Raw genomic sequence first — 115343 nt, forward strand, 5'->3', positions numbered from 1 at the left:
ATGACGTCGATGAACTCGCCGGAGAGAAAATCGAAGATGGCCATGGGTCCGGGCCCTTTCTGAAACCGCCTGCGCGGCTTGTTGTAGTGCATCGCCGGGCGCCGGGCAAAACCCGGCGTGGCTAGCGGATCACCGCGCCGCTGGCGCGCGCGGCGTCGGTGGCGATCTGGCGCAGCATCGGCCGCGCCTCGTCGGCGCTCATGCCGACGCGCAGGCGCGGATCGTACAGCATCCGCAGCAGGATCTCGTCGTGCAGCGTCAGCAGCGCGAACTCCTCGTCGTCGTTGAAGATCGACGGGCGCACGCTCTTGCTGTCGTTGAGCAGCCCCAGGGCCTGGGTCATTTCCTCGTGGAAACACGAGGTGCGCATCAGCCCGCGATGCTCGGCCTTGACCAGCGCCACGGCGATGGCGATGCCGCCGGTGTCCTCGCCGGGCCCGAACAGCGACGCCGAGCACAGCAGGCTGGGTCGCGATTCCCACAGATCCTGCGCCAGCGCCGCCGGGAAATTGCCCTGGTCGATGATCGCGCTGGCCAGCGCGCGCTGCTCGGCGCGCTCCAGCACCAGCACGATGAAGTTGACGTCGCCCGAGGGCAGGTAGCGCATGTCGAGACCGGTCAGATCGCGATAGCGCGCCAGAAGCGCCTTGATCTCGGCAAGGTCCGCGTCGCGCTGCGCCGCCGGGACGCTGTCGCCGAAGATCACGCCGACGCGCACCGGCTGGGTCCAGCGGATCAGGCGGATCCTCCGGGTGCCGCGCAGCCGGCCGCTGCCCTTGCGGCTGAATTCGGTGAAGAAGGCGATCTCCTCGAAGTTCCGCGCCAGGGCGTCCACGCTCAGCGGGGCATCGGGCGGGGTCGTGTCGGTGCGCAGCCCGCCGTCCTTGCGAATCGCGTAGGCGGTCTGCGCATAAAGCAGTTCCAGCGCCGGGCCGCTGAGGTCGGGCTCACTGCGGGGCGACGGCGCGCATGCCGCCAGCCCCGACAGCGCGACGGCCGCGAGGGCGCGGCGCAGGGGGGGGAAACGCGACATTCAGGCGTCGGGCACGGTCTCGCCGACGGTGACGCCGGCCTTGTCCTTCCTGGCCTTGGCGGCGGCCAGGGTCTCTTTCAGTTCCTGCTCCATCTTGATCAGCTCCTTCTCGGCATCGGCGCGCGCGGCCTTGCCCGCATCGGCGATCGAGAGGCTTTCCTGGATCGTGGCGATCAGGTCGGCATTGGCCTGCTTGATCGCCTCGATGTCGAACACGCCGCGCTCCATCTCGCGGCGGATCTCGGCGTTGGCTTCCTTCAGGTTTGAAGCGTTCGACTTCAGCAACTCGTTGGTCAGGTCGGTCGCCTCCTTGACCGCGCCGGCGGCTTCGCGCGAGCGGTGGATGGTCACCGCCTGCGCCAGCTGCGTCTCCCACAGGGGCACGGTGTTCACCAGGGTCGAGTTGATCTTGGTGACCAGCGACTTGTCGTTCTCCTGCACCAGCCGGATCGAGGGCAGGGATTGCATCGTGACCTGGCGCGTCAGTTTCAGGTCGTGCACCCGGCGCTCGAGGTCGTCGCGGGCGGCGCGCAAATCGCGCAGCTCCTGCGCCTTGATCACCGCCTGGTCCTCGGGCGCGTCCTGCACCGCCTGGTCGAGGCGCGGAATGTCCTCGGTGTCCAGCTGCCGGATCCTGGCCTCGCCGGCGGCGATGTAGAGCGCCAGCTCGTCGTAGAAATCCAGTGTCTTCTCGTACAGCTTGTCCAGCGACTTGATGTCCTTGAGCAGGACATGTTCGTGGGTCAGCAGGTTCTCGGTGACCTTGTCGATCTGGTCCTGCACCTCCTCGTAGCGCGACAGGAACATCGACACCGGCTTGGCCCGGCCCAGCAGCTTTTCCCACCAGGACAGCTGCCGGTTCGGGTCCAGCTCGTCGACCGAGAAGCCGCGGATCGAGCTGACGATCTCGCGCAGGGCGGTGCCGGCGGGGCCGGTGTCCTTGTTCTTGACGCCGGACAGCATCTCCTGGCTGATCGTCTGCAGTTCGGACTGCGCGCGCGAGCCGAACCGGATGATCGACTGGCTGTTGCCCATGTCCAGTTCCTGCATGCGGCTCTGGATCTCGGCCTTCTGCGCCTCGTCGGCCTGCTCGACCACGATCAGCTCTCCCTTCGGTTCCGGCAGCGGGGTCTGCGCCACGTTCTCGACCTCGCTGGCCGCGCTTTCGGCCTTGGTGCGGACTTCGGTGGACATGTTCAACCTCTCAGTTGGGAAGTGCGGCGTTCAGACGCCCTCTCGGTGCAGACGTTCGCGCAGGACCTCGATCTCGACATCCAGCGCGACGCGGTCGTCCTTCAGCAGGTCCTGGCGGTGCTGACGGAAGCTGGTCTCGAGGTCGCCCAGCAGCGCCTCGTACTCGGCGCGGGCGTCCTCGTCGCGGCGGCGCGTGTAGAGGTCGGCGAACTTCCGGGTCGCGTCGCGTGCGCCGACGAGGTAGACGCCCAGGAACCGGCGCGCGCGCGTCAGGTCGCGCGGATCGGCCTCGACGGTGCGGAACACCTCGCGGACATGGGTCATCAGCATCTCGACCCGCGCCTCGAGCCGGCGGTCGCCGATCCGGCGCACGGCGTCCATGATTTCGGTGACGGTTTCTTCTGCGCGGTCGATGGCGCGGGCGACGCGCTCGGCCTCGAAATCGTCGCCGCCGGCGCCGCCCTTGGCCTTCATCGGATCGAAGCCGAAGGCCAGCAGCTGGGCGCACGCCGCAGCGGCGCCGAAGATGATGCCGGAGGCCAGGTTGAAGCCCGGTGCGATGCCGGCCGCAAGGAAAACGCCGATCCCGGTCATCACCGAGGCCAGCAGCTTGCGTGGCACCGCCGGCGGCTTGGCGATCGCGCGCGATGCATAGGCTGCGTCGGCCTTCAGCCCCTCGTTCAACGTCACCGCCGAACCGATCAGCACGCCGAAGGCAACGAGTTCCACGACCATGCCCAGCGCGTCGCCCGAGATGATCTCGCCGATGCCGGAGAACAGCAGCGGCAGCGGCACGAGAAACATCGCCCGCGCGGCGATGTTCACCCGCGAGGCCTGCCGGCCGCGGAAGCGCGCGCCGGGTGCGGCCGAATCGTCGGGGGCGGGATCCGGGCTGAAGCGCCCGCCGTAGCGCCGCGACATCAGAATGCTCCTGCAGCGCCCCAGGCGCGCAGTGCCGAGAACAGGACAACGGCCAGAAGCACGATCGCGGCGAAACCCCGCAAGGTGCGGTCCCTCATGCGAAATCCCCCTTGTTGCGGCGGACCGTAGCACGCCGCGCGAGGATCACATAGACCCTGAAAAGCCGTGCGTGCGGACCGCGAGCGATTGCCTATGCGCGCGCGCCGCGGCCCCTTTTCCGCCGGTGCCCTCACCGGATGACCGCGGGCCCCGAACGGCAGCGCGGTTCAGATGCCGAATGGCTACGTCGCCATCGGCCCGGCCGCGAAGCCGGGCTGCGGGCGATGCGCCGGGACGCCGGGATCACAGACGTGAAAAAGGTCGGACATGTGTTTGAAAAGCCGATCGGCCTTGGCGTCCAATTCCGGCCCGTGGCAGGTGTGTTCCGGCGTTTGCGGCGCCGTCGGGTGCGCGCCGTCACATGCTCCGATTGAGCGACTCGGTCTCTTCGGGTAAGGATTCCGGCACGGGATCGCCTTTGGGGGAAGGCGCGGAGCCCCGGTTCCGGTCGGTTCGACCCTCGATCAGCGGTACGATCGAAGAGACGACGCATGTCGCGTCGGGGAACTATGAATGGACTCCAGCATGGCTAAAGGCACCGTCAAGTGGTTCAACACCGAGAAGGGCTACGGTTTCATCCAGCCCGAGGGTGGCGGCAAGGACGTCTTCGTGCACATAACCGCCGTCCAGGCCGCCGGCTTGACGACTCTCAGCGAACAGCAGCCCATCGAGTACGAGCTGCAGCAGGGGCGGGACGGCCGGCAGATCGCCGGCGAGCTGAAGGTCTGAGCCCCGACCGACCCGCACGCCGCCCTAGAAATTGAGCCGGCGGTATTTCTCCGGGTCGAAGTCGCAGGCAAATCCGTCGCCGTCCGGGTCCAGGTTGTACCGGTCGGTGTTGGGGCCGCCGTTGGCCAGGAACTGGCGCTGCGCTTCCTCGTTCGACTCGAAGCGGCGGCAGACCGAAGCCGACTGCCTCCGGTCGCGGAACACCGGCCGGTTGTAGACCTTGGTGCCCAGCGGATGCGTCGTCTCGCGCGCGAAGGCGACGACGTTGGCGTTGACGTCCACCTGCGGCACCGGCTCCGGCTCGACGATGACAAGCTGGCTCTGCGCGGCCTGGCGGCGCCGCTCGGCGGCCTCGCGCTGGCGCTTCTGTTCTTCCTGCGTCGACAGCGACAGGTTGATGCTTTCGTCGTTCGGATTGATGCCGATGTCCTCGGTGCCGGGCATCGCCGCGGCGCTGCCCGGGGCGGCTTGCACGCCGGCCGCGGGACCGGGCAGCGGCGGCTGCGCCGTCGCCGCGCCGCTCGGCGCGGTCGCGCGCAGCGTGTCGGTGACGTCGCGTGCCAGCTGGCTGTTCGGGTCCGGATCGACCGCAACGCTGCTGCGCGGCGCCCCGGCGACTGCCGTCCCGGGCTGCGACTGCGGCGCGTTCGTGCCCGCCTGCGGTGCCGGATAGTCCGGGTAGGCCGGAAAACCGGGCAACGGTGCGGGCGGCGGCGGGTCGAAGTAACCCTGGCCCCCGGCGGGTACGGTCGAATTACAGGCCGACAGCACGGCCGCGCCGGCCACCAGCAGCATCAGATGTTTCATTGCTCGTCTCGCCTCGCTATGCGGCGTTCACCACCATTTTTCTGCATGGTGCGCGAAATCGGCGCGTTTTTCCAGTGCGTAGGCGGTATTCAGCAGATCCGCCTCTTCCCAGGGACGGCCGATCAGCTGCAGGCCCAGCGGCAGACCCTGCGACGACAGCCCCGTCGGCACCGCGATCCCGGGCAGGCCGGACAGGTTCACGGTGACGGTGAACACGTCGTTCAGATACATCCGGATCGGGTCCGCGTCCGCCATCTCGCCGATGCCGAAGGCGGCCGAGGGCGTCGCCGGGGTCAGGATCGCGTCCACCCCGTCGGCGTACACCTGCTCGAAATCGCGCTTGATCAGCGTTCGTACCTTCTGCGCCTTCTTGTAGTAGGCGTCGTAGTAGCCCGCCGACAGCACATAGGCGCCGATCATGATCCGGCGCTTCACCTCGTCGCCGAAGCCCTCGGCGCGGGTGCGTTCGTACATCTCGGTGATGCCTTCGCCCTGCCGGATCTTCGCGCGGTGCCCGTAACGCACGCCGTCATAGCGGGCCAGGTTCGACGACGCCTCGGCCGGCGCGATCACATAGTAGGCGGGCAGGGCATAGCGGGTGTGCGGCAGGCTGATGTCGACGATCTCGGCACCGGCGTCGGCCAGCATCGCGCGGCCCTCGGCCCAGAGCGTCTCGATCTCCGCGGGCATGCCCTCGACGCGGTATTCGCGCGGGATGCCGATCTTCCTGCCGCGGATGTCGCCGGTCAGCGCGGCCTCGAAATCCGGAACGGCCAGGTCGGCGGAGGTCGAATCCATCGGGTCGTGCCCGGCCATCGCGCCCAGCATGATCGCCGCGTCGCGCACGTCGCGGGTCATCGGCCCGGCCTGGTCCAGCGACGAGGCGAACGCCACGATCCCCCAGCGCGAGCAGCGCCCGTAGGTCGGCTTGACGCCGGTGATCCCGGTGAACGCGGCAGGCTGCCGGATCGAGCCGCCGGTGTCGGTCCCGGTCGCCGCAAGGCACAGATCGCCCGCCACCGCAGCCGCCGACCCGCCCGAGCTGCCGCCCGGCGTCAGGTTGGTGTCGGGCGCATCCTTGCGCCGCCAGGGGTTGATCGCCGGACCGTAGGCCGAGGTCTCGTTGCTCGAGCCCATGGCGAACTCGTCCATGTTCAGCTTGCCCAGCATGACGGCGCCGGCGTCCCACAGCTTGCGGGTCACGGTGCTTTCATAGGGCGGCCTGAACCCGGCAAGGATGTTCGACGCCGCCTGCGTCTGCACGCCCTCGGTCGCGAACAGGTCCTTGATGCCCAGCGGGATGCCGCACATGGCGGGGGCGTCGCCGGCCTTCAGCCGCGCATCGGCGGCGTCGGCCTGCTTCAGCGCCTGCTCGGAGGTATGGGCGATGAACGCGTTCAGCCTCGCGCCTTCTTCGGCAGCGGCGACATAGGTCTCGGCCAGCTCGCGGGCGGTGAACGCGCCCTTGCGCAGCGCGTCGCGGGCCTGGGCGATGGTCAGTCCTCTGGGGGCGGTCATCGACATTACTCCACGACCTTGGGGACGGCGAAAAAGCCTTCGCGCGCGTCCGGTGCGTTCTTCAGGATATCGTCCTGCCGGTTGCCGTCGGTGATCACGTCGTCGCGGCGCTTCAGCTCCATCGGCGTGACCGAGGTCATCGGCTCGACCCCGTCGGTGTCGACCTGCGACAGCTCGTCCATGAAGTCCAGGATGCGGCTGAGGTCCCTGGCCAGCGGCTCCAGCGCCTCTTCGGCAACCTCGATGCGCGCCAGGTGCGCGACACGTCGGGCGGTGTCCTTGTCGATCGACATCGGCTCTCCTCAGGGATGGATCGGGTGCGGTTTAGCGATGCGCCCGGGCGCGTGCAAGAGCGCCTTCAGCCCGCGCGCCGTTCCGCGGGCAGATGGGTGTGCAGCACCAGGATCATCCAGCCCAGCATCAGCGCGTTCAGGCTGTGCCACAGGAAATGCGTGCCGATCGGCAGGACGCCGCAGACCGCGGCATCGACGGTGCGGAAGAACAGCGACAGGATCAGGATGCCCGCGCCGATCGCCAGGCCGCGGGCGGTCAGCGGCGCGGCGCGCCAAACGACTGCGGCGTAGACCAGGATCAGGATCGGAACCGGCAGGTAGGACAGCGAGCCGTTCAGCGGCCCGGTGATGCTGCCGATGCCCTGGGTCACGGCCCAGGAAAAGGGAAAGAACAGCAGCACCGCGGCCCCCGACAGGATCACCCCCGCGCCGAGAAAGCGACGCGTGGCCAGGTAGACGTAGGCCAGGATGAACAGCAGGATCGGCAGCACGTCCGCCAATCCCGCCCAGCGGGTCGCGTAGGTGTGAAACAGGAACGAGCCGACGCCGATCGCGAACAGGATCGCCGCCAGCACCCGCGCCCCCGGATCGCGCTTGCCGCCCAGGATTGCCCAGACCACCAGCGCGGCGATGACGAAGGCGGCGTTGGTCGCCGCGTTCAGCGGTTCCGCCCAGAAGCCGGGACCCAGACGCTCGCAGTAATTGTCGACTTGCGTCCAGTCCATGCCCGCCCCTTTGATCCCGGCCGTCCGCGGCTAGGTTGTACTTCTCGAACATAGGGAGATTCTTATGAAAATCACGTGGCTTGGACATTCGGGATTCCGCATCGAGATGGCCGGGCAGGTGCTGCTGGTCGACCCCTGGCTGACCGGCAATCCGGCCTTCGAGGGGCAGGATCGCGCGACCGCCATTCGCGGCGCGACGCATGTGCTGCTGAGCCATGGGCACGGCGATCATGCCGGCGACGCCGAAAGCATCGCGGCGGAGCTGGGCATTCCCGTCGCCTGCATCCATGAGCTTGCCAGCTGGCTGGGTGAAAAGCAGGGGGTCGAGACCCTGGGTTTCGGCAAGGGCGGGACGATCGCGCTTGGCGAGGTGCAGGTGACGATGGTCAATGCCGTGCATTCCTCCAGCGTCGATTTCGCCGAAGGGCCCACCGGCTACGCTGGCGGCGAGGCCGGGTTCATCATCTCGGGCGAGGGGCGCACGATCTATTTCTCGGGGGATACTGACGTCACGATGGACATGCAGATCTGGCAGGACCTGCACCGGCCCGACATCGGCATCCTGTGCGTCGGCGGGCACTACACGATGGACCAGCGCCGCGCCGCCTACGCGGCCCGGAAGTTCTTCGACTTCAAGACGGTCATTCCCTGTCATTACAAGACCTTCCCGCTGCTTGCTCAGGATGTGGAAGAGCTGAAGGCGGGGCTGCCCGGGGTGCAGGTGGTCGAGGCCGACGTGATGCGGCCGTTCGAGATCTAGCGCCGGGCTTCAGCGTCTGGCGGCGAAGAACGCGCGCAGCAGCGCGGCGGCCTCGGCCTCGCGCAGGCCGGGGTACACCTCGGGCTTGTGGTGGGCCTGGCTGTGCGACAGCACGCGGGCGCCGTGCTCGACGCCGCCGGATTTCGGGTCCGCCGCGCCGTAGTAGAGCCGTCTGATGCGTGCCGCGGCGATCGCGGCGGCGCACATCGCGCACGGCTCCAGCGTCACATAGAGGTCGAGATCGGGCAGGCGTTCGGATCCGGCGGCGGCGCAGGCTGCGCGGATCGCCAGGATCTCGGCATGGGCGGTCGGATCGGACAGCTCTCGGGTGCGGTTGCCGGCGCTTGCGACGATCGTGCCGGTGCCGGGGGCCACGATCACCGCGCCCACCGGCGTCTCGCCGCGCGCGGCGGCGGCGCGGGCCTCCTCGAGGGCGGTGTCCATATGGCTGGGAAAGCGCATGCGCCGGTTTAATTCCATTGCCGCGATGCGGACAAGGGCGTAAGCGGCTGCCATGAGCGAAGGTGAGAGAATTGCAAAGCGGCTGGCGCGCGCCGGCGTCGCCTCGCGCCGCGAGGCCGAGCGGATGATCGAGGCCGGCCGCGTCAGCGTGAACGGCAAGCGGATCGACAGCCCGGCGCTGAACGTGACCGAACGCGATGCGATCTTGGTCGACGGCCGGCCGGTGGCGGCGCCGGAACCGGTGCGGATGTGGCGCTATCACAAGCCCGCCGGGCTGGTGACCACCACCGCCGACGAGAAAGGCCGGCGGACGATCTTCGACGCGCTGCCCGCAGAGCTTCCGCGGGTGATGAGCGTCGGCCGGCTGGACCTCAACTCCGAGGGGCTGCTGCTGCTGACCAACGACGGCGAGCTGAAGCGGCGGCTGGAGCTGCCCGCGACCGGCTGGATGCGCCGCTACCGCGTGCGCGTCAAGGGCGAGCCCGACGACGCGCTGCTGGAGCCGCTGCGCAAGGGCATCACCGTCGACGGCGAGCGGTTTCAGCCGATGCAGGTGTCGCTGGACAAGCAGCAGGGCGCGAACGCCTGGCTGACCATCGGCCTGCGCGAAGGGCGCAACCGCGAGATCCGGCGCGCGCTGAACGCGGTAGGGCTGGACGTGAACCGACTGATCCGCCTGTCGTACGGCCCGTTCCAGCTGGGCGACCTGTCGCGCGGCGCAGTCGAGGAGATCCGCCCGAAAGTGCTGCGCGATCAGCTGGGCGTGACGCGCGAGCCACAGGCCGCGACCAGGGCCGAGCCGGCGCGACGGGCACGCAGCCGGACCGTCCCGCAGAAGCGTTAAGGCCGGGTGGCAGCCGCCGTCTCGTCCGGGCGGATACAGGTCGCGGCGGGACGGTTCCCTACGACCCGGCCGCCCCTTTCACGGGTTCGGGTTCGTCGTCGCCGGCCAGGAAGTTGCCGAAGCTGCGCAGCCCCGGAACATAGGAACACAGCACGCGCAGCACGACCAGCATCGGCACCGCGACGATCATGCCCATGACCGACCACAGCCAGGCCCACAGCGCCACGGTCACGAACACCACCACCGTGTTCAGCCGCAGCCGGCGCGAGACGAAGTAGGGCGTGACGAACTGGCCTTCGGTCGAGGTCAGGACGAAATAGGTCAGGCCCACCAGAACCGGCTGGAACACCCCCGGCATCGTCACCAGCGCCACCACCGTCGACAGCGCCACCCCCGCCACGGCGCCGACGTAGGGCACGAAGTTCACCGCGAAGGCGAACACGCCGAACAGCAGCGGCGCGGGCATTCCCCACAGCCACATCGCAAGCCCGACGGCGACCCCGAGACAGGCGTTGATCAGCGTGATCGCGCCGAGATAGCTGCCCAGGCTCTCCTCGATCTCGTACATCGCCTCCAGCGCCTGGCGCTTGTCGGAAATGGCCGAGAAACTCTGCACGATGCGCTTGTAGAGCAGGTGTCCCGATGCGAGCATGAAGTAGAGCAGCACGAAGGTGAAGGCGAGCTGCGCGAACAGCTGCGGCGTGGTGCGCGCGAGGCTGTTCAGAAAGCTGTCCTCGCTTTGGGTCTCCGCCTTGATCGTGGTCTCGTCGTCGCTGCCGCCGTTCGAGAGCTCGTCGATCTTCTCGGCCGCTTCCTGGATCCCCTTCATCGAGCCCTGAAGCCGGTCGAGCTTGCTTTCCAGTTCGAACAGCAGCCGCGGCGCGTTTTCCATCACGTTGCTGACCGGAACCGTCAGCGACGCCGCCGCCGCGACCAGGCCGGCGAACAGCGCGGCGGTGATGAGCGCGGCCGCGATCGGGCGCGGCACGCCCATCCGCACCATCCCGCGGCAGATCGGGGAAAACACGAAGAACAGCAGGATGCCCAGCGACAGCGGCATCAGGAAGTCGCGCGCCATCGCGATCGCGCCGAACGCCAGAATCAGGAATATCCCGATCAACGCCCACCGCGGCGCTTCGGTCCACAGGCCGGGTTCGGGAGCCGGTTCCGAGTCTTTGATAGTCTGCACGGGGTTGCGGACCGACCGATCCTGCGGTGGCGGCATCGCAGTGCTCCCCCTTGCTGTGGCTGACCGTTTACCGGAGACGTGATGCGATCTAACTTTCGCCCGCCGGATTTTGTTCCCGCCCCGGACTGTCGGATTCCTCTCGCAGGCTTTACTAGCGCGTCAGCGGTGCCCGTCGTATCTGGTGGGCAGGAGAAGGGAGTACATGCGTCACGGCATCCGGTTTTTCACCAGCATCACCCTGGTCGTCATGGCCGCCATCGCGCCCGCGCGGGCGGACACGCCGGTGGTGGTCGAGCTGTTCACCTCGCAGGGCTGCTCCGCCTGTCCGCCCGCGGACCGGCTGCTGAGCGAACTGGCCGCGCGCGATGACGTGATCGCGCTGTCCTTCCATGTGGACTACTGGGACTACCTGGGATGGAAGGACACCCTCGCCACCCCGCAGAGCACCCAGCGACAGCGAACCTATGCCCCCCGCGTCAATCGCGAATTGATCGGGCGCAAGCTGCGCGGCAGTTTTACTCCGGAGATGGTGATCGAGGGAACCGACAGCCTCATTGGCTCGGATCGCGAGGACGTGCTGGCGCGGATCGCCGCCCACGCCAGGGTCGAGGATGTCGCCGAGGTCGACCTGCGCCGCGAGGGCGATGCGCTGGTGATCGAGCTTATGCCGGTCGGGAGCGGCGCCGCGATGGCGAACGTGCGCCTGGTGCAGTTCATCCCGCGTGCCGTGGTCGACATCCGCCGCGGCGAGAATGCCGGCCGCACGATCGTCTACACCAACGTGGTCACGAAGATCACCGACGTTGCCCGCTGGGACGGGCGCGCACCGCAGACGGTCCGGGTGCGCAATATCGACGAGCCGGTGGCGGTGCTGGTCCAGCGCGGCGAGGCCGGGTCCATTCTGGCCGCCGCCCAGATCGATTGATCGATCAGCGCCGGGCGGTCAACGGCTGTGGGTTCCCTTCGGCCGCGCCCATCGACGGTGCAGCCAGTACCATTCCGACGGATCCTGCCGGATCTGCTTCGACAGCAGATCGTTCAGCCTGCGGGTCATCCGCACGGGGTCGTCATGCGGCAGCGGCCCGACGATGTGCAGCCGGTAGCGGTCGTCGTCGATGCGGCGCGTGACGCCGGTCATCAGCAGCAGGTCGTGGCGCAGCGCCAGCTCCGCGGCGTCGGTCGAGGTCATCGCCGGCTGGCCGAGGAAATCCAGCGGCACGCCGGCCGCCTTCTGGTCGATCAGGATCACCATCGCCCCGCCCGAGCGCAGATGGCGGAGCAGGGTCCGCAGCCCGGCGCGGCCGCGCGGCACCATCGGCGTTCCGGCCCGCGCCAGGCGGTCGATCATGAAGCGGTCGAACCAGGGGTTGTTCTGGATCCGGTATAGCGCGCCGACCTCGACCCCGCGGCTGCGCAAGCCGATGCGGCCGGCGTCGAACGGACCGTAGTGGGCCGAGACGAACAGGATGCCGCGGCCCTGCGCGCGTGCCTGCAGGATCGCGTCCAGCGCCGGGCTGTCGGGCACCTCGATCCGCTCGGCGGCGGTCTCGATCAGGTCCGCATTGTCGAACAGGCCGATCATGTTGCGGGCGGTGTTGCCGGCGATGTCGCGCAGCAGCCGGTCGCGCTCGGCGCCCGGCATGTCGGGGTAGATCAGCGCGAGGTTGTCGGTGATCCGGCGACGCAGGGCCGGAACGTTCAGGATCACCCGCCGGCCCAGCCAGCGCTCGACTGCCGGGCGGCGGCGCCGGGGAACGAGGGACAGCGCGGCCAGCAGGCCGCGCAGAGCTGCATATTGAAGGAAATGTCCGAGGGATTTCAGGCGGGCCATGCGCGTCGATCGGGCCGCGAGGGCCCGCCCGGTATCCTCAGTGCTTGAGCGGATTGATGATCATCACCATCTGCCGCCCCTCCATCCTCGGCATCGCCTCGATCTTGCCCAGCTCCTGGGTGTCGTCGGCGACCCGCTCCAGCAGGCGCCGGCCCAGGTCCTGGTGCGCCATCTCGCGGCCGCGGAAGCGCAGCGTGACCTTGACCTTGTCGCCGTTGGTCAGGAACTTGGTGACGTTGCGCATCTTGACGTCGTAGTCGTGCGTGTCGGTGTTGGGCCGGAACTTGACTTCCTTGACCTCGATCACCTTCTGCTTCTTGCGCGCCTCGGATTCCTTTTTCTGCTGTTCGTACTTGAACTTGCCGAAATCCATGATCTTGCAGACGGGCGGCTTCGCATTGGGCGAGATCTCGACCAGGTCGAGGCCGGCTTCCTCGGCAAGTTCCAGGGCACGGGCGGGGCTGACCACCCCGATGTTTTCGCCTTCGGCGCCGATCAGGCGGATTTCCGGTGCGCGGATCCGACGGTTGACTCGGGGTCCGTCGTCACGGGTCGGCGGGGCGTGGTGCGGTCTACGGGCTATGGCCTGAGAATCCTTCGATTGTTCACGTACAAAAGACGATGGGCGCCCTCAGCGCCCGGCGGGGAATATAGGCGAATTTCCGGGCACGTGAAAGGGGTTTGCGAAAACCGATGGCGTCTAACCGGGTCCGGCGTGATACCCTCTGGTCCGGGGCCTTCCGTCCCGGGGCCACTGCGCCGCGGGCGTCGGTACCCGCAGACGGGGAAGACACAAGGGGGGAGTCATCACATGCGCACAGCAATCATCGTGGGTGCCGTCATCTTAGTCGTGCTGATCGTGTTAATGTTCGCCGGCGGAACCGACGAAGACAGCGTGGTCGAGGAAACCGGCGAAGCCATGGAGGAGACCGGCGAAGCCGCCGAAGAGGCGGGCGAGGCTGCCGAGGACGCCGTGACCGGCCAGTAGTTCGGGCCGGCGCGCGGCGCTGTCGACCCGGGCGGCGGTGCCGCCCGGCGGGTCTGCCTTGCCCGGTCAGTCGCGCAGATCCGGCGGCGTCGCCTCGTCCCGGAGTTGCGAGACCACCGCGTCGAGCGCCAGCACCTCCGAGCTTTTCGCGCCCAGGCGGCGCATCGAGACGGTGCGGTCCTCGACCTCCTTCATGCCGATCGCCAGGATCACCGGCACCTTGCCGACCGAGTGCTCGCGCACCTTGTAGTTGATCTTCTCGTTGCGCACGTCGGCCTCTGCGCGCAGGCCCGCCGCGCGCAGGGTCTTGACGACCTCGTGCACATAGGGGTCGGCGTCCGAGACGATCGAGGCCACCACGACCTGCCGCGGCGCCAGCCACAGCGGAAACTTGCCCGCGTAGTTCTCGATCAGGATGCCGATGAACCGCTCGAAACTGCCCAGGATCGCGCGGTGCAGCATGACGGGGCGGTGCTTGGCGCCGTCCTCGCCCACGTATTCCGCATCCAGCCGCTCGGGCAGGTTGAAGTCGGCCTGGAAGGTGCCGCACTGCCATTCGCGCCCGATCGCGTCGGTCAGCTTGAAGTCCAGTTTCGGTCCGTAGAACGCGCCCTCTCCGGGGTCGATATCGTAGTCGTTGCGCACGGCCAGGATCGCCTTTTCAAGCGCCGCCTCGGCCTTGTCCCAGACCTCGTCCGAGCCGACGCGCACTTCCGGCCGGGTCGAGAACTTGATGTCGAACCTGGTGAAGCCGAGATCGGCGTAGATGCCCGACAGCAGGTCGATGAAGCGGGCGCATTCGTCCTCGATCTGGTCCTCGGTGCAGAAGATGTGCGCGTCGTCCTGGGTGAAGCCGCGCACGCGCATCAGCCCGTGCATCGAACCGGAGGGCTCGTAGCGGTGGCAGGCGCCGAATTCGGCCATGCGCAGCGGCAGGTCGCGGTAGGACTTCAGGCCGTGGTTGTAGACCTGCACATGGCAGGGGCAGTTCATCGGCTTGAGCGCGTTGACCCGCTTTTCCTGCGCGTGCTCTTCCTCGACCTCGGCGATGAACATGTTCTCGCGGTACTTGTCCCAGTGGCCCGACGCCTCCCACAGCTTGCGGTCGACGACCTGCGGGGTCTTGATCTCCTTGTAGCCGGCAGCGGTCAGGCGGCGGCGCATGTAATCCTCGAGCACCCGGTAGACGGTCCAGCCGTTGGGGTGCCAGAACACCATGCCGGGGGCCTCTTCCTGCATGTGGAACAGCTGCATCTCGCGGCCCAGCTTGCGGTGGTCGCGCTTGGCGGCCTCCTCCAGCATGTGCAGGTAGGCCTTGAGGTCCTGCTTGTTGCGGAACGCGACGCCGTAGATGCGCTGCAGCATCTTGTTGCGGCTGTCGCCGCGCCAGTAGGCGCCGGCGACGCTCATCAGCTTGAAGGCGTCCGCCGGGACCTGGCCGGTGTGGGCAAGATGCGGGCCGCGGCACAGGTCCTGCCAGTCGCCGTGCCAGTACATGCGGATCGGCTGGCCTTCGGGAATCGCCTCGATCAGTTCGACCTTGAAGGGCTCGTTCTGCTCTTCGTAGTGCGCGATGGCGCGGGCGCGGTCCCAGACCTCGGTGCGGACCGGATCGCGCGCGGCGATGATCTCGCGCATCTTCGCCTCGATCCTTTCCAGGTCGTCCGAGGAGAAGGGCTCGTCACGGTCGAAGTCGTAGTACCAGCCGTTCTCGATCACCGGGCCGATGGTGACCTTCACGTCCGGCCACAGCTCCTGCACGGCGCGGGCCATGATGTGGGCGGCGTCGTGGCGGATCAGTTCCAGCGCGCCCTCGTCCCTGGCGGTGACGATGGCGACCTCGGCGTCGGCCTCGATCGGGCGCGACAGGTCTGTGAGCGTTCCGTCGATCTTCGCGGCAATGGCGGACTTGGCAAGCGACTTGGAGATGTCGGCGGCAATGTCGGCGGGGGTGGTTCCGGCAGGGAAGCTGCGGCTGGATCCGTCGGGAAGGGTAATGGAAATCTGAGCGCCGTCCATCGCGCTGTCCTCCATGGTTCGGCGCCTACGAAACGCCCGGTTACGGTTGCGTGTCGTGAGTGCGGCTTTCGGAGGGCGGTGTCAACCTGGCGGGCGGGGCATGTGCGGCCGCCCGCGCAGTCGGCGCTGCCCCGGCGGCGCCCGCCGGGGCAGGGGCTTACGGCAGCTTACGCGCCGCGAGCGTTTCGCGGTAGACCGCCAGCGTCTCGGCCTGCATCCGCGCGATCGAGAAGCGCTGCGCCACGAAGCTGCGCGCCGCCATCGACATCGCCGTGCGGATGATGTCGTCGCGCTCCAGCGCGCCCGAGACCGCGTAGACCAGCGAGCCGGGATCGCGTGCGCGCACCAGCCAGCCGGTCTTGCCGGGCTGGATCGTCTCGGCCCCCGCGCCGGCGTCCGAGGTGATCACCGGCCGGCCCATGGCCTGCGCGGCGAGCGCATGCTCGCAGATCAGCGGCGGATGTACCGGCAGCGACACCACCAGCGAGGCGAGCTTGCACGCCGCCGGCCAGTCGTCGGGCATCTCGGCCCAGGCCACGCGGCTTGCCGCGGGGCTGCCGGAGATCCGCGCCCGCGCGGCGGCGGCATCCTGCGCCGCGCCCAACAGCATCCACACCGCATCCGGCGCGTCCGGCGCCGCCGCGGCGGCCAGGACCGTCGCAAGCCAGGACGGATCGGCGCTGGCGACGGGCAACAGGATCAGCGGCCGCGGATCGTCGTGCAGCCCCCAGCTTTCCAGCAGGGCCAGCTTGCGGGCGGTGCCGACGCGGCTTTCGTCGAATGCCTCGAGGTCGATGCCCGGCGGGATCACCCGGATCGCCGCCTCGGGCACCGAGAAGTCGCGCCGCAGGCACTCGGCGGCATAGGCCGAGCGCACGATCACCGGCCGGCCGGAGATATGCTTGCGCGCCGCCCGCCGCCGCAGCAGGCCGGCTGCCTGCGGCAGGGTCTCGCAGGTCATCACCAGCGGCAGGTTCGCGGCCTCGGCGAATGCCTTCGCCGCAAGGCCGCCGGCGCTGCCGTGCACATGCACAAGCTGCAGGCGGCGCTGATCGACCGTGTCCAGCAGGGCCTGCGTGGCGCTGAGATGGAACAGCGACGCCCGGGTCGACGCATAGGGGCGATGATCGATGCCGGCGCGCCGGGTGTCGATCTCGAGCCGCGGCGGGCCCCCGGCGATCACCATTTCGCCACCGGCGCCCTTCAGGGCGCGGGCCACCGAAAGCGCGCGATTCGCCGCGGCGGCGTCGAGTTCTTCAGGCAGGAGTTGCAGGACACGCGCCGCTGCGCCATTTTCGGCAGCGACGGACGGTCCGCCATGATGACGGAGTAACATGCTCGATTACGACCTCTTTGATGCCTCTGACGGGCGTTCATTGGCTTACAGTACAGTAAATTCGCCAAAGAGCAGCAAAAAACTGCCGGGAATAGTGTTTCTCGGGGGCTTCCGGTCGGACATGACCGGGACCAAGGCCCTGTTCCTGGAAAACTGGGCGAAACGCGCCGGCCGCGCGTTCCTGCGCTTCGACTATAGCGGTCACGGCGCGAGTTCCGGCGCGTTCGAGGACGGCTGCATCGGCGACTGGATCCGCGATGCACGCGATATCATCGACGCGCTGACCGAAGGCCCGCAGATCCTGGTCGGCAGCTCGATGGGCGGGTGGATCGCGCTGGCGCTGTGCCGCGACTGGCCGGAGAAGGTCGCGGGGCTGGTGGGGATCGCCGCGGCGCCCGATTTCACCGAGGACAGCATGTGGGCGGGTTTCGACGACCGCCAGCGCGAGCAACTGATGCGCGGCGGCCGCGTCGAGATCCCCTCGGACTACGACGACGGCCCCTATGTCATCACCCGCAGGCTGATCGAGGACGGGCGCGCCCACCTGCTGCTGCGCGACCCGTTGCCGCTGCGCTGCCCGGTGCGGCTGCTGCACGGTACGGCGGACGCGGATGTCGAGATGTCGGTGCCGCTGCGCCTGCTGCAGCATGCCGACTGCGCCGACATGCAGCTGACGCTGGTGAAGAACGCCGATCACCGGTTTTCGGCGCCCGGACCGCTGGCCGAGATCCTGCGCGCGATCGGGGACATCGACGCCGCCGGCGAAAGCTGACCGGCGCAACCGGCGGGCGATCCGCCGCCTTGTGCGGGGTGGGGGGGCGGTCTAGGGTCCTGCGGTCATGAGATTTCTTCTTCTGCTTCTGTTGGTCCTCGCGCTGGTCGGCGCCGCCCTCTGGTTGCTGGGTCCGCGGGAACCGGCGGGCCGCGGTGCGGCGTTCGATCCCGAGGTCATCGGGCGCGATGTCGACAACTATCTGTACCGGACCGAGCGCGACGTGCCGGGCATCATCCGCGGGGCGCAGAAGCACGTGCTGTGGGCGGACCCGGCCAAGCGCGACCGCCGGCCGCTGGCGCTGGTCTATGTCCACGGCTTCTCGGCCACGCTGGAGGAATTGCGTCCGGTGCCCGACATCGTCGCGCGCGAGCTGGGCGCGAACATCTTCTATACGCGTCTCACCGGCCATGGCCGCGACGGCGCCGCGCTGGCCCAGGCCAGCGTTGCAGACTGGCGGCGCGATCTGGAGGAAGCGATCGCCATCGGCCGCGAGATCGGCGAGCGGGTGGTCCTGATCGGCACGTCCACCGGCGGCGCGCTGATCACCCTGGCGCTGGAGGATCCGGCGCTGCGCGAGGCGGTGGCCGGGGTGGTGATGATCTCGCCCAATTTCCGGCTCAAGGCCTCCGGCGCGTCGTTGCTGACCTGGCCGTTCGCGCGCCGCCTGGTGCCGATGGTCGTGGGCGCGGAACGGTTCTTCGCGCCCGAAAGCGCAGACCACGCGAAATGGTGGACCGAACGCTACCCGTCCACGGCGCTGCTGCCGATGGCGGCGGCGGTGAAGGCCGCGCGCGCGGTCGACGTCGGCGCGATCGAGGTGCCGGCGCTGTTCGTGTTCTCGGATCTGGACGAGGTGGTCGATCACCGCGAGACGCGCGCGATCGCCGACGCCTGGGGCGGCCCGGTGACTGTCTGGCCGGTCGAGCCGGGGCGCGGCGACGACCGCGCCGCCCACGTCATCGCCGGCGACATCCTGAGCCCCGGTCTGACCGGGCCCGTTGCCGAGCGGATCCTGGAGTGGACGCGGGAGCGGAACCTGCGCTGACGCGGCAGACCGTCGCGGCTAGAGCAGCAGCCCGACGATGACCAGCGCAAGGCCCATGCCGGCCACGCCGACCGACCCCATGTTGAGCGCCACCAGCCCCTGCAGCTGGCGCTTCACCTTGTCCTGATCCTTCTCGCGCCGCAGCGCGGCCGCACGCCGGATGCAGACGAACAGGCCGGCGAGGCCGATAAGGGTGGTGACGGTGCCGAGGATCACGAGCCAGGTCATGCGCGACCGGTTACGCCAGCCGCGCGCCCACGGCAAGGCCCCGTGCCGCCGGGCCTTGCGGCCCATGGGGGGCGGACATAGGGTGCGCGCCTGAATTTCCCGAAAACAGGTGAGAGACCGGAATGGACAATCTGGAAGCCCTGGAAGACGACGGCCCGCGCGACATCCACCGCGTCACCGCGGCCGAGCTGCGCCAGTTCATCGAGCGCTACGAACGGCTTGAGGCCGAGAAGAAGGACATCGCCGACCAGCAGAAGGAGGTGATGGCCGAGGCCAAGGGGCGCGGCTATGACCCCAAGATCATGCGCAAGCTGATCACGCTGCGGAAGAAGGACCCGCAGGAGATTTCCGAGGAAGAGGCGATCCTCGATCTCTACAAGGAGGCGCTGGGCATGTAAGCCCGCGCTGCCTTCCCGGGGGCGGTGGGCGCGCCGCTGCGGCGGTGCAGCAAAACAGGTGGCCTGCGCCAGTCGATTGCGCTACCTAGGGTGACGGCCCTGTCCTACCTGAACCTCCGGGGGACAACATGACGAAAGACGAGCTGAAGTCCGAGATCCTGCGCCACCTGGCGTTCTCGTTCGGCAAGGATGCGGCGCATGCTCAGACCCGCGACTGGCGCATGGCGCTGTCGCTGGCGATTCGCGACCGGGTCGTGACGCCCTGGTTCGAGTCGACCCGCAAGACCTATGAGGGCCGGCACAAGCGCGTCTACTACCTGTCGATGGAATTCCTGATCGGCCGCCTGCTGCAGGACGCGATCGTGAACCTGGGCCTTGACGACGCCGCCCGCGAAGCGTGCCTGGAGCTGGGCCTGTCCTACGACCAGGTTCTTGCCGACGAACCCGACGCCGCGCTGGGCAATGGCGGCCTGGGCCGGCTTGCGGCGTGCTTTCTGGACAGCCTGTCGACGCTGGGTATTCCGGCCTACGGCTACGGCATCCGCTACGAGCACGGCCTGTTCCGGCAGTCGTTCCACGAGGGCCGGCAGGTCGAGCAGGCCGAGGACTGGCTGAGCCAGCCGCACCCGTGGGAATTCGAGCGCCCCGAGGTCTGCTATGGCGTCGGCTTCTACGGCACCGTCCGCGAGGGCGAGGACGGCGCCCACTGGGACGCCGGCGACATGGTCGTGGCCAAGGCCTACGACACGCCGATCATCGGCTGGCAGGGGCGCTGGGCCAACACCCTGCGCCTGTGGAGCGCGCAGTCGCGGACGCAGTTCGACCTTGCGCGGTTCAACGAGGGGCAGTTCGCCGGCGCCGCCGAGCCGGAGGCGCTGGCGCGGACGATCAGCCGGGTGCTGTATCCGAACGATTCGACGCCGCAGGGCAAGGAACTGCGGCTGAAGCAGGAGTACTTCTTCACCGCCGCCTCGCTGGCCGACATCCTGCGCCGCTATCACAGCGAGTACACCGACATCCGCGCGCTGCCCAAGCATGTGGCGATCCAGCTGAACGACACCCACCCCGCCATCGCCGGGCCCGAGCTGGTGCGGATCCTGCACGACGAGCACTGGGTCGAGCTGGACGACGCGATCGAGATCGCCCGCGGCACGCTGAACTACACCAACCACACGCTGCTGCCCGAGGCGCTGGAAAGCTGGCACGAAGGGCTTATGCGGCATCTGCTGCCGCGCCACATGCGCCTGATCGAGCAGATCGACGACTGGCACGCCCGCACCTCGAAGGGGCGCAAGATGTCGACCATCGACCACGGACAGGTGAAGATGGGCGAGCTGTCGTTCGTGCTGGCGAACAAGGTCAACGGCGTCTCGGCCCTGCACACCGACCTGATGAAGAAGACGGTGTTCTCGGAGCTGCACACGCTGCACCCGGACCGGATCCTCAACCAGACCAACGGCATCACGCCGCGGCGCTGGCTGCGCACCTGCAATCCGACCCTGAGCGCCCTGATCACCGACACGATCGGCAGCGGCTGGGAGGACGATCTGGACCGGCTGGAGGACCTGGAGGCGCATGTCGGCGACGCCGGTTTCCGCGCGGCCTTCGCCGAGGCCAAGCACGCGAACAAGGCGCGGCTGGCGAACCGGATCCGGGCGATCCGCGGGGTGTCGATCGATCCGGACGCGATGTTCGACATCCAGGTCAAGCGGATCCATGAATACAAGCGCCAGTTGATGAACGTGCTCGAGGTCATCGCGCTGTGGGACGCGATCCGGCGGAACCCCGGCAAGGACTGGACGCCGCGGGTCAAGATCTTCGGCGGCAAGGCCGCGCCGGGTTATCATACCGCCAAGGAGATCGTTCACCTGATCAACGACGTCGCCCGGGTGGTGAACGCCGACGAGGATGTCGCCGGACGGCTGACCGTGGTGTTCCCGCCGAACTACAACGTCACCATGGCCGAGCGGCTGGTCCCGGCCGCCGACCTGAGCCAGCAGATCTCGACCGCCGGCAAGGAGGCGTCGGGCACCGGCAACATGAAGTTCGCGCTGAACGGGGCGCTGACCATCGGCACGCTGGACGGCGCCAACGTCGAGATCCGCGAGCGCGTCGGCGACGACAATTTCTTCCTGTTCGGGATGACCGCCGACGAGGTGGTCGAGCGGCGCGCGGTGCCGGACCACGCCGCCGAGGCCATCGCCGCGTCGCCCGAACTGGCCCGGGCGATCGAGCACATCGAGCGCGGGAGCTTCGGACCCGGAGAACCCGATCGGCATCGGCACCTGGCCAACCTTTTGAGACATCACGATTATTTTCTAGTATGCTCGGATTTCGCATCGTACTGGAAGGTCAGCCGCGAGGTCGACGAGGCCTATCGCGACCGCGATCGCTGGACGCGCATGGCGGCCCTGAATACGGCGCGGTCGGGATGGTTCTCTTCCGATCGGACGATTCGGGGCTATGCTGAGGAAATCTGGGGGGCGACGCCCGCGATCTGACGCCCCCTGCCGTACCGCCCGACGAAGACAGGTTGACCATCATGCGCAAGAGCACGGCCCCGAAGTCCCCTGTGATCGACGAGGCGGACGCCCGTTCTGTCGCCGACGGTCGCCATTCCGACCCGTTCGCAATCCTGGGCCCGCACCAGGTGGGCGATCGCCGCGTGCTTCGGGTGTTCGATCCCGGCGCCGAAGAAGTCGCCGCCGCGATGGAGGACGGAACGATCCGACCGCTGGACCCGGTCGACGGCGCCCGCGGCGTTTTCGTCGGCGAGATCGGCGCCGGAAACTATCGCCTGCGCTGCCGCGGCTACGGCGCCGAGTGGGAGATGGAGGACGCCTTCCGGTTCGGCCCCGTGATCGGCGAGATGGACGAATACCTGCTGGGCGAGGGCACCCATCGGCGGCTGTGGAACGCGCTCGGCGCCCATGTGCTGACGCACGAGGGCGTTCCGGGCACGAATTTCGCCGTCTGGGCGCCGAACGCCGAGCGGGTCTCGATCGTCGGCGATTTCAACGCCTGGAACGGTCGTCGCCACCCGATGCGGCGCCGCGGCCCGACCGGCGTGTGGGAGATCTTCATCCCCAACGTCGGCGAGGGCGCGATCTACAAGTACGAGATCGTCGCCAACGGCGGCCGGCTGCTGCCGCTGAAGGCCGATCCGGTCGGCTTCGGTGCGCAGCACGCGCCCGAGACCGGTTCGGTCGTGCGCGATCTGTCCGGCTATGGCTGGCGCGATGCAGACTGGATGCAGCGCCGCGAGACGGCGAACCGCGTCGACGCGCCGATCGCGGTCTACGAGGTGCACCTGGGCTCGTGGCGCCGGGTTCCGTCCGAGGGCAACCGTTCGCTGAGCTATCGCGAACTGGCCGAGGAGCTGGTGGACTATGCCGTCGGCATGGGCTTCACCCACATCGAGCTGATGCCGATCAGCGAGCATCCGTTCGACGGCTCGTGGGGCTACCAGCCGGTGGGGATGTACGCGCCGACGATCCGGTTCGGCCCGGCGCAGGAGTTCCGCGACCTGATCGACGCCGCCCACCAGAAGGGGCTGGGGGTGATCATCGACTGGGTGCCGGGGCATTTTCCCACCGACGCGCACGGTCTGGGCCGGTTCGACGGCACGCCGCTTTACGAACACGCCGATCCGAAAGAGGGGTTCCACCAGGACTGGAACACCCTGATCTACAACTTTGGTCGAACGGAAGTCGCGAACTATCTGATCTCGAACGCGCTTTACTGGCTGGAGGAATATCATATCGACGGTCTGCGGGTCGATGCCGTGGCCTCAATGCTGTACCGCGACTATTCCCGCAACGAGGGCGAATGGGTGCCCAACATCCACGGCGGACGCGAGAACCTGGAGGCGATCGCGCTGCTGCAGCGGATGAACATCGAGACCTATGGCGAGGTTCCCGGCATCCTGACCGCGGCCGAGGAAAGCACCGCCTTCCCGGCGGTGTCGCGGCCCGTCGACATGGGCGGGCTGGGGTTCGGCTACAAGTGGAACATGGGGTGGATGAACGACACCCTGTCCTACATCGAGAAGGATCCGGTGCACCGCAAGCATCACCATCACCAGATGACCTTCGGCATCCACTACGCCTATTCCGAGAACTTCATGCTGCCGATCAGCCATGACGAGGTGGTGCACGGCAAGGGCTCGATGCTGAGCAAGATGCCGGGCCACGACTGGGACCGGTTCGCCAACCTGCGCGCCTACTACGGCTACATGTGGGGGCATCCGGGCAAGAAGCTGCTGTTCATGGGCCAGGAGTTCGGGCAGTGGGCCGAATGGAACCACGCGGCGCAACTGGACTGGCACCTGCTGCAGAACGAAAGCCACGCCGGGATGCAGGCGCTGGTGCGGGATCTGAACCGGCTCTACCGCGAGACGCCGGCGCTTTACGCCCGCGATTGCGAGCCCGAGGGCTTCCAGTGGATCGAAGCCAACGCCGCCGAAGAATCGGTGTTCGCCTGGGCGCGCTTCGGCGGCCCGGACGATCCGCCTTGCGTCGTGATCTGCAACTTCACCCCCGTCGAGCGGCGCGACCGGCTGTGCGGCCTGCCGCGCGCCGGCCGCTGGGAGGAAGTGCTGAACACCGACGCCGGACCCTATGGCGGGGGAAACCGCGGCAACATGGGCGGCGTCGATGCCAAGCCGTCGCCGGCGCACGGCCAGCCGGCTTCGGCCGCGGTCACGCTGCCGCCGCTGTCGACCGTGATCCTGCGCCACGCGGGCGGCTGAACAACCGCCGATAGCAACACCAAGGGGAGGGGACCAACATGATCGATCCGAACATCGAGCCGGGCCACCGGCTGATGAGCAGGACCATGGCCTTCGTGCTGGCCGGCGGGCGCGGCTCGCGCCTGAAGGAACTGACCGACCGGCGCGCGAAACCGGCCGTCTACTTCGGCGGCAAGACGCGGATCATCGACTTCGCCCTGTCGAACGCGCTGAACTCCGGCATCCGCAAGATGGCGATCGCGACCCAGTACAAGGCGCACAGCCTGATCCGCCACATGCAGCGCGGCTGGAACTTCTTTCGCGCCGAGCGCAACGAATACCTGGACATTCTGCCCGCCAGCCAGCGTGTTGCGGAAAACCAGTGGTACCTTGGCACGGCTGACGCGGTGACGCAGAACATCGATATCGTCGACGACTACGACGTCGACTACGTGCTGATCCTGGCCGGCGACCACATCTACAAGATGGATTACGAGATCATGGTCCGGCAGCACGTCGAGACCGGCGCGGACGTGACCGTGGGCTGCCTGACCGTCCCGCGCGAGGAAGCCTCGGCCTTCGGGGTGATGGACATCGACGAGAACCTGCAGATCAAGAGCTTTCTGGAAAAGCCCGCCGACCCGCCGGGCATGCCGGGCGATCCGGACCGGACCCTCGCCTCGATGGGGATCTACGTCTTCAAGTGGAGCTTCCTGCGCGAGTTGCTGCTGTCGGACGCCGAGAACCCGGACAGCAAGCACGACTTCGGCGGCGACCTCATCCCCCATGTCGTGAAGAACGGCAAGGCGATGGCGCACAAGTTCGACGACAGCTGCGTACGCTCGAACGCGGAGGCGCCGGCGTACTGGCGCGACGTGGGCACGGTCGATGCCTTCCACCAGGCCAACATCGACCTGACCGACTTCACCCCGGAACTGGACCTGTGGGATCGCGACTGGCCGATCTGGACCTATTCCGAAAGCGTGCCGCCGGCGAAGTTCATCCATGACGAGGTGAACCGGCGCGGGCTGGCGCTGAGCTCGATGATCTCGGGCGGGTGCATCATCTCGGGCACCGAGGTGCGTGAATCGCTGCTGTTCACCGGCGTGCGCTCGAACAGCTATTCGGTGCTGGAGCGCGTGGTGGCCTTGCCCTACGTCACCATCCAGCGCCATTCGCGGCTGCGCAACGTGGTGATCGACCGCGGCGTCGAGATCCCGCGCGGGCTGGTCGTGGGCGAGGATCCGGTCGAGGACGCGAAGTGGTTCCGGGTGACCGAGAAGGGCGTCACCCTGATCACCGCCGAGATGATCGCCAAATACACGGCCGCGCATTGAGCCGGGCGGCGCTGTCGGTCGCCTCGGAATGCGTGCCGCTGGTCAAGACCGGCGGACTGGCCGATGTGGTCGGCGCCCTGCCGGCGGCGATGAAGGCGCAGGGCTGGGCGCTGCGCACGCTGCTGCCGGGGTATTCCACGGTAATGGCGGCGCTGGACCGGACCACCGAGGTCTGGCACGCGGCCGAGCTTTTCGGCGGTCCCGCGCGGCTGCTGGCGGCCCGCGCCGCGGGGCTGGACCTGCTGGTGCTGGACGCGCCGCATCTCTATGACCGGGATGGCACGATCTATCTGACGCCCACCGGCTTCGACTGGCCCGACAACCCCGAGCGGTTCGCGGCGCTGAGCATGGTCGCCGCCGAGATCGCCGGCGGCGCGCTGCCCGACTGGCGGCCCGAGGTGGTGCATGTTCACGACTGGCAGGCGGCGCTGACGCCGACCTACATGAAGGCGCGAAGCATCGACGTGCCGGTACTGCTGACGGTGCACAACATCGCCTTTCACGGCCTCGCCCCGTCGGGCCGGCTGGAGGCGCTGCACCTGCAGCGGATCCGCTTCAACTCCGAGGAGCTTGAGTTCTACAGCCAGATCAGCGCGCTGAAGGCGGGGCTGGTAGATGCCGATGCGGTCTCGACGGTCAGCCCGACCTACGCGCGCGAGCTGATGACGCCGCGCTTCGGCATGGGGCTGGAGGGGGTGATCGCCAGTCGCGCCGCCGATCTGCGCGGGATCCTGAACGGCATCGACACCGGCGTCTGGTCGCCCGAGACCGACGACGCCATCGCCCCCTATTCCGCCCCCAGCGGCAAGGCGCCGAACCGGGAAATGCTGCTTGCGGAGTTCGGTATCGAGCCGGGGCCGGGTCCGCTGTGCATCGTGGTCTCGCGGCTGACCGGGCAGAAAGGGCTGGACCTGCTGCTGGATGCGGCGCCGCGGCTGCTGGCGATGGGCGGCATGATCGCGCTGCTGGGCACCGGGGAAAAGGGGCTGGAGGGCGGCTGGCGCGACCTCGGCGAGCGCTCGCCGGCAGTGGGCGTGCACATCGGCTATGACGAGGGTATGAGCCACCGCATGTTCGCCGGGGCCGACGCGGTGCTGGTGCCCTCGCGTTTCGAGCCCTGCGGTCTGACGCAGATGTACGGGCTGCGCTACGGCACGGTGCCGCTGGTGGCGCGCACCGGCGGGCTGGCCGATACCGTCATCGACGCGAACGAGGCCGCGCTGCGCGCCGGTGTCGCCACCGGCGTGCTGGTCGAGCCCGACGACGCACAGGCGCTGGGCGCGGGCCTGGAGCGGCTGGTGGCGCTGTACGCGCAACCCAAGCTGTGGCAGCGGATGCAGCGCAACGGCATGGCGCACCCGGTGGGCTGGGAGATCGCCGCGGCGGAATACGCGGCGGTCTACGCCGGGTTGGCGAGCTAGGGCGGCGATGGCGGCAGCGTTCGAAATGGGGCCCGGCAGCCCGGCACCGATGGGGTCGACCCCGACAGGGAACGGCGTCAACTTCGCCGTGTTCTCGGCCCACGCCACTCGGATGCTGCTGTGCCTGTTCGATGCCGTCGGCGCCGAGGTCGCGCGGCTTCCGATGCCCGAGCGCACCGGCGGCATCTGGCACGGCCATGTCGCGGGCATCGGCGCCGGCCAGCGCTACGGCTACCGCGCCGAGGGGCCGTGGGCGCCGGGGCAGGGGCACCGCTTCAACCCGCGCAAGCTGCTGATCGACCCCTATGCCATGCAGCTGGACAGCGAGCTGGTGTGGGATGCGGCGCTGATGGGCCATGACGAGGCCGGCGGCCACGGCCAGAATCCCGACCGCCGCGACAGCGCACGCCATGTGCCGAAGGCGGTGGTGATGGCGCCGCTGCCGCCGGCCGATGAGGAACGGCCGCGCACCCCGTGGTCGAAGACCGTGATCTACGAGGCGCATGTGCGCGGGCTGACAATGCAGATGCCGGGCGTCGGCGATCCCGGCACCTACCGCGCGCTGGCCGACCCGAAGGTGGTCGAGCATCTGAAGATGCTGGGGGTGACGGCGGTGGAGCTGCTGCCGGTGCACGGCTTCATCGAGGACCGACATCTGGCGGACCGCGGGCTGCGCAACTACTGGGGCTACCAGACGCTGACCTTCCTGGCGCCCGCGCGCCGCTACGCCGCCACCGACGCGCCGCAGGCCGAGTTCCGGCAGATGGTGCGCGCGTTGCACGCGGCCGGGCTCGAGGTGATTCTGGACGTGGTCTACAACCACAGCTGCGAAGGCGACTGGCGGGGGCCGACGCTGATGTTCCGGGGGCTGGACAACGCCAGCTACTACCGGCTGGGGCCGGACGGGCATTCCTATCTCAACGACACCGGCACCGGCAACACGCTGGACTGCGCCAGCCCCGCGATGCTGCGCCTGGTGACGGACAGCATGCGGTTCTGGGCGCGCGACATGGGCGTTGACGGCTTCCGCTTCGATCTCGGCACGGTGCTGGGCCGCGAGGGGCGCGGCTTCGACCCCGGTGCGGGCCTGCTGGACGCGATCCGGCAGGATCCGGTGCTGTCCGGCGTCAAGCTGATCGCCGAGCCGTGGGACATCGGTCCGGGCGGCTATCAGCTGGGCGCGTTCCCGCCGCCGTTCGCCGAGTGGAACGACGTCGCCCGCGACACCATGCGCGCATTCTGGCGCGGCGACGCCGGCCAGGTACGCCGCCTGAGCGGGGTCATCGCCGGCTCGGCCGAGCGGTTCGGCCATTCCGGGCGCACCGCCAACAGCTCGATCAATTTCCTGACCGCGCACGACGGCTTCACGCTGATGGATCTGGTCAGCTTCGACCAGCGGCACAACGAGGCCAACGGCGAGGACAACAAGGACGGCCACGCGCACAACATCTCGGACAACATGGGTGTCGAGGGACCGACCGACGATCCCGCCATCAACACCGCGCGCGCGCGCCGCCGCCGCAACATGATCGCCACGCTGCTGGCGGCGCAGGGCACGCCGATGCTGCTGGCCGGGGACGAACTGGGCAACAGCCAGGGCGGCAACAACAATGCCTATGTGCAGGACAACCCCACCGGCTGGGTCACCTGGGACGGGGCCGACCCTGAGTTCCTCGCGTTCGTCGCCCGCGCGGTGCGGTTGCGTCTCGCCTGCCCGATGCTGGGGCAGCGGCGGTTTCTGCACTCGGAAATCCGCACCGACGGCATGCCCGACCTGACGTGGTATCATCCGGGCGGATACGAGATGCAGAACGACAACTGGGAGGACGACACGCTGCACACGCTGTGCGTCGAAAAGCGCATGGCGGCCGGTACGCCAGAGTGGGCGCAGAGCGACCTGGCGGTGTTCATGGTGTTCAATTCCGGGCCGCCCGTCGACATCACGGTGCCGGCCCACGCCGCCGACTGGGAGCCGTTCTTCTGGACGGCCGAAGCGCCGGAACTCGACGCGGGTACGCTGAAGGTGCCCGCCGATTCGGTCGCCGTGCTGAAACCGCCCGGCGCAGATCTTACATTGCCCGAAGACGGAGCGACGACATGACCCGCATCGCGATCCACGACACCACCCCGATCGACGGCCAGAAGCCGGGCACCTCGGGTCTGCGCAAGAAGACGCGCACCTTCATGGAGCCGCACTTTCTGGAAAACTTCGTGCAGTCGATCTTCGACGGCATCGGCGGCGCCGACGGCAAGACCTTCGTGCTGGGCGGCGACGGGCGCTACTTCAACGACCGCGCGGCGCAGGTGATCCTGCGCATGGCCGCCGCGAACGGCGCGGCGAAGGTGATCGTCGGCCAGAACGGGCTGCTGTCGACCCCGGCCGCCAGCCACGTCATCCGCAAGCGCGGCACCGACGGCGGCATCATCCTGTCGGCCAGCCACAATCCCGGCGGCCCGGACGAGGATTTCGGCGTCAAGTTCAACACCCCCAATGGCGGCCCGGCGCCGGAGGAGGTGACCAGCCGCATCCACGCCGCGACCAAGGTGATCCAGCGGTACAAGATCCTCGAGGCCGGCGACGTCGACCTGGAGACGATCGGCGAAAGCCGCCTGGACGGCATGCTGGTCGAGGTCATCGACCCGGTCGAGGACTACGCCGCGCTGATGCGCGAGCTGTTCGACTTCGACGCGATCCGGGACCTGTTCAAGGGCGGGTTCACCATGGCCTTCGACGCCATGCACGCCATCACCGGCCCCTACGCCCGGCGGATCCTGGAGGACGAGCTGGGGGCCGCACCGGGCACCGTGCGCAACGGAACGCCAAGCCCCGACTTCGGCGGCGGGCACCCGGACCCGAACCCGGTCTGGGCGAAGGAACTGATGGACCTGATGATGGGGCCGGACGCGCCGGATTTCGGCGCCGCCTCGGACGGCGACGGCGACCGCAACATGATCGTCGGCAAGGGCACCTACGTTACGCCCTCGGACAGCCTGGCGGTGCTGGCGGCGCAGGCGCATCTGGCGCCGGGCTACGCGAATGGGCTGGCGGGGGTCGCGCGATCGATGCCCACCTCGGCCGCCGTCGACCGGGTGGCCGAGGCCAAGGGCATCGCCTGTTTCGCCACCCCGACCGGCTGGAAGTTCTTCGGCAACCTGCTGGACGCCGGAATGGCGACGCTCTGCGGCGAGGAAAGCGCCGGCACCGGCTCGAACCACGTGCGCGAGAAGGACGGGCTCTGGGCCGTCCTGCTGTGGCTGAACATCCTGGCGGCGACCGGCAAAAGCGTCGCCGATCTGCTGTCCGAGCACTGGAAGGAATACGGCCGCAACTACTATTCGCGGCACGATTACGAGGCGCTGGACGCGGTCGCGGCCGGCGATCTGGTGGACGGTCTGCGCGAGCAGTTGAGTGCGCTGGAGGGGGTCGAGGTCGAGGGGCTGACCGTCAGCGACGCCGACGAGTTCAGCTATACCGACCCGGTGGACGGCTCGGTCGCGAACGCGCAGGGCATCCGCGTGCATTTCGAGGACGGCAGCCGGATCGTCTACCGCCTTTCGGGGACCGGAACCGTGGGGGCGACGCTGCGCGTCTACCTGGAACGTTACGAGTCCGACCCGGCGAAACAGCATCTGGACCCGCAGGAAGCGCTGGCGCCGGTGATCGCCGCCGCCGACGATCTTGCCGGGATCCGGGACCGCACCGGGCGCGACGCGCCGGACGTGCGCACCTGACCTCCGGTTTTCGCCGTCAGCCGATCCAGGCCGCGAACACGTCCAGCGCCTGAAGCGAGATCGTCTTGCCGTCCAGCCGGCCGGTGAAGCCGGGCAGCGGCAGCGGCTTCGGCTTCCTGGCCCAGGCGGGCAGGGCGGGCGCGGCCGGATCCTCGGAATAGTTGAACGCCATCAGCAGCCGTTTGCCTTCGTGCGCGCGGACGATCAGCAAGCAGCCGTCGTCCAGCGCCTCGCACCGCTCCATGTCGCCCAGCTTCAGCGCCGGCGTCTCGGCGCGCAGCCGCAGCACCGCGCGATAATGGTTCAGCACTGAGTCCGGATCTTCGGTCTGCCGGCTGACCGCGCGGTCCATGTGCGCGGTCCGGATCGGCAGCCACGGCTCGCCCTTGGTGAACCCGGCGTTCGGCGCCTCGGCATCCCACAGCATCGGCGTGCGGCAGCCATCGCGGCCCTTGAAGGCAGGCCAGAACCGCTTGCCGTAGGGATCCTGGATCTCGTGGTACTCGTAATCCGTCTCCGGCTGCGCGATTTCCTCGCCCTGGTACAGGCAGATCGAGCCGCGCAGCGCCGCCAGCACCATCAGCGAGAATTTCGCCACCCGGTCGTGATCCATTCCCGGCAGGGTGAAGCGGGTCACATGCCGGATGACATCGTGGTTCGAGAACGCCCAGCAGGCCCAGCCGTCCTTTACCGCCTTCTCGAACCGGCCGACGGTGTGGGCGATGAACTTCGCGTCCAGCCGCGGGCTGAGCAGATCGAAGGTGTAGCACATGTGCAGCTTGTCGCCGCCGTTGGTGTACTCGGCCGTCAACTCGATCGCCTTGGGATCGCCGATCTCGCCCACGCTGGTGGTCGCGCCGTACTCGTCCAGCATCGACCGGAAGCGCCGGTAGAAGCCGATCATCTCGGGCTGCGACTTGGAATGCACATGCTCCTGCATGCCGTAGGGATTGGTTTCGGGCGCATCGGCGCCGATGCCCGCGGGGCCGCCGTAATCCTCGCGCGGCGGGTTCGAGCGCAGCTGCGGGTCGTGGAAGAAGAAGTTGGCGGTATCGATGCGGAAGCCGTCGACGCCCCGGTCCAGCCAGAAGCGGCAGGTGTCGAGGATCGCATCCACCACCTGGGGGTTGTGGAAATTCAGGTCCGGCTGCTCTTTCAGGAAGTTGTGCAGGTAGAACTGCCGCCGCACCCCGTCCCATTCCCAGGCCGGGCCGCCGAACACCGACAGCCAGTTGTTGGGCGGGGTACCGTCGGGCTGCGGGTCCACCCAGACGTACCAGTCGGCCTTCGGGTTGTCGCGGCTGATGCGGCTTTCACGGAACCAGGGATGCTGGTCCGAGGTGTGGTTCATCACCTGGTCGATGATGACCCTCAGACCCAGCACATGCGCGCGGGCGACCAGCGCGTCGAAATCCGCCAGCACGCCGAACATCGGATCGACACCGGTGTAGTCCGAGACGTCGTAGCCCATGTCCTTCATCGGCGAGGTGAAGAACGGCGACAGCCAGATCGCGTCCACACCCAGCGCGGCGATGTGATCGAGCCTGCGGGTGATTCCCACCAGATCGCCGGTGCCGTCGCCGTCCGAATCCTGGAACGAACGCGGGTAGACCTGGTAGATCACCGCGCCGCGCCACCAGTCCGGATCGGTCGCCTTCGGCGTGCAGGTCGTCTCGCGGGGCATGGCGTCTCCGGGTCCGGGTCAGGGGGCGGGGCTGGGTGCGGGCGGCGTCTCGATCACGGCGAGGTACTGGTCCAGGGCCTTTGCGCCGGTCGCGCCCAGCCGGTCGACCAGCCGGGCCTGGTAGCGCAACGCGATCTGCGTCAGCCGCCCGAATGCCGACTGTCCCGCCGCCGTCAGTTCGAGGAACTCGACCCGGCGGTCGCGCGGGTTCTCGTGCCGGGTCAGCCAGCCGCGCGCCGCAAGCCGGGTGACCGCACGGCTGACCTGGGTCTTGTGCATGTCGGCATGCTGGCCGATCTCGGTCGCGGTCAGGCGGCCGCGCTGGCCAAGCGCGGCCAGCGCGCGCCATTCTGGGCGTGTCAGCCCGTAGATCGCCTTGTATTCCTCGGCAAAGCCGCGACCGATCGCTTCGGCGGCCCGGTGCAGGCGGTAGGGCAGAAAACCGTCCAGGTGAAAATGTTCATTCATATCAATGCCGTGATTGAGTGCGATTGAGGAATGTTCAGTAAAATTCGGTTGCCGCTTGAAACTAGGGCAACGTCTGGTCCGAGGCAACGCACGAGCCGCGCCGGGAGGCGGAATCCCGGCGGTGTTGCCTGCGTGCTTTGCGGACTGACAAGCCCAGCATGCGGGGACGGCGCGCGCGGTGCCGGCCCCGGAAGCTGAGATCAGTAGCAGGGATCAGTAGCGGTAATGTTCGGGCTTGAACGGGCCTTCGGGCCGGACGCCGATATAGGCCGCCTGCTCGGCGCTCATCTGCGTCAGCTTCACGCCGATCCGGGCCAGGTGCAGCCGCGCGACCTTCTCGTCCAGGTGCTTGGGCAGGATGTAGACCTGGTTCTGGTACTGCTCGCCCCGGGTCCACAGCTCGATCTGCGCCAGCACCTGGTTGGTGAAGCTGGCCGACATCACGAAGCTGGGGTGGCCGGTGGCGTTGCCGAGGTTCAGCAGACGGCCCTCGGACAGCAGGATGATGCGGTTGCCCGAAGGCATCTCGATCAGGTCCACCTGCTCCTTGACGTTGGTCCACTTGTGGTTCTTCAGCGCCGCGACCTGGATCTCGTTGTCGAAATGGCCGATGTTGCCGACGATCGCCATGTCCTTCATCGCCCGCATGTGCTCCAGCCGGATCACGTCGCGGTTGCCGGTGGTGGTGATGAAGATGTCGGCGCTGGCGACGACGTCCTCCAGCAGCACGACCTCGAAGCCGTCCATCGCCGCCTGCAGCGCGCAGATCGGGTCGACCTCGGTCACCTTGACCCGTGCGCCGGCGCCGGCCAGCGACGCGGCCGAGCCCTTGCCGACGTCGCCGTAGCCGCAGACCACGGCGACCTTGCCGGCCATCATCACGTCGGTGGCGCGGCGGATGCCGTCGACCAGGCTCTCGCGGCAGCCGTACTTGTTGTCGAACTTCGACTTGGTGACGCTGTCGTTGACGTTGATCGCCGGGAACGGCAGGTGGCCCTTCTCCATCATCTGGTAGAGCCGGTGCACGCCGGTGGTGGTCTCCTCGGTGACGCCGCGGATCTTGTGGCGCTGCCGGGTGAACCAGCCCGGGCTGGATTGCATGCGCTTGCGAATCCGGGCGAACAGCGCCTCCTCCTCCTCGGACTGGGGCACGGAGATCAGGTCGGTCTCGCCTTCCTCGACGCGGGCGCCGAGCAGGATGTAGAGCGTGGCGTCGCCGCCATCGTCGAGGATCATGTTGGCGCCGCCGCCGTCGCCGGTGTCGGGAAAGTCGAAGATCCGGTCGGCGTAGTCCCAGTACTCCTCGAGGGTCTCGCCCTTGACGGCGAACACCGGGGTGCCGCCGGCGGCGATCGCGGCGGCGGCGTGGTCCTGGGTCGAGAAGATGTTGCACGACGCCCAGCGCACCTCGGCGCCGAGCGCCTTCAGCGTCTCGATCAGCACCGCGGTCTGGATCGTCATGTGCAGGCTGCCGGCGATCCGTGCGCCCTGCAGCGGCTTGCTGTCGCCGAATTCCGCGCGCAGGGCCATCAGGCCCGGCATCTCGGTCTCGGCGATGGCGATCTCGTGCCGGCCGTAGGCGGCCAGCGAGATGTCCTTGACGATGTGGTCCTGCGCCGGGACTTTGTCCTGCTTGGTCATGATGTTGCGTCCTGTTCTTTCAATGCTGCGACGGCGGGTCAGGCGATCTTGCGGGCCGAGGCGCGTTCCGGCGTGTAGCCCAGGTTCGGGGCCAGCCAGCGTTCCGCCTCGGCCAGATCCATGCCCTTGCGGGCGGCGTAGTCCTCGACCTGGTCGCGGCCGATGCGTCCGACGCCGAAGTACTGCGACTGCGGGTGCGCGAAGTAGAGCCCCGAGACCGCCGACGCCGGCCACATGGCGCAGCTTTCGGTCAGGCGCAGCCCGGTGTGGCGCTCGGCATCGAGCAGGCGGAAAAGCGTGCGTTTCTCGGTGTGGTCGGGGCAGGCGGGATAGCCGGGCGCGGGGCGAATGCCGCGATAGGCCTCGGCGATCAGCGCCTCGTTGTCGAGATCCTCGCCTGCGGCATAGCCCCAGAGGCTGCGGCGCACCCGGGTGTGCAGCGCCTCGGCCGCGGCCTCGGCCAGGCGGTCGGCAAGGGACTGCACCAGGATCGCGTCATAGTCGTTGCCCTCGGCCTTCCAGCGCTCGGCCAGCGCGTGCACCTCGGGGCCCGAGGTGACGGCGAAGCCGCCGACCCAGTCGGGGGTGCCTTCGGGCGCGACGAAATCGGACAGGCACATGTTGGCGCGGTCGCGGGACTTGGAGCCCTGCTGGCGCAGCATGTGGATGCGCGCCGCCTCGGCCGCGCGGTCCTCGCCCCGCCAGACGATGATGTCGTCGCCGTCGCGGTTCGCGGGCCACAGGCCGACGACGCCGCGGATCGAGAACCAGTTCTCGGCCTCGATCCGGTCGAGCATGGCGAGCGCGTTCTGGTACAGATCGCGCGCCGTCGGGCCCTTGTCGGCATCGTCCAGGATCTCGGGGTACTTGCCGCGCATCTCCCAGGTCCAGAAGAACGGCGACCAGTCGATATAGGCGCGCAGATCGGCGGCGGTCATGTCGTCGACTGCGGTGATGCCCGGCGTCTGCGGGGCGGGGGGCGTGTAGGCGTCGAAGCCCCCGTCGAAGGCGTTGGCGCGGGCCTCGGCCAGCGGCGTGGTCCTGCGCTCGGCGCCGGCGTTGGTCGCATCGCGCAACCGCGCCTGATCGGACGCGACCTCGGCCAGAAAATCGGCCCGCTGTCGGGCGGACAGCAGGCGCGAGACCACGCCGACGGCCTTGGAGGCGTCGTCCACATGCACCACGCCATGCTCGTATTCCGGCGCGATCCTCAGCGCGGTGTGCTTCTTCGAGGTGGTCGCGCCGCCGATCAGCAGCGGCAGGTCGAACCCGCGGCGGGTCATTTCCGAGGCCACGTCCACCATCCGGTCCAGCGAGGGGGTGATCAGCCCGGACAGGCCGATGATGTCGGCCTTTTCCTCGATCGCGCGGTCGAGGATGTCCTCGGCCGGGACCATCACGCCCATGTCCACCACGTCGTAGTTGTTGCACTGCAGGACGACGCCGACGATGTTCTTGCCGATGTCGTGCACGTCGCCCTTGACCGTGGCCATCACCACCTTGCCCTTGGCCGAGGTGTCGCCGGTGCGTTTCTTCTCTTCCTCCATGTAGGGGATCAGGTGGCCGACGGCAGCCTTCATCACGCGGGCGGACTTGACCACCTGCGGCAGGAACATCTTGCCCGCGCCGAACAGGTCGCCGACCTCGTTCATGCCGTCCATCAGCGGCCCCTCGATCACGTCGAGCGGCTTGTCCATCGCCTGGCGGCATTCCTCGGTGTCGTCGATGACGAAGTCGGTGATGCCGTGGACCAGCGCATGGCGCAGGCGTTCGGCCACCGGGGCCTCGCGCCATTTCGGGTCTTCCTTCTTCGCCGCCTCGCCCGAGTCGCGGTACTTGTCGGCGATCGCCAGCAGCCGGTCGGTGGCATCCGGACGGCGGTTCAGCAGCACGTCCTCGACATGCTCGCGCAGCTCGTCGGGGATGTCGTCATAGACGGTGATCTGGCCCGCGTTCACGATCGCCATGTCCAGGCCCAGCGGGATCGCGTGGTACAGGAATGCCGAGTGCATCGCCTCGCGCACGGCGTTGTTGCCGCGGAAGCTGAACGAGACGTTGGACAGCCCGCCGGACACATGCACCAGCGGCATCGCCTGCTTGATCATCCGCGTCGCCTCGAAAAAGGCGTTGGCGTAGTCGTTGTGTTCCTCGATGCCGGTGGCGACGGCGAAGATGTTGGGATCGAAGATGATGTCCCAGGGATCGAAACCGGCCTTCTGCGTCAGCAGGTCGTAGCTGCGCTTGCAGATGTCGAACTTGTGCTGCGCGGTCTCGGCCTGGCCGCCCTCGTCGAAGGCCATGACCACGACCGCGGCGCCGTAGCGGCGAATGATGCGCGCCTGTTCAAGGAACGGCGCTTCGCCCTCCTTCATCGAGATCGAGTTGACCACGCAGCGGCCCTGAACGCATTTCAGACCGGCCTCGATCACCTCGAACTTGGAGCTGTCGATCATGATCGGCACGCGGCTGATGTCCGGCTCGGCGGCGATCAGGTTCAGGAAGGTGCGCATCGCCTGGACCGAGTCGAGCAGACCCTCGTCCATGTTCACGTCGATGATCTGCGCGCCGTTCTCGACCTGGTCACGGGCGACGTCCAGCGCGGCGGCATAGTCGCCGTTCATGATCAGCTTCTTGAACTTCGCCGAGCCGGTGATGTTGGTCCGCTCGCCGATGTTGATGAACTGCGAGACGCTGGTCATGCGGCGCTCCCGGCTTCGAACATCTCAAGCCCCGACAGGCGCATGCGCTGCACCGTCGCGGGCACCTTGCGCGGGGCCTTGCCGCGCACGGCGTCGGCGATGGCGGCGATGTGGTCCGGCGTGGTGCCGCAGCAGCCGCCGACGAGGTTCACCAGCCCCGCGTCGGCCCATTCGCCCAGGTGGCGCGCGGTCTGTTCGGGCGTCTCGTCATAGCCGCCCATCTCGTTCGGCAGCCCGGCGTTCGGATAGGCGCTGATGCGGGTGTCGGCGGTCTGCGACAGGGTGCGGACATGCGCGCGCATCTCGGCGGCGCCCAGCGCGCAGTTCAGGCCCACGAACATCGGGCGGGCATGCGCGACCGAGGTCCAGAACGCTTCGGGCGTCTGCCCGGTCAGCGTGCGGCCCGAGCGGTCGGTGATCGTGCCCGAGATCATCAGCGGCGGCACCGGCAGGCCTTCGTCGCGCAGGGTCTCCACGGCGTAGATCGCGGCCTTGGCGTTGAGCGTGTCGAAGATCGTCTCGATCAGGATCAGGTCCACGCCGCCCTCGATCAGGGCGCGGGCGGCGGTGCCGTAGGCGTCGGCCAGGTCGTCGAAGGTCACGCGGCGCATGCCGGGATCGTTCACGTCCGGGCTGATGCTGGCGGTCTGGTTGGTCGGGCCGATGGCGCCGGCGACCCAGACCGGCCGGTCGGCGGCCTCGGCGGCCTGCCGCGCCAGACGGGCCGAGGCGAGGTTCATCTCGTGCGCCAGATCCGCCATGCCGTAGTCGGCCTGGGCGATGGCGGTGGCGCCAAAGGTGTTGGTGCACAGGATGTCGGCACCGGCGTCGATGAACGCCGCGTGGATCTCGCGGATCATCTCGGGCTGGGTCAGGCTGAGCAGTTCGTTGTTGCCGCCCACGTCGCGCTTGTGGTCGGCGAAACGGGTGCCGCGATAGGCGGCCTCGTCGGGCTTGCGGGCCTGGATCATTGTCCCCATCGCGCCGTCAAGGATCAGGATGCGGTCGGCGGCGGCTTGCGCGATGTCGTGCGTCATGGTCATGCGTATCCGGTTCCTCGGCCGCATCCCCACGCGCGGCACTGGCTGCAGACCCGGGGCGGCCCCGGGGTGCGGTGCAGCATATATAGGTCTGCGGAGTTGGATACCACCCTCGGGGCCGCGGGGATAGCGGTCGCTGCGGTCAGTCGGGTGCGTGGCGCAGTTCCAGCGGGGTGCCGCCCAGGTCCCGGAACGCGCGCTGGCGGCAGCTGAGCACGATGATCTGCAGGTCCGATGCCTGTCGGTGCAGCGCGTTGAACATCGCCTCGATGCGCTCGTCGTCGGTGTAGACCAGCGCATCGTCCAGGATGACCGGCGCATGGCGGCCGCGCGCGGCCAGCATGCGCGCGAAGGCGAGCCGCACAAGCAGCGCGATCTGTTCGCGCGTGCCGCCGGACAGCGTGTCGTAGGCCTCTTCGGCGCCGGATCGCAGCAACGCCGAGGGCAGGACGGACTCGCCGTCGAGGCGCAGCTCGGCATCGGGCCAGACCAAGCGCAGCAGCGGCCCCAGCTCGCGCATGACCGGCTCGAAGTAACGGTCGCGGGCGGCCTGGCGTGCGGTGTCGAGCGCGCAGCGCAGGCGCCGCAGCAGGGCGACCTCGAACTGGCAGCGGGCGGCGTCGTCCTCGGCCGACCGAAGCTGCGCGCGCAGGTCCTTCAGATCTTCCTCCACCGCCTCGCCGGCCAGCAGCTCGATCCGCGCGTCCAGGCGCTGCCGTTCCGCGCTCAGGCGATGCCGGTCCTCTTCGGCGCGCGCTGCCACGTCGCGGGCGCGTTCCAACGCGGCGCCTGTCGCCGACAGGTCCGGCGCCCGCTCGGCAAGGCGGGCATGGTGCGTCTGGGCGGCGTCCAGATCGGCACGGCAGGCGGCGCGGACGCGATCGAGATCGGCCTCGGCCGTTTCGGGGTCCGCGCCCCGCATGTCCGCATCCGCGCGCTGGTGCCGGTCGCGGGCGCCGTCCAGCGCGGCGGCGGCGCGGGCGGCGGCGTGGCGTTCGCGCTCGGCGGCGCGCCGGGCTTCGTCGAGGGTCGATTCGGCGGATTCCGCGGATTGCCGGGCCGTTTCCGCAGCCAGACGGGCGTCGGCGGCCGACGGCAGCGCCGGCGCCGGGGCGGACGGCTCGGGCAGGGTGGCAAGCCGGGCGCGCAGCGCCTCGATGCCGTCGGGCGCCAGCGCCGAAAGCTGCGCCAGCGCCTCGCGCCGCCGCTGTTCGGCGTCGGCGCGGCTGCGGGCGGCGGCACGGGCCTCGTCGAGGGTCGCGACGCCGAGGGCCGCGAGCGCGCGGGCCAACTCGGCTTCGGCACGCGGAACGTCCTCGTCGGAGGCGGCGTGGCCGGGGTGGATCGTCATCCGGCCCAACCCCGGCAGATCCAGCGTGCCGCCTTGCGGCAGCGCGGTGCGGCGGCCGTCGGGCAGCGGTGCGCCGTCGAGGGTGACCGCCGGCGCGCCGGGCGCGTAGCGCAATGTCACCCCCAGCGCCTGCGCCGCCTGCGTGGCGCGGTGCAGCGCGATCTGTTGCGACAGCTCGTCCAGCCTTTCCAGCGTCCTTGCGTCCGGGCCGACGCCGGCAGCCGCCGCGGCGGTCTCGGCCTGCTGGCGAAAGCCCTCCGCGCGGGTCAGCAGCTCGTGCAGCTGGTCGCGCCGTTCGGACAGGCTTTGCGCGGCCTCGGCCTGTTCCGCCCGGCGCAGCAGGGCGTCTGCCGCGCCGGCGCGGGTGCGCGCGGCGTCGGCGGCAGTGCGGGCCTCGGCCAGCGTGGCCTCGGCCGTGTCCGCCGAGACGGCCAGTTCCCTCGCCTGACGCTCCGCGGTTGCCAGCGCCGCGGCGGCGGTGGCCAGCTCGGCGCGGGACTTGCGCAGCGCCGCCAGCTTCTGCACCGCGGCGTCGTGCTTCAGCCGCGCGGTCTCCTCGGCGGCCTGCGCCGCCTTCTCGGCGTCGGCATGGGCGGCGGCGGCGGCGTGCGCCGCCTCGGCCTGGGCCAGACGGTCGCGGCGCGCGGCGACGGCCTCGGGGTCGGTCAGTTCCGAAAGCGCGCGCAGCACCTTCCGGCGGCGGTCGAGGTCGTCGTGCAACTCCCGCGCCCGGCTTTCCAGATCCGCGATGCGCGGCGTCAGCGCGGCGATGCGGTCCTCGGCCTCCTTCAGCGGGCCGCGCGTGCGGCCCCCCTTCGCCGAGACGTGGCGCTCGAGCTCTTCGGTGCAGCGGCGCAGGGCGTCATCCATGCGCTGACCGCCGGTCATCGCCTCGACCTCTCCGGCGACCGACGACAGCAGGCCGCGCCGGGCCTCGGCGGTGTCCTTGCCGTCGCCGAGCGTGGTCAGGCCCTGCCGCACCCACAGCAGGCCGGTGGGGCTTGCCGGATCGTCGGTGCCGGCGGTGCGCGCGATCCAGGCTTCGGCCTCGTCGGCCTGGGCGAGCAGCCGGCCGTTCTGGCGCACCTCGGCCATGGGGCGCGAGAACCAGCGCTTCGCCACCGTGAACCGGCCCTCGGGCAGGTCCAGCTCGACGGTGATCTCGGGCGCGCCGCCGGCGTGCGGACGCAAGGCGCCGATGTCCTGCTTGCGCGAGCGATAGCCGACGGTGAACAGCGCCTCGACCGCGTCGAAGACGGTGGACTTGCCATGCTCGTTGGGCGCGGTCAGCACGTTCAGGCCCGCGCCGATGCCGTCGATCAGCACCGGATCGGTAAAGCGCCGGACGTCGTTCAGGCGAATCGAGACCAGCCTCACGCCCGGCCCTCGCGCACATAGCCGTACAGCCGGTTCAGCGCCGCGGACGCCACGGCCCGGTCCTCGGCCGGGCGGCCGTCGTCCTGCGCCTCGGCCAGCAGGTCGTCGGCGGCCATGCGCAACGCGCCGGCACGGTCGATCGCGTCGAGATCGTCGGCCCGGTATTCCGTCGCCAGCGCGCTGGCGTCCAGCTGGAACTGTGCGAAATCCGGCGCCACCGCATCGGCGGCGTCGGCCATAGCGGCCTGTTCGGCCAGGCTTGCGCGGCCGGCGGCGCGCACGCGCAGCAGCATGTCGCGGCGCCCGGCGGTGTCGGCGGGCAGCAGCGACCGCAGCGCCTGCGCCGCGTCGTGACCGGGGGTCAGCGGCAGCGGCAGCTCTTCCCAGTGAAAGCCGCCGGTCTCGACCGGAACGACGGCCGGCGGGTCTCCGGGCCGGCCCAAGGTGACGGCCAGGCAGACGCCGCGGCCGCGATGCTTGTAGCCGTCGCGCTCGGGCGCGCCGGGGTAGAAGGTGCGCGGGCCGACCTGCACCATGCCGTGCCAGTCGCCCAGCGCCAGGTAGTCCAGCCGGGCGGTGGCGGCGCGGTCGGGGGGGATCCCGTCGCGGGTGTCGTTGTCGCCGAAATTCTGCACCGGACCATGGGCAAGGCCGATGCGCAGCGACGCCGGATCGCCCTCGTCCGCGGCGAACCAGTCGGTCAGGTCGCGGCCCGGATAGCGGCGGGTCGGCGGGGCGGGCAGCAGGCGGATGCCTGGGGCGACGGCGACCGGCTCGGCGCTCAGCAGCGGGCGCACGTTGCCGGGGGCGTGGTCGGCGATCCGGGACCACAACGCCTCGGCCGCCAGGCTGTCGTGGTTGCCGGGCAGCAGCCACCAGGTCAGCGCGGCGTCGGCGCCCATGGCGGCCAGCGCCTGGCGCCAGACCGGATCCGACGGGGTTTCGGTGTCGAAGATGTCGCCCGCCACCAGGACATGCGCCGCGCCGTGGTCGCGGGCGGCGTGCGCGATACGCGCCAGCACCGCGTGCCGGGCCTCGGCCAGCCTGCCGCGCAGGTGCTCGTCCGGCAGGGTGGAATAGCGTTTGCCCAGATGCAGGTCGGCGGTGTGGATGAATCGGAAGTCGGTCAATGCGCGGCCCTCGGTCGGTCTGCCTCAGGGATGAAACAGCGGCCGGCGGGGATCAAGCGGAAGTTGTCGCCACATTCCTAGAGCGGCCAGAACGTCAGGATCGCCGGGATGCCGACCGCCAGCACCAGCAGTTCGAGCGGCAGCCCCACCCGCCAGTAATCGCCGAAGCGATAGCCGCCGGGGCCCATGATGATGGTGTTGTTCTTGTGCCCGATCGGCGTCAGGAAGGCGCAGGAGGCGGCGACCGCGACACCCATCAGATAGGCGTCGGGGTTGGCGTCGGTGGATTGCGCGATCTGCAGCGCCACCGGCGCGGCGATCAGCGCGGTGGCGACGTTGTTCAGGAAATCCGACAGCGTCATGGTCACCGCCATCAGCGCCAGCATCGTCACCCAGGCGGGCGCGTTGCCGGTCAGGTCCAGGATCGCGCCGGCGACCAGCTGCGCGCCGCCGGTTTCCTCGAATGCGGTGCCCAGAGGGATCAGGCTGGCCAGAAGGACGATCACCTTCCACTCGACCGCCTCGTAGACCTCGGTGCCGCCGACCAGGCCGATGGCGCAGTAGAAGGCCGCGCAGGCGCCCAGCGCCACCGGCAGATAAACCAGCCCCAGCGCCGCCGCCGCGATCGCCAGCGCGAACGCGCCGATCGCCAGCGGCGCCTTGCGGCGCTGCACCAGACTGGTGCGCCGACCCTCGAGCGGCAGCACGCCCAGCCAGTTCATCGCCGCCAACAGCCGCTCGGGCGTGCCCAGCAGCAACAGCACGTCGCCGGGGCGAATGCGCAGCAGGCGCACCCGCTCGCGGAACCGGCGCCCGCTGCGCCCGACGCCCAGCAGCGTCACCGAATGGCGCATCAGCAGGCTGAGGCCGCGGGCGGTGCGGCCGGCGATGCGCGCGCCCTCGGGGACGATCGCCTCGGTCAGCGTCAGGCTGCCGCCGCGCAGGCCGCCGTCGTGCTTTTCCGATCCGACGAATTCCAGGTCGGCCTTGCCCATGAACGTCTCGATCGCGTCGGGGGCGCCCTCGACCACCAGGAAGTCGCCGGCCTGGATCGACTGCAGGCGGGAGAAGCCGGGCAGGCGTCTGCCGCGGCGCACGAGGCCGATCAGGTTGATGTCGTGTTCTTCGGCGATCGGATACAAATCGCCCAGCGGCTGGCCCACCGTCTGCGAGTCCTCGCCGATGCGCAGCTCGGCCAGATAGATGGTCTTCTCGAACTCCTCGGCGCCGATCGCCATGCCGACCCGGCCGGGCAGCAGCCGCCAGCCCAGCGCCGCGACATAGACGACACCGGCCAGCGCCACGGCCAGGCCCACCGGCGAGAAGTCGAACATGGTGAAGGCGTCGCCCAGCGCGTCCTCGCGATACTGCGCGATGACGATGTTCGGCGGCGTGCCGATCAGGGTGACCATGCCGCCCAGGATGGTGCCGAAGGACAGCGGCATCAGCGTGCGGCCGACGGTGCGCCCCGCCTTCTTCGCCGCCTCGATGTCCAGCGGCATCAGCAGCGCCAGCGCGGCGACGTTGTTGATCATCGCCGACAGCGCCGCGCCGGACGAGGCCATGATGCCGATATGCGCCGGCACCGGCCGCCCTGCGGACAGCAGCCGCGCGGCCGCCAGTTCGATCGCCCCCGAATTCTGCAGCCCGCGGCTGACCACCAGCACCAGCGCGATGATGACCACCGCCGGGTGGCCGAAACCGGCGAACACCTGGTCCTGCGGCACCAGACCCGCGACCGCGGCGACGATCAGCCCGGCAAACGCCACGAGGTCATAGCGAACCCGGCCCCAGATCAGCAGCGCGAAGACGACGCCGAACAGCGCAAAGAGGTATCCCTGATCCTGGGTCATGTATGGCGGGCCTCGGCGGGGTGACGGTCGGTGACGGGCCCAGCATAGGCACGCGTGCGGTCCGGATACACCCCCGGCGCGCGCTCAGCCGTCAGCCGGGCGACAGCGCGTCCGCGGCGCCTGTCCCGGTCACGTGGCGCAGCAGCGCCTGCGCGTCCAGCGGGCGGCCGAACGCATAGCCCTGCAGGATATCGCAGCCCAGTTCGGCGGCGCGGCGGGCATGTTCCAGCGTCTCGACGCCCTCGGCGATCACCTCGATGTCGAGGCAGCGGCCGATCTGCACGATGGCGTGGGCCAGGGTCGCCTTGGTCATCTCGTCGAGAATCGGCGCGATGAACGTGCGGTCGATCTTCAGGATGTCGGGCGCGAGGCTGAGCAGGCCCTGAATCGAGGCGTGGCCGGTGCCGAAATCGTCGATGGCGATCTTGGTGCCCATCTCGCTCAGCTGGTCGCAGGTCCAGCGCACGACATCGTTGGTATCGTCCAGATAGATCGATTCGAGGATCTCGATGCAGAAGCGCGCCGGGTCCACGCCGGATGCGCTGATGTCGTGCACCAGCGCCGGGTCGTGCAGCCGCTTGCTGGAGACGTTGACCGCGACCTTGGGCATGTCCAGCCCCCGCGCCTGCCAGTCCAGCATGTCGCGCGCCACGTGGCGAAAGACGATGCGGTCGATCTCCTTCACCACGCCCAGCCCGTCGGCGACGTCGAGGAACTGGTCCGGCATCAGGATGCCGCGCTGCGGGTGGTTCCAGCGCACCAGCGCCTCGACGCCGGTCAGCGCATGGCTGCGGGCGTCGACCTGCGGCTGGTAGTGGACCACGAACTCGTCGCGCTCGCACGCGCGCAGCAGTTCGGTCGCCGTATGCTGGGTGCGCAGTGCCGAGCGGTGCATGTCCTCGGTGAAGAACGACCAGCGGCCGCGCCCTGCGGCCTTGGCGCGGTACAGCGCCATGTCGGCGCTGGCGATGATGCGGTCGGGCTCGTCCATGCCGGCGGTGGCCAGCGCCACGCCGATGCTGGCGCCGAAGTTGATCGCGTGGCCGCGCCAGCGGAACGGCGCCGAGGCGCCTTCGAGGATGCCGTCGGCCATCCGGCTGACGTCGACCGCGCTGCGGGTCAGGTCGGTCAGGATGGCAAACTCGTCGCCGCCCATGCGGGCGACGAAATCGCCGCCGCGGGTCTGGGCGCGCAGGATCTGGGCGACGTGGACCAGCAGCTCGTCCCCGGCGCCGTGGCCGAGCGTGTCGTTGACCAGCTTGAACCGGTCCAGGTCGATCAGCAGCGCGGCGAACGGCCGGTCGCGCAGCCGCATCTCGCGCAGCCGCTGCGTCAGGACCTGCGACAGGTGGCGGCGGTTGGCCAGGCCGGTCAGCGGATCGGTCAACGCCGCCTTCTCGACCAGCTCCTTCGCCTCGCGCAGGGCGGTGTTCTGCTCTTCCAGCTCGCGCGCCGAACGCTGCGCGGTCTCGGCACTGCGCGACAGCGTCCGCTGCCGCTCGCGTTCCTCGGTGGCGTCGATCGCCAGCAGGCTGAGCAGCCCGTCCGGCCCGGTGCCGTGGTGGATCTGCAGCACGCGGCCGTCCCGCATGGCGATGTCGTAGGGCTTTGCCAACTGCCGAAGCCGGGCGACGCGCGCCTCGATCCAGGTCGAGTCCGCGTGTTCGCCCGCGGCGAAAACGTCGGCCTTGAGCGCGGTGCGCAGCAGGGCGCCGAACGCCACGCCCACCGGTGCCGCGCCCGGATCGACGCCCAGCGCGTCGAAGAACGCGCCATTCGCCGCCGCCAGCCCGAGGCCGGCATCGAACAGCGCATAGCCGTGGTGAATGTGATCGACCGAGGCCAGCTGCGGCGGCGCGGGGCCGGGGACGCGCGGCGCGGCGTTCAGCATCTGTTCGGCGGATTTCTCGCGGCTGACGTCGGCGATGTAGCAGATCCACCAGCTACCGCCCTCGTCGCCCAGCTGGATCGGCGCCCAGGTCATCCGCTGCCACAGGGTGCGGCCGTCCTTGGAGTTGTTGCGAAGCTCGACCGAGAAATATTCCCAGTTCATCAACTTCTCGATGATCTTCAGGTGTTCGCCCTGATCCACGTCCGGGCCGGCCAGGACGCTGGCGCGGCAGCCGGCCAGCTCGGACCGGGAAAAGCCGGTCAGCCGGGTGAACGCCGGGTTGCACCAGACAAAGTGCATCACTGCGCCATCGGCCGGATCGGCCTTGGCGACGGCGATGGCCTCCCGGCTCCGGTCGGCGACATGGGCGAACAGCGCGTCGAGGGTCATGCGCTTCGTTTCGCAGCAACACGTGAAGGCGCGGTTTACGCTGTCACGCGGGCTGCGATTCGGGCCGGGCCACCAGCTGCCCGATCGCGTGCAGCTTCGGGTCGGAAAGATAGCAGTACCGGTTGACGTGGACGGCGCCGTCCGCGCCCGCGGCGACCGCCCGGAACCGGCGCACGACGTCTTCGAGCGGGCCGTAGCCATGGGTGATGCCGCAGGCCTGCGTGCCCTGCGGAACCTGCGCGCGCGCGGCCCGCATCTTGGCGGTCAGATCGCTGTCGGCGGCGGCGTGGGGTTCGTCGGGGGCGGGATAGCGGATCGCGTCCGGATCGCGCGGCGCATCGGGCGACAGCGCCAGCAGCCGCGACAGCGCGCGCGCCACCGCCCTTGGGTCTAGATCGGCGCGCAAGGTCAGCGCGGCAAGGTAGTCGGCCTCGATCATCGGCCAGTGCATCGTGTAGAACTTCACCCCGACGACGTCGGCGTGGGCGCCGGCGCGGGTCAGATCGAAACCGGTGGCCAGATTCAGCGGCGGCGGAAAGCACTGCAGGAACAGCCGCTTGGTGCCGCCGCTTGCCTCGGCCACGGTCTGGCGCAGGAAGGCGGCGTAGTCCTCGACGATCGCGGTGCGGAACGCCAGCAGGTCCTCGAGCACCGGGCAGCACGCCAGCAGGCTCGCGCGGAAACTGCCGAAGCTGCCGACGTCGATCCGGGCCGTACGGGCCGAGCCGTCGGACAGCTTCGTCAGAAGTTCGAGCGTGCCCCGGCGCAGCGCCTCGAAATCCAGGCCGAGCCCGGCGGCGAAGCGCGCGGTGGCCGGGTTGAAGTCGAAGAACAGCGCGTCGAAATGGTAGACCGGGTACTCGGGCCAGTCGAACTTGAAGCCGCCGACCTGCGGATAGGCGCGGCAGAGGTCGGTGACGAAGGCGCGGACATAGGCGCGCAGGCCGGGGGCTGCCAGCGAGGCGTTGTTGTCGACGCGCCCACGCAGGGCGCTGCCGTCGGGCCGCAGGCATTCGTCGCCGGGCGCGGGGCCGCCGAACTGCACCCGGTGGCAGGGCGGAATCGCCGCCTGGATCTGCAGCCACGTGTCCAGTCCGCGGTCGGCGGCGGCGGTCAGGAACGCGCCCACCTGCGCGCCCTCGGCCTCGGTCAGCGCATCCGGCGCGGGCGGCCGGTACGCCGAACTCTCGTAAAGTCCGGCGTCCGGCGTGAAGCTGGGCGAGGTCGTCATCCAGATCTCGGGCTCGCCGAACAGCGGCCGGTCGAGCAGGCGCTGCCGCCCCGCGCCTCCGTCGGCGGGGGGCTCGCGGTGGCCGGTGCCCTCGGCGGCCCGGGCGACGACATAGGGCGAGGTGGTGACGCTGGTCGCGCGGGCCAGATCCGTCAGCTGCGAAAGGATCCGCTGCACCCCGTCCGACTGGACGTATTCGGGCATCACGGTGATGCCCAGCTCGGTCACGCGTCGCGGGCCTTCGGTCATGCGGTCTCCTTTCGGCGGGGCGCGTCAGCCTCCCGCCAGCTTCATCATCCTTATCGCCGCGCAGGCGGCGCCGAAGCCGTTGCCGATGTTCACCACCGTCAGCCCCTGCGCGCAGGATCCGAGCGCGGCATCGAGCGCCAGCCGCCCTTCGGCGCTGACGCCGTAGCCGTGCGGGGCCGGCACCGCGATCACCGGGGCCGACACCAGTCCGGCAAGCACGCTGAACAGCGCGCCTTCCATGCCGGCGACGGCGATCAGCACGCGGTGGCGGCGCAGCGCCTCGACCTGCTCCAGCAGGCGCCACAACCCGGCCACGCCGACATCCGCCAGGACCGGCGCGTCGTAGCCGTGGAAGGCCAGCGTGCGCGCCGCCTCGGTGGCGATGCCGAGATCCGACGTGCCGGCGGCGACGATGCCGATGCCCGTCGCGGCCGGCGCAAGCGCGCCCAGCACCGCCGTCTGCCCGACCGGCTCGTAATCGAGCGCGTCGGCCCGCGGCAGCGCCGCCAGCCGGTCCGGCGCGAGGCGGGTCAGCAGCAGGCGGCGGCCTTCGGTCCGGGCGGTGTCGAGGATCGCGCCGATCTGGGCGTCGGTCTTGGTGGCGCAGAGCACCGCCTCGGCGGTGCCGGTGCGCGCCTCGCGCTGCCAGTCCATGCGGTGGTCGGTCATCGCGCCACCTCCCGCAGGAAGGCCGCCCCGCGGCGGTAGGCACGCACGCCAAGGAAGGGCCGCGCATCCGCGCGCGCAAGCGCCTCGGCCTCGGCCAGCGCGGCCCGTGCCGGCGCGGTGTCGAGCGTTTCGCCGTCCAGCTCGACGATCACGCCCAGATGGGTGATCCGGCAGCGCAGCGTGGCGCCGACGCCCAGCCGCTCGTGCAGCGCGCCCTCGATCCGGTCGACGAAGGCCAGATCGTCGGCGGCGATGCGGATGCCGGTCTCCACCCGGCTGGCAAGGCAGGGCTGCGCCGGCAGCTCGGCCAGATCGGGCAGGTCCAGCTCTGCGGCCAGCGCGTAGATCCCGGCCTTGCCGATCCCGGCGTCGATGTAGGGATGCACCACGCGGAATTCCTCGGCCGCCTTCAGCCCCGGGCGCACGTCGCCCAGATCGTCCACGTTCGCGCCCGAGGCGACGGTCCCGCCGGCCAGCGCCGCGACCGTCGAATACAGGTTCAGCTTGCAGAAATAGCAGCGGTTCGCCGGGTTCTCGCGGTAGCGCGGGTCGCCGAACTCGCCCGCGTCGACCAGCTCCAGCCGCCAGCCGGCGCGTTCGGCGTGGTCGCGCACCCTGGCGCTGGCGGCGGGCGGCACCGCGGGCGAGACCGCGTGCGCCATCCGCGCGCCGGGCAGGGTGCGGTGGGCGACATGGGCCAGCACCATGCTGTCGATGCCGCCGCTGACCGCGACGGTCAGGTTCGGGTGGTCGCGCAGCGCGCGCGTCAGGCGGTCGAGCAGGCTCATTGCTCTGCCCTTCGCGCCAGCGCGCGGCGCTCGGCCAGCGTGGCGCCGGCCAGATCGTCGCTTTCCGCCTTGCGGGTGTGCGCGCCGCCGGGGCGCGTCACCTGCTTGACCCGCGGCGCGCCGTGCTCGGCGGCGCGCGGCAGCAACCGCCGCCGTTCGGTCCGCAGCCGCAGCCCGATGGTCGAGGTCTGGGCGAAGCAGGCTTCGGCCACGGCGTCCGCGCACGCCGGCCGCGTCAGCAGGCGGAACCCGGTGGCGGGGCGGCCCTTCTTGCCCTGCAGCGCGACGGTGGTCAGGTCCAGCGTGCCGTCGAGCGCGCGCAGCCGGTCGGCGGCGACGGCGATCTCCTCGCCGGTCATGTCGTCGACGTCGAACTCCAGCGTACAGACGGTGTCGCCTTCGGGCGCGTCCGGCTGCGCCTCGACGATGCGGACGACAAGGACGTTGGCCAGCCCCGGCAGGTCCCTTGTGCCCGCGCCATAGCCGGTCGCGGCCAGCAGGCCGGCGGCCGGCGTGGCGGCAGCGGCGCCAAGGCCGTGCAGATGCGCGGCGATGGCGGCGCCGGTCGGCGTCACCCGCTCGCCGCCGATACCGTCGTCGTGCACCGGCAGCCCGGTCAGCATCCGGGCGGTGGCCGGGGCCGGCACCGGCAGCGGGCCATGCTGCGTGCGCACCAGCCCGCCGCCCAGCGGCAGCGGGTCCAGCGTCCAAACCGCGTCGCCGAGCGCGTCCAGGATCCGCCCGGCCGCGACCAGGTCGGCCAGCGTGTCCCAGTCGGCGATCTCGTGGAAATGCACCTTCTCCGGCGCGATGCCGTGGACCGCGGCCTCGGCCTCGGCCAGGCGGCGCAGCATGACGCCGGCATGCTCGCGCGTGCCCGCCGGCAGCGGTGCGGCGGCGATCATCGCGGCCAGGTCGGGGTAGTGCCGCGGCGCGCGGTCGGCGGGCGGCGCGACCACGAAGCGGCTGCCGCTCAGCCCGCCCGAGATCGCCGGCTCCAGCCGGCCGTGCCCGCCGCCCGGCAGCACCGCGGCGACCGCGTCCAGCACCGGCGCGCGCAGCGCCGGCAGCGCGTCGAGCATGGCGGCGGCGAACATGTCGCCGGCAATGCCGCCCAGCGGCGTCAGGTGAATGTATCGCCCGCTCACACCGAGGGGCCCAGTCGACTGATCACTTCGTCGCATTCCTTCGCCCGTTCGGCGCCCGTCGGCGCCCCTTCGCAGATCCCGAGGAACCGCGCGGCAAGCGGAGCGAGCAGCGACCGGCGCGGCGCTTCGCCGGTGAAGGCGGGGGACGCGTCGAAATCGATCTGCCCCGGCACCCGCCGGACGGTCTCGGGGTTCGCGCACATCTTTAGCGTCGGCGCGACCGCACTGCCATAGGGGTTGCCGTGGCCGGTGGTGAAACAGACCGCCTGCGCCCCGCCCGCGACCATCGAGGTGATCGATTCGGGCGACAGCGCCGGGGTGTCCATCAGCCACAGGCCGGGGCCGGGGACCGGCGCGCCCTGCGCCAGCGCGCCGGCGATCGGCGCGGTGCCGCCCTTGCGGATCGCGCCCAGCGCCTTTTCCTCCAGCGTGGTGATGCCGCCGTCGTGGTTCTGCGGCCCCGGATTTCCCAGCCGCAGGTCGCGCCCGGCGGCGCGGGCGGTGCGCTGGCGCTCGCGCAGGAAGTCGCGCAGGCGCTCGGCCACCTCGGGCGAACGGGCGCGGGCGGCCAGGATCGTCTCGGTGCCCAGCCATTCGATCGTCTCCGAGAACAGCGCCGCGCCCCCGGCCGCGATCAGCGCATCGCACAGGTCCCCCGCCAGCGGGTTGGCGATCATGCCCGACGAGGCGTCGGAGTGCCCGCATTCGACCGCGAGGACCAGCTCGGAGATCGGGCAGGGCACGCGATCCTGTTCGTCGAGCCACGCCAGCAGGTCGCGCCCGGCGTCGGCGGCCGCGGCCAGCATCGCCTCCGAATCCTCGCCCGCCTCCTGCAGCGAGAAGCCGGCGGCGGCGCGGCCCGTGTCCTCGATCTGTTGCTGGTAGAGCGCGCGCAGCCCTGCGTCCGGCGCCAGCACGATCACCGCGCCGGTGTTCGGATGCGTGCCCAGCGCAACCAGCACATCGCGATGAAACTTCGCATCCGCCCCCAGCTGGCCGCGGCCGTAGGGGCTGAACACCGGCACCGCGCGCGGCAGCGCGGCGGCCAGCTTGCGGGCGCCGGGGCCGTTCAGCCCGCAGACCGAGAGGATCAGCAGATGGTTGCGGATCCCGGCGCGGCCGTCGGCGCGGCGGTAACCCTGAAACGCGTCGGGCAGGATCACAGTTCGGCCCCGGCCAGGTTGTGCAGGTGGACATGGTCACCGGGCGCGATGTCGCGGGTCGCGTGACCGATCGAAACGCCGTACTTGATCACCGGCGCGCCCGCGGCGATGTCCCGGATCGCAACCTTGTGACCCAGCGGCACGTCGCCGGACAGCGCCGGCAGTGGCCCGTCGCGGCTGGCCGGCCGTTCGCCCGCGCGGTGCGCGCGCAGCAGGCAGGCGACGTTGTCGCCGGGGTCCAGCCGCAGGGCGGTCACGCGCACGGCACGACCTCCTGCCGCGAGACCAGCATGTCCGCGACCGACCCGATGTCGGGCACATAGCCCAGGCCGGGCCCCTCGGGCAGAGGAAACGCGCCGTTGACCAGCCCGAGTCCGCGCCCCGACAGCGCCGCCAGAAGCGGGTTCTCGGAGCCGTCGATCTCCAGCAGCCCGTCGCCGCCGACGGCGGCCAGCAGATGCGCCGAGGCCACCAGCCCGACGCCCCCGCCCAGGAAATGCGGACAATAGGTCAGCCCCGCCGCCGTCGCCGCGCGCGCCACCGGCAATACGCCCGACAACCCGCCCCATTTGCAGATGTCGGGCTGCAGCACCCCGAGCGCCCGCAGCGCGATCGCCGCGTCGAAGGCGGTGCCGCCGACCATGTTCTCGCCGCCCGCCAGCGGCATCGGCGCCGCCGCGGCCAGCGCCGCCCAGTCGGCGGCCGGCGCGTCCACCGGCATCGGCTCCTCGAGCCAGCGCGGCGCGAGCGCGGCCAGCCGGTCCAGCCGGTCGCGCGCGGTCGCGAAATCCCAGGCCTGGTTGGCGTCGAGCATCAGCGCGTGGCCCGCCGGCAGCGCCGCGGCCAGGTCGGCGGCCTGCGGCAGGCCGTCGCCGGCGCCGAAGCCGATGCGCAGCTTGAAGCGGGTGTGGCCGAGGGCGGACATGCGCGCGACCTGCGCCTCCCAGCGGTCGGGGCTGATCCCGCGGGCATAGGCCGGCACCGGGCGCGCCGTGCCGCCCAGCGCGGCCGCCAATGGCAGGCCGGCGCGGCGCGCGCGCAGATCGTGCAGCGCGATGTCCGCGCCGGCGGCGATCTGGCTGGCCGGTCCCGGCTCTCCGGCCTGCAGCGCGATCCGGTGCAGCCGGTGGCGAACGGTGTCGAACGGCCGCTCGCTGTCGGCGTTCAGCCCCGCCAGCGCCGCCGGCAGCAGGTTGGCCGCCAGGCGGGCGCGGTGCAGATCGCCCTCGGGCGGGAAGTTGCACCAGATCTCGCCCCAGCCTTCGGCGCCGTCGGCGTCCTCCAGCCGCAGCAGCAGAGCCGGGCGGTTACGCACCGGGCCCATTGTGGTCGGGATCGGCGGATCGACCCGGTGCCGCAGGTGCAGGATCTCGGCGCGCGCCAGCGGCGGGCTCATCGGTCGGCCTCCAGCCGGTTCATGTCCGGATCGAGCGCCCACATGTGGGTGCTTGGCGGCCCGACCCGGCCGGCCCAGGCGGCAAGCACGTCCTTCTCGGCCCGGCGCTGCGCCATCCGGCGCGCGATCAGCACCGGGTCCCAGCCGTCCAGCGCCAGCGCCATCAGCCGCTTGAACCTCTCGGCGTGCCGCGGATCGCGCGACAGGTCGTTGCGTTCCTGCGGATCGGTCTCGAGGTCGAACAGCAGCGGCGGATCGCTGGCGTAGACATGCAGCTTCCACCGCCCCTGCCGGACCATGCGATGCTGGACGGCGCGGCCGCCGGTCCAGTCCGGCACCGGATCGGTGCAGTACTCGCAGAAGATGGTGTCGTCCCAGTCCCGGGACGCACCGGTCAGCAGCGGCCAGAAGCTGCGGCCGTCGGCGCCGCGCAGGGGTGCGCCGCCCAATGCCTCGATCATCGTCTGCGACAGGTCGATCAGGCTGACGACTTCATCTCGGGCGGCGTTTTCGGGCAGGACCCCGGGCAGCGACAGGATCATCGGAACCTTGGCGCTTTCGTCGAACAGCGTGTGCTTCCACCACAATCCGCGCTCGCCGGCGTGATCGCCGTGGTCCGAGGCGTAGACGACCAGCGTATCGCGATCGAGGCCCAGCGCGCGCAGCCGGTCGAGGATGCGGCCGATCATCTCGTCCATGGTCGAGACCAGCCCCCAGTACGCCGCCCGCGCCAGGCGGCTTTGCCGGTCCGGGACGTCGTCGATGCCGCGGTTGGCGCGCCACCAGGCGATCCAGGGGTGGTCGCAGGCGTCGGCCGGGATCTCGGGCGGGGGCAGGACCTCGAGATAGTGCTGGATCCAGCGTCTCGCGGCGACATACGGCGCATGCGGCAGCATCAGGCCGACGGTCAGGCAGAAGGGCGCGCCCGCCTCGGCGATGCGGTCGAGCGTGGCGAGCGCCGCCTCGGTCACGTCGCGGTCCTTCGCCTCGTAGGCCGACCTGCCGGCGCCGCAGGCGGCGAGGCTGCGCGGATCCGGATTGTTGGTCCCGGCCAGTGCGCCGAGGTCGTGGAACGGGACGCCGGGCCAGTTCGGGCTGTGTTCGCCCACCTGCCGGGCGGCATAGCCGTGCGTCTGGTCCGGTCCGATCGCGTGCAGCCGCCCGACCAGTTCCGGCCGGTGGCCGGCCGCGCCCAGGGCGTGCAGCCAGGTCGGGATGTCGCTGGCCAGATGATCGTCGTTGGTCCAGCAGTCCTGCCGGCTGGGGTGGCGCGCGGTCAGCATCGACATCCGGCTGGCCACGCAGATCGGCGAGGGGCAATAGGCGTTGTCGAAACGCACGCCCGAAGCCGCCAGCCGGTCCAGCGCCGGCGTGCTCACATGCGGGTCGCCATAGCAGCCGGCGACGCGCTGGGCGTGCTGGTCCGAGAACAGGAACAGCAGATTGCGGGCGCGCGCGGTCATCGCCGGCCGATCCGCGCCAGCCGGTCGCCGTCGAAGCGCAGGGGGGCGAGCGGCCGCTCGTCCAGCAGCAGGTCGCGGCTGCGCAGCTCCTCCAGCAGCGGCGCGGTCACGCGGATCCGGTCCAGCCGCGCCGAGGACCGGATCTGCGCGATGCGCGGTGGTCCGTCGGCCCAGCAGGTGGCGACCAGCCCGCGGATGCAGCTGCGCTCGTCGGGCAGGATGATCGGGATGAACGCCTTTTCAAGGATCGTCGCGGTCACCGCGTTCATGTACATCGCCTTGAGATCCAGCGCCTCGGCCAGCGCGCGCGGGATGAAGTCGGCCATGCCGACGCCGATGCCGTTGCCGCCGGTGCGGTCGGTCAGCCCCAGCGCCGCGATCTTGTGGATGAACGGTTCCGCCGGATTGGCGACGCCGCGGATGTCGGTGCGGCCCGAGACCGCCGGATCGATGCCTGCGCCCGAGACGTCCTTGCCCACCTGTTCGACGATCAGCCCGTCGAGCCGGGCGAAGGGCAGCCGCGCCATTGCCGCCTTGGCGATCTTCAGCAGACGCTCGTCGGCGGCGGCGAAGTCCTGCGGCGCGACCGCCTCGATGTGGTGCAGGCGCTTGCCGGCGGTCTCGACCAGCGCCAGCCCGGCGCACAGCGGGGCGCGCTCGATCACGCGGGCGGCGAGCCGGGGCAGCGTCTCGGCCAGCCCGCGCGGGCCTGCCATGTGGACCTGCCGCGCGCCTTCGGCCTTGCCGAGGCCGACGGCCAGCATCTTGGTCAGGCCGCTTTCGACCGGGCGGTCGAAACTGGTGTGCGCCTTGACGCGGGCGATGATCAGAACGCCGTCGGCACCGGCGGCGTTGGCGTCGAAATGGCAGGCGAAGCCGCCGTCGATCCGGCCGTACTGCGTCGTCTGCATCGTGGCGCGGACCGGGCAGCCCATGGTTTCCCCGGTCACGCCCAGCTGCGCGAGAACCTCGGCCTGGCCCTCGGCGGCGCCGCCGCCATGAGACCCCATGCCGGGCACGATGAACGGGGCGAGGCCGCGCGCCTTGAGCCAGTCGACGGCGGTGCGGGCCACCACGTCGATATCGGCGATGCCCCGGCTGCCGACGGCGACGGCGACCGAGGCGCCCCCGGCAAGGTCGAACCGCGAGGCTTCCGCATCGAGCGCGGCGCGCACCGCGGCGGGCACGTCGGGCAGCGGCGCCGGGTCGGGCTGGCGGAGGCCCACTTCGGCAAGGTCTGGCAGGGGCACGTCCGCGAGGTGCGGCAGGTCGATATCGGGAAAGGTCGGCGCGTTGCTCATCAATGGCTCTCGAGTTCGAATCTTTCGTACAGTTCCGGCGGCGCTTCGTGGCGTTGCATCTCGGCGGCGATCGCGCGGCGCAGTACGGCCTCGATCCCGGCGTCGCGGAACGGGCGCGTCTGGCCGGGGTCGGCGGCCAGGTCGCACAGCGCGGTGCCGGTGTTGTCGATCCCGCCGCCCTGCATCGGCGGACGCTTCGCGCCGGGCAGCGCCGGGATCTTCAGCAGCGGCATGCCGGTGAAGCCGAAGCCCTCGTGCAGGCGCGCGCCGCCCAGTTCCTCGGCGGTGAACGGCGTCACCGCGTGCTGCGGCATCAGCGTGTATTCGTGAAGCGGCGCGGCCTCCATGTCCGGCGGATACAGGAAATAGCTGTGGCGCCCGTCGGTCGCGTTCAGCGCGCCGCCGAAGATGCCGTAAAGCGCCAGATCGCGGACCGCACCGCCGCCCAGCGCGGGCAGGACCGACGTGCCCAGCACCGTGTCCGGGATCTCCAGCCCGTGCAGGTCCAGCAGGGTCGGCATCAGGTCCATCGTCTGGGTCAGCGCACCGCAACGCGCGACGCGCGGGTGACCGGGGGCATGAAGGAACAGCGGAATGCGGGCGATCTCGTCCCAGAACGGCATCCGGTTCTTGCCCCACCAGTCGTGCTCGCCCAGCAGGAAGCCGTGGTCGGTGGTCACGATCAGCGCGGTATCGTCCCACAGGTTTTCTGCATCCATCCGGTCCAGCAACCGCCCGAGCTGCGCGTCGCAATGCGCGACGAGGGCGGTGTAGTTGGCGCGCAGTTCGTCCTCTTCGGCCGCGCCGAGCGCGCCCGAGCGCTGGTAGCGCGGCCAGTCGAGAGTCGGGCCGTCGTAGCCGGTGGGGAAGCGCTCGCGGATTTCGGGCGGGGCGATGAACGGCTCGTGCGGATCGAAGGTCTCGATCTGCAGGAACCAGTCGTCGGTGTCGCGGTGCGCGTCCAGGAACGCCAGCGCGCCGTCGAAGGTCTGCGCGCAGGGGTAGGCTTTCTCGCCGAGGATGCGCGCGCGGTTGAGCGCGCCCTGCAGGCGATAGCCCTTGCGGTCGCCTTCGAACTGGTGCGGGTGCGTCTCGCGCTCCAGCCGGTCCAGATCGGCGGGCCGGAACGCCCAGGGATCGGCCTCCTGTCCGCGGACGACGTCCCAGGTGGTGAAGGCGGTGTGGTAGGTCGCGCCGCCGGCCTCGAAATAGTGATAGTGGTCGGTGACGAGATGGCTGTGGATGCCCGCACCGGCCATCTGCCCGGTCAGCGTCACGTCGAACGGCTCCAGCGGGCCCCAGCTGCGGTGCAGGAAGTTCAGCCGCCCGGTCTGCAGGTCGCGCCGGGCCGGCATGCAGGGCATCGAGCCGACGTAATGCGTGTCGAACACCGTCGTCCGGGCCGCCAGCCGGTCGAAATTCGGCGTCGGCACCGCCCCGCCGTAGCAGGACAGCGCCCGCGCGTTCAGCGAGTCGAACAGGACCAGGATCGACCTCATGCGGCGCGCCTTTTCCGGCGCCAGTCGCTGACGATCGGCCAGACCAGCAGCAGGATCGCGATGATGGTGAAGGCCAGCGGGAACGGCCGTGTCCAGATCGGCGAGATGTCCCCGGCGGTCATCATCAGCCCCGAGCGCAGCTTCTGCTCGGCCAGCGGCGCCAGCACGAAACCGATCACGAACGGGCCCAGGGGGATCTTCGCCCGCTCCAGCAGGAAGCCGATGACGCCGAACATCAGCATCACCCAGACGTCGAACATGGTGTTGTTCAGCGCGTAGGAGCCGATCACGCAGAACATCATCACCACCGGCAGCACGAAGCTGCGCGGCAGGTAGATCAGGTTGGCGATGTAGCGCACCGACGAGGTCATCAGGATCCACATCAGGATGTTCGCGATCAGCGCCGTGGCGATCATCCCCCAGACGATGTCGCCATTGGTCAGGAACAGCGTCGGGCCGGGCTGGATCGAGTGGATCGTCAGCGCGCCGATCAGGATCGCGTCGATCACGCTGCCCGGAATGCCCATCGCGATCAGCGGGATCAGCGCGCCGCTGACGGTGGCGTTGTTCGCGGCCTCCGAGGCGATGATGCCCTCCTCCGAGCCGCGGCCGAACTCCTCGGGGTGGTCCGAGACGTTCTTGGCCATGGTGTAGGCCACGACCGAGCCGATCGAGGCGCCGATGCCCGGCAGGATGCCGATCCAGGTGCCGATGAACGACGAGCGGATCATGTTGACCGCGTGGCGCCTGAAGTCGCGCAGGCTCATCAGCACGCCGCGGTTGTTGACCTCGGCCCTGTCGGGCAGCTTGCCCATGTCCAGGCAGTCCTTGATGATCTGGCTGACCGCGAAGGTGCCGATCAGCACCGGCAGCAGCTGCAGCCCGCCGTTCAGCATGTACCAGTCGAAGGTCAGGCGCGGCATGCCGGTCGCCGGGTCCACGCCGGGCATCGAGACCAGCATCCCCAGCAGCCCCGAGATCAACCCCTTGACCAGCGAGCCCTCGCTGACCGAGGCGATCAGCACCATCGCCATCATGATCAGGGTGAAATACTCGAACGGGCCGAATTTCGTCGCCAGGATCGACAGCGGCTTGGTGACGGTGAACAGCACCCCCCAGGCGATCAGCCCGCCGACGAAGGATGCGGTGATGCCCAGGCCCAGCGCCCGGCCGGGGCGGCCCGAGCGCGCCATCGGATAGCCGTCGAAGGTGGTCATCACCGACGCCGGCGTGCCCGGCATCCGCATCAGCGTCGCGGTGATCAGCCCGCCGCTGATCGCGCCGACATACATCGAGACCAGCAGCACGACGGCGTTGAACGGCTCCATGTAGAAGGTCAGCGGCAGCGTCAGCGCGATCAGCATCGCGCCGGTCAGGCCGGGGATGGCGCCGACGACGATGCCCAGCGCCGTGCCGATGAACAGCATGAAGAAGGGCCAGGGCGTGAAGATCTGCCCGATCGCGCCGAAAAGTGAGGCGAAGTCCATGCGTCAGGCCCTTATTCCGGCAGGTCCACGGTGAAGACGTTGGTGAACAGGTATTCCGCCCCGAACGCGGCGACGGCGGCGGTGACGAGCGCCGGAAGCAGAACGGCCGGGCGCAGACCCTCGAGCGCCCAGATCAGCAGCGTCAGGAACACGAAGGTGACGATGCCGAACGAGGCGACCTTGAAGTGCAGCAGCGCGACGTACAGCACCGAGCCCGCGAGCATCAGGACCGCGCCGCCGGGCCGGCCGCCGGTGAACTCCTCCCGGGCGCTGGCGGCCAGGCCGCCGGCGGCGCGCAGCCGCAGGATGCCGCGCGCCATCACCGCGATGCAGCACAGGATGACGATGGCGGCGGTCCATTTCGGCACCGGTCCCGAGCCCAGCGGCTCGAAGCTTCCGGGCGGCAGCCGGCTGGCCTGCACGAAGAACACGGCGCAGATCGCGGCCACGAAGGCCGAGACCCCGATCTCGGTGACGGGACGATGTTCCATGTCGGCGAGGTCCTTTGTGGCGCGCCCGGCCCGCACGGGCCGGGCGCGGATCACGTCACTTCTGGGTGGCAAGCTTGGCGATCGGCTCGATCGCCGTCCAGGTGCTCTCCAGATCCTGCTGCAACGCCTCTCCCTTCAGGAACACGTCGGCGAAGCCCTTGTCGGTGATGAACTTCTGGTAGCGGTCGGTTTCGGTCGCGGCCTCCATCGCGGCGGCGAAACCGTCGATCGCCTCTTGCGGAGTGTCCTTCGGGGCGAAGACCCAGGACTTGACGCAGAACTGCATGTCATAGCCCTCTTCGGCCATGGTCGGCAGGTCAGGCAGGCCGTCGAAACGCTCGGCGCCGGTATAGGCCAGCGGCTTGATCTGCGCCTCGGGGTTCTCGGAGCCGTCGGGCAGCAGGGTGAAGTTCACCACCTCGGCGCCCGAAAGTACGGTTGCATTGGTTTGCGCGCCGGTCAGGGCGGTGAAGTTGGCGGTGCCGCCGCCGATCTGCACGAAGCGGAATTTTGCGCCGGGGTTCTGTTCCTGCAGCATCAGCCCGGCCAGGTGGTTGATCGCGCCCAGGTTGGCGCCGAAGATCAGCGTGTCGGGCTCATCCTTGGCCTTGGCCAGAAGCTGCTCGACCGAGTCGATGCCGCTGTCCTTGCGCACCATCGGCGCCAGGCAGAACTCGCCGGCGCCGGCCACCGGCTCGAAGTCGCGCCAGCCGAAGTCCAGCGCGCCGGTGCCTTCGCCGCCCATCAGCGCGATGTGGATGATCAGGAAGGTGTAGCCGTCGGGCTCGGCCTCCATCACCCGGCGCGAGCCGATGGAGTAGTGCCCGCCGACGTTGACGATGGTGATCGGCTGCGACAGCGCGCCGCTTTCCTGCGCGCCGGCCTGCAGCACCCGCGCCATCTGGTCGGACGTGCCGCCGGCCTGGAACGGCACGATCAGCTTGACCGGCTTTTCCGGCCATTCGGCCAGCGCGGCGCCGCCGGTGGCCAGCAGCGCGGCAGCGGCGAGTCCCAGTAGTTTTCTCACGATATCCTCCTGTGGACGCATCATAATTTAGTGCTTATGATGCATTTTGTATTTGCGCATGATACCTTATGTAAATAGGTTTTCCGGCGCAAGACTTTCGTGCAGAGGACCGGCATGGGGCAGACCAATTTCCTTCTGGTAACCGCCGACCAGTGGCCCGGCACGCTGCTGGGGTGCGCCGGGCGCGGCGACATCGACACCCCGACGCTGGACCGGATCGCGGCGAACGGGGTCCGCTTCGCCAACGCCCATTCCGAGTGTCCGATCTGCATTCCGGCGCGGCGCAGCCTGATGACCGGAACCGCGCCGCGGGTGCACGGCGACCGCGTGTTCCAGCCCGCGCTGCCGGCGCCGGCGCTGCCGCACCTGGCGCGCGTGTTCCGCGATGCCGGCTGGCAGACGGGGGCGGTCGGCAAGCTGCACGTCTATCCGCCACGCGACCGGATCGGCTTCGAGGAGGTGGCGTCCTACGAGGAGGGGCGCCCGCAGCTGGGCGGGCCGGACGACTGGGAGATCTGGCTGGCCGAGCAGGGCCACGCCGGGCTCGGCCATGCCCACGCGATGTCCAACAACGGCTACGAGGTGCGTCCCTGGCACCTGCCCGAGGACACGCACCCGACGGTCTGGCAGGCGCGGCAGATGTGCCGGATGATCCAGCGGCGCGACCCGACGCGGCCGCAGTTCTGGCACCTGTCGTTCAACTTTCCGCATCCGCCGATCGTGCCGCCGCAGTCCTACCTGTCGATGTATGCCGGGCGGCGCATGCAGCCCGCGGTGCGCGGCGACTGGGCCGGCGAGCTGCCCGCCGCGCTGGAGCGGGTACGCCGTTCATGGCCGCCGCTGCCGGCCGAGCGGCTGGAGGAGGTGCGCCGCGCCTTCCACGCGCAATGCACCCTGATCGACCACCAGCTGCGGCTGGTGCTGGGCACCCTGCGCGAGCACGAGTTGCTGGACGACACCGTGGTGCTGTTCACCAGCGACCACGGCGACATGCTGGGCGATCACGGGCTGTTCGCCAAGCGGGTGATGCTGGCCGGCTCGGTCGGCGTGCCGATGCTGCTGATGGGGCGGAAGGGCTGCGACCGGGTGCCGGTGGGCGCGGTCGACGGCCGGCTGGCCTGCATGGCCGACATCATGCCGACGCTGCTCGACCTGGCCGGGCTGCCGGTGCCCGAGACCTGCACCGGCGAATCGCTGGCCGCGGCGCCGGGGCGAAAGACGCTCTATTGCGAGGCGCTCGAAGGGCAGGGCGCGATGCGCATGGTCACGGACGGCCGCTGGAAGCTGATCTGGTACCCGGCGGGCAATCGGGTGCAGCTGTTCGACCGGCAGGCGGACCCGGACGAGACCCGCGATCTGGCACGGGTGCCCGAACATTCCGGGCAGCGCGCGCGACTGACCGGGGCGCTGGTCGCGGAGCTCTATGGCGCGGACCGGGACATGGTGCGCGACGGCAATCTGCTGGGCTGTGCCGCCGCGCCGGTGACGGGCATGCCGGGGCGCGAGCTGAACGGCCAGCGCGGGCTGCACTGGCCCGAGCCTCCGAAGGGCGATCCGAACCGTGTGGTCGGCGCGCCGTGACCCGGTTCAGCGCCGGACGCCCTGCTCGGCGATGACGCTCTCGACCTGCGCGATGAAGCGTTCCGCGGCCGGCAGAAGCGGCGCGTCGCGCCGCCAGGTGACACCGCCTTCGCGCATCGGCATCGGCTCGCTGGTCGGCACCGGGGCGAGTTCGGAATAGGCCAGCGTGTGGGTGCGCGACAGGAACCCCAGCATCCGGCTGCTGCGCAGGATGTTCGACATCGCGCGGACCGAGTTGGTCTCGACCGCGGGCAGGGGCATCGTCACCCCGGCCTTGCCGAACAACCGCCGCAGCAGCTGCCGGCCGAAGGTCTCGTCCTGGGTCATCACCCATCGCTCCCCCGCCAGCGTGGCCAGCGATTTCGCGCCGCCGGCGTGGATCGGATGGTCGGTGCGCGCGATCACCTGCATCTCTTCCTGCAGCAGGATCCGGGTCTCGTAGGCGGCGCCGAAATGCGGGTCCGCCACCGAGGCGAAGAACATGTCCAGCTCGCCCGCGTCCAGCCGCGCGCGCAGATCGTCGTTCAGCGCCACGATCAGGCGGATGCGCATGTCCGGCTGATCCTCCTGCATGCGCGCGATCGCCACCGGCAGCAGCTCGTGGATCCAGTCGGGCCCCGCGCCGACGCTCAGCGTGCCGCCCGAGCCGGTCTTCATCGCCTCGATCCGCGCCGCCAGTTCCTCGGTGTTGCGCTCCAGCGTGCGGGCGTAGCTCAGCAGCGCCTCGCCATAGGGCGTGATCCTCAGCGGCCGGGTCGAGCGGTCGAGCAGCGGCACGCCCAGCTGCCGCTCCAGCTTGCCGATCGCCTGGGTCAGCGCCGGCTGCGACACCCCCAGAAGCTGCGCGGCGACGGTCAGGTTCCGGGTCGAGCACACGGCCTGGAACTGCGGCAGCCCGGTCAGCTTCATCATCGGCGCCGCCCCCGGCCGTGCCCGTTTATGCCGATGCTCCGCCGTCCATGCCGCACGTGCCGTTCCCACCTTGCCGACTTCATTGAGTTTTTTTAAGCACAATGGCTTCCCGTGCCCAAGGACAATTCGCGCCGGTTCGTCGGCCGCAACGCGATGCCGGCCCCGGCGACGCCATCAATGGCAATGCAGAGAAAGCTCTCGGGCGCCTTCAAGCCTGCGCGCGACCGGGCGCCCGCGCTGCCGGCACCGTCGCTCGGACCAGGGTCAGTCCCGGGTCCGCAGGCGTGCGCGCAGCGCGGCGGTGGCCTCGGCGTCGGCCTCCGGTGGCACGCCGCGCAGGACCACGCCGAACAGCGCCGCCGCGTCGTCGGCGGTGTAGCGTTCCAGCGCGACGTCGCGGGCCACCGCGGCGGGATTGCGGGTCAGCGGATCGCCGTAGCCGCCGCCGCCCGGCGTCTGCACATGCACCCGGTCGCCGGGCGCCAGCGGGATGTCCTGCTCTTTCGACAGGTGCGCGGGCACATGGGCAACACCGCCGCGCAGCACGGTGACCCGGTTCGGCGCGCCGTCGGACCCGCCCAGCACGCCCTGCGGGCCGAAGCGCCCGTGATCCATCACGAAGCTTGCGCGCGCGTGGCCGCGGCGAAGCTCCACCTCGTAATCCAGCCCGAAGCCGCCGCGATGCCGGCCGGCGCCGCCCGATCCCTCGCGCAGGGCGTAGCGGTGGTAGAGCACCGGAAACGCCTGTTCCATGATCTCGACCGGCGGCGCCTTGGAAATGCCGATGGTCGAGCAACCGTTGGTCAGGCCGTCGTGATCGGCGTTGCCGCCATAGCCGCCGCCCGACAACTGGTACATCACGAAGTCGCGGCCCCGCGCCGGATCGTGCCCGCCCAGCGCGAAGTTGCCGCTGGTGCCCGCGGGCGCGGCGGTCACCCGGTCGGGCAGCGCCTGCACCAGCGCGGCGAACACGGCTTCGGCGATGCGCTGGCTGACCTCGGCGGCGCAGCCCGACACCGGGCGCGGGTAGCGCGCGTCGAGGAACGTGTTCTCGATCCCGGTGACGTGCAGCGGCTCGAACGCGCCGGCGCTGATCGGCACCTGCGGAAAGATGTGCCGCATCGCCAGGTAGACCGAGCTGAGCGTGGTTGCGCGGACCGAATTCATCGGCCCCGCGCAGGGCGCGGCCGAGCCGGTGAAGTCGAAGGTCAGCGCGTCGCCGTCGCGGGTGACTGCCAGCCGGATCGCCAGCGGTTCGTCCACCACGCCGTCGCTGTCGATCCATGCGGTCGCCGCGAAGCGGCCCTCCGGGATCAGCGCGATACAGGCGCGCATCTGCTGTGCTGCGCGGGTGCGAAGCTCGGCAATCGCCCCGGTCACGGTGTCGTCGCCGTAGCGGTCCATCAGCGCGCCCAGCCGCTCGGCCCCGACCTCCAGCGCGGCGGCCTGCGCCTGCACGTCGCCGATGCGCTGGTCGGCGACGCGGATGTTGGAGCAGATCACGGCGTAAAGCTCGCGGTCCATCCGGCCCTGCTTGAACAGGCGCACCGGCGGCAGGCGCAGCCCCTCCTGCTCGACCGAGGTCGCCGACGCCGAGAACCCGCCGGGCACCGCGCCGCCCGTGTCCGGCCAGTGGCCGGTGTTCGACAGCCAGCAGTACAGCCGGTCGCCGCGGTAGAACGGGCGGGCGAAGCGCACGTCCATCAGGTGCGTGCCGCCGAGGTAGGGATCGTTGACGATGTAGACGTCGCCCGGCTGCGGCGCCGCGGCGGCGCCGTCGGCGATCATCCGGATCAGCGTGCGGGTGGACTGCTGCATCGTGCCGACGAACACCGGCAGCCCGCCCGCGCCCTGGGCGATCAGCGCGCCGTCGACCGCGTCGTAGATCCCGTCCGAGCGGTCGTTCGCCTCGGCGATCACCGGCGAGAACGCGGCGCGCGAGAAGCTGAGGTCCATCTCGTCGCAGACCTGTTGCAGCCCGGCCTGGATGACGCTGAGGGTGATCGGATCGAGGCTCATGGCGCGCCTCCGATGGCGATCAGCAGGTTGCCGTCCGCGTCGCCGGTGGCGCGGTCGCCGGGCGGGATCAGCACGGTGGTATCCATCTGCTCGACCACGGCCGGGCCGGGGATCGCCGCGCGCAGCGGCAGGTGGTCGCGCCAGTAGACCGCGGCGTCGCACCAGTCGGTGCCGAAGCGGACGGGCCGCGTGGCGGTTCGCGCCGACGCCACGTCCGCGCGGCGTCCGGCCGGATCGATCAGCGCCGACAGGTCCGGCTCGGCGCGCGTGCCGATGACCGAGGTGTTGGCGTTCACCACGCTGGCGCGGATTTCGGGCAGGCGGACGCGGAAGCGGCGCCAGTAGACCTGCTCGAACAGCTCCTGCAGCGCCTCGGGGGCGATGTCGGGCCGGTCCAGATCGACGCGCAGCAGATGCGTCTGGCCGACGAACTGCATGTCGACGCTGTGCAGCACCCGGCGCGCGCGGATGCCGACCGTTTCGGCGTCGATCAGGCGGTGGCCCCGCTCGGCCTGGGTGGCGAAGACCTGCGCCAGCCGACCCGGCGCCAGCGCCGCGACCGGGGTGTTGACGGTGTTGACGAAGTCGTGCCGCAGATCGGCGACGACGCAGCCGATGGCGTTGGTGATGCCGGGGCGGCCGGGGATCAGCACCCGCGGGATGCCCAGCTCGCGCGCCAGCTCGCACGCGTGCAGCGGCCCGGCGCCGCCGAAGGCGAACAGCGCGAAGTCGCGCGGATCCGCGCCCAGCGACAGCGACACCATGCGGATCGCCCCCGCCATCGTGGTGTTGGCCATGCGCAGCACCGCCTCGGCCGCGCCCGCCGCGTCCAGGCCCAGCGCCGCGCCCAGCCGGGCGAAGGCGGGCGCCACCGCCGCACCGTCGCCGCCCGCGAAGCGCCCCGCATCGAGCCGGCCCAGCATCAGGTTCGCGTCGGAAATCGTCGGCTCGGTGCCGCCGCGGCCGTAGCAGATCGGCCCCGGCACCGCGCCCGCGCTGTCCGGGCCGACCTGCAGCAGCCCCGCCTCGGTCACCCGCGCGATCGAGCCGCCGCCGGCGCCGACGCTGCGCACGTCGACCATCGGCACGTGGATCGGCATCGCGTACTCAAGCTCGATCTCGTTCGAGACCTGCGGCTGCGCGCCCCGGATCAGCGCCACGTCGGTCGAGGTGCCGCCCATGTCGTAGCTGATCAGGTCCGGCACCCCGGTCCGCCGCCCGATGTGCGCCGCCGCCATCACCCCCGAGGCCGGGCCGGACATCACCGTCTTGGCCGCCTCGTCGGCGACGCGGTCGGCCGAGACCATGCCGCCGTTGCCGGTCATCACCAGCATCTGCCCGCGGTAGCCGCCGCGCGACAGCTCGCCGCTCAGCCGGCGGACATAGCGCGCCAGCAGCGGCTGCACGCTGGCGTTGACCGCCGCCGTCACGCCGCGCTCGAACTCGCGGCTTTCGGACAGCAGCGCGTGGCCCAGGGTGATGTGGTCGTTCGGCCAGACCGTGCGCAGCAGCGCGCCGGCGCGGCGTTCGTGCTGCGGGTTGGCGTAGGCGTGCAGGAAATGCACCACGACCGAGACGCAGCCCGCCTCCAGCAGCCGGCGACCCGCCGCCAGCACCGCGTCTTCGTCGAGCGGGATCACGATCGCGCCCGCCGCGTCCATGCGTTCGGGCACCTCCAGGCGCAGATCGCGCGGGATTACCGGGGTAAAGGTGCCGGTCATGCCGTAGGGCTGCGGCCGGGTGCGGCGGCCCAGTTCCAGCACGTCGCGGAAGCCGCGCGTGGTGATCAGCCCGGTCCGGTCCAGCTTGCGCTCGAGCACCGCATTGGTGGTGGTCGTGGTGCCGTGCACGATCAGGTCCAGCGCCGGCAGGTCTACCTCTGCCGCGTTCAGCGCGTCGATCACGCCGAACGCCTGGTTGGCGGGGGTGCTGGGCACCTTGGCGATGCGCACCCGGCCGCTGGCCTGGTCCAGCTGCACCAGGTCGGTGAAGGTGCCGCCCACGTCGACGCCGACCACCAGTCCCGAGGGTGTCCGAGTCATCACGGCGGCTCCGGCTGATACTCGTTGGTGTGCAAATGATTTTGCGAAGCCGCGCCGCTTGTCAACGACCGCGCGTCGGCGGCGCGGGCTTCCATCGCGCCGGGCGCCGGCTAGGCTGGCGGCGATGACCGCGCGCCGCCTGCTTCCCCTCCTGCTTCTGCTGCCCGGCGGACCGGCGTTCGGCCACGCTTCCGAGCAGAGCTTCGTGCTGCTGTTGCCCACGGACGTCTACGCCGGCGCCGGGGTCGCTGCGGTTGCGGCCACGGTGCTGCTGCTGGCGGTGCTGCCGCCGCACGCCGCCGGGGCGCTGTTCCGGCCGCTGCCGTTGTGGCATCTGCGGCCGGCGCGGGGCCGCACCGCCGTCAGCCTGGTCAGCTTCGCCGTGCTGGCGGCGCTGATCGGCACGGGTTTGCTGGGACCGCGCGATCCGCTGGGCAATCCGCTTCCGCTGGCGATCTGGACGATCTGGTGGATCGGCCTGGTGGCGCTTCAGGGGCTGCTGGGCGATTTCTGGGGCTGGATCAATCCCTGGACCGGCCCGCTGGCGGTGACGCGGACGCTGACGCAGGTCCGCGCGCCGCTGCGCTATCCGCGCCGGCTGGGGTTCGCGCCGGCGGTCGTCAGCTTTCTGGGCTTTGCCGCGGTGCTGCTGGCCGATCCGGCGCCGTCGGACCCGGCGCGGCTGGCGCGTATGGTCGCCGGCTACTGGCTGTACGGCTATCTCGGCGGCGTGCTTTTCGGACCGGTCTGGCTGCTGCGCGGCGAGGGGCTGACGGTGCTGATGCGCGCCTATGCAAGGCTGGCGGCGCCGGGCCGCGTGCGCGGGCGCCGGGCGCTGGGCCTGCCGGGCTGGCGGTTGCTGCGCGCCCCTCCCGTGCCCGTCGGACTGGCGGTGTTCGTGCTGCTGATGCTGGGCAGCGGCAGCTTCGACGGGCTGAACGAGACCTTCTGGTGGTACGGCGTGCTCGGCCTCAACCCGCTGGAGTATCCTGGGCGCACCGCGCTGATCCTGCCGACGTTGGCGGGGCTGCTGGCGGCGAACGCGGCGCTGGTCGCGGCGTTCGCGCTGTGCGTCCGCGCGGGTCTGCGGCTGGCGCGCGCGAACCTGCCGCTGGCGTATGCGTTCCGGCTGTTCGCGCCCGCGATCCTGCCGATCGCGCTGGGCTATCACATCGGCCACTACCTCACCGCCCTGCTGGTCGACGGGCAGTACGTGCTGGCGTGGGCCAGCGATCCGCTGCTGCGCGGCGCCGACCTGCTGGGGCTGGGCCCGCATCCGGTCTCGACCGGGTTCCTGAACCGGAAGGACAGCGTGCGCACGGTCTTTCTGGCGCAGGCCGGCGCGGTGGTCGCCGGGCATGTGCTGGCGGTGCTGCTGGCCCACGCCCAGGCGGTGCGCATCTTCGGCGGCAACCGCCGCGCGGCGCTGAGCCAGGCGCCGCTGGCCGGGTTCATGGTGCTTTACACGCTGTTCGGGCTGTGGCTGCTCGCCTCGCCCCGGGCGGGCTAGGTGCCGGACAGGCCGGGGAAAGACGTGGACAAGGCGCAGGCCAGTTTGCACAGTACTCGCCACGGGGGCTGGCCCCGGGCGCAAGCGAGGAGACCCTCATGACCAGGAAGATCACCGAACCCGCCGGCCAGACCCGACGCGGCGCGCTGAGGACGCTGGCCGCCGGGGCCGGCGCGGCCGCGCTGCCGCTGTGGGCGCGCTATGCGCAGGCGCAGACATCCGAGCCGATCCGCGTCGGCTTCCAGGTGCACCGCACCGGCATCGGTGCCGCCTACGGTCGCTGGTACGACCGAACCACCCAGGCCGCCGCCAAGCTGATCAACGAGGCCGGCGGCATCAACGGCCGCCCGCTCGAGATCGTCGCCGAGGACGACGGCACCGACGCCAAGCGCGGCGCCGAAGTGGTCGAGAAGCTGGCCACCCAGCTGAGGTGCGACGTCGGCTTCGGCACGCTGTTCAGCCATGTCGTGATCGGCTCGGCGCCGCGCGCGGGCGAGCTGAAACTGCCGTATTTCGTGGTCTCGGAAGGGCACCACGTCGCCAGCGGCATGCTGAACCGCTGGACGCTGCAACCGGGCATCACCGATGTGAAAAGCCAGGTGCAGGCGATGGCGCCGTATGTGTCCAGCACATTGGGCAAGAAGGTCACGATGATCTTTCCCGACTTCGCCTTCGGCCACGATCACCGCGACTATTTCACCGCCGCACTGGAAGCGCAGGGCGGTCAGGTGCTGGAGCACATCGCCATCCCGCCGACCGAGACCAGCTTTACCAGGTATTTCCCGCGCATCCCGCGCGACACGGAAGTGATCTATCATGTCATGGTCGGCCCCGCGGTGCTGACCTTCGTCAAGGAGCTGGGCGAGTTCTTCGGCCCCTCGCGCCCCGAACTGTTCGGCTTCATCGACAGCCTCGAGGCGGTCAGCCTGGCCAGCCCCGGCCTGGAGTTCCTCGACGGCAGCTATTTCTGGGAGGGCAACCCGCGCTACGCCCAGTCCGACCAGACCAGCCACGACGCGTTCTTCCGCGAGCAGGTGGGCGTGGACGAAAACGGCGCCTCGGTCAGCGATCCGGACGACGTGTCGACCTATGCGCACATGTTCGGCTGCTGGGAGACGCTGTACGTCATCAAGAAGGGCATGGAGATCGCCGGCTATCAGGGCCCGGACGACCGTGCCGCGCTGATCGAGGCGGTCGAGGGGATCGGCGAGATGGAGCTTTCGGACCAGCACCCGCAGGGCGCCAAGCGGTTCAACGGCAAGACCCACCAGGCCTTCGGGCACCAGTACATCAGCCAGGTGCAGGGGGGAAAACTGATCAAGGTGCACACCACCTCGATCGAGGACACGCTGTATCCGGACGAGGTCGATTACACCACGCAGTCGCTCTAGCCGCATGGGGCAGGGCGCAACGCACGACAGCTGGTCCGCGGGCGACAGCTATGACGCCTACATGGGCCGATGGAGCCGGCAGGTCGCGATGCGCTTCCTGGACTGGCTCGACATGCCTCGGGGCCGAGACTGGCTGGATCTCGGCTGCGGCACCGGCGCGCTGAGCGCGGCGGTGCTGGCGCGGGCCGTGCCGGCCTCGGTGCTGGGTGTCGACCCGTCGGCCGGGTTCGTCGACCATGCCTCGGCCACCATTGACGATCAGCGCGCCCGCTTCGCGGTGGGCGATGCGGCATCGTTGCCCGTGGACGGCCGCTCGGTCGACGTGGCGGTGTCGGGGCTGGTGCTGAATTTCATCCCCGACCGCCCCGGCGCGCTGGCCGCCCTGGCCCGCGCGGTGCGGCCCGGCAGCACCGTGGCCGGCTATGTATGGGACTATCCGGGGCAGGGAATGGGCATGATCTCGGCCTTCTGGCGCGAGGCGGCCAAGCTCGACACACGCGCCGGCGACCTGGACGAGGCGCGGCGCTTTCCGCATGCCACCCGCGCGACGCTGCTGCAGGATTTCGCCGATGCCGGGCTGGACGGGGCCGAAAGCGCGGCAATCGAGATCGAGACGGTGTTCGACGATTTCGACGCCTACTGGCGGCCTTTCACCCTGGGCACCGGTCCTGCGCCGGGTTACCTGGCTTCATTGCCCGGGCCACAAGCCGAACAGTTGCGCGATGCGGTCAAGGCCGCGCTTGGCGACGGGCCGATCACCATGACGGCGCGTGCCTGGGCCGTGCGCGCCCCGGTCGCCGGCTGAGAGGGGCAGGCGCGGCGCATGGAATTCGGTCCCTACCTGCTGCTCGCCTCGCTGGAGGGCGCGGTCACCGCCGCCGTGCTGGCGCTGACCGCCGTGGGCCTGAGCCTGGTGTTCGGCGTGATGCGCGTGGTCAACGTCGCGCACGGCGAGTTCTTCATGCTGGGCGCGGTGCTGGCCTGGTGGATCGCCACGACCGTCGGTGGCCACCCGGCGCTGGGCTTCGCCGTTGCCCTTGTCGTGGCGCCGCTGATCGTGGGCGTGCTGGCCGCGCTGGCGGACATGACCGTGCTCAAGCGCGTCGCCTACGACCCCGAACGAACCATCGTCGCCACCATCGGCCTGCTTTACATCATCCAGCAGGTCACGCTGATGACCTATGGCCCCGAGGCGCGGCCGGTCGAGCCGCCCTTCAACCACCGGCTCGCCATTCCCTGGATCGAGAGGGTCGAGGGCAGCTGGCAGCTCTACTATCCGTGGGGGCTCAGCACGACCAGCTACAAGCTGGCGGTGATCGGGGCCGCCGCCGTCGTGCTGCTGGGTGTGTGGGCGCTGCTGGCGCGCACCAGGATCGGGCTGGTGATGCGGGCGACGCAGCTGGACCGCGACATGGCGACCGCCTTCGGCATTCCGGTCGAGCGGGTCTATGCGCTGGTCTTCGGCCTTGGTGCGGCGCTGGCGGCGCTGGGCGCGGTGCTGGTCGTGCCGATCCAGCAGGCGCACTACCTGATGGGGGGCGATCCGCTGCTGCTGTCGTTCATCGTGGTGATCATCGGCGGGCTTGGCAGCCTGCCGGGCACGGTGGCGGCGGCCATCCTCATCGGGCTGAGCGACGGCATCATCTCGGTGTTCTTCTCGCCGACGCTGGCCAAGATCATCGCGACGCTGCTGGTGGCGCTGGTGCTGGTGTTCCGTCCGCAAGGCCTGTTCGGGACCCGCGCCGCATGAACGAGGGGCTGGGCAAGTCCGCCGCACTGCATGTCGGCCTGATCGTGGTTCTGGCCGCGATCCAGTTCGTGCTGCCCGAGTATCACCAGGGCAATCTTGCGCGGATCATGGTGCTGGCGGGATATGCCGCCGGGTACAACATCCTGTTCGGCTATACCGGGTTGCTGAGCCTTGGCCACGCGCTGTTCTTCGCCGCCGGCATGTACGGCATGGGCCTGTCGATCCGGCTGCTCGACGCCGCGCCCGCGCCCGCGCTGCTGGCCGGGCTGGCGGCGGGGGCCGTTGTGTCGCTGGTGATCGGGGTGCTGGCGCTGCGCACGGCGGGGGTCGCGTTCATGATCGTCACGCTGATGTTCGCGCAGGCGGGATACCTGACGATCCTGCTGATGGGCGCGTACACGCGCGGCGACGAGGGGTTCGTCATCAGCCAGGCGCAGCGGGTGATGTGGGGGATCGACCTGAGCGATCCGGTCAACCGCTACTATGCCGCGCTGATCCTGTTCGCCGCCTGCCTGCTGGTCACGCTGCGGCTGCTGCGAACCCGCTTCGGCCGCGCCCTGATCGCGATCCGCGAGAACGAGGAACGCGCCCGGATGCTGGGCTACGACGTGTTCCGGTTGAAACTGGGCGCGGTGGTGATCTCGGGCACGATGTCGGCGGCCTCGGGCGCGGCCTATGGGCTGCTGTTCGGCTATGCCGGGGCCGGCTTCGCCAGCGTGCAGTACTCGATCTTCCCGCTGCTCTGGGTGCTGCTGGGGGGCGCCGGCACGGCGCTGGGCCCGTTCGTCGGCACGCTGTTCATGTTCTACCTGATCGACCTGTCGAGCGGGCTGACCACCGCCTACATGCTGGTCGCGGGCGTCGTGCTGGTGCTGGTGACGCTGTTCGCCCCGCAGGGCCTGGCCGGGGAACTGCGCCGCCGCGCCTGGAGGTGGCTGCCATGAGCCTGCTCCGCACACGCGGCCTGACCAGGCGGTTCGACGGGCTGACGGCGGTCGAGGACGTGGATTTCGACCTGCCGGAGGGCCAGGTGCGGGCGCTGATCGGTCCCAATGGCGCGGGCAAGACCACGTTCGTCTCGATGCTCTGCGGACGGATCTGGCCGACGTGCGGCACGGTGGAATTCGCCGGCCGCGACGTCTCGGCGCTGCCCGCGCACAAGCGGATCGCCTTGGGGATGGCGTATACGTTCCAGATCACCTCGGTCTTTCCGCGCCTGACGGTGGCCGAGAACGTCGGGCTGGCCGCGCGCCGCGTCCGGCTGGAAGGCGAGGGCGCGCGGCTCGCGCAGGCGCTGAAGCGTGTGGGGCTGGGGGCGCACCACAAGGCGCTGGCGGGGGACCTGAGCTATGGCCATCAGCGGCTGCTGGAAATCGCGATGGGGCTGGCGCAGGAGCCGCGTCTGCTGATCCTCGACGAGCCGACGCAGGGCCTGACCGACGCCGAGATCGACGCTTTCAAGGCGCTGGTGCGTGCGCTGAAGGCCGCGACCACGATCTTGCTGATCGAGCACAACATGAGCGTGGTCATGGAAGTCGCTGACCGCGTCACGGTGCTGGATTTCGGCAAGGTGCTGGCTGAAGGCCCGCCCGCCGCGATCCGCGCGGACCGCGCCGTACAGGCCGCCTATCTGGGAGCGCCTGCCTGATGCTGGAATTGCAGGGAATCGGCGCGGGATACGGGCAGGCGCAGGTGCTGCGCGATCTGTCGCTGACCGTGGACGGAGGCGAGATCCTCTGCCTGCTGGGGCGCAACGGCGCGGGCAAGACCACGACGATGAAGGCGATCATGGGCCTGCTGCCGCTGATGTCCGGCAAGGTTCTGCTGGACGGGGTCGAGGTGAGCGCGCTGCCGCCGCACCGGGTGCCGAGGCAGGGGCTGGGGTACATCCCGCAGGGCCGCCGCCTGTTCGGCGAGCTGACCGTCGCGCAGAACCTGGAGGTCGGGCTGATGGCGCGCGGTGCGGGGGCGGATGTGCGCGAGCAGGTGCTGGACCTGTTCCCGCGCCTGCGCGAGCGGCTGCGGCAGCGCGCGCAGACCCTGTCGGGCGGCGAGCAGCAGATGCTGGCCACCGCCCGCGCGCTGTGCCTGTCGCCCAAGGCGCTGCTGCTGGACGAGCCGACCGAGGGGTTGCAGCCGTCGATGATCGACGCGATCCGGCAGGTGATCCTGCGGATGCGCGCGCAGGGCGTCGCCGTGCTGCTGGTCGAGCAGCGCGTGGACGCGGTGCTGTCGCTGGCCGACCGGGTCGCATTCCTTGAGAACGGCCGGCTGGCCCGGACACTTCCCGCCGCCGACCTGCGCGCGGATCACGCGATCGTCGACCGCTATCTCGGCGTCTAGGCCAGCTTTTCCAGCAGCGCCAGGAACATGTGGCGCTCGGGCGCGGTCAGCGGCGCCAGCGTGTCGTCGGTGATGCGCCGCGCGCGCGGCGCCAGCGCGTCGAACAGTCGCCGACCTTCGGCGGTCGGGGCCACGGCCACGCGCCGCTGGTCCGCCGCGTCCGGCCGGACCTCGACCAGGCCGCGGACCCGCAGCCGGTCGATCACGCCCTTGATCGTCGCCGCATCCATCGCCGTCGCGCGGCCGAGCGCGTTCTGCGAAGCCTGCTCCAGCTCGCACAGCTTGGCCAGCGCGGCGAACTGCGTCGGCGTCAGCTCGGGGATGCTGGCGGCAAAGATGCTCAGGTGCCGCTGCTGCGCCCGGCGCAGCACGAAACCGACCTGCTCTTCGAGGCGGTATCCGGTCGTCGGGGCAAGCGAATCCTGCGGCATGGGGCGGTCCTTCGACGGGCGTTGACAGGTGCGCGCACCTGTCGCACCATCGTTTGTACACCAACAAGTTCCGCGCACCAACCGCGGGGAGGTCGGCACGTGGTCGCGTACTACAGGCCAGGCAGGCTGAGCGAGGCGCTGGCGATGCTGGCGGACGCGCCGATGACCGTCGCCGCCGGGTGCACCGACCTGTTTCCCGCCACCGAACGACGCGCCCTGAGCGGAACGGTTCTGGATCTGACGGCGATCGCCGGGTTGCGCGGCATCGCGGCTACGGCGGACGGTCTGCGGATCGGCGCCTGCACCACCTGGACAGACCTGCTGGCGGCCGATCTGCCGCCCGCCTTCGACATGCTGAAACAGGCGGCGGCCGAGGTCGGCTCGGTGCAGATCCAGAACGCGGGCACGGTCGGCGGCAACCTGTGCAATGCCTCGCCGGCGGCCGACGGGGTGCCCTGTCTGCTGGCGCTCGACGCCGAGGTGGAGCTGGCCTCTGCCGCCGGTCACCGGCGCATGCCGCTGGCCGGGTTCCTGACCGGGCCGCGGCGCACCGCGCTGACGGGCGGCGAACTGCTGAGCGCGGTGCATGTGCCGCGCGCCGCGATGCAGGGCGACAGCCGGTTTCTCAAGCTCGGTGCGCGGCGCTATCTGGTGATCTCGATCGCGATGGTCGCGGCACGCCTGTCAGTGGACAGCGGGCGCATCGCTGAGGCTGCGGTGGCGGTGGGGGCGTGCAGCGCGGTGGCGCGGCGTCTGCCCGCGCTGGAGGCGGTGCTGCGCGGCGCGCCGGCCGCGGATGCGCCGCGCCTGGTCCGCCCGGACCTGGTCGCGCCTGCGCTGGCGCCGATTTCCGACGTGCGTGCGGACGCCGCCTACCGGCACGAGGCCGCGGCGGTGCTGGTGCGCCGGGCGCTGGCGGGCCTGATACCCGCCGGAGTGCCCGCATGAACCGGCCGGTGGACCTGCTGCGGCTGACGGTCAACGGGCGCGACCACGCCCTGCCGGTGGCACCGGGCCGGCGCCTGTCCGAGGTGCTGCGCGAGGATCTCGGGCTGCGCGGCACCAAGGTCGGCTGCGACGCCGGCGACTGCGGCGCCTGCACCGTGCTGCTGGACGGCGCGCCCGTATGTGCTTGCCTGACGCCGGTGGCGCAGGCGGCGGGCCGGTCGCTGACCACGATCGAGGGGCTGTCCGGAAACAAGCTTTCGCCGCTGCAGCAGGCGTTCCACGCCCATGGCGCGGCGCAGTGCGGGATCTGCACGCCCGGCATGCTGATGGCGGCAACGGCGCTGCTGCGGGCGTCGCCGCATCCCACGCGGGCCGAGGCCGAGGCGGCGCTGGGCGGCGTGCTGTGCCGCTGCACGGGCTACGGCAGCATCATCGACGCGGTGGTCGGCGCGCCTGCGCCGATCGCCGCCGGGTCGGGCGTCGGGCAGCCCGTGGCCCGGCTCGACGGGATCCCCAAGGTCGCGGGCACCGAGGTTTTCGGCGCCGACGTCGCGCCGGACGATGCACTGAGCGTGCGCGCCATCCGCTCGCCCCACGCGGCGGCGGGCTTCGCCTTCGGCGACATCGACGGCTGGATCGCCCGGCAGGGTGGCGGCCTGCAGGTGTTCACCGCCGCCGACATTCCGGGCGAGAACCGCTTCGGCGTCATTCCCGATTGCGCGGACCAGCCGGCGCTGGCGGAGACGGCAGTGCGCTTCCGCGGCGAGGCGGTGGCCCTGCTTGCCGGCGCCGCCGACCGGGTCGAGGCGGCGGCGCTGGGCGATTTCCCGGTGACGTGGAGCCCGGTGCCGGCGCTGGTCGATGCGCGCCTGGCGCCCGGCGCCCCGCCGCTGCACGCGCACCGGCCCGGCAATCTGCTGATCGCGGGCCGGGTCCGGACCGGCGATGCCGAGGCGGCGCTGGCCGCGTCGGCGCACGTCGCCGAAGCCGAGGTCGAAACGGGTTTCGTCGAACATGCCTACATCGAGCCCGAAGCCGGCGCCGCCTGGCTCGAGGGCGAGACGCTGGTGATCCGCGCCTGCACCCAGGCGCCTGTGCTGGACCGCGATTCCACGGCCCGCGTGCTGGGTCTGCCGCCGGACCGGGTGCGGATCATTCCCACCGCCGCGGGCGGCGGGTTCGGCGCCAAGCTCGACCTGTCGGTGCAGCCGCTGGTCGGGCTGGTGGCGCTGAAGACCGGGCGGCCGGCGCGGATGGTGTTCACCCGCAGCGAATCGATGGCCGCCAGCACCAAGCGGCACCCGGGCCGGATGCGCGGCCGCATCGGCATCGATGCCGCCGGCCGGGTGACGGGGATGACCTTCGACGGCGATTTCGACACCGGCGCCTACGCCAGCTGGGGGCCGACGGTGGCGGTGCGGGTGCCGGTGCACGCCTCGGGGCCGTACCGGACGCCCGCCTACCGGGCCGAGGCCCGCGCGCTGCACACCAACAACCCGGTCGCGGGGGCGTTCCGCGGTTTCGGCGTGCCGCAGGCGGCGGTGCTGCAGGAAACGCTCTACGACGATCTGGCGCTGTCGGCGGGGATCGACCGGCTGGAATTCCGCCTGCGCAACGCGCTGCGCGACGGCGACCGCAGCCCGTGCGGGCAGGTTCTGCACGGCGTCGGCATCGCCGAGTGCCTGGAGGCGTTGCGCCCGCACTGGCGCCGGGCGCTGGCCGAGGCTGGCGCCGCGCCGCATCGCGGCGTCGGCGTCGCCTCCTGCTGGTACGGCTGCGGCAATACCGGCCTGCCCAACCCGGCGACGGTGCGGGTCGGGATCACCGCCGACGGGCGGCTGCGCCTGCACCAGGGCGCGACCGACATCGGCCAGGGCGCGAACACTGTGGTCACGCAACTCTGCGCCGAGGCGCTGGGCCTGCCGGCGGAGCGGTTCGAGCTGATCGGGCCGGACACCGCGCTGACGCCGGACTGCGGCAAGACCTCGGCCTCGCGCCAGACCTACATCACCGGCAAGGCGGCGATGCTGGCGGGGGCGGCGCTGCGCGCGCGGATCCTGGCGCTGGCCAACACCGGCCCCGATGCGCGCCTGTCGCTGGACGGCGGACGGCTGCGCGCCACCGATGCGCGCGGCGGCCGCGAGATCGCGCTGCGGGATCTGCCGGCGGATGCGAACGGCTATGTGCTCGGCGCCGAGGAGCGCTACGATCCGCCCACCGGGGCGCTGGACGCGGACGGGCAGGGCACGCCCTATGCGGTCTACGGCTACGGCGCGCAGATGGCCGAGGTCGCGGTCGATCCGGAGTTGGGCACGGTCCGCGTGCTGAAGATGACGGCGGCGCACGATCTGGGCCGCGTCGTCAACCCGCTTCTGGCCGAGGGGCAGGTGCGCGGCGGCATCGCCCAGGGCCTGGGCATGGCGTTGATGGAGGAATACGTTCCCGGCGTCACCGAGAACCTGCACGACTACCTGATCCCGACCACCGGCGACATGCCCGAGATCGAGGCGATCTTCGTCGAGAAGCCGGACCCCGAAGGGCCGATGGGCGCCAAGGGGCTGGGCGAGCATGTGCTGATCCCGACCGCGCCGGCGATCCTGAACGCGATCCGCCACGCCTGCGGCGCGCGCCTCACCCGGCTGCCGGCGCTGCCGCACCGGGTGCGCGCGGCGATCCGCGATGCGGAGGGCGCGCCGTGACCGTTCCCCGGCGCGACAAGCGGCCCGAGAAGATCCGCTGCGACGCCTGCCCGGTGATGTGCTACATCGCCGAGGGGCAGCTGGGCGCGTGCGACCGCTACGGCAACCAGGGCGGGAAGATCGTGCGCTGCGATCCGCTGACCCTTCTGGACCGGCGCATCGCCGCCGGCGACGAGGTGCGGCCGTTTCTGGCCTCGGAATGGGACGGCGAGGTGTTCGGCTTCGAAAACCTGGACGTGACGGCGATCGGCGCCGGCACCACCTATCCCGATTACAAGCCCGCCCCGTTCATCGTCAGCCGCCAGATCGACGGCGTGGATTTCGTCACCGTGGTGACCGAGGCGATCTTCTCCTACTGCGGGGTGAAGGTGAAGATCGACACCGACCGGCATCTCGGCCCCGAGGCCGCCTGGGTCCGCGCGGCGGGCGAGATCGTCGGCCACGTCACCACCGCCGAGTATGGCTCGCAGATGCTGTCGCTGGGCGGGGTGGAGCACCTGACCGGCGGCTCCAAGGCCGAGGGCCGGGTGACCTGCGATGTGCTGATGCGGCTGTGCAACCGCGAGGCGGTCACCCTGGCCATCGACGGCGGCGCCGAGGTCGTGGTGCAGTCCGGCCAGCCGCCGATCGTCGACGGCGGGCGCGAAGTGCGGATGCGCGTCGGCTGCGGTTCGGCCACGATCGGCATGTTCGCGGCGCAATGGCACGGGCTGGTCGACGAGGTGGTGGTGGTCGACGATCACATCACCGGCGTGGTCAGCGAGCACCAGGCCGGCAAGGTGCTGGGCTGGCCGGATACCGGGATCCGGATCAAGGGGCGGCGCTCGACACCGGGGCGGTATTTCCAGGTCGCGCGGCCGGGGCTGGGCTGGGGCGGCACCGACGTCGACGACCCGCTGGCGATCCTGGGTGAGTGGAACCCCGGGAAGGGCGCGCGACCCGGGCTGACCCTGCTGATGGTCTCGACCACCGGCGAGCAGCACGGCTACTTCGTTCTGGACCACGACCTCGTGCCGCGCCCCGCGCCGCTGCCCGAGGCGCTGCGCGCGACCGTCGCGCTGATCGCCGAGAACTGCGAGCCGGCGCTGTGCACGGTCCTGTTCGTCGGCGGGGCGGGTGGCTCGCTGCGGTCGGGGGTGACGACGAACCCGGTGCGGCTGACACGCTCGGTCCAGGCGCTGAAGACCAGCGTCAGCTGCGGCGGGGCGCCGGCCTGGGTCTGGCCCGGCGGCGGCATCACGCTGATGATCGACGTGGCCACCATGCCCGAGGGCTCGTTCGGCTATGTGCCGACGCCGGCCATCGTCGCGCCGCTGGAGTTTCGCCTGCCGCGCGAGGATTTCCGTGCGCTGGGCGGGCATGACGCGGCCGTGCGCAGCATCGAGGACGTGCTGGCGCGCGGCGGCGAATACGGGGCCGAGGTCCGCACCGTGGCGCGCCCCGGCAAGGGCTGAGCATGCTGCGCGCCGCCGCCGCGCTGCTGCCGGACGGCCGGCTGCATCTGCACCACGGGCCGATCGACCTGATCGTGGACGCGCACGGCCCCGGGCGCGCGGCGGCGTTCGACCGGGTCCGGGCGCGGTTCGCGACGGTGCTGGAGGAACTCGCGGCCGAATTGCCCGAACTGCGCCGCCCGGTGACCGGGGCGCCGCGCCTGCACGGCACGGTCGCGCGCCGGATGCTGGTCGCGGCCGCGCCGTTCGCGCCGGCGTTCGTCACGCCGATGGCCGCGGTCGCCGGCGCGGTGGCGGACGAGATGCTGGCCGTGATCCGCGCGCAAGGCGGGATCGACCGCGCCTATGTCAACAACGGCGGCGATGCCGCGCTGTGGCTGCGGCCCGGCCAGTCGATGCGCGCCGCGGTGGCCGCGCCGGTGCCGGCGATGCTTTCGCTGACCGCCGGCGACGGCGTCGGCGGCGTCGCCACCTCGGGTCGCGGCGGGCGGAGCCATTCGCTGGGGATCGCGGACAGCGTCACGGTGCTGGCGGCCTCGGCCGCCGCCGCCGACGCCGCGGCGACGCTGATCGCGAACGCGGTCGATCTGCCCGGGCACCCGGCGATCCGGCGCCGGCCGGCGAACCGGCTGTCGCCGGACAGCGATCTGGGCGCGCGCCCGGTGACCATCGCCGTCGGCGCGCTGGGCGAGCGCGAAGTCGCGGCGGCGCTTGAGGCCGGCGCCCGCGCCGCGGCGACGTATCGGGCGCGCGGGCTGCTGATCGGCGCCATCCTGATGCTGGGCCGGCAGCATCGGATCGTCGGCGCGGCGCCGACGGTTCCCCTGAATGCGGGCAGCGGTGCGGGAGACTTGCGCGCCTTCGGTCGATTGACCGGCAGTTAAGTCGCCGCCCCCGCGCATTGCCGCGCTGCCGCAGGCACACGCGCCGCGCCTGGCATCGGGGCAAAAAAATGCGGCCGCTGGGCGGGGAACCCCGAGCGGCCGCCAGTGGCAGGCAGAGATGCGTCCTCAGGCGCTGGTCAGCGACAGGGTCAGGAAGCGACGCGTGCCGTCGCGTTCGACCAGCAGCAGGACGTTCTCGCGCTTGTTCTCCTTGGCGGTCTCGATCGCCTCGGTCACGGCGGCGCTGTCCGGCACCTCGGTGCGGTCCACCGACAGGATCACGTCGCCCGGACGGATGCCCTGCTCGGCCGCGGCCGAACCCGGCTCGACCGAGGCGACGGCGACGCCGCGCTCGGTGCTTTCCAGCCCCAGGCCCAGATCCGGCAGGTCGAGGTTCGCCGGGCCGGCCGCCGGAGCGGGCGCCTCGGCCGAGGCGGTCTCGAGCAGAGCGGGCCGGATCTCCAGCGTACGGGCCTCGTCGCCGCGCCAGATCTCGATCTTCGCGTCGGCGTCGATTTCCGACGCGGCCACGGCGCGCGTCAGGTCGCGGACCTCGTTCACGTCCTTGCCGTTGAAGCCCAGGATCACGTCGCCGGGCTGCAGGCCGGCGGCCTTGGCCGGGCTGTCGGGCATCACCTCGGCCACCAGCGCGCCCTTGGCGGCCTCGAGACCCAGGCTCTCGGCGATATCGCGGTCCACCGGCTGGATCGAGACGCCGATCCACCCGCGCTCGACCTTGCCGTCGTCCAGCAGGTCCGCGACGATCATCTGCGCCTGCACGGCCGGGATCGCGAAGCCCAGACCGATGTTGCCGCCCGAGGTGGACAGGATCGCGGTGTTCACGCCGATCACCTTGCCGTTCAGGTCGAACAGCGGCCCGCCCGAGTTGCCCTGGTTGATCGCGGCGTCGACCTGCAGGTAGTCGTCGTAGGGGCCCGAGTTGATGTCGCGGCCGCGCGCCGAGACGATGCCGGCGGTGACGGTGCCGTCGAGGCCTAGCGGGTTGCCGATCGCCAGCGCCCAGTCGCCGACGCGCACCGCGTCCGACTCGCCCCATTCGACGGTCGGCAGGTCGCGGTCGGTCTCGATCCTGAGCACGGCGATGTCGATGCGGTCGTCGGTGCCGACCACCTCGGCCTCGTACTCGGTGCCGTCATCCAGCACCACGTTCACCTTGCTGGCGCCGGCGACCACGTGGTTGTTGGTCACGATCACGCCGGACTTGTCGATGATGAAGCCCGAGCCCAGCCCGCGACGCGCCTGTCCCGGCATGTCCGGCCGCGGCATCCGCTCTTCGGGGAAGAAGCGGCGCATGAACTCCTCCATCTCGGGCGGCATGTTGCCGAAGCCCTGGATGCCGTTGGCCTCCGGCACGGCATCGATCTCGGTGACGACGCCGACCACGGCGGGCTTGGCGGCCTCGACCAGCGGCGCGAAACTCTGCATCGCCGCCGGCGCCTGGGCCAGCGCGGGCATAGCTGGCAGGGTGGCCAGCGGCGCGACGGCGACGGCGCCGGCCAGCAGGACGGATTTCAGGGACTTGTCGGATCGCATGTTTTGACTCCGGCTGATTTCCAGGGATCTCCCCGTCGTCGGGGGACAGCAGGCAATCTGGGGCGGCTGTCTGTCGCCGCCATTGCGGCAGCATTAAATAAGATTCATCAAAGGCTCCGCGGCTTGCGCATGGGCGCGTCGGCGCGCAGATCGTAAACGCGGACAAGTGCTTGAGGGATCCATGCGCCTGCTGATCGTCGAGGACGACACGGAAACAGCACGCTACCTGTCGGACGGGCTGCGCGAAAGCGGCCATGTCTGCGATGTCTGCCACACCGGCCCCGAAGGCCTGGCGGCGGCGCTGACCGGCAGCCACGACGCGATCGTGATCGACCGCATGCTGCCCAGCATGGACGGGCTGTCGGTGGTGCGCACCCTGCGCGCCGAGGGGCGCACGACGCCGGTGCTGGTGCTGTCGGCGCTGGCACAGGTGGACGACCGCGTGCAGGGGCTGCGCGCCGGCGGCGACGACTACCTGACCAAGCCGTTCGCGTTCTCCGAACTGCTGGCCCGGCTCGACGCGCTGACCCGGCGCGGCAGCGCCGGCGACAGCGAGGCAACGGCGCTTACGGTCGGCGATCTGGTGCTGGACCTTCTCGCCCGCACCGCGACCCGCGCCGGGCGCGAGATCCCGCTGCTGCCGCGCGAGTTCAAGATCCTCGAGTACTTCATGCTCCGCCCCGGCCGCGTGGTCACCCGCACGATGCTGCTGGAAGGCGTGTGGGACTACAATTTCGACCCGCAGACCAATGTCATCGACGTGCACATCAGCCGGCTGCGGCAGAAGATCGACAAGGGGTTCGACACGCCGCTGCTGCATACGGTGCGCGGGGCCGGCTACATGATGAAGGCCCCGGCGGCGAAGGACGGCGCGTGAGCCTGCCGCGCGGGCTGTGGCGCACCACGCCGGTCCGCTTCGCGGCGGTGCTGACGGCGCTGTTCTGCCTGGTGCTGGGCGGCGGGCTGGGCGCTGTCTATCTGGGCACGGTCGCGGTCGTCGACCGCCAGACCGAGGCGACGCTGGACGCCGAGATCCGGGCGCTGTCCGAGCGGTTCGAGGAAGGCGGCCTGCGGCGCCTGGTCGGCGCGATCGAGGCGCGCACCGGCCCGGACGCCCGCGGCGACAACGTCTACCTGCTGGTCGGGCCCGACGGGCGCCGGCGCGCGGGCAACCTCAGCGCCTGGCCCGCCGGCCACGATGATGGCGCCGAGATCAGCTTTCCCGTCACCAAGCGCGACGGCGCCGAAAGCACCGAGCGGCGGGTGCGGGCGCTGACCTTCGAGCTGCCGCGCGGCTATCGCCTGCTGGTGGGCCGCGACAGCGAGGACCAGTTCATGGTGCGTCAGCGCTTCGTCCGCGCCGCGGTGTGGGTGATCCTGTTCGCGATCGCCGTCGGCCTGGTCTCGGGGGTGCTGCTCGGCCGCCGGGTGCTGCGCCGGGTCGAGGCCGCGGCCGAGGCGGGCGAGCGCATCGCCGCCGGCAACCTGGAGCGGCGGGTGCCGCTTGCCGGCTCCGGCGACGAATTTGACCGGCTGGCGGGCAGCGTGAACGCGATGCTCGACCGGATCGAGGGGCTGATGAGCGGGATGCGTCTGGCCACCGACGCGATCAGCCACGACGTGCGCAAGCCGCTGACCCGCGTGCGGGCCGAACTGGAACTGGCGCTGCTGCGCCGCGCCGAGGGCGAGGACGCGCAGGTGGTGATGACCCACGCGCTGGAACAGATCGACGCGGCGATGAAGATCCTCGCGAACCTGCTGGACATCGCCCGCGCCGAGACGCGCGTGCCCGGCGACAGCTGGAAGCCGATCGACCTGGCCACGATCGCCGAGGACGCGGCCGAGCTGTACCACCCGGTGGCCGAGGCGCGCGGCATCGAGGTCGTGCTCGACACCGGCCCCGCGCCGGCAAGGGGCGAGCCGCAGCTGGTGGCGCAGGCGGTGGCGAACCTGATCGACAACGCGCTGAAATACGCACCTGCGGCCGACGGGCGGGTCACGGTGCGCGCGCATCCGACCGACGACGGCGGCGCCTGCGTCGAGGTCGCCGACAACGGCCCCGGCATCCCGGCCGAGGCGCGCGCCACCGTGGCCGACCGGTTCGTGCGGCTGGACGATGCGCGCGGCGGCGAGGGCTCGGGCCTCGGCCTCAGCCTGGTGCGCGCCGTCGCCCATCTGCACGGCGGAAGGCTGGAACTGCTCGACAACGCCCCCGGGTTGCGCGCGCGCATCATGCTGCCGCCGGTCTGAGCCGCGCGCCCGCGCCTCGATGCGCCAGGCCGCGGCTTGCACGGGCGCGCGCGCCATGCCAGACAGCCGCAACGCCGAGACCCCGGAGGCCCGCGATGACCCGCACCCTGACCCTGCCGCTGCCCGACGACATGCACCTGCACCTGCGCGACGGCGCGATGCTGCGGGCGGTCGCGCCGGTGACGGCGGCGCAGTTCGGGCGCGCCATCATCATGCCGAACCTGGTGCCGCCCGTGGTCACCGGCGCCGAGGCCGCCGCCTACCGCGACCGCATCCTCTCCGCGCTGCCCGAGGGCAGCGGCTTCGAGCCGCTGATGACGCTCTACCTGACCGAAACGACCGATCCGGACGATGTCGCCGCGGCGGCGCGGTCCGGTCTGGTCAAGGCGGTGAAACTGTACCCCGCCGGAGCCACGACGAACTCGGAGTCCGGAGTGCGCGACATCGAGCGCGTCATCCCGGTGCTCGAACGCATGGCCGAGATCGGCCTGCCGCTGTGCGTGCACGGCGAGGTGACCGACCCCGAGATTGACATCTTCGACCGCGAGGCGGTGTTCATCGAGCGGGTGCTCGCGCCGCTGCGCGCCCGTCTGCCGGGGCTGCGCGTGGTGATGGAGCATGTCACCACCCGGGACGGCGTGGACTATGTCGCCTCGGCCGACAGCGGGCTGGCGGCGACCCTGACCACCCACCACCTGATCATCAACCGCAACCACATGCTGGTCGGCGGCATCCGGCCGCACTACTACTGCCTGCCGATCGTCAAGCGCGAGGAGCACCGGCAGGCGCTGCGCCGGGCCGCGACCTCGGGCGATCCGCGCTATTTCCTGGGCACCGACAGCGCGCCGCACCTCGATGTGGCCAAGGAAACCGCCTGCGGCTGCGCCGGCTGCTTCACCGCGCCGAACACGCTGGCCTGCCTGGCGCATGTGTTCGAGCAGGAAGGCGCGCTCGAACGCCTGCCGAGCTTCGTCGGGGCGCACGGCGCCGCCTTCTACGGCCTTCCGGCCCCGGCCGCGACCATCCGCCTGGAGCGCGCCGACGCGCCCGTCGAGCTGCCGCGGACGCTGGACACGGGCGAGGGGGCGCTGAGCGTGTTCGATCCGGGCTTTCCGCTGTTCTGGCGGGTGATCTCCTGACCCTTCAGCGGACGATTCCGGGCCGACGTATTCACGTTTTGTAAACGCTCCCGCCGTTACTGCTGGACCGCAGCAGGAGGGCAGGGAAATGGCCGAGATTCTGATCGTCGGTGCTGGCATGGCGGGCGCGGTTCATGCGCGCCGGCTGGCGGACGCGGGGTTCGACGTTCACGTCATCGACCAGCGCGATCATGTCGGCGGCAACTGCTTCGACTCGGTCGATCCGGCCACCGGGATCCGTGTTCACAGATACGGCCCGCACCTGTTCCACACCTCGAACATGCGGGTGGTGGACTGGCTGGGCCAGTTCACCGACTGGGTGCCGTACGAGCACCGCGTCGTCGCCCGGCTGGAAAGCGGCCGGCTGGTGCCGATGCCGATCAACGCCGACACCATCGCCGCCGTTCTCGACCGTCCCGTCGACACCCCGGCCGAGGCCGAGGCGATGCTCGCCTCACTCGCGCGCCCGCGCGGCAAGGTCGAAAGCGCCGAGGACCACCTTCTGGGCCTCGTCGGCCCGCAACTGACCGAGCTGTTCTTCGGCCGCTACACCCGCAAGATGTGGGGGCAGGACCTGGCGGAGATGGACGCCGCCGTGGTGCGCCGGCTGAAGATCCGCACCGACCGCGAGGACCGCTATTTCCCCGGCGACAGCTTCCAGGCGCTGCCGGCACGGGGCTACACCGCCATGTTCGAGGCGATGCTGGATCATCCGCGGATCCGCCTGTCGCTGTCGACGGCGTTCGAGCACCGCATGCTGGACGAGTGCCTGCACTGCTTCAACGCGATGCCGATCGACGTGTTCTTCGAATGCCGGCACGGCGCGCTGCCCTACCGCTCGATCCGCTTTCACACCACCCGCCATCCGGCGGCGGCGGCGCCCGGTCACGCGACCGTCAACTACACCGACAGCGGCCCCTTCACGCGCGAGACCTGGTGGCACGAGCTTCCCCGGCACGGCGGCGACGCCACGGTGCTGCGCACGGTCGAGGAGCCATGCGACTACCGCGACAACCGGATGGAGCGGTACTACCCGGTCAAGGCCTCCGACGGGCGCTACGACCGGCTCTATCAGCGCTACTGCGCCGAGGCTGCGCAGGTCCGGAACCTGACCTTCATCGGCCGCTGCGGCACCTACCAGTACCTCGACATGCACCAGGTGGTGAACCAGGCGCTGATGGGGACCGAGGCCTGGCTTGCCCGCGCCGCCGCCTGACACACTGCACACGGACGGGAACATGCGTCACACCGACTTCACCGCCCTGACGGCCTCCGATACGCCGCGCCACGCCATCTACTTCGACTGGCCGCTCCACATCCGCGCCGGCGGGCCGCCGGGGTACCTCGCGAACCTTGCGGCCGGGCTGGAGCAGCTGGGGCGGGCGGATGCGGTCGACCTTCTGACCCGCGAGCAAGAACCGGCAGGGGCTCCTGCGCCCGGCGCGCTGTTCGAGCGCGTGGTGTGCGATCCCGGTGCCGCCAGCCGGCAGGCCGCCGAGCGGCTGGAGCGCGAGGCCGCGTTCCTGGCCCGGCCGGACCTGATGCAGGTGGATGCCCGGCACCTGCCGCGGCTGCGTCCGCAGGACCGCACGCTGATCCACGTGCACACCACGATCGACGCGGTGAAGATGCACAACACGCTGACCTGCCTGGGGCACCGCCACCGCGTCAAGCTGGTGCTGACCAGCCATTGCCCCGAGGCACCGGCCCGGGAATGGGCCGAGAAAGCCTATGCCGAAGGTGCGCCGGCGCCGGCGTGCGAGCTCTACTATCACAACCACCTCGAGCTGGACCTGCACGCCTTCCAGCTGGCCGACGTCCTGGTGTTCCCCTGTCCTGAGGCGATGGAGCCGTACCGCGCAACGCTGCCCGGCTTCGACGCACTGTTCGGCCAACGCGACGTCCGCTTCCTGCCCACCGGCGTCACCGCGCTGCCGCCGGCGGGCGACCGGGCGGCGCTGCGCGCGGGCTTCGGTCTGGGCGACGGTTTCACCGCCTGCTACCTGGGCCGGCACAACCGGGTGAAGGGCTACGACCTGCTGACCCGCGCCGGGCTGGCGATGCTGGAGGCGGACCCCTCCAGCCGGGTACTTGTGGGCGGCCGCGAAGGCCCGCTGCCCACCCCGGATCACCCGCGCTGGATCGAGGCCGGCTGGACCGACCGGCCGCAGGACCTGCTGGCCGCCTCCGACGTGTTCATCCTGCCGAACGAGCAGACATACTTCGATCTGATGCTGCTGGAAGTGCTGTCGGCCGGGCTGCCGGTCCTCGCGGCGCGCACCGGCGGCAACCGGCATTTCGAGGGCTTGAGCCGTGGGATCCGGCTGTTCGACCACGAGGCGGACCTGACCGCGGCGCTGGACGAGCTGCGGGCGACGCCGGCAACCGACCGGGCGCACCTTGGCGAGCAGAACCGTGCCCTTCATGCCGCGCGCTTCAGCAGCAGCGCGTTCGCCGCGCGCTATCTCGACCTGCTGGACGAGATCGCGGATCACTACCGGCTGCCGCCCGCCGCGCCCAGGGCCCGCCCCGCCAGGGCCGCGGATCTGCCCCGGCTCCGGAACGGCGAGGCGCCGAAGGTCAGCGTCATCGTTCCGGTCTACAATGTCGAGCCGTTCCTCGAGACCTGCCTGCAGTCGATCCGCGACCAGAGCCTGGACGATCTCGAGGTTCTGGTGATCAACGACGGCTCGACCGACGCCTCGCCCGAGATCATCGACCGGTTCACCGCCGCCGATCCGCGGTTCCTGCGGATCGATCAGCGCAACCATGGGCTTTCGGCCGCGCGCAACACCGGCCTCGACCGTGCGCGGGGGAGGTGGATCTCGTTCGTAGACAGCGATGATTGCCTCGATGCCGACATGCTGGCGCGGCTGGCGGCGGCGGCCGAGGCCGGCGGATGCGACATGGCGCTGTGCGGCGTGGCCGACATCGATGCCAACGGCACGGTGGTCGCCGAGACCAGCGGTTTCCTTGACAATCCGCCGGTCTATTCCCGGCTGCACGACGGCCTGCTGGAGATCACTCCCGAGGTGGCGGCGTCGATGTACCCCAGCGCCTGGAACAAGCTCTACGCGGCGCATCTGTTCGACCGGGTGCGCTATGACACCGGGCTGCATTTCGAGGACCACCCGGTCTATTACAAGACGGTGCTGCAACAGCCGCGGGTGGCCTATGTCGCCGACCCGCTCTACCGCCACCGCAGCCACGATGCCGGGCGGATCACCCGCAGCGCCGGACGCCGTGCGCTCGAGATCTTCACCGTCTTCGACCTGATCGAAAGCATCTTGCGCGCGCACTGCGCCGACCTGGCCCAGTGCCGCCGGCAGGCCGGCCGGATCCTGCTGCGGCTGGTCTGGGAGCGCAGTTTCGTCCTGACCGAACCCTATTTGCGGTTCAAGCTGTCCGAACAGGCGATGATGCGATTCGCGAAATGGTCGCTCGGCGCGCACGACCTGCTCGAGCTGCGCGACCCGGGCATCTCCGAGACGTTCGTGCACGAGCTGTTCGACAATGCCGGCCGGTTCGGCGGCTGGGACAGCCCGCACAAGGTGCAGGTCGAGCCAGCGGACCGGGTGCGCGTGGCAGATCGGACCCCGGATGCCGAACAGACGCGCTATCCGATGGTGGACTGCGCGCCGGAGGCGGGGTTCGTCCTGATCCATCCGCAGGCCGACCGCCTGACCACCGCCGAGATCACCGGTCTTGGCTTTTTCGGCGGCGGGCGGGTGCAGCTGAGCCTCGCGCTTGAAAGCGCGCAGTCCACCGGGGCGGAGGTGCGCGCCTTTCTGGCGCCGGTCTCGCTGCTCGACGGCGATGCCCTTGGCCGCAGCCATGACCGCTGCTGGTACGCCGGCACCGACTGGCTGTCACTGACGCCGGGCCAGCCGGTTCCGGTCGAACTTGCCGTGGACAGCGGTTCTCCGACCATGGCGCTCTATATCCAGAGCCGGGTGCCGGAAGGCGGATCCATGCACTTCGGCTGGGTCCGGGCCAGATGCATCCGGGCGATACCGGACGATCCCAGCTACGCGCCGGACTGAGCGCCGCCTCTTGGCGCCGCCGGGCCCATCTTTCGCGAAGGGCAGGCAGTCGGGCGCGAGCCCGGTCGCGGGCCGGGCACGCCGCCCGGCGCCGGGGCACCGCCGCCGGACCGGCCAGCCTGCCGGGATGTCCGAAGCGGGCGCGACAATCATCCGCGGGAGTTGCGGGTCGGGGCGATAGGTGCGTGTCGTCGCTGGTCGCGTCCAGCCGCCCTTGAACCTTCTTCCGGCCGGTGCCGGACCGCAGACCGCAGGGTACGCCGGGCAGTTCGGGCCAGTCGCGCACGCCAGCCGTTACGCAGACAACGTGGGGTGGCGTGCAGAGGTGGCGTCAGCCGGGGTGGACCGCGCCGATGATCCTGGCGACAGAAGGTGTCCTTTGCGCCAGGTTCCCGATTCGCTCCACGCCAGCTTGGGGTGCCATTCGGGTCAGCAGCGGTGGAACGGTACGAAGAAAGACGCGCTGCGCGGGCGCAGGATGCCGGCTCTGCGCAGCAGCAGGGCGCGGAGCAGGACCGGCTGTCACCCGATGACTGGACGGGGGCGACCCTGCCCGCCGTTCGGCAGAGCCCGGCGAGGCGGTCCGCCCGGCAGAGGCGGTCAAGCGGATATCGCAAGGGTCCGGCGCGCGCTGCGGGCCGGCGCAGACGGCCGCGCGGTCGAGCCGAGCGGGCAGGGAAAGCGCGCCGCGCGCAGCGGGCGCACTCGCCGGCGTCGCCACGCACACCGAAGCCGAACGTCTCCGGCGGACACACTTCGGGATCCGGCGAAAGAGCTTGCACCGGCTGGCGGGCGGCGCCCCGGGGCGCCGCCCTGACCCGTTACTGCAGGTCCTGCGGCAGCAGTGCGTCGGGCATGTTCTGGTAGCATACCGGGCGCAGGAAGCGCCGGATCGACAGCGTGCCGACAGAGGTCGCGCCGAAGTTTGTCGAGGCGGGATACGGCCCGCCGTGGACCATCGAATCCGCCACTTCGACGCCGGTCGGGAAGCCGTTGACCAGCAGCCGGCCGGCCTTGCGCTCAAGCACCGGCATCAGCGACCGGGCCAGCGCGGTGTCGGCCTCGTCCATGTGCAGCGTGCAGGTCAGCTGGCCGTGCAGGCTGCGCGCGACTTCCTGCATCTCGGCCTCGGAGGTGGCGGTGACGATCATGCCCAGCGGGCCGAACACCTCTTCGCCCAGTTCCTCGTTCTCGAGCCACTGCTTGGCCGTCGTGCGGTAGAGGTAGGGCGTCGCGTTGCGCAGATCGCAGGTCGTGGTCAGCACCTCCTGCACGCCGGCGGCGCCCGAGATCCGGTCGCGGCCCGCGCGGTAGGCGCTGGCGATGCCGTCGGTCAGCATGGTCTGCGCGTCGGCGCCTTCCAGCGCACCACGCGCGGTTTCGGCGAAGGCGTCGGCGTCGCTGCCTTCCAGTGCCACGGCGATGCCGGGGTTGGTGCAGAACTGGCCCGCGCCCATGGTCAGCGAGCCGGCCCAGCCCTTGGCGATGTCCGCGCCGCGCGCGCCCAGCGCGGTGGGCAGCAGGAACATCGGGTTGACCGAGCCGAGCTCGCCGAAGAACGGGATCGGCTCGGGGCGCTGTGCGCACAGGTCGAACAGCGCGCGGCCGCCGCCGAGCGAGCCGGTGAAGCCGACCGCCTTGATCCGCGGATGCTGCACCAGCGCCTGGCCGACGTCGCGCTTGCCGCCCTGGATCAGGCTGAAGACCCCCGGGTGCAGCCCGCAGGCGCGCACCGCGGCGTCGACCGCCTGGGCGACGATCTCGCCGGTGCCGGGGTGGGCCGAGTGGCCCTTGACCACCACCGGGCAGCCGGCGGCCAGCGCGGCGGCGGTGTCGCCGCCGGCGGTCGAGAAGGCCAGCGGGAAGTTCGACGCGCCGAACACCGCGACCGGGCCGATCGGACGCTGCACCATCTTCAGGTCGGGGCGCGGCAGCGGCTGCCGGTCGGGCAGGGCGGCGTCGTGCCGGCGGTCCAGGTAGTCGCCCTTGCGGATGTGCTCGGCGAACAGCCGCAACTGGCCGGTGGTGCGGCCGCGCTCGCCCTGCAGACGCGCCTCGGGCAGGCCGGTTTCCTGGGTGCCGATCTCGGTGATCTCGTCGCCGCGGGCCTCGATCTCGTCGGCGATGGCCTCGAGGAACGCCGCGCGCTCCTCGCGGCTGGTGTAGCCGTAGGACCAGAACGCCTCCTCGGCGGCCTCGGCGGCGATGTTCACCAGTTCGGGGGTGCCGACGGCGTAGTCGCGGGCGGGACCATGCGCCGGGTCGGAGGTGAAGGTCGTCTCGCCCGCGACCCAGTCGCCGGCGATCAGGTGCTTTCCGGTAATGCTCATGTCGTCCTCGATTGCAGTCACAAAAGTTTGCGCCCGGCCAGGTTCCGCATCAGCGCCGCGGCGCCGAAGGTCCATTCCGGGCATTCGGTGGAAAGGCGGACGGTATTGCGCAGCGCGCCCAGCCCGGCGCAGGAGATGGTGACCACGTCGCCGGTCTTGTGGGTGAAGCCCTGTCCCGGCGTGTCGCGGTCCTCGGTCGGGGCGAACAGCGTGCCCAGGAACAGCACCAGCCCGTCCGGGTACTGGTGATGCCGGCCGATGGTCTGCGCGACCAGGTCGGCGGGATCGCGGCTGATCTCCTTCATCGACGAGGCGCCGTCCAGCATGTAGCCGTCCGCGCCCTCGATGCGCATGTCCAGCTCGGCCCGGCGCACGTCGTCCAGCGAGAAGCCGTCGTCGAACAGCCGGATCATCGGCCCGATCGCGCACGATGCGTTGTTGTCCTTGGCCTTGCCCAGCAGCAGCGCCGAGCGGCCCTCGACATCGCGCAGGTTGACGTCGTTGCCCAGCGTCGCGCCCAGGATCCGGCCGCGGCTGTCCACCGCCAGCACGATCTCGGGCTCGGGGTTGTTCCAGTTCGACACCGGGTGCAGGCCGACGTCGGCACCCCAGCCCACCGCCGACAGCGGCTGCGCCTTGGAGAACACCTCGGCGTCCGGGCCGATGCCGACCTCGAGATACTGCGACCACATCCCCAGCCGGATCAGCTCGGACTTGACCTGCGCGGCCTGTTCGCTGCCGGCCTCGATCCGGTCGAGGCTGTCGCCGATGATCTCGGACACCTTGGCGCGGATCCCCGCCGCCTTGTCCGGATCGCCCGCGGCCTGCTCCTCGATCACCCGTTCGACCATCGAGCGGGCGAAGGTCACGCCGCAGGCCTTGACCGCCTGCAGATCGCACGGCGCCAGGAACCGGGCCTGGTCGCCGGCGCCGCCGGTGGCGGCGAAGTCCTCGACCGCGCCGATGTCCTCGCCCGTTGCGGTGTACACATGCGCGGCCGGATCGTCCAGCTCCAGCACGTCGCGAACGGTTGGCGCGGCGGCCTGGGTGATGTCGTACAGCCGCCCGTCGCGCAGCGTCACCACGCACGGGCCCACATCCGCGCGCCAGACACGGCCCAGCCACAGGCCGGCCCGTTCGTCGTCGTTCAGGATCATGTTCCCCCCATGGTCTGCTCAAGGCCGGTGATATGCCACCGGCTGCGGAACTTCCACCGGTCCGGACCGGAAAATGCCGCCGCGGCCGAGATCTTCGGCGCTCAGCGGCCGTTGCGCTCGCGCCATTCGGCGAACAGCGCCAGGTTTTCCTCCTGGGTCGGCGGGTAGAGCCCGATGATCGGCTGTCCCGCCATCACCCGTTCCTGCACGAAATCCTCGTAGGCGGTCATCTCGACGGCCTCCTGCGCGACCTCGTCGGCCAATTGCGCGGGGATCACGATCACGCTGTCGTCGTCGCCGACCAGCACGTCGCCGGGGAACACCGCCACATCGCCGCAGGCGATCGGGCCGTTGATCTCGATCGCCTCGTGCAGGGTCAGGTTGGTGGGACTGGAAGGCCGGCAGTGATAGGCTGGCATCTCCAGCGCGCCGACGGTCATCGAATCGCGGAAGCCGCCGTCGGTCACCACGCCCGCGCCGCCGCGCACCATCAGCCGCGAGATCAGGATGTCGCCGGCCGAGGCGGCGCGCGGATCCTTGCGGCTGTCCATCACCAGCACATGACCCGGCGGGCAGCCTTCGATCGCCTTGCGCTGCGGGTGCTCGGGGTTGCGGAACTCGGACAGCTGGTTGCGGTCCTCGCGCGCCGGGATGTAGCGCAGGGTGAAGGCCGGGCCGACCATGTTGCGGCCCTTGGGGCGCACCGGGCGCACGTCCTGCAGCACCTGGTTGCGCAGCCCGCGCTTGTAGAGCGCGGTGGCGAGCGTCGCGACCGAGACCGATTCCAGCCTGGCGCGGGTTTCGTCCTTGAGCGGGTGGTCTGTCATTCGCGGGTTCCTTTCTCGCCGGCCTGCCGCAGCAGGCCATTATCCATCATGAATTTTCGCAATCTGTCCACCTGCGGGTCGGTCAGGGGCCAGGCGGCGGGCGGCCGGGCGGCGCCGCAGTCCTCGCCCATCATGCGCAGCGCGGTCTTCACGCCCGAGACGTTGGCGCCGCCCTGGTCCTCGGCGCGGATGTCCTCGAACACCTGCATGTCGGCGATCAGCGCCTGCGCGCGGTCCCAGTCGCCCGCCTCCAGCGCGGCCGAGATCGCCACCGACCGCTCCGGCCAGACGTTGATCAGGCCCGAGGTGAAGCCGCGTGCGCCCACCGCGTAGAAGACCGGCGCCCAGACCTCGGCCAGACCGCCCACCCAGACGACGTGCTCGGGCGCCGCCGCCATCGCCGCCTTCAGCTTCATCGGGTTCGGGGTGGCCCATTTGACGCCGACCACGCCCGGCAGCGCGCACAGCGCCGCGATCGCGTCGGTGCCGATCTGGTCGTTGCGCAGATACAGGATCAGCGGCAGGCCGCCACCGGCGTCGGCTACTGCCGAGACATAGTCGCTCAGCCCGCGCGGCGCCACGAACGGGTCCGGCGGCTGGTGGATCATCAGCGCCTCGGCCCCGGCGGCGGCCGAGGCCTTCGCCAGCCGGCAGGCGTCACGGATACCGCGGCCGACGCCTGCGACCAGTGGCACGCGCCCGTCGACATGTGCGCCGGCGGCAGCGACCATCGCCTCGGCCTCCTCCACGGTCAGGCCGTAGAATTCACCGGTGTTGCCGTTCGCGGTCAGAATCTGCACCCCGGCGGCGATGGCGCGCTCGACGATCGACATCTGGCGCTCGGGGGCAATCGCGCCCGTGGCGTCGAAAGGCGTGGCGAGGATGCCCGACACGCCGGCAAGCGCGTCCTGAAGTCGTCGTGTCATCGATCCTCCCACGGGCCGACCGGCACTGCGCCCGGGATACGCCCGGTCTGGACCGGGCAGTCGCCGCCGGCCGTGCCGTGTCCCGGTTCTATACCATCCGGCGCCGCGGCGGCACCGACCGGATAGCAAATATATTAGTGCGCAAACAGCTTCAACGCCGTTTTCCCGCCGCCGCGAATCTGATTGATTGACGGGTCAGTCAATTTCCGGCATTGTCGCGCCTTTCCCGAAGTGCAGCAACGGACCCGCCCATGCCCCGCCAAGCCATTCCCGCCCGGCGCCGTGCCGCGCTGGTCGACGCCACCATCTGCGAGATCGGCGATGCCGGCACCCTGGACATCACCGTCGCCCGCATCGCGCGCCGCGCCGGCGTCTCGTCGGCGCTGGCGCATCACTACTTCGGCAGCAAGGAGCAGCTGTTCCTGGCGGCGATGCGCCACATCCTGGGGCTCTACGGCGCGCAGGTGCGGCAGGCGCTGGCCACGGCCGCAGGGCCGCAGGCGCGGCTGCGCGCCGTCGTCGCCGCCAGCTTCGGCCCGTCGAACTTTCACCCGGATGTCGTCGCGGCCTGGCTGAACTTCTATGTGCTGGCGCAGACCTCGGCGCCGATCCGGCGCCTGCTGCATGTGTACCACCGCCGGCTGCGCAGCAACCTGGTGCACGATCTGCGCCGGCTCATGCCGGCGCGCGATGCCGCCGCCGCGGCCGACGGCATCGCCGCGTTGATCGACGGGCTCTATCTGCGCCGTGCCCTGGGCGCGGATACCGCCGACCCCGGTACGCTTGTGGCCGACCACCTCGACCGGTTGTTGCGGGGCTGCCGATGACCGGCGCGGCCGGGCTTCCGGTGCTGGACGAGGCCGACTACGTCATCGTCGGCTCCGGGTCCGCCGGCGCGGCGCTGGCGCATCGGCTGTCCGAGGATGGCCGCCATTCGGTGCTGGTGATCGAGGCCGGCGGGACCGACGCCGGGCCGTTCATCCAGATGCCCGGCGCGCTGTCCTACCCGATGAACATGCCGCGCTACGACTGGGGCTATCGCACCGACCCCGAACCGCACCTGGGCGGCCGCCGCCTGGCCTGTCCGCGCGGCCGGGTGATCGGCGGCTCGTCGTCGATCAACGGCATGGTCTATGTACGCGGTCACGCCCGCGACTTCGACCACTGGGCCGAGTCCGGGGCCGACGGCTGGGCCTACGCCGACGTGCTGCCCTATTTCCGGCGGATGGAGCACTGGCACGGCGCCGACGGCGGCGGCGATCCGGAATGGCGCGGCCACGACGGCCCGCTGCACGTCACCCGCGGGCCGCGCGACACGCCGCTGTTCGACGCCTTCGTCGAGGCCGGGCGGCAGGCCGGTTTCCCGGTCACGCCGGATTACAACGGGCGGCAGCAGGAAGGCTTCGGCACCATGGAGCAGACGGTCTGGCGCGGCCGCCGCTGGTCCACCGCAAACGCCTACCTGCGCCCGTCGCTGCGGCGGGCGAACTGCCGCCTGCTGCGGGCCGAGGCGCGGCGCGTGACCGTCGCCGAGGGCCGCGCCACCGGCGTCGAGGTGTCGCGGCGCGGCCGCAGCGGCGTGGTCCGCGCACGCGCCGAGGTGATCCTGGCGGCCTCGGCGATCAACTCGCCCAAGCTGCTGATGCTCTCGGGCATCGGTCCCGCGGCGCACCTGGCCGAGCACGGCATCGCGCCGCTGGCCGACCGTCCCGGCGTGGGGCGGAACCTGCAGGACCATCTCGAGGTCTACATCCAGCAGGCCTGCACGCAGCCGGTCACGCTCTACCGTCACTGGAACCTGTTCGGCAAGGCGCTGGTCGCGCTGAAATGGCAGTTCCTCAAGCGCGGGCCGGGGGCGACGAACAATTTCGGCTGCGCCGCCTTCGTGCGCTCGGCGGCGGGGGTGGAGTACCCCGACATCCAGTACCATTTCCTGCCGCTGGCGGTGCGCTACGACGGCAGGGCGGCCGTCGCCGGCCACGGCTTCCAGGCCCATGTCGGGCCGATGCGCTCGCCCGCGCGCGGGCGCGTCCGGCTGACCGCGCCCGACCCCGCGGCGGCGCCGTCGATCCTGTTCAACTACATGAGCACCGAGCAGGACTGGCGCGAGTTCCGCCACTGCGTGCGCCTGACGCGCGAGATCTTCGCCCAGCCGGCGTTCGACGCATTCCGCGGCCCCGAGATCCAGCCCGGCGCGTCGGTCGACAGCGACGCGCAGATCGACGCCTTCATCCGCGAACACGCCGAAAGCGCCTACCACCCCTGCGGCACCTGCCGCATGGGTCGGCGCGACGACCCCGGCGCGGTGGTCGATGCGGACTGCCGCGTGATCGGCGTCGAACGGCTGCGCGTCGCCGACAGCTCGATCTTTCCGCGCATCCCCAACGGCAACCTGAACGCGCCGTCGATCATGACCGGCGAGAAGGCCGCCGACCACATCCTCGGGCGCCGGCTGCCGCCTTCGAACCTCGAGCCCTGGATCGCGCCGGACTGGCGCGAGGCCGACCGCTAGGCCCGGGCCTTGCACTTTCCGCAAGTATCCCCGCCTCAGGCATCCGGCGCCCGCCGCGCGGGGACGGCGCCGGTCAGCCGGGCGACATGCCCCGCAGCCGCTCGGACCGGCGGCGCAGGATCTCGACCGTGGCCAGCAGCAGGATCGACACCGTCACCAGGATCGTCGCCACCGCCAGGATCGTCGGGCTGATCTGCTCGCGCAGGCCGGTGAACATCTGCCAGGGCAGGGTCTTCTGCCCGGCGCTGCCCACGAACAGCACCACCACCACCTCGTCGAACGAGGTGATGAAGGCGAACAGCCCGCCCGAGATCACGCCCGGCAGGATCAGCGGCATCTGCACCTTGAAGAAGGTGCGCACCGGGTCCGCGCCCAGGCTGGCCGAGGCCCGGGTCAGCGACCGGTCGAACCCGACCAGCGTCGCCGTCACGGTGATGATCACGAACGGAATGCCAAGCGCCGCATGCGCCAGGACCACACCCAGGTAGGTCCCCTGCAGCCCGATCCGGCTGTAGAAGAAGTACATGCCGGCGGCCGAGATGATCAGCGGCACGATCATCGGCGAGATCAGGATCGCCATGATAGTCCGCCGGAACGGCACATGCGTCTGGCTGAGACCGATCGCGGCCAGCGTGCCGAAGCTGACCGAAAGCAGCGTGGCCATCGGCGCGATGCGCAGCGAGTTCCACAGCGCCGCCTGCCAGTCGCTGTTGGTGAAGAAGTCCTTGTAGTGCTTCAGGGAATAGCCTTCTGGCTTCAGCGCCAGCATCTCGGGGGTGAAGGTGAAGAAGTCCTGGGCGTTGAAGCTGAGCGGGATGATCACCATGATCGGCGCGATCAGGAAGAAGAAGATCAGCCCGCAGATCACCCGGAAGGAATAGAACCAGACGCGCTGGCCGGGCGTCGCATACGGCGGAAGTGCGGACATCGCTCAGCCCCCCAGCTTGACGTTGTCGATCCCGACCATGCGGTCGTAGACCCAGTACAGCGCCAGCACCGCGGCCAGCAGGATCGTGCCCAGCGCCGCCGCCAGACCCCAGTTCAGCGAGCTGGAGATGTGATAGGCGATCCGGTTCGAGATGAAGACGCCGGTGGTGCCGCCGACCAGTTCCGGCGTGATGTAGTAGCCGATCGACAGGATGAACACGAGGATCGAGCCCGCGCCGATCCCCGGCACCGAATTCGGGAAGTAGACCCGCCAGAACGCGGTCCAGTTCGTCGCGCCCAGCGATTTCGCCGCGCGCAGATAGGTCGGCGGGATCGTCTTCATCACCGAGTACAGCGGCAGGATCATGAACGGCAGCAGGATGTGCGTCATCGCGATGATCGTGCCCAGCTGGTTGTTGATCAGCGCCAGCCGCCCGCCGTCCGAGACGATCCCCAGCCAGACCAGCGTGTCGTTGATCACCCCCTGCTGCTGCAGCAGCACCTTCCAGGCCGAGGTGCGCACCAGCAGCGAGGTCCAGAACGGCAGCAGCACCAGGATCATCAGCAGGTTGGCGGTGCGCATCGGCAGGTTCGCCAGCAGCCACGCCACAGGATAGCCCAGAAGGATGCAGGAAAAGGTGATGACCAGCGACATGAACATGGTTCGCTGGAACAGCATGACATAGATGCGCTGGTTTTCCTCGCGGGCCTCGACCCCGTCGGCGGTCAGTTGCAGATCGACCGAGTTCAGGAAATAGCCGCTGGTGAATGGCGGGCTGTAGGTCTTCATGGTCTCCCAGTTCGTGCGATCGCCCCAGCCGTCATCGACTTCGATGAACGCCTCGCGGAAATCCACCACCGGCAGCTGGTCCGCATTCGCGGCCGCCGCCTGCAGTGCGTCGGCGCCGGGTCCGGCATAGGACTGCACGCGCTCGGCACCGCCGTCCTGCAGGTCCAGCGCCAGCGCGACATAGACGGATTCCCACGGGTCTTCCTCGGCGACAACGTCATTGTCGATCCTGGCGGTGAACAGCGCGAAGGCGGAATATTCCCTGGCAGCGCGCGGCAGAAGCGCCGCGATCTCGGCAGAGGGTGCGAAGCCGATATCGCCGCCCATACCCTCGCGCGTCAGCGCGGCAAGGCGCTCGCGCTGATCGTTCAGAAGCGATGTGTCGGCATCGCCTTCGCCGGTCATCAGCCGGTACCAGAAGGCGCCATCCCCGAATTGCGGGTCCGCCTGTTCCAGCACGTCCTGGAACGGCTCGGCCACGTCGTCCATTCTCCGCCCCGACGAGCGGAACAGTGAAGAAATTCCGGTTGTCTCGTAGTTCAAGCGAGAGCCCAGCCGGGTATGCGCCTTGGCCTCGGCGGCAAGGAACAGGTCGAAGAACAGCGCGCGAAAGACCGGCTCGGGCGGCAGTTCCTCGGCGTCGTCGTTCCAGTCCGCAAGCGCTTCGACTGTGCGCGGAAGCGTGTTGCCGACGATCTGGTTCTCGACCGACCGGAACAGCATGTCGGCGATCGGGGCGATGAAGGTGACCAGCACGAACAGCAGCAGCGGTGCGATCAGCATCAGGGCGCGCAGCTTCTCGCGCCGCAGCGCGCGTTGCAGGCTTTGTTTGAGCGGCCGGCCGTCGGCGGCCAGCATCGGTCCCGACTGATCGCTGTCGGCAAGCCGTGCGGCATCGTCCGGCGTGGGTGCCCTGCGGGCAGTCGTCGCGTCGGTGACGTCGGCCATGATCTGTCCCTGTCGCTCCGCTTTGTCGTTCTGGCCGCCCGTCCGGCGGCGGAGCAGGGGCCGGCGTGCGGCCCCTGCAGGTGTCACATCCGGCGGTCAGCCCTGAGCCAGCCAGGACTGGAACTTGGCGTCCAGATCGTCGCGGTAATCAGCCCACCATTCGTAGTTGTACAGGATGGTGTTCTTGGCGTTTTCCGGATTGGTCGGCATGTGCGGCGCCATTTCGATGCCAAGGTCGGCATGCTTGCCGACCATCGGGGCGGACGACGCACGGGCCGGGCCGTACGAGATGTACGCGGCCTGATCGGCCAGACGCTGGGTATCGGTGGCAAAGTTCAGGAAGTCCTTCACCCGCGCCAGCCGATCCTCGGGCAGGCCCTCGGGGATGATCCAGCCGTCCAGGTCGAACACCTGCGCATCCCACAGCATCTTGATCGGCTGATCCTGCTCGGCAATGGCCGAGAACAGGCGGCCGTTATAGGTCGAGGCGATCACCACCTCGCCGTCGGCCAGCGCCTGGATCGGCTCGGCCGCAGCAGACCACCAGATCGTCTGGTCCTTGATCGTGTCGAGCTTGGCAAAGGCGCGCTGCTGGCCTTCCTCGGTCTCGAGCACGTCGTACAGGTCTTCCTTGGCCACGCCGTCGCACAGCAGCGCCCATTCCAGGTTGTTGATCGGGCGCTTTTCCAATGCGCGCTGGCCCGGGAAGGTGTCCAGGTCGAAGACGGCGCAGACATCCTGCGGCTCGTTGCCGCCCCATTCCTCGACGTCCGAGCGATAGCCGAACGTGGTCGAATAGACGATCTGCGGTATGAAGCAGTCGCTGACGATCAGATCGCCGAAATCCTCGGATGCCGGCGTGCCGTCCGGGGCAGGGGCCAGGATCTCGTCATGGTCGACCTCCATCGCCAGGCCTTCGTCGCAAAGGCGGATGGCGTCCGAGGCCACCACGTCGACGAGATCCCAGGTGATGTTGCCGGCCTCGTTCATCGCGCGCAGCTTGGCCACCGCCTCGGGCGAACTTTCGTCCCAGACGGCGCTTACCTCGGGATTATCCGCAAGGTAGGGCTCGACATAGGCTTTCTGCTGACTGGCCTGATAGGCGCCGCCCCAGGACACGAGGGTCATGTCGTCGGTCATGTCCTGCGCACCGCCCGCGCCGGCCGCGAAGGCCAGTGCAATCGAAGCGAGAAGCATGTTGCTCAGTTTCATGTAGATCTCCCGGTTGCCCGTTGCTGTTGTGTCGGGTCCGACGGCACGGGCTGGCCACCGGATCCCGGCCCGCGGCGCGCCTGCGGCGGCCGCGGGGCAAATGGGTCACGCGTCCAGCGCGCGGCAATCCTCGGGCAGCCAGCCGATCTCGATGGTCTCGCCCGGTTTCAGCCGGCGCTGGTCGGGCGCGTTGCGGGTCTTGATGATGAAGTCATCATTGCCCGCGACGCGCACGCGCGTGCGATAGATGTCGCCCATGTAGATGAACTCGAGCACCTCGGCCTGCAGCCGGAACGCGTCGGGCTTCATCCGCTCGACGTTGTACTCGACGCGCTCGGGCCGGACCGAGACCAGCGTCCGGTCGCCCGCCGCCGAGACGTTCACCGCCGTGGTCGCGATCACGTCGCCGCTGTCCAGACGCACCGTCGCCTTGCCGTCGGCCAGCTCGACCACCGTGCCGGACAGGGTGTTGTTCTCGCCGATGAACTGCGCGACGAAGCTGTTCTCGGGGCGCTCGTACAGCGTGTCCGGCGACGCCAGCTGCTGGATCCGGCCATCGTCGAACACCGCGACGCGGTCGGACATGGTCAGCGCCTCGGTCTGGTCGTGGGTGACGTAGACCACGGTGATGCCCAGGTTGTGCGCCAGGCGGGTGATCTCGAACTGCAGCGTCTCGCGCAGCTGCTTGTCCAGCGCGCCCAGCGGCTCGTCCATCAGCACCAGCTCCGGCTCGAACACCAGCGCGCGGGCCAGCGCAATGCGCTGCTGCTGGCCGCCGGAAAGCTGCGCCGGGCGGCGGCCGCCGAAGGCGCCCATCTGCACCATGTCCAGCGCGCGGGTGATCTTCCCCTCGCGCTCGGCCTTGCCCATGTTCCGCACTTCCAGCGGGAACGACAGGTTCTCGGCCACCGTCATGTGCGGGAACAGCGCGTAGTTCTGGAACACCATGCCGATGCCGCGCTTGTGCGGCGGGATGTTGTTGATCGCGTTGCCGCCAAGCCGGATGTCGCCGTGGGTCGCGGTCTCGAACCCGGCCAGCATCATCAGGCAGGTGGTCTTGCCCGACCCCGAGGGGCCCAGCATGGTCAGGAACTCGCCCCTTGCGATCGACAGGTTGAGATCCTTCACGACGAGGATTTCCCCGTCGTAGCTTTTCTGCACGCGGTCAAAGACCACGAAATCATCGTGGGGCGCTTGCTGTGTCAAGTTGTCTCCGTGTTGGACTGTCAGCTTGTCCGACCGTCGCTTGTTTTCCAAAGCCTGCCACGATCTTTGCCAAATTGACAACAGTCTCTTGCCGGTTCGCATTACTTTTGAACGGCAAGGATCAACTCATTGAAGTTATTAATTATTTACAGGGGTATCCGGGGCGCGGCGGCGTGATCGAGACGCATGACCCTAGGTCAGGTTCACGGCCAGCCCCTCGAGCATCCGGCAGCAGCGCGCCAGCTGGGCGATCTCGACGAACTCGTCGGGTTTGTGCGCCTGGGCGATCTCGCCGGGGCCGCAGACCACGCAATGGGTTCCCAGCGACTGGAACAGCCCGGCCTCGGTGCTGAACGGCACCAGCTCGGCGCCGTCCTGCCCGGTCAGCTCGCTGACCAGCCGCCGCGCGAGGTTGTCGTCCGCCGGCTCCAGCCCGGCGACCTCGCCGATCACCCGGGTCTCGATCCGCGCCTCGGGGGCGACCGCGCGCATCGCCGGCAGCAGCACCTGCGCGCAATAGGCCTCCAGCGCGTCGCGCACGTGGCGCGCGTCCTCGGCGCGTACCGGGCGCATCTCCCAGTCGACCGCGGCCTCGCCGGCGATGACGTTGTGCGCGGTGCCGCCGGCCATCCGGCCGACGTTGACCGTGGTCCAGGGCGGGGCAAAGCGGCTGCCCTCGGGTGCGCTGGCGATCAGCTCGTCGCGCAGTGCCAGCAGCCGGTGCACGTAGCGCACGGCCATCTCGACCGCGTTGACCCCGCGCTCCGGGACCGAGCCGTGGCCCTCGCGCCCGGTGAACAGGGTGGTGTACTCGTGGCATCCCTTGTGGCCCTCGACCACCCGCATCCCCGTCGGCTCGCCGATGATCGCGGCGGCGGGACGCAGGCCGCGCGCGCGCAGGTGCTCGACAAGCTGCCGCGCGCCGAGGCAGCCGACCTCTTCGTCATAGGTGAAGGCGAAGTGCAGCGGCCGGCGCAGCCGGTCGCCGTCGAGTTGCGGCAGCAGCGCCACGGCGGCGGCGATGAACCCCTTCATGTCGCAGGTGCCGCGACCGTAGAGCCGGCCGTCCCGCGCCGCCATCGCGAACGGATCGCCGGTCCAGGGCTGGCCGCCGACCGGCACCACGTCGGTGTGCCCCGACAGCACCACGCCGCCGTCTGCCTCGGGGCCGAGGCTCGCGAAAAGGTTGGCCTTGGTGCCGCCGTCGTCGTGGCTCAGCTCGATCCGCGCGCCGGCGTCGGACAGGCGCTGCGCCAGGTGCGCCACCATCCCCAGGTTCGAGTCGGCCGAGACGGTGGGAAAGGCGATCAGTTCGTCCAGGATCGCGATGCTGTCGTCGAGCAGCCTGTCCATGCTCAGTCCTTCACCACCAGCGCGCGCGGGCGGTCGCAGAAGCACTCGGCCGGGCCGCCGTCGCGGATCAGGATGCTTTCGGTGATCTCCATGCCCCAGTCCTCCAGCCACAGGCCGGGCATGAAGTGGAAGGTCATCCCCGGCTCCAGCACGGTGTCGTCCTCGGCACGCAGCGAGATCGTGCGCTCGCCCCAGTCCGGCGGGTAGCTCAGGCCGATCGGATAGCCGCAGCGCGCGCCGCGGCGGATGCCGGCGGCCTCCAGCGGCGCGGCCAGCGCCTGGGCGATGTCGCGGGCGCGGTTGCCGGCGCGGGCGGCGTCCAGCCCCGCCTCCAGCCCCTCGACCAGCGCCGCCTCGGCGCGCAGGATGTGCTCGGGCGGCTTGCCCAGGAACACCGAGCGGCAGAACGGCACGTGATAGCGGCGGTAGCAGCCCGCCAGTTCGAAAAAGGTGATCTCGCCGGTGCGGAATTGAGAGCCGTTCCAGGTCAGGTGCGGCGCCGAGGCCGACTCGCCGCTGGGCAGCAGCGGCACGATCGCCGGATAGTCGCCCCAGGCGTCGCCGACGCCGTCGATCAGGTCGTGCATGATGTCGGCGACCAGCTCGTTCTTGCGCAGCCCCGGCTCGACCCGCTCGATGATGCCGTCGACGGCGCGCTCGACGATCGCGGCCGCCTTGCGCATGAAGGCGATCTCCTCGTCCGACTTGATCGCGCGTTCCCAGTTCACCAGCCCGGTGGCGTCGATCAGCGTCGCCTCGGGCAGCGACTCCAGCAGGGTCAGATAGGCGCGGGCCGAGAAATAGTAGTTCTCGGCCTCGACCCCCAGCCGCGCGCCGCCCAGACCCAGATCGCGCAGCGCCTGTGCCAGGTCCTGCATCGGGTGCCGCTCGCGCGACTGCACGAAGTTGTCGGCGTAGCCGAGGATGCGGTCCTCGTCCATCCACACGGTCTTGCGCGCGCCGTTCGAATCCTGGAACCGCCCCCACCAGACCGGGTCCTGGTCCGGCAGCACCAGCACCCCCTGGTGCACATAGAAGGACCAGCCGTCATAGCCGGTGATCCACGCCATGTTCGACGGGTCGGTCAGGAACAGCACGTCCAGATCCTGCGCCGCCATCGCGGCGCGGGTCTTGTCCAGCCGGCGCCGGTACTCGGCGGCCGGGAACGGGGCGCGGAAGGGCTCCTCGGTCATGGCAAACCTATGGGTGGCTCGGCGGTCCAAGGCGACGGCCGCCTGCCACCCTAGCGCCTGACCCGCCCTAGGCGTCAATCGTCTGCGGCACCTCGCGGCCTGCCTGCGCCAGCAGCGTTGCATTTCCGCCCGCGGCCGTGGTGTCTATGCACAGGTGACGCTCCAGCCGGCAGCGCGGCCCCATGTCGGGCCCGGTCAGCAGCGGGATCAGCGCGCCGTCGCGCGCCGCCAGCGCCACGCGGGCGGCGCGCAGGTCGTCCTCGGCGCTCCACAGCGCGACCCCGTCGAACCCGGCAAGCGTGCGCAGCGCGTCGCGCGGCAGCGTGCCGTCGACCCCCGGCGGCACGCAGCCGGGCACCGCGACGACGGCGCGGCAGCCGTTCTCGCCGGCGATCCGCGCCTGTTCCCGGGCATCCGCCAGCGTCGGGCCGAGGCACAGGATCACGCCGCGCCCGACCTCGGTCAGCCGGTTTGATTCGCCCGTCGGGCCGGGCAGGCTGCGCGCGTGCAGCACCTGTCCGTCGGGACGGTCGACCGTGCGCAGCGCCTCGGCCACCTGTGCCGGATCGGCCGCGGGTCCTTCGGGCACCGCGTGCCCGGGCAGGGGCCGCCGGGTAAAGCGCGGCACGTAGTTCGGCCCGCCCGCCTTCGGCCCGGTGCCCGACAGCCCCTCGCCGCCGAAGGGTTGCGAGCCGACGATGGCGCCGATCTGGTTGCGGTTGATGTAGAGGTTCCCGACCTTCAGTCGCCGCGTCACCTGGTCCACCCGGTCGTCGATCCGCGAGTGCATCCCGAACGTCAGGCCAAAGCCCGAAGCGTTGATCGCGTCCACGACCCTGTCCAGGTCCTCGGCGCGGTAGGTGGCAAGGTGCAGCACCGGGCCGAAGATTTCCTCGGCCAGGTCGCCGATGCCGCTCACCCGGATCACCGCCGGACCGACGAAGGTGCCGGTTCGGGGCGCCGCGACCTGATGCACCAGCCGCCCCTCGGCCTTCGCCGCCGCGACATGCGCATCGATCTTCGCCTTTGCGTCGGCGTCGATCACCGGCCCGATGTCGGTCGAGATCCGCCACGGATCGCCCAGCCGCAGCTCGTCCATCGCGCCCAGCAGCATCTCGGTGAAGCTGTCGGCGATGTCCTTCTGCACATACAGCACCCGCAAGGCCGAGCAGCGCTGACCCGCCGACTGGAAGGCCGAGATGACGATGTCCTTCACCGCCTGCTCGGGCAGGGCGGTGCTGTCGACGATCATCGCGTTCAGCCCGCCGGTCTCCGCGATCAGCGGCGCGTCCGGGCGCAGCACCGGGGCCATGGCCCGGTGGATCGCCTGCGCCGTGGCGGTCGAGCCGGTGAAGCACACGCCGCCGACCCGCGCATCGCCGGTCAGCGCCACGCCGACCTTGCGGCCCGCGCCCGGCACCAGCTGCAGCGCATGGCGCGGCACGCCCGCCTGGTGCAGCAGCTCGACCGCCCGGTGCGCGATCAGCCCGGTCGCTTCCGCCGGTTTCGCCAGCACCGCGTTGCCTGCCGCCAGCGCCGCCGAGATCTGCCCGGTGAAGATCGCCAGCGGGAAGTTCCACGGCGAGATGCAGGTGAACACGCCCCAGGGCGCGGCGTCGGCCAGCTCCTCGCCGCGCGCCGCGTAGTAACGCAGGAAATCCACCGCCTCGCGCAGTTCGGCGACGGCGTCGGGCAGGCCCTTGCCGGCCTCGCGGGCCAGCAGGGCGAAGATCTCGCCGAAATTCGCCTCGTACAGGTCGGCGGCGCGGTTCAGCACCGCGGCCCGCTGCGCGGCGCTTTCGGTCCACGGCGCGGCGGCGGCCAGCGCGGCCCCGAGATCGGCCTCGTTCGCCTGCACCACCTGGCCGACAACGTCATCCGGGCGGGCGGGATTGCGAACCTCGTGCGCTTCGCCGCCAGTCACCTCCGCGGCCAGGACCGGCCCCGCCTGCCAGCGGTGATCGGCCCATGGGCTGCGCGCCGCGTCGATATCGTCCAGCGCGTCCGGCTCGCGCAGCTCCCACCCGCGCGCGTTCGCGCGTTCGGGGCGGAACAGGTCGGCAGGCGCCGTCACCGGCCCGGCGTGCCCCTCGACCCGCGCCAGCACGTCGAACGGATCGGCGGCGACCGCCTCGGGCGGCACCGTCTCGTCGACGATCTGGTTCACGAACGAGCTGTTGGCCCCGTTCTCCAGCAGCCGCCGCACCAGGTAGGCCAGCAGGTCGCGGTGCGCGCCGACCGGTGCATAGATCCGGCAGCGCGTGCCCTCGGCGGCCAGAACCCGGTCGTGCAGCGCCTCGCCCATGCCGTGCAGGCGCTGGAACTCGTAGGACGCGCTGTCCGCGCCCATCGCCAGGATCGCGGCGACCGAATGGGCGTTGTGGGTGGCGAACTGCGGATAGATCCGGTCGGTCATCCCCAGCAGCTTCTGCGCGCAATGCAGGTAGGACACGTCGGTCTCGGCCTTGTGGGTGTAGACCGGGAAGCCGGCCAGCCCCTCGACCTGCGCGCGCTTGATCTCGGTGTCCCAGTAGGCGCCCTTGACCAGCCGCACCATGATCCGCCGGTCCAGCCGCGCGGCCAGCGCGTGCAGCCAGTCCAGCACCGCGCCCGCGCGCTTGCCATAGGCCTGCACCACCACGCCGAACCCACCCCAGCCCGTGAGGCTGTCGTCCGTCAGCACCGCCTCGATCACGTCGAGCGACAGTTCCAGTCGGTCGGCCTCCTCGGCGTCGATGTTCAGCCCCATGCCCGCGGCGCTGGCGGCCCGCGCCAGTTCCAGCACGCGCGGCACCAGTTCGGTCATCACCCGGTCATGCTGCCCGGTCTCGTAGCGCGGATGCAGCGCCGAGAGCTTGATCGAGATCCCCGGATTGTCCCGTATGTCCTTGCTTTCGCAGGTCGTCGCCAGCCGGGCGATGGCTTCGGAATACGCGTCCATGAAGCCTTGCGCGTCCTTCGCGGTCAGTGCCGCCTCGCCCAGCATGTCGTAGGAAAACGTGTAACCTTTCCCGCCGCTTGAACGGCCTCGCTCAAGTGCCTCGTCAATCGTGCGGCCCAGCACGAACTGGTGCCCCATCTCGCGGATCGCGCGGCCCACGGCAGTACGGATCACCGGCTCGCCCAGGCGCCTGATCGCCGCGCGCAGGACCGATGCCGGTCCGTCGCCCTCGCGCAGGATGCGCCCGGTCAGCATCAGCCCCCAGGTCGAGGCGTTGACCAGCGGCGAGCTGGAATGGCCCAGGTGCGCGCTCCACTCCGAGGGCGCGATCTTGTCCTCGATCAGCGCGTCGATCGTATCGGCGTCGGGCACCCGCAGCAGCGCCTCGGCCAGGCACATCAGCGCGACGCCTTCCTCGGTCGAAAGCCCGTACTCGGCCAGGAATACCTCCATCAGGCCGGGGCGCGACCGCTCGCGGATGTCGCGCACAAGGTCGATGGCACGGGCATGGGCGCGGTCGCGCAGATCCTGCCCGACCGGCGCCTCCCGCGCCAGCCGGGCCAGCACGGCCGCGGCGTCCGCAAGCCTGTCGTCCCTGATCCTGTCGCGCGGTGTGCCGGTGGCGGGCATCTTCATCCTCCTTGTACGGAACCCGGCCGCAGCTTATCAGCGCCCCGACGGGCTGTTTTCCCGAACGCGCCCCTGACACAGGATATGGGATCGAAAATGCCGGCAAGCAAAGGCGGAATCGCCGCGAACATGGCCCCCGACGGGCAACTGGACGCCATCGACCGCAAGATGCTGCAGATCCTCGCCCGCGACGGGCGCATCGCGGTGACCGATCTGGCCGAAAAGGTGGGGCTGTCGAAAAGCCCGGCCCAGGTGCGGCTGAAACGGCTGCGCGAGGCGGGCTACATCCGCGGCTTCCGCGCGGTGCTGGACGCGCGCAAGCTGGGGCTGGATCACGTCGCCTTCGCCGAGGTGCGGCTGACCGACACCTCCGAGGCGGCGCTGGCCGCGTTCAACGCCGGCGTGATGCAGGTCCCCGAGATCGAGGAATGCCACATGATCGCCGGCGCCTTCGACTACCTGCTCAAGGTCCGCACCCGCGACATCCGCGCCTATCGCCGGGTGCTGGGCGAGACGATCTCGTCGCTGCCGCATGTCGCCGGCACCTCGACCCACGTGTCGATGGAGGCGGTGAAGGACAGCGGGCTCTAGCGCCGCGCGGAACGCGGGCCTAGGGCATCGGGATCGGGTTGACCGCCATCGGCACGTCGTAGCCGCGCTGCACCGCGGGGCGCTCGGCGATTCGCAGATACCAGTCGCGGACGGCGGGATAGGCGTTCAGGTCGATCCGCTGCCGCTCGAACCGCGAGACCCAGGGCCAGGTGGCGATGTCCGCGACCGTGTAGGCCCCGCGCCCGTCCCCGGCAAGGTAGTCGCGGTCGCCGAGGCGCCGGTCCAGCACCGCGTAGAGTCGCCGCGCCTCGGCGGCGTAACGCTCTTCGGCATAGGGCGCCTTGCCGGGGTTGTAGAACAGGAAATGATGCGCCTGGCCCAGCATCGGGCCGGCGCTGCCCATCTGCCACATCAGCCATTCCATCATCCGCCACCGCTCGGCCCCGCCGGCCAGGAACCGGCCAGCCCGCTCGGCCAGGTAAAGCAGGATCGCTCCCGACTCCATCAGGCTCAGCCCGGTCTCGCGGTCGACGATCGCCGGGATCTTGTTGTTGGGCGAGATCTTCAGGAAGTCGGGCGCGTGCTGTTCGCCCTTGCCGATGTCGATGGCGTGCACCGTGTAGGGCAGGCCGAGTTCTTCCAGCAGGATCGAGACCTTGCGGCCGTTCGGTGTGGTCCAGGTGTACAGGTCGATCATTTCGGGTTCCGCTTCGGTTTGTCGGTTCGGGAGTGGCTTGCAGGGCGGCGCGCGGTGCCGGCGCCGGGACTGCCGCGACGGGGCCCGGAGGGGGGGCGTGGAGGGGGCATGGAGGGGCGGGTGAAAAAGTCCTTCCGGGAAACGTGCGGATTGTCGCCGACTCGGCTCCTGTCCTATAGGATGGTGCCGGGGTGCGGGCCGCTCTTGACGGCTCGCCGAAGGGGGGAATCTCTGCAATGAGATGTCAAGCCGCAACAGCAGCCGCGCTGTCGACGGGCGTTTGTGCCGCCGCCGCGTGCCATGCGGGAACACGCCATGATGTCGCCGCGTTCGGCAGTCAGTCGCGACGCGCGCGGCTCGTGGCGTCGGCGGCAGAGATTTCGGCGGCCGTGTCCGGTGCGCTGCGATGCGGGAGCCGGCGGAACGCCTGAGGGGCGCGCCTCGATCACTATCAGGTGGGTGTAAAAGATAAATGAGTAAGGCAGCCGCAGGAATTCCTTTCACTGAACAAGAAGCACAACTTACCGAAGGCGCCGTGACCGTCGAGGACGTCGACGCCGCACCGGGCACCGGCACAAGCTACACGCTGGACACCGGCGACAGCTTTCAGGGCGAGGTGTCGGTCGAGGGGGATCGCGACTGGGTCCGAATCACCCTGGAGGCCGGCAAGAGCTACGAGTTCTCGATGGCCGGCGGCACGTTGTCCGACGGCGTGCTGCGGCTCTACGACGGCTCCGGGACGCTGCTGGCCGTCGACGACGACAACGGCGCCGGGCTGGACCCGATGATCCGCGGTTTCACCGCCACCGCCGGCGGAACCTATTACCTGTCGGCGGCCGCCTATGCAGACATATATACCGGCAGCTACACGCTGACCTTCGAGGAGGTGATCCCGCCGCCGCCGCTGAAGGAGTGGACCGTCGACGAGATCGCGCTGCAGCTGACCGACAGCTACTGGATCGGCACCGGCCGCGCGCCGCGCTCGTTCGAGCTGCAGCCGGGCGAGGCGATCACCGTCAACCTCGCCGGCCTGAACGCCGACGGCCGCACGCTGGCCGAGCGGGCGTTGTTGGCCTGGACCTGGTCGACCGGGCTGGAGTTCGCCACCACCACCGGCGCGGCGGACATCACCTTCGACGACGAGGTGGACGGCGGGTTCGCCACGCTGAGCGTGCAGAACGGCGTCATCACCGCGGCGCACGTCAACGTCGGCACCAGCTGGCTGGCGGCCTACGGCACCTCGATCGACAGCTATTCGTTCCAGACCTACATGCACGAGATCGGCCACGCGCTGGGCCTGGGGCATGCCGGCCCCTACAACGGCTCGGCAATCTGGGGCGAGGACAACAGCTATCTGAACGACAGCTGGCAGATGACGGTGATGTCCTATTTCTCGCAGATCGAGAACAGCTGGCTCGATGCCTCCTACGCCTTCCTGGTGACGCCGATGATCGCCGATGTCGCCGCGGTCGCGGCGCTCTACGGCGCGCCGGCCGACCTGCGCACCGGCAACACCACCTATGGCGACAACGCCAACAGCGGCGGCTATCTGGACGGCGTCGCCGGGTTCTCGACCCCGGTGGCGTTCACCATCGTCGACGGCGGCGGGCTGGATCTGCTGGATGCCAGCAACGGCACCACGGCGCAGGTGCTGGATCTGCGCGACGGCGCCGTCTCGAACCTGTGGGGGCTGACCGGCAACGTGCTGATCGCGCTGGGCACGATCATCGAGGCCGGTATCGGCGGCGCCGGCGCGGACCAGATCTTCGGCAACGGCGCGGGCAATCTGCTGATCGGCAACGGCGGCGCCGATTCCGTCTGGGGCTATGGCGAGGCGGATTACCTGCGCGGGCGGGGCGGCGACGACGTGTTGCGCGGCCACCGCGGCAACGACCTGCTGGAGGGCAACGGCGACGACGACGTGTTGCGCGGCCATACCGGCAACGACCGGCTGACCGGCGGCAGCGGTCAGGACAGGCTGCACGGGGGCAACGGACGCGACGTGCTGTGCGGCGGCGCCGGCGACGACACGCTTTCGGGCGGTGCCGGATCGGACCTGCTGAAGGGCGCGTGGGGCGACGACCGGCTGATCGGCGGCGCAGCCGGGGACATGTTCCTGTTCCGCGGCGGGCACGGCTCGGACGTGATCGTCGATTTCGAGCTGGGCAGCGATCTGATCCTGATCGCCGGCGGCTTCGGCATGGGCGATGTCGGCATCACCGACGCGGCCCGGGGCGCGCGGGTGACGTTCGACGATGTGACGGTGCTGGTGAAAAACATACTCGCGGACAGCCTGACCGCGGACGATTTCATGTTCGTCTGAGGCCTGGCGCTCAGCCGCCCCAGGTGCGGCGCAGGAACGCCATCCAGTTGCGGTGGCAGATCTTCGCGATCAGCGCCTCGGACAGACCGCGGGCGCGCATCTCGGCGCGCAGCGCGGTCAGCCCGGCGGCGGTCGCCAGTTCGGGCGGGCAGGGCGCGCCGTCGAAATCCGAGCCAAGGCCGACGTGGTCCTCGCCCGCCAACTCCAGCATGTGCAGCAAATGGTCGACGCACAGCCCCAGCGTGCCCTCGGGGGCGATGCCGCCGTCGGGGCGCAGGAAGAACACGCCGAAGTTCAGGCCCACCATGCCGCCGGTCCGGCCGATCGCGCGCAACTGCGCGTCGGTCAGGTTGCGCGCCGACGGCGCGAGGGCGTGGCAGTTGGAGTGGGTGGCGACCAGCGGCAGCCCGGCCTCGGCCACGTCCCAGAAGCCGCGCATGTTGAGATGGCTGGTGTCGAGCACGATCCGCAGCTGCGCGCAGCGGCGGGCGAGCGCCTTGCCCGCCGCGGTCAGGCCGGGGCCGGTGTCGGCGTCCGACGGGTGGCGGAACGGCACCCCGTGGCCGAACACCGTCGGCCGCGACCAGACCGGGCCGAGCGAGCGCAGCCCGGCGGCGTGCAGCACCTCGAGCCCCTCGAGGTCGGGGCCGATCGCCTCGGCGCCCTCGAGGTGCATGACGGCGGCGATCCGGCCGGCGGCCATCGCCGCATCGATCTCGGCCGCGGTGCGGCAGAGCGCCAGCAGGCCGGCGCGGTCGAGGGCGATCAGCACCTCGGCCTGTCCGACCACGGCGGCGAGCGCGGACGCGCGGTCGATCGGTGCGGGCAGCGCCAGATCGTAGGGCGGGCTGCGGAAGGCGGCCCGGTCGGGCAACGGGCCGGAGGGCACGAACAGCGCGAACAGCCCGCCGGCGAACCCGCCCGCCTGCGCCTGTTTCACCGTGATCTGCCCGGGGCCGTCGGCGAAGTTCTGCGGCGCGCGCGCCGGCCCCGCCCGCCAGAGCCGCAGGATGGCGTCGTTGTGGCCGTCGAAGACCGGGGGGTGGCGCGGGTCCGTCATCGGCCGAGTTGTGGACCGGCGTGGGCGCGCGCGCAAGGTGTGAAATCGGCCGGTTTCACCTTGGAAATCCCCCTAAGACCATGATTTTGTGGGCATGTTGAATCTGAAAACTGCGTGAACGGCGTCGGGCGGCGGGATTCGGGGCTGGCGGCGGGTGCCTCCGGCGGGGATGTTCGCGGAAGGTGGACGCCGGACGCCCGTTCCGGAACGGCGCGGCGGCGGATGCGGTCGGCGGATGGCGTGGCGATGTCCCGGGGGGGGGGCGCCGGGGCCGGCTGTCGCGCGGTGGAACGCATCCGACGCCATTGCCAAATCCCGCGCGGTGCGCTGAAACATGTGGTGCGTGCAGCAGGAACGGAAAACGAGAAAGGGCGGCGCCATGTCAGACGAGGACAACGATACGACACCCTGGCGGCCGGCCCGCCGCTATCCCGACCCGGCGGTCATCGCGCTCGATCCGCGGTTCGAGAAGTACCGGCTGCCGCTGGCCGGTCTCGAGCGCCTGGCCACCGGTTGCCGCTGGTCCGAGGGGCCGGTCTGGTTCGGCGACGGGCGCTACCTGCTCTGGAGCGACATTCCCAACAACCGGATCATGCGCTGGGACGAGGTGACCGGGCGGGTCTCGGCGTTTCGCCAGCCGTCGAACTTCGCCAACGGCCAGACCCGCGACCGGCAGGGCCGGCTGATCACCTGCGAACACGGGCCGCGCCGGGTGACGCGGACGGAATACGACGGGACCGTCACCGTGCTGGCCGACCGGTTCGGCGGCAGGCGGCTGAACTCGCCCAACGACGTGGTGGTCAAGTCCGACGGCAGCATCTGGTTCACCGATCCGCCGTTCGGGATCGCGGGCAATTACGAGGGCCACCGGGCCGAGCCGGAGCTGGGGCAGAACGTCTACCGGCTGGACCCCGGGAGCGGGCGGCTTGCGGTCGTGGCCGACGACATCCTTGGGCCGAACGGGCTGGCCTTCTCGCCGGACGAGCGTCTGCTCTACATCGTCGAGTCGCGGGGCGTGCCGACGCGGAAGATCCTTGCCTACGACGTCGTGGAGACCGGTGCCGAGGCCGGCGCTGAGGGCGGTGCGGCGCTGAGCGGCAAGCGGGTGCTGATCGACGCCGGCCCCGGCACCCCGGACGGGTTCCGCGTCGACGTCGACGGCAATCTGTGGTGCGGCTGGGGCATGGGGTCGGACGAGCTGGACGGGGTGATGGTCTTCGCCCCGGACGGCACGCCCATCGGCCGCATCGCCCTGCCCGAACGCTGCGCCAACCTGTGTTTCGGCGGGCGGGCGAACAGCCGCCTGTTCATGGCGGCGAGCCACTCGGTCTATGCGCTTTACGTCAATGTCGCGGGCGTTTCCGGGGGGTGAGGCGCCGCCGGCCGCCGCGCGGGGCCCGACCGGACGGCCCGATCGGACGGAGCCGAGACCTGCGCCGTGGTCAATGGAAGTTCCGCCCCTTGGGCAGCGCCCGGTTGCGGGCCAGCGCTTCGGCGTCGTTCCGGAGTTCCGGCGCGTCGGCCAGCAGCCGCGACAGGGCCGAGCCGGCGCGGCGGCGCTGGTTGCGGTTGTCCTCGGCCACGGGGCGGCGGACCTCGTCGGCGTTGGCGAGCGAGGCCAGCCCGATGTCGGCGTCGGAGATCCGCTGCATCAGCCCGGTGAGATCGAAGATCTCGTGCGCGACGACGTGGATCACGCCGTCCTGGGATTGCAGCCGGCCGCGCACCGCGACGCAGCGGCAGCCCAGCACCAGCGCGCGGTAACGCTCGAACACCTTGGGCCAGATGATGATGTTGGCGACGCCGGTCTCGTCCTCGATGGTCTCGAACACCACGCCCTTGGCGGTGCCGGGGCGCTGGCGCACCAGCACCAGGCCCGCGACCGTCACCCATGACCCCGAGCGGCGGCGCTGAAGGTCCACGTTGCGCGTTGTGCCGCGCCGGGCCAGGGCTGCGCGGACGAAGGACATCGGGTGCGCCTTCAGCGACAGGCTGAGGGTCTGGTAGTCGGTGATCACATGCTCGCCCAGCGGCATCGGCGGCAGGGCGATCTCGGCCTCGCGCAATGTACCGTCGTCGCGGCTGGTGGCGAACAGCGGCAGGTGTTCTGCGCTGCCCAGCGGGTCGAGCGCGCGCACCGCCCAGAGCGCCGCGCGCCGGTCCAGCCCGAGAGAGCGGAAGCAGTCGGCCTCGGCCAGTTTCTCGATCGCGCTGCGGGTCAGGCCCGAGCGCAGCCACAGATCGCGCACGCTGTCATAGCCGCGCCCGCGCCGGACGACGAGGCGCTGCGCGTCCTGCTCGCCGAAGCCCTTCACCTGCCGCAGTCCCAGCCGCACCGCGTGGGAATGGCGCATGATCCCGACCATCGACTGGTGCTGCATGGCGACCGGCTGCGGGGCGGCGTCCGCCTCCAGCGTGGCGTCCCAGTCTGAGGCGTTGACGTCGACCGCGCGCACCTCGACGCCATGCTCGCGGGCGTCGCGGATCAGCTGCGCGGGGGCGTAGAATCCCATCGGCTGCGAATTCAGGATCGCGGCGCAGAACACGTCGGGGTAATGGCATTTCAGCCAGCACGAGGTGTAGACCAGCAGCGCGAAGCTGGCGGCGTGGCTTTCGGGGAAGCCGTATTCGCCGAAGCCCTCGATCTGGCGGAAGCAGTGCTCGGCGAAGTCGCGCTCGTAGCCGTTGGCGACCATCCCTTCGACCATGCGGGTCTGGAAGCTGCCGATGGTGCCGACGCGCTTGAAGGTCGCCATGGCGCGGCGCAGCTTGTCGGCCTCGCCCGGGGGGAAGCCGGCGGCGACGATGGCGATGTTCATCGCCTGCTCCTGGAACAGCGGCACGCCGAGGGTCTTGCCGAGGACCTGGCGCAGTTCCTCCTTTGGGTAGGTGACCTCCTCCAGCCCCTGGCGGCGGCGCAGGTAGGGGTGGACCATGTCGCCCTGGATCGGGCCGGGGCG

General features: G+C 70.4%; 91 protein-coding genes and 1 pseudogene (2 of these 92 only partly in view). 36 read left to right on the forward strand and 56 right to left on the reverse strand.

All coding sequences use genetic code 11. The features are described 5' to 3' along the window. The 4 genes from GE300_RS03390 to GE300_RS03405 all read right to left on the reverse strand — a co-directional run. Positions 1-44, reverse strand: partial view of an SPFH domain-containing protein gene (locus GE300_RS03390; protein WP_154444926.1) — the 5' end (the start) only. It extends 1075 nt beyond the left edge of the window; only the first 44 of its 1119 coding nucleotides appear in the window; it begins with the start codon at positions 42-44; its stop codon lies off the left edge, out of view. Between the two features lie 77 nt (positions 45-121). Continuing rightward, positions 122-1033, reverse strand: a complete 912-nt coding sequence (locus tag GE300_RS03395) for a DUF2927 domain-containing protein (protein WP_154444928.1) — start codon at positions 1031-1033, stop codon at positions 122-124. After that, the gene (locus tag GE300_RS03400; protein ID WP_154444930.1) at positions 1034-2227 is read right to left on the reverse strand and encodes a toxic anion resistance protein; all 1194 of its coding nucleotides are present in this window, start codon (positions 2225-2227) and stop codon (positions 1034-1036) included. It abuts the gene before it with no gap. 30 nt (positions 2228-2257) lie between these two features. Further along, a complete protein-coding gene (locus GE300_RS03405) occupies positions 2258-3148 on the reverse strand; it encodes a 5-bromo-4-chloroindolyl phosphate hydrolysis family protein (RefSeq protein WP_154444932.1) in 891 nt (296 codons plus the stop codon). Between the two features lie 624 nt (positions 3149-3772). Between GE300_RS03405 and GE300_RS03410 the strand changes: the two genes are divergently transcribed. Then, on the forward strand, positions 3773-3976 hold the full coding sequence (locus GE300_RS03410) for a cold-shock protein (protein WP_154444934.1): 204 nt from the start codon (positions 3773-3775) through the stop codon (positions 3974-3976). 24 nt (positions 3977-4000) lie between these two features. On the opposite strand, the gene GE300_RS03415 is transcribed toward GE300_RS03410, so the two are convergent. The 4 genes from GE300_RS03415 to GE300_RS03430 all read right to left on the reverse strand — a co-directional run bounded on the left by GE300_RS03415 (position 4001) and on the right by GE300_RS03430 (position 7319). Then, positions 4001-4783: a hypothetical protein gene (locus GE300_RS03415; protein ID WP_154444936.1), complete on the reverse strand. Its 783-nt coding sequence runs from the start codon at positions 4781-4783 to the stop codon at positions 4001-4003. A 27-nt stretch (positions 4784-4810) separates the two neighbouring features. Continuing rightward, on the reverse strand, positions 4811-6301 hold the full coding sequence (gatA, locus tag GE300_RS03420) for an Asp-tRNA(Asn)/Glu-tRNA(Gln) amidotransferase subunit GatA (protein WP_154444938.1): 1491 nt from the start codon (positions 6299-6301) through the stop codon (positions 4811-4813). A gap of 5 nt (positions 6302-6306) precedes the next feature. Further along, complete coding sequence (gatC, locus tag GE300_RS03425; protein ID WP_154444940.1) at positions 6307-6594, reverse strand: Asp-tRNA(Asn)/Glu-tRNA(Gln) amidotransferase subunit GatC; 288 nt, start codon at positions 6592-6594, stop codon at positions 6307-6309. A 65-nt stretch (positions 6595-6659) separates the two neighbouring features. After that, a complete protein-coding gene (locus GE300_RS03430; RefSeq protein WP_154444942.1) occupies positions 6660-7319 on the reverse strand; it encodes a ceramidase domain-containing protein in 660 nt (219 codons plus the stop codon). 64 nt (positions 7320-7383) lie between these two features. On the opposite strand from GE300_RS03430, the gene GE300_RS03435 reads away from it, so the two are divergent. Further along, positions 7384-8079 (forward strand): metal-dependent hydrolase, encoded by a 696-nt coding sequence (locus tag GE300_RS03435; protein ID WP_154444944.1) that lies wholly within the window; start codon positions 7384-7386, stop codon positions 8077-8079. A 9-nt stretch (positions 8080-8088) separates the two neighbouring features. On the opposite strand, the gene GE300_RS03440 is transcribed toward GE300_RS03435, so the two are convergent. Then, on the reverse strand, positions 8089-8541 hold the full coding sequence (locus tag GE300_RS03440; RefSeq protein ID WP_154444946.1) for a nucleoside deaminase: 453 nt from the start codon (positions 8539-8541) through the stop codon (positions 8089-8091). Between the two features lie 52 nt (positions 8542-8593). On the opposite strand from GE300_RS03440, the gene GE300_RS03445 reads away from it, so the two are divergent. After that, positions 8594-9385, forward strand: coding sequence for a pseudouridine synthase (locus tag GE300_RS03445; protein ID WP_154444948.1), 792 nt, complete (start codon positions 8594-8596; stop codon positions 9383-9385). 58 nt (positions 9386-9443) lie between these two features. Here the strand turns inward: GE300_RS03445 and GE300_RS03450 are convergent, their stop codons facing one another. Further along, positions 9444-10505 (reverse strand): AI-2E family transporter, encoded by a 1062-nt coding sequence (locus tag GE300_RS03450; RefSeq protein ID WP_233416751.1) that lies wholly within the window; start codon positions 10503-10505, stop codon positions 9444-9446. A 271-nt stretch (positions 10506-10776) separates the two neighbouring features. Here GE300_RS03450 and GE300_RS03455 point away from each other — a divergent pair, with 271 nt between their 5' ends. After that, positions 10777-11499 carry a DUF1223 domain-containing protein gene (locus GE300_RS03455; RefSeq protein ID WP_233416752.1) on the forward strand — a complete coding sequence of 241 codons (723 nt, stop codon included), beginning with the start codon at positions 10777-10779 and terminating at the stop codon, positions 11497-11499. An 18-nt stretch (positions 11500-11517) separates the two neighbouring features. Here GE300_RS03455 and GE300_RS03460 read toward each other — a convergent pair whose 3' ends face one another. Together GE300_RS03460 and infC are read right to left on the reverse strand one after the other, a co-directional pair. Continuing rightward, on the reverse strand, positions 11518-12405 hold the full coding sequence (locus GE300_RS03460; RefSeq protein WP_154444952.1) for a lysophospholipid acyltransferase family protein: 888 nt from the start codon (positions 12403-12405) through the stop codon (positions 11518-11520). 37 nt (positions 12406-12442) lie between these two features. Next, the gene (gene infC, locus GE300_RS03465) at positions 12443-12988 is read right to left on the reverse strand and encodes a translation initiation factor IF-3 (protein WP_325063119.1); all 546 of its coding nucleotides are present in this window, start codon (positions 12986-12988) and stop codon (positions 12443-12445) included. 228 nt (positions 12989-13216) lie between these two features. Here infC and GE300_RS03470 point away from each other — a divergent pair, with 228 nt between their 5' ends. After that, on the forward strand, positions 13217-13393 hold the full coding sequence (locus tag GE300_RS03470) for a hypothetical protein (RefSeq protein WP_154444954.1): 177 nt from the start codon (positions 13217-13219) through the stop codon (positions 13391-13393). A 66-nt stretch (positions 13394-13459) separates the two neighbouring features. Here GE300_RS03470 and thrS read toward each other — a convergent pair whose 3' ends face one another. Together thrS and GE300_RS03480 are read right to left on the reverse strand one after the other, a co-directional pair. Further along, positions 13460-15427, reverse strand: a complete 1968-nt coding sequence (thrS, locus tag GE300_RS03475; protein WP_233416753.1) for a threonine--tRNA ligase — start codon at positions 15425-15427, stop codon at positions 13460-13462. Between the two features lie 142 nt (positions 15428-15569). Then, positions 15570-16748 carry a glycosyltransferase gene (locus GE300_RS03480; RefSeq protein ID WP_154444956.1) on the reverse strand — a complete coding sequence of 393 codons (1179 nt, stop codon included), beginning with the start codon at positions 16746-16748 and terminating at the stop codon, positions 15570-15572. On the opposite strand from GE300_RS03480, the gene GE300_RS03485 reads away from it, so the two are divergent. Together GE300_RS03485 and GE300_RS03490 are read left to right on the forward strand one after the other, a co-directional pair. Then, a complete protein-coding gene (locus GE300_RS03485; RefSeq protein ID WP_154444958.1) occupies positions 16747-17520 on the forward strand; it encodes an alpha/beta hydrolase in 774 nt (257 codons plus the stop codon). The two genes, GE300_RS03480 and GE300_RS03485, sit on opposite strands and share 2 nt — an antisense overlap. A gap of 67 nt (positions 17521-17587) precedes the next feature. Continuing rightward, positions 17588-18568 (forward strand): alpha/beta hydrolase, encoded by a 981-nt coding sequence (locus GE300_RS03490; protein WP_154444960.1) that lies wholly within the window; start codon positions 17588-17590, stop codon positions 18566-18568. 18 nt (positions 18569-18586) lie between these two features. Here the strand turns inward: GE300_RS03490 and GE300_RS03495 are convergent, their stop codons facing one another. Further along, entirely contained in the window at positions 18587-18796 is a 210-nt protein-coding gene (locus tag GE300_RS03495) for a hypothetical protein (protein WP_154444962.1), read from the reverse strand. Positions 18797-18918: 122 nt separating this feature from the next. Between GE300_RS03495 and GE300_RS03500 the strand changes: the two genes are divergently transcribed. The 7 genes from GE300_RS03500 to GE300_RS03530 all read left to right on the forward strand — a co-directional run bounded on the left by GE300_RS03500 (position 18919) and on the right by GE300_RS03530 (position 30413). Next, positions 18919-19194, forward strand: coding sequence for a DUF2312 domain-containing protein (locus tag GE300_RS03500; protein ID WP_154444964.1), 276 nt, complete (start codon positions 18919-18921; stop codon positions 19192-19194). Positions 19195-19322: 128 nt separating this feature from the next. Then, positions 19323-21695 carry a glycogen/starch/alpha-glucan phosphorylase gene (locus tag GE300_RS03505; RefSeq protein WP_154444966.1) on the forward strand — a complete coding sequence of 791 codons (2373 nt, stop codon included), beginning with the start codon at positions 19323-19325 and terminating at the stop codon, positions 21693-21695. Positions 21696-21736: 41 nt separating this feature from the next. Further along, positions 21737-23944 (forward strand): 1,4-alpha-glucan branching protein GlgB, encoded by a 2208-nt coding sequence (glgB, locus tag GE300_RS03510; protein WP_154444968.1) that lies wholly within the window; start codon positions 21737-21739, stop codon positions 23942-23944. Between the two features lie 38 nt (positions 23945-23982). After that, a complete protein-coding gene (gene glgC / locus GE300_RS03515; protein WP_154444970.1) occupies positions 23983-25260 on the forward strand; it encodes a glucose-1-phosphate adenylyltransferase in 1278 nt (425 codons plus the stop codon). Continuing rightward, positions 25257-26681 (forward strand): glycogen synthase GlgA, encoded by a 1425-nt coding sequence (glgA, locus tag GE300_RS03520; RefSeq protein WP_154444972.1) that lies wholly within the window; start codon positions 25257-25259, stop codon positions 26679-26681. Before glgC ends, glgA begins: the two co-directional genes overlap by 4 nt. Positions 26682-26688: 7 nt before the next feature. After that, positions 26689-28782: a glycogen debranching protein GlgX gene (glgX, locus tag GE300_RS03525; RefSeq protein WP_407647673.1), complete on the forward strand. Its 2094-nt coding sequence runs from the start codon at positions 26689-26691 to the stop codon at positions 28780-28782. After that, the gene (locus tag GE300_RS03530) at positions 28779-30413 is read left to right on the forward strand and encodes an alpha-D-glucose phosphate-specific phosphoglucomutase (protein WP_154444976.1); all 1635 of its coding nucleotides are present in this window, start codon (positions 28779-28781) and stop codon (positions 30411-30413) included. Before glgX ends, GE300_RS03530 begins: the two co-directional genes overlap by 4 nt. Positions 30414-30429: 16 nt before the next feature. On the opposite strand, the gene GE300_RS03535 is transcribed toward GE300_RS03530, so the two are convergent. The 22 genes from GE300_RS03535 to GE300_RS03635 all read right to left on the reverse strand — a co-directional run bounded on the left by GE300_RS03535 (position 30430) and on the right by GE300_RS03635 (position 59849). Then, positions 30430-32097, reverse strand: a complete 1668-nt coding sequence (locus GE300_RS03535) for an alpha-glucosidase (protein ID WP_154444978.1) — start codon at positions 32095-32097, stop codon at positions 30430-30432. 18 nt (positions 32098-32115) lie between these two features. After that, positions 32116-32565 (reverse strand): MarR family winged helix-turn-helix transcriptional regulator, encoded by a 450-nt coding sequence (locus GE300_RS03540; RefSeq protein ID WP_154444980.1) that lies wholly within the window; start codon positions 32563-32565, stop codon positions 32116-32118. A 213-nt stretch (positions 32566-32778) separates the two neighbouring features. After that, positions 32779-34206, reverse strand: coding sequence for an adenosylhomocysteinase (gene ahcY / locus GE300_RS03545; protein ID WP_154444982.1), 1428 nt, complete (start codon positions 34204-34206; stop codon positions 32779-32781). 38 nt (positions 34207-34244) lie between these two features. After that, positions 34245-36905 (reverse strand): methionine synthase, encoded by a 2661-nt coding sequence (gene metH, locus GE300_RS03550; RefSeq protein ID WP_154444984.1) that lies wholly within the window; start codon positions 36903-36905, stop codon positions 34245-34247. Further along, positions 36902-37948: a homocysteine S-methyltransferase family protein gene (locus GE300_RS23985; protein WP_154444986.1), complete on the reverse strand. Its 1047-nt coding sequence runs from the start codon at positions 37946-37948 to the stop codon at positions 36902-36904. Before GE300_RS23985 ends, metH begins: the two co-directional genes overlap by 4 nt. Before the next feature lie 139 nt (positions 37949-38087). After that, positions 38088-40673, reverse strand: a complete 2586-nt coding sequence (locus GE300_RS03560; RefSeq protein ID WP_325063080.1) for an AAA family ATPase — start codon at positions 40671-40673, stop codon at positions 38088-38090. Further along, complete coding sequence (locus GE300_RS03565) at positions 40670-41803, reverse strand: metallophosphoesterase family protein (protein WP_154444988.1); 1134 nt, start codon at positions 41801-41803, stop codon at positions 40670-40672. The genes GE300_RS03560 and GE300_RS03565 overlap by 4 nt, the downstream gene beginning before the upstream one ends. A gap of 77 nt (positions 41804-41880) precedes the next feature. After that, positions 41881-43656 carry an SLC13 family permease gene (locus GE300_RS03570; protein WP_154444990.1) on the reverse strand — a complete coding sequence of 592 codons (1776 nt, stop codon included), beginning with the start codon at positions 43654-43656 and terminating at the stop codon, positions 41881-41883. Positions 43657-43747: 91 nt separating this feature from the next. Beyond that, positions 43748-45937 carry a sensor domain-containing protein gene (locus GE300_RS03575; protein WP_233416755.1) on the reverse strand — a complete coding sequence of 730 codons (2190 nt, stop codon included), beginning with the start codon at positions 45935-45937 and terminating at the stop codon, positions 43748-43750. Positions 45938-45980: 43 nt separating this feature from the next. Further along, the gene (locus GE300_RS22830; protein ID WP_233416756.1) at positions 45981-47417 is read right to left on the reverse strand and encodes a hypothetical protein; all 1437 of its coding nucleotides are present in this window, start codon (positions 47415-47417) and stop codon (positions 45981-45983) included. Positions 47418-47441: 24 nt separating this feature from the next. After that, complete coding sequence (gene larB, locus GE300_RS03580) at positions 47442-48086, reverse strand: nickel pincer cofactor biosynthesis protein LarB (protein ID WP_154444994.1); 645 nt, start codon at positions 48084-48086, stop codon at positions 47442-47444. After that, a complete protein-coding gene (locus GE300_RS03585; protein ID WP_154444996.1) occupies positions 48083-48874 on the reverse strand; it encodes an adenine nucleotide alpha-hydrolase family protein in 792 nt (263 codons plus the stop codon). The genes larB and GE300_RS03585 overlap by 4 nt, the downstream gene beginning before the upstream one ends. Continuing rightward, positions 48871-50022 carry a nickel pincer cofactor biosynthesis protein LarC gene (gene larC, locus GE300_RS03590; protein ID WP_325063081.1) on the reverse strand — a complete coding sequence of 384 codons (1152 nt, stop codon included), beginning with the start codon at positions 50020-50022 and terminating at the stop codon, positions 48871-48873. The genes GE300_RS03585 and larC overlap by 4 nt, the downstream gene beginning before the upstream one ends. Further along, complete coding sequence (locus tag GE300_RS03595; RefSeq protein ID WP_154445000.1) at positions 50019-51185, reverse strand: UxaA family hydrolase; 1167 nt, start codon at positions 51183-51185, stop codon at positions 50019-50021. The genes larC and GE300_RS03595 overlap by 4 nt, the downstream gene beginning before the upstream one ends. Then, a complete protein-coding gene (locus GE300_RS03600) occupies positions 51182-51448 on the reverse strand; it encodes a UxaA family hydrolase (RefSeq protein WP_325063082.1) in 267 nt (88 codons plus the stop codon). Before GE300_RS03600 ends, GE300_RS03595 begins: the two co-directional genes overlap by 4 nt. Further along, a complete protein-coding gene (locus GE300_RS03605) occupies positions 51439-52581 on the reverse strand; it encodes an enolase C-terminal domain-like protein (RefSeq protein ID WP_154445002.1) in 1143 nt (380 codons plus the stop codon). Before GE300_RS03605 ends, GE300_RS03600 begins: the two co-directional genes overlap by 10 nt. Then, a complete protein-coding gene (locus tag GE300_RS03610) occupies positions 52578-54044 on the reverse strand; it encodes a sulfatase-like hydrolase/transferase (RefSeq protein ID WP_154445004.1) in 1467 nt (488 codons plus the stop codon). Before GE300_RS03610 ends, GE300_RS03605 begins: the two co-directional genes overlap by 4 nt. After that, the gene (locus GE300_RS03615; protein ID WP_154445006.1) at positions 54041-55345 is read right to left on the reverse strand and encodes a nickel pincer cofactor-dependent isomerase, group 22; all 1305 of its coding nucleotides are present in this window, start codon (positions 55343-55345) and stop codon (positions 54041-54043) included. The genes GE300_RS03610 and GE300_RS03615 overlap by 4 nt, the downstream gene beginning before the upstream one ends. Further along, a complete protein-coding gene (locus GE300_RS03620) occupies positions 55345-56844 on the reverse strand; it encodes a sulfatase (RefSeq protein ID WP_154445008.1) in 1500 nt (499 codons plus the stop codon). The genes GE300_RS03615 and GE300_RS03620 overlap by 1 nt, the downstream gene beginning before the upstream one ends. Further along, entirely contained in the window at positions 56841-58331 is a 1491-nt protein-coding gene (locus tag GE300_RS03625) for a tripartite tricarboxylate transporter permease (RefSeq protein WP_154445010.1), read from the reverse strand. The genes GE300_RS03620 and GE300_RS03625 overlap by 4 nt, the downstream gene beginning before the upstream one ends. A gap of 11 nt (positions 58332-58342) precedes the next feature. Then, entirely contained in the window at positions 58343-58822 is a 480-nt protein-coding gene (locus GE300_RS03630; protein ID WP_154445012.1) for a tripartite tricarboxylate transporter TctB family protein, read from the reverse strand. Positions 58823-58877: 55 nt separating this feature from the next. Next, complete coding sequence (locus GE300_RS03635) at positions 58878-59849, reverse strand: tripartite tricarboxylate transporter substrate binding protein (protein ID WP_325063083.1); 972 nt, start codon at positions 59847-59849, stop codon at positions 58878-58880. 114 nt (positions 59850-59963) lie between these two features. Between GE300_RS03635 and GE300_RS03640 the strand changes: the two genes are divergently transcribed. Then, entirely contained in the window at positions 59964-61430 is a 1467-nt protein-coding gene (locus GE300_RS03640) for a sulfatase-like hydrolase/transferase (RefSeq protein WP_154445016.1), read from the forward strand. A 6-nt stretch (positions 61431-61436) separates the two neighbouring features. Here the strand turns inward: GE300_RS03640 and GE300_RS03645 are convergent, their stop codons facing one another. The 3 genes from GE300_RS03645 to GE300_RS03655 all read right to left on the reverse strand — a co-directional run bounded on the left by GE300_RS03645 (position 61437) and on the right by GE300_RS03655 (position 66403). Beyond that, positions 61437-62342, reverse strand: coding sequence for a LysR family transcriptional regulator (locus GE300_RS03645; protein ID WP_154445018.1), 906 nt, complete (start codon positions 62340-62342; stop codon positions 61437-61439). Between the two features lie 264 nt (positions 62343-62606). Continuing rightward, positions 62607-64361, reverse strand: a complete 1755-nt coding sequence (locus tag GE300_RS03650) for a hydantoinase B/oxoprolinase family protein (protein ID WP_154445020.1) — start codon at positions 64359-64361, stop codon at positions 62607-62609. Then, positions 64358-66403, reverse strand: coding sequence for a hydantoinase/oxoprolinase family protein (locus GE300_RS03655; protein WP_154445022.1), 2046 nt, complete (start codon positions 66401-66403; stop codon positions 64358-64360). Before GE300_RS03655 ends, GE300_RS03650 begins: the two co-directional genes overlap by 4 nt. A 124-nt stretch (positions 66404-66527) precedes the next feature. On the opposite strand from GE300_RS03655, the gene GE300_RS03660 reads away from it, so the two are divergent. The 7 genes from GE300_RS03660 to GE300_RS03690 all read left to right on the forward strand — a co-directional run bounded on the left by GE300_RS03660 (position 66528) and on the right by GE300_RS03690 (position 73397). Next, complete coding sequence (locus GE300_RS03660) at positions 66528-67913, forward strand: hypothetical protein (RefSeq protein ID WP_154445024.1); 1386 nt, start codon at positions 66528-66530, stop codon at positions 67911-67913. Between the two features lie 98 nt (positions 67914-68011). Then, complete coding sequence (locus GE300_RS03665) at positions 68012-69304, forward strand: ABC transporter substrate-binding protein (RefSeq protein WP_154445026.1); 1293 nt, start codon at positions 68012-68014, stop codon at positions 69302-69304. Positions 69305-69308: 4 nt separating this feature from the next. Then, positions 69309-70109 (forward strand): class I SAM-dependent methyltransferase, encoded by an 801-nt coding sequence (locus tag GE300_RS03670; RefSeq protein WP_154445028.1) that lies wholly within the window; start codon positions 69309-69311, stop codon positions 70107-70109. A gap of 18 nt (positions 70110-70127) precedes the next feature. Beyond that, entirely contained in the window at positions 70128-71054 is a 927-nt protein-coding gene (locus tag GE300_RS03675; protein ID WP_154445030.1) for a branched-chain amino acid ABC transporter permease, read from the forward strand. Continuing rightward, positions 71051-71998 carry a branched-chain amino acid ABC transporter permease gene (locus tag GE300_RS03680; protein WP_154445031.1) on the forward strand — a complete coding sequence of 316 codons (948 nt, stop codon included), beginning with the start codon at positions 71051-71053 and terminating at the stop codon, positions 71996-71998. The genes GE300_RS03675 and GE300_RS03680 overlap by 4 nt, the downstream gene beginning before the upstream one ends. Further along, the gene (locus tag GE300_RS03685) at positions 71995-72702 is read left to right on the forward strand and encodes an ABC transporter ATP-binding protein (RefSeq protein ID WP_154445033.1); all 708 of its coding nucleotides are present in this window, start codon (positions 71995-71997) and stop codon (positions 72700-72702) included. Before GE300_RS03680 ends, GE300_RS03685 begins: the two co-directional genes overlap by 4 nt. Further along, positions 72702-73397 carry an ABC transporter ATP-binding protein gene (locus GE300_RS03690; protein ID WP_154445035.1) on the forward strand — a complete coding sequence of 232 codons (696 nt, stop codon included), beginning with the start codon at positions 72702-72704 and terminating at the stop codon, positions 73395-73397. The genes GE300_RS03685 and GE300_RS03690 overlap by 1 nt, the downstream gene beginning before the upstream one ends. On the opposite strand, the gene GE300_RS03695 is transcribed toward GE300_RS03690, so the two are convergent. Then, on the reverse strand, positions 73394-73828 hold the full coding sequence (locus tag GE300_RS03695) for a MarR family winged helix-turn-helix transcriptional regulator (RefSeq protein ID WP_154445036.1): 435 nt from the start codon (positions 73826-73828) through the stop codon (positions 73394-73396). The two genes, GE300_RS03690 and GE300_RS03695, sit on opposite strands and share 4 nt — an antisense overlap. A 99-nt stretch (positions 73829-73927) precedes the next feature. Here GE300_RS03695 and GE300_RS03700 point away from each other — a divergent pair, with 99 nt between their 5' ends. Genes GE300_RS03700 through GE300_RS03715 form a run of 4 tightly spaced genes read left to right on the forward strand, consistent with a single transcriptional unit; the run spans position 73928 to position 79813 of the window. Beyond that, on the forward strand, positions 73928-74776 hold the full coding sequence (locus tag GE300_RS03700) for an FAD binding domain-containing protein (protein ID WP_325063084.1): 849 nt from the start codon (positions 73928-73930) through the stop codon (positions 74774-74776). Continuing rightward, positions 74773-77475, forward strand: coding sequence for a molybdopterin-dependent oxidoreductase (locus GE300_RS03705; protein WP_154445037.1), 2703 nt, complete (start codon positions 74773-74775; stop codon positions 77473-77475). Before GE300_RS03700 ends, GE300_RS03705 begins: the two co-directional genes overlap by 4 nt. Positions 77476-77531: 56 nt before the next feature. After that, the gene (locus tag GE300_RS03710) at positions 77532-78929 is read left to right on the forward strand and encodes a 6-hydroxynicotinate reductase (RefSeq protein ID WP_233416780.1); all 1398 of its coding nucleotides are present in this window, start codon (positions 77532-77534) and stop codon (positions 78927-78929) included. A gap of 2 nt (positions 78930-78931) precedes the next feature. Further along, positions 78932-79813: a UPF0280 family protein gene (locus tag GE300_RS03715; RefSeq protein WP_154445038.1), complete on the forward strand. Its 882-nt coding sequence runs from the start codon at positions 78932-78934 to the stop codon at positions 79811-79813. A 126-nt stretch (positions 79814-79939) separates the two neighbouring features. On the opposite strand, the gene GE300_RS03720 is transcribed toward GE300_RS03715, so the two are convergent. Then, on the reverse strand, positions 79940-81367 hold the full coding sequence (locus GE300_RS03720) for a Do family serine endopeptidase (RefSeq protein WP_154445039.1): 1428 nt from the start codon (positions 81365-81367) through the stop codon (positions 79940-79942). A 181-nt stretch (positions 81368-81548) separates the two neighbouring features. Between GE300_RS03720 and GE300_RS03725 the strand changes: the two genes are divergently transcribed. The 5 genes from GE300_RS03725 to GE300_RS03745 all read left to right on the forward strand — a co-directional run bounded on the left by GE300_RS03725 (position 81549) and on the right by GE300_RS03745 (position 88799). Then, positions 81549-82244 carry a response regulator transcription factor gene (locus GE300_RS03725; RefSeq protein ID WP_154445041.1) on the forward strand — a complete coding sequence of 232 codons (696 nt, stop codon included), beginning with the start codon at positions 81549-81551 and terminating at the stop codon, positions 82242-82244. Then, a complete protein-coding gene (locus GE300_RS03730; RefSeq protein ID WP_154445043.1) occupies positions 82241-83617 on the forward strand; it encodes a sensor histidine kinase in 1377 nt (458 codons plus the stop codon). The genes GE300_RS03725 and GE300_RS03730 overlap by 4 nt, the downstream gene beginning before the upstream one ends. A gap of 95 nt (positions 83618-83712) precedes the next feature. Then, positions 83713-84756: a dihydroorotase gene (pyrC, locus tag GE300_RS03735; protein ID WP_154445045.1), complete on the forward strand. Its 1044-nt coding sequence runs from the start codon at positions 83713-83715 to the stop codon at positions 84754-84756. Positions 84757-84844: 88 nt separating this feature from the next. Next, complete coding sequence (locus tag GE300_RS03740) at positions 84845-85972, forward strand: UDP-galactopyranose mutase (protein ID WP_154445047.1); 1128 nt, start codon at positions 84845-84847, stop codon at positions 85970-85972. A gap of 22 nt (positions 85973-85994) precedes the next feature. Further along, complete coding sequence (locus GE300_RS03745) at positions 85995-88799, forward strand: glycosyltransferase (RefSeq protein ID WP_154445049.1); 2805 nt, start codon at positions 85995-85997, stop codon at positions 88797-88799. An 821-nt stretch (positions 88800-89620) separates the two neighbouring features. Here the strand turns inward: GE300_RS03745 and GE300_RS03750 are convergent. From GE300_RS03750 to GE300_RS03765, 4 genes are all read right to left on the reverse strand, one after another. Continuing rightward, positions 89621-91129, reverse strand: a complete 1509-nt coding sequence (locus GE300_RS03750; protein WP_154445051.1) for an aldehyde dehydrogenase (NADP(+)) — start codon at positions 91127-91129, stop codon at positions 89621-89623. A gap of 17 nt (positions 91130-91146) precedes the next feature. Beyond that, positions 91147-92286: a fumarylacetoacetate hydrolase family protein gene (locus GE300_RS03755; protein WP_154445053.1), complete on the reverse strand. Its 1140-nt coding sequence runs from the start codon at positions 92284-92286 to the stop codon at positions 91147-91149. 101 nt (positions 92287-92387) lie between these two features. After that, positions 92388-93113, reverse strand: coding sequence for a ribonuclease activity regulator RraA (locus GE300_RS03760; RefSeq protein ID WP_154445055.1), 726 nt, complete (start codon positions 93111-93113; stop codon positions 92388-92390). Continuing rightward, on the reverse strand, positions 93110-94039 hold the full coding sequence (locus GE300_RS03765; protein ID WP_154445057.1) for a dihydrodipicolinate synthase family protein: 930 nt from the start codon (positions 94037-94039) through the stop codon (positions 93110-93112). The genes GE300_RS03760 and GE300_RS03765 overlap by 4 nt, the downstream gene beginning before the upstream one ends. A 251-nt stretch (positions 94040-94290) precedes the next feature. Between GE300_RS03765 and betI the strand changes: the two genes are divergently transcribed. Both betI and betA read left to right on the forward strand, forming a co-directional pair. Beyond that, complete coding sequence (gene betI, locus GE300_RS03770; RefSeq protein ID WP_154445059.1) at positions 94291-94866, forward strand: choline-binding transcriptional repressor BetI; 576 nt, start codon at positions 94291-94293, stop codon at positions 94864-94866. Further along, positions 94863-96551 carry a choline dehydrogenase gene (gene betA / locus GE300_RS03775; protein WP_154445061.1) on the forward strand — a complete coding sequence of 563 codons (1689 nt, stop codon included), beginning with the start codon at positions 94863-94865 and terminating at the stop codon, positions 96549-96551. Before betI ends, betA begins: the two co-directional genes overlap by 4 nt. Positions 96552-96624: 73 nt before the next feature. Here the strand turns inward: betA and GE300_RS03780 are convergent. The 7 genes and pseudogenes from GE300_RS03780 to putA form a co-directional block, all read right to left on the reverse strand. Further along, positions 96625-97470, reverse strand: a pseudogene (locus GE300_RS03780) (ABC transporter permease); the annotation flags it as partial. Between the two features lie 12 nt (positions 97471-97482). Continuing rightward, on the reverse strand, positions 97483-99216 hold the full coding sequence (locus GE300_RS03785) for an ABC transporter permease (RefSeq protein ID WP_154445065.1): 1734 nt from the start codon (positions 99214-99216) through the stop codon (positions 97483-97485). 96 nt (positions 99217-99312) lie between these two features. Further along, positions 99313-100428 (reverse strand): extracellular solute-binding protein, encoded by a 1116-nt coding sequence (locus GE300_RS03790; RefSeq protein ID WP_154445067.1) that lies wholly within the window; start codon positions 100426-100428, stop codon positions 99313-99315. Positions 100429-100533: 105 nt separating this feature from the next. After that, on the reverse strand, positions 100534-101634 hold the full coding sequence (locus tag GE300_RS03795; protein ID WP_233416757.1) for an ABC transporter ATP-binding protein: 1101 nt from the start codon (positions 101632-101634) through the stop codon (positions 100534-100536). A 192-nt stretch (positions 101635-101826) separates the two neighbouring features. Next, the gene (argE, locus tag GE300_RS03800; protein ID WP_233416758.1) at positions 101827-102987 is read right to left on the reverse strand and encodes an acetylornithine deacetylase; all 1161 of its coding nucleotides are present in this window, start codon (positions 102985-102987) and stop codon (positions 101827-101829) included. 2 nt (positions 102988-102989) lie between these two features. Next, positions 102990-104180: a M24 family metallopeptidase gene (locus tag GE300_RS03805; protein ID WP_154445071.1), complete on the reverse strand. Its 1191-nt coding sequence runs from the start codon at positions 104178-104180 to the stop codon at positions 102990-102992. A gap of 67 nt (positions 104181-104247) precedes the next feature. Then, complete coding sequence (gene putA / locus GE300_RS03810; RefSeq protein WP_154445073.1) at positions 104248-107751, reverse strand: bifunctional proline dehydrogenase/L-glutamate gamma-semialdehyde dehydrogenase PutA; 3504 nt, start codon at positions 107749-107751, stop codon at positions 104248-104250. Positions 107752-107847: 96 nt separating this feature from the next. Here putA and GE300_RS03815 point away from each other — a divergent pair, with 96 nt between their 5' ends. Further along, entirely contained in the window at positions 107848-108342 is a 495-nt protein-coding gene (locus GE300_RS03815) for an Lrp/AsnC family transcriptional regulator (protein ID WP_233416759.1), read from the forward strand. A gap of 19 nt (positions 108343-108361) precedes the next feature. Here GE300_RS03815 and GE300_RS03820 read toward each other — a convergent pair whose 3' ends face one another. Beyond that, positions 108362-109000, reverse strand: a complete 639-nt coding sequence (locus GE300_RS03820) for a glutathione S-transferase family protein (protein ID WP_154445074.1) — start codon at positions 108998-109000, stop codon at positions 108362-108364. Positions 109001-109535: 535 nt separating this feature from the next. On the opposite strand from GE300_RS03820, the gene GE300_RS03825 reads away from it, so the two are divergent. Further along, the gene (locus tag GE300_RS03825) at positions 109536-111323 is read left to right on the forward strand and encodes a M10 family metallopeptidase C-terminal domain-containing protein (protein ID WP_325063085.1); all 1788 of its coding nucleotides are present in this window, start codon (positions 109536-109538) and stop codon (positions 111321-111323) included. 10 nt (positions 111324-111333) lie between these two features. Here GE300_RS03825 and GE300_RS03830 read toward each other — a convergent pair whose 3' ends face one another. After that, complete coding sequence (locus GE300_RS03830; protein ID WP_154445078.1) at positions 111334-112383, reverse strand: dipeptidase; 1050 nt, start codon at positions 112381-112383, stop codon at positions 111334-111336. Between the two features lie 379 nt (positions 112384-112762). On the opposite strand from GE300_RS03830, the gene GE300_RS03835 reads away from it, so the two are divergent. Beyond that, on the forward strand, positions 112763-113755 hold the full coding sequence (locus GE300_RS03835; protein ID WP_154445080.1) for an SMP-30/gluconolactonase/LRE family protein: 993 nt from the start codon (positions 112763-112765) through the stop codon (positions 113753-113755). A 70-nt stretch (positions 113756-113825) separates the two neighbouring features. Here GE300_RS03835 and GE300_RS03840 read toward each other — a convergent pair whose 3' ends face one another. Beyond that, a protein-coding gene (locus tag GE300_RS03840; protein ID WP_154445082.1) for an error-prone DNA polymerase crosses the window boundary here: on the reverse strand, positions 113826-115343 show its end. It continues 1842 nt past the right edge of the window; 1518 of the gene's 3360 nt are visible here — the last part of the coding sequence; its start codon lies off the right edge, out of view; its stop codon occupies positions 113826-113828.

The sequence above is a fragment of the Halovulum marinum genome, assembly GCF_009697225.1.
GTDB classification, from domain to species: Bacteria; Pseudomonadota; Alphaproteobacteria; order Rhodobacterales; family Rhodobacteraceae; genus Halovulum; species Halovulum marinum.

What these genes read in the sequence shown, in the direction of transcription:
- GE300_RS03460 (WP_154444952.1), bottom strand. Translation starts at nt 12,405, where the DNA reads ATGGCCCGCCTGAAATCCCTCGGACATTTCCTTCAATATGCAGCTCTG.
- GE300_RS03640 (WP_154445016.1), top strand. Translation starts at nt 59,964, where the DNA reads ATGGGGCAGACCAATTTCCTTCTGGTAACCGCCGACCAGTGGCCCGGC.
- GE300_RS03535 (WP_154444978.1), bottom strand. Translation starts at nt 32,097, where the DNA reads ATGCCCCGCGAGACGACCTGCACGCCGAAGGCGACCGATCCGGACTGG.
- GE300_RS03705 (WP_154445037.1), top strand. Translation starts at nt 74,773, where the DNA reads ATGAACCGGCCGGTGGACCTGCTGCGGCTGACGGTCAACGGGCGCGAC.
- GE300_RS03505 (WP_154444966.1), top strand. Translation starts at nt 19,323, where the DNA reads ATGACGAAAGACGAGCTGAAGTCCGAGATCCTGCGCCACCTGGCGTTC.
- ahcY (WP_154444982.1), bottom strand. Translation starts at nt 34,206, where the DNA reads ATGACCAAGCAGGACAAAGTCCCGGCGCAGGACCACATCGTCAAGGAC.
- GE300_RS03540 (WP_154444980.1), bottom strand. Translation starts at nt 32,565, where the DNA reads ATGAATGAACATTTTCACCTGGACGGTTTTCTGCCCTACCGCCTGCAC.
- GE300_RS03785 (WP_154445065.1), bottom strand. Translation starts at nt 99,216, where the DNA reads ATGGCCGACGTCACCGACGCGACGACTGCCCGCAGGGCACCCACGCCG.
- GE300_RS03400 (WP_154444930.1), bottom strand. Translation starts at nt 2,227, where the DNA reads ATGTCCACCGAAGTCCGCACCAAGGCCGAAAGCGCGGCCAGCGAGGTC.
- glgB (WP_154444968.1), top strand. Translation starts at nt 21,737, where the DNA reads ATGCGCAAGAGCACGGCCCCGAAGTCCCCTGTGATCGACGAGGCGGAC.
- GE300_RS03715 (WP_154445038.1), top strand. Translation starts at nt 78,932, where the DNA reads ATGCTGCGCGCCGCCGCCGCGCTGCTGCCGGACGGCCGGCTGCATCTG.
- GE300_RS03485 (WP_154444958.1), top strand. Translation starts at nt 16,747, where the DNA reads ATGCTCGATTACGACCTCTTTGATGCCTCTGACGGGCGTTCATTGGCT.
- GE300_RS03630 (WP_154445012.1), bottom strand. Translation starts at nt 58,822, where the DNA reads ATGGAACATCGTCCCGTCACCGAGATCGGGGTCTCGGCCTTCGTGGCC.
- betA (WP_154445061.1), top strand. Translation starts at nt 94,863, where the DNA reads ATGACCGGCGCGGCCGGGCTTCCGGTGCTGGACGAGGCCGACTACGTC.
- GE300_RS03685 (WP_154445033.1), top strand. Translation starts at nt 71,995, where the DNA reads ATGAGCCTGCTCCGCACACGCGGCCTGACCAGGCGGTTCGACGGGCTG.
- GE300_RS03835 (WP_154445080.1), top strand. Translation starts at nt 112,763, where the DNA reads ATGTCAGACGAGGACAACGATACGACACCCTGGCGGCCGGCCCGCCGC.
- pyrC (WP_154445045.1), top strand. Translation starts at nt 83,713, where the DNA reads ATGACCCGCACCCTGACCCTGCCGCTGCCCGACGACATGCACCTGCAC.
- GE300_RS03725 (WP_154445041.1), top strand. Translation starts at nt 81,549, where the DNA reads ATGCGCCTGCTGATCGTCGAGGACGACACGGAAACAGCACGCTACCTG.
- GE300_RS03620 (WP_154445008.1), bottom strand. Translation starts at nt 56,844, where the DNA reads ATGAGGTCGATCCTGGTCCTGTTCGACTCGCTGAACGCGCGGGCGCTG.
- betI (WP_154445059.1), top strand. Translation starts at nt 94,291, where the DNA reads ATGCCCCGCCAAGCCATTCCCGCCCGGCGCCGTGCCGCGCTGGTCGAC.
- GE300_RS03755 (WP_154445053.1), bottom strand. Translation starts at nt 92,286, where the DNA reads ATGATCCTGAACGACGACGAACGGGCCGGCCTGTGGCTGGGCCGTGTC.
- GE300_RS03495 (WP_154444962.1), bottom strand. Translation starts at nt 18,796, where the DNA reads ATGACCTGGCTCGTGATCCTCGGCACCGTCACCACCCTTATCGGCCTC.
- GE300_RS03455 (WP_233416752.1), top strand. Translation starts at nt 10,777, where the DNA reads ATGCGTCACGGCATCCGGTTTTTCACCAGCATCACCCTGGTCGTCATG.
- GE300_RS03410 (WP_154444934.1), top strand. Translation starts at nt 3,773, where the DNA reads ATGGCTAAAGGCACCGTCAAGTGGTTCAACACCGAGAAGGGCTACGGT.
- GE300_RS22830 (WP_233416756.1), bottom strand. Translation starts at nt 47,417, where the DNA reads ATGACCGAAGGCCCGCGACGCGTGACCGAGCTGGGCATCACCGTGATG.
- GE300_RS23985 (WP_154444986.1), bottom strand. Translation starts at nt 37,948, where the DNA reads ATGACCATGACGCACGACATCGCGCAAGCCGCCGCCGACCGCATCCTG.
- GE300_RS03670 (WP_154445028.1), top strand. Translation starts at nt 69,309, where the DNA reads ATGGGGCAGGGCGCAACGCACGACAGCTGGTCCGCGGGCGACAGCTAT.
- larB (WP_154444994.1), bottom strand. Translation starts at nt 48,086, where the DNA reads ATGACCGACCACCGCATGGACTGGCAGCGCGAGGCGCGCACCGGCACC.
- gatC (WP_154444940.1), bottom strand. Translation starts at nt 6,594, where the DNA reads ATGTCGATCGACAAGGACACCGCCCGACGTGTCGCGCACCTGGCGCGC.
- GE300_RS03745 (WP_154445049.1), top strand. Translation starts at nt 85,995, where the DNA reads ATGCGTCACACCGACTTCACCGCCCTGACGGCCTCCGATACGCCGCGC.
- putA (WP_154445073.1), bottom strand. Translation starts at nt 107,751, where the DNA reads ATGCCCGCCACCGGCACACCGCGCGACAGGATCAGGGACGACAGGCTT.
- GE300_RS03680 (WP_154445031.1), top strand. Translation starts at nt 71,051, where the DNA reads ATGAACGAGGGGCTGGGCAAGTCCGCCGCACTGCATGTCGGCCTGATC.
- GE300_RS03575 (WP_233416755.1), bottom strand. Translation starts at nt 45,937, where the DNA reads ATGACCCTCGACGCGCTGTTCGCCCATGTCGCCGACCGGAGCCGGGAG.
- GE300_RS03815 (WP_233416759.1), top strand. Translation starts at nt 107,848, where the DNA reads ATGCCGGCAAGCAAAGGCGGAATCGCCGCGAACATGGCCCCCGACGGG.
- GE300_RS03530 (WP_154444976.1), top strand. Translation starts at nt 28,779, where the DNA reads ATGACCCGCATCGCGATCCACGACACCACCCCGATCGACGGCCAGAAG.
- GE300_RS03415 (WP_154444936.1), bottom strand. Translation starts at nt 4,783, where the DNA reads ATGAAACATCTGATGCTGCTGGTGGCCGGCGCGGCCGTGCTGTCGGCC.
- GE300_RS03665 (WP_154445026.1), top strand. Translation starts at nt 68,012, where the DNA reads ATGACCAGGAAGATCACCGAACCCGCCGGCCAGACCCGACGCGGCGCG.
- gatA (WP_154444938.1), bottom strand. Translation starts at nt 6,301, where the DNA reads ATGACCGCCCCCAGAGGACTGACCATCGCCCAGGCCCGCGACGCGCTG.
- GE300_RS03405 (WP_154444932.1), bottom strand. Translation starts at nt 3,148, where the DNA reads ATGTCGCGGCGCTACGGCGGGCGCTTCAGCCCGGATCCCGCCCCCGAC.
- GE300_RS03750 (WP_154445051.1), bottom strand. Translation starts at nt 91,129, where the DNA reads ATGAGCATTACCGGAAAGCACCTGATCGCCGGCGACTGGGTCGCGGGC.
- GE300_RS03610 (WP_154445004.1), bottom strand. Translation starts at nt 54,044, where the DNA reads ATGACCGCGCGCGCCCGCAATCTGCTGTTCCTGTTCTCGGACCAGCAC.
- GE300_RS03625 (WP_154445010.1), bottom strand. Translation starts at nt 58,331, where the DNA reads ATGGACTTCGCCTCACTTTTCGGCGCGATCGGGCAGATCTTCACGCCC.
- GE300_RS03490 (WP_154444960.1), top strand. Translation starts at nt 17,588, where the DNA reads ATGAGATTTCTTCTTCTGCTTCTGTTGGTCCTCGCGCTGGTCGGCGCC.
- GE300_RS03695 (WP_154445036.1), bottom strand. Translation starts at nt 73,828, where the DNA reads ATGCCGCAGGATTCGCTTGCCCCGACGACCGGATACCGCCTCGAAGAG.
- GE300_RS03830 (WP_154445078.1), bottom strand. Translation starts at nt 112,383, where the DNA reads ATGACGGACCCGCGCCACCCCCCGGTCTTCGACGGCCACAACGACGCC.
- GE300_RS03615 (WP_154445006.1), bottom strand. Translation starts at nt 55,345, where the DNA reads ATGAGCAACGCGCCGACCTTTCCCGATATCGACCTGCCGCACCTCGCG.
- GE300_RS03720 (WP_154445039.1), bottom strand. Translation starts at nt 81,367, where the DNA reads ATGCGATCCGACAAGTCCCTGAAATCCGTCCTGCTGGCCGGCGCCGTC.
- GE300_RS03675 (WP_154445030.1), top strand. Translation starts at nt 70,128, where the DNA reads ATGGAATTCGGTCCCTACCTGCTGCTCGCCTCGCTGGAGGGCGCGGTC.
- GE300_RS03690 (WP_154445035.1), top strand. Translation starts at nt 72,702, where the DNA reads ATGCTGGAATTGCAGGGAATCGGCGCGGGATACGGGCAGGCGCAGGTG.
- GE300_RS03445 (WP_154444948.1), top strand. Translation starts at nt 8,594, where the DNA reads ATGAGCGAAGGTGAGAGAATTGCAAAGCGGCTGGCGCGCGCCGGCGTC.
- GE300_RS03650 (WP_154445020.1), bottom strand. Translation starts at nt 64,361, where the DNA reads ATGAGCCTCGATCCGATCACCCTCAGCGTCATCCAGGCCGGGCTGCAA.
- GE300_RS03480 (WP_154444956.1), bottom strand. Translation starts at nt 16,748, where the DNA reads ATGTTACTCCGTCATCATGGCGGACCGTCCGTCGCTGCCGAAAATGGC.
- GE300_RS03760 (WP_154445055.1), bottom strand. Translation starts at nt 93,113, where the DNA reads ATGACAGACCACCCGCTCAAGGACGAAACCCGCGCCAGGCTGGAATCG.
- argE (WP_233416758.1), bottom strand. Translation starts at nt 102,987, where the DNA reads ATGGACAGGCTGCTCGACGACAGCATCGCGATCCTGGACGAACTGATC.
- GE300_RS03435 (WP_154444944.1), top strand. Translation starts at nt 7,384, where the DNA reads ATGAAAATCACGTGGCTTGGACATTCGGGATTCCGCATCGAGATGGCC.
- GE300_RS03585 (WP_154444996.1), bottom strand. Translation starts at nt 48,874, where the DNA reads ATGAGCCTGCTCGACCGCCTGACGCGCGCGCTGCGCGACCACCCGAAC.
- GE300_RS03500 (WP_154444964.1), top strand. Translation starts at nt 18,919, where the DNA reads ATGGACAATCTGGAAGCCCTGGAAGACGACGGCCCGCGCGACATCCAC.
- glgC (WP_154444970.1), top strand. Translation starts at nt 23,983, where the DNA reads ATGATCGATCCGAACATCGAGCCGGGCCACCGGCTGATGAGCAGGACC.
- GE300_RS03395 (WP_154444928.1), bottom strand. Translation starts at nt 1,033, where the DNA reads ATGTCGCGTTTCCCCCCCCTGCGCCGCGCCCTCGCGGCCGTCGCGCTG.
- GE300_RS03605 (WP_154445002.1), bottom strand. Translation starts at nt 52,581, where the DNA reads ATGAGCCCGCCGCTGGCGCGCGCCGAGATCCTGCACCTGCGGCACCGG.
- GE300_RS03660 (WP_154445024.1), top strand. Translation starts at nt 66,528, where the DNA reads ATGACCGCGCGCCGCCTGCTTCCCCTCCTGCTTCTGCTGCCCGGCGGA.
- GE300_RS03820 (WP_154445074.1), bottom strand. Translation starts at nt 109,000, where the DNA reads ATGATCGACCTGTACACCTGGACCACACCGAACGGCCGCAAGGTCTCG.
- GE300_RS03470 (WP_154444954.1), top strand. Translation starts at nt 13,217, where the DNA reads ATGCGCACAGCAATCATCGTGGGTGCCGTCATCTTAGTCGTGCTGATC.
- GE300_RS03655 (WP_154445022.1), bottom strand. Translation starts at nt 66,403, where the DNA reads ATGACTCGGACACCCTCGGGACTGGTGGTCGGCGTCGACGTGGGCGGC.
- GE300_RS03710 (WP_233416780.1), top strand. Translation starts at nt 77,532, where the DNA reads ATGTGCTACATCGCCGAGGGGCAGCTGGGCGCGTGCGACCGCTACGGC.
- GE300_RS03765 (WP_154445057.1), bottom strand. Translation starts at nt 94,039, where the DNA reads ATGACACGACGACTTCAGGACGCGCTTGCCGGCGTGTCGGGCATCCTC.
- GE300_RS03570 (WP_154444990.1), bottom strand. Translation starts at nt 43,656, where the DNA reads ATGACCCAGGATCAGGGATACCTCTTTGCGCTGTTCGGCGTCGTCTTC.
- GE300_RS03440 (WP_154444946.1), bottom strand. Translation starts at nt 8,541, where the DNA reads ATGCGCTTTCCCAGCCATATGGACACCGCCCTCGAGGAGGCCCGCGCC.
- GE300_RS03645 (WP_154445018.1), bottom strand. Translation starts at nt 62,342, where the DNA reads ATGATGAAGCTGACCGGGCTGCCGCAGTTCCAGGCCGTGTGCTCGACC.
- GE300_RS03805 (WP_154445071.1), bottom strand. Translation starts at nt 104,180, where the DNA reads ATGACCGAGGAGCCCTTCCGCGCCCCGTTCCCGGCCGCCGAGTACCGG.
- thrS (WP_233416753.1), bottom strand. Translation starts at nt 15,427, where the DNA reads ATGGAGGACAGCGCGATGGACGGCGCTCAGATTTCCATTACCCTTCCC.
- metH (WP_154444984.1), bottom strand. Translation starts at nt 36,905, where the DNA reads ATGACCAGCGTCTCGCAGTTCATCAACATCGGCGAGCGGACCAACATC.
- GE300_RS03740 (WP_154445047.1), top strand. Translation starts at nt 84,845, where the DNA reads ATGGCCGAGATTCTGATCGTCGGTGCTGGCATGGCGGGCGCGGTTCAT.
- GE300_RS03790 (WP_154445067.1), bottom strand. Translation starts at nt 100,428, where the DNA reads ATGAAACTGAGCAACATGCTTCTCGCTTCGATTGCACTGGCCTTCGCG.
- GE300_RS03430 (WP_154444942.1), bottom strand. Translation starts at nt 7,319, where the DNA reads ATGGACTGGACGCAAGTCGACAATTACTGCGAGCGTCTGGGTCCCGGC.
- glgX (WP_407647673.1), top strand. Translation starts at nt 26,689, where the DNA reads ATGGCGGCAGCGTTCGAAATGGGGCCCGGCAGCCCGGCACCGATGGGG.